The following is a 110,263-nucleotide window of genomic DNA, read 5'->3' on the forward strand; positions in this document are numbered from 1 at the left end:
ATGATGTGGAAGTTGTTCTATTAAATGAAACGAATGAAATATGTAAGCCTCATGAAAAAGGTGAATTATATGTTCATAGTAGAGGATTGGCTATTGAATATATAAATAGACCAGAATTAAATTATGAGAGGTTTATTGATGCTAGTAGAAGTCCTATAGGTAAAAGATTATATAAGACAGGAGATTATGCTCAGTTAGATGAAAATGGAAAGTTAATTACTGTTTTTGGTAGATGTGACTATATAGTAAAGTTAAGAGGGTACACAATTTCTTTACCTTTTGTTGAAGCGGTTGTAAAAGATAAGTTAAATATAATGCACTGTGTGGTTGAAAAAGAAGGTAGTGGGCTTCTTGATGAACACTTAGTGGCATATATTGAGGTTCCAAAAGATAAGCAAGATGAGTTTTATCATAATTGGGAGTTTTCTAATAGTCATGAAATAAGTCAGAAAATAATAGATTGTATATCTCCTTTTTTGGCTATTTATATGAGACCACAAAGATTTGTGGTTCTAGATAAGATAAATATAAATGCTTACTCTAATAAGCTTGATAGAAGAAGTATCTTATCAGCAGTAAACAGTAAGAAAGTAAATGAAGTAAAGTTTGCGGAGGTGAGTACACTAGATGATTATAGAAATCTATGGAAAACTTTATTGAGTATCGATGAGGACTTGATTAGGGATGAAAGCAGCTTCTTTAAGCTTGGGGGAACATCGTTATCCGCTATGATGCTTATTAATGCTTTAGCTACACAAGGGTTTCATAGAGTTAAAATAGGTGATTTTATTTCTAATAATAGTTTTAAGGATAGTTATAATCTTTTTACTAATGGTGTTGGGAGCACGAGCCAGACTAATGACATAGAAATAGTAAATAAAGATGTTAATGAAGCTTTTAATTACTTAGTAAACACTATTAATAAGAAATCTAAAAAACCACTATGCAAGAATGGGAAAAATTGGTTAATAACCGGAGTGACAGGGTTTTTAGGTAAGCAAATATTAAAAGACCTTATAAAAAATACGGACGATCAAATTACTTGTCTTGTGCGTGCTGAGAATAAGTCTCATTTATTAAAACGTTTTGATGAGATTATAAAGAGTTTAAATGTTTTAGATGAAGATAAGAGTAGAATTAAGTTTATTAAAGGGGATGTGGCTAAAGGGTTCTTGGGCACAACTTCAGAGGATTGGATATATTTGCAAGAAAACGTTACGGGGATTATTAATATAGCCGCAGATGTTAATTTAATTTTGCCATATGAAAAAATTAGGGATAGCTCATTAATAGGAACCAGATCATTGATTGAGTTATCTTTGAGTTGTGAGCCTATTAAGCCCATATTTCATGTTTCTAGTAATGCTGTCTTTGCTGAGAGCGATTCTGCCGAGGTAGATGAAAGTCATGATATTGATAAATTCTTAGTGCAAGGGAAGTCTGGCTATGGTATGGCAAAATGGGCTGCAGAAAAGTTACTTCTTTTATCAAAAGACTTAGGATTAGAGGTGACAATTTTTAGGCCTGGAAATATTAGTGCTTCAGATATTGGAAATATAAATAAAAAAGACACAAACTATCTTATATTGAAATCTATTGTATCAAGTAAATCTATTCCAGAAGGTTTGGCTCTTGAGATGACTCCGATATCTCATTTATCAAAAAATATCATTAAAGCTGTTTTGGACAATAAACTTAACAAAATCTATAACATGACAAATATAAATATTGTTAATGATATTGATCTTATGGAGTTTACAGAATGTCATCTTCTTTCTAGAGATGAATGGATTAATCAGCTTAAAGATATTGAGCTAAAGGCCATAATTGATAATGATGATGAATGTTTATATTCTGTTGCTAATAATTATAAGCAGGCTAACTATGAAGAGCTTATGTCTGTGTGTGGCGTTAGTTACCCGTCAGTTTCTAAAGAAATGCTTGATCCAATGTTAAACTCATAACCCTTTCGAGGAGATAGTAATGCAGAAATTTAAAAATAAACACGTTGTTGTTTTTGGTGCTTCAAGTGGTATGGGTAGGAGTGTCTCTATTAAGTTACTTGAATTAGGTGCAAATATTTCAATTTGTGCTAGACGTAAGGAACACCTTGATGAAATTGTAAGTATCAAAAATGATTGTTGTTTGGGTATATCTACAGATGTTACAAACAAGCTTCAAGTTAAGAAATTTATTTTAGAGGCTATTAAGAAATTTGGACCAATAGATTATTTGATTAATGCAGCTGGGGTTATGTATTATCAAAAAATGACCAATAATGGTTATGATGAATGGCTATCAATGGTTAATATCAATGTTATTGGTCTTTTAAATATTTTACATTCATCATTGGAGTCACTTGTTGAGTCTAAAGGAATGTTGATAAATATCACCTCAGATGCGGGTAGACAAGCTTTTCCTGGGCTGGCCGTTTATTCAGGAACTAAAGCTTTTATGGAGTTTACATTAAGAGGATTGCGCCATGAGCTTGTTGAGAGTGGGGTTCGGGTGGTAAATATTCAGCCTGGTAATGTGGCAACATCATTGCACTCCATGTCTAGTGAAAAAGATGCTGTTACGGATTATAAAAGTGAAAATGATTGTGGATTTCTAGATCCTGAAAATATTGCTGATTCAATAATATATGCAATGAGCCAGCCAGCAAAAGTTGCGGTTAATGAAATATTAATTGAACCTCAGAGTGAGCCAATATAATAAGCCAAGGAAAGGTTATGAAGAGATATCTTTCAATTTTTAGATTACTTATTGCTACTCTAGCTTTGTTCGGGGTGATGGGGTCTATAATTGGTCACGTATATAGACATGAATTCAATTCTGTTTTTGAACTTTTTGCTCAATTTACTTATATTAGTAACTTTGTTGTAGCAATGATTTTAATTTTTGTTGCTTTGGAAAAATTAGAAGATAGACATATTATTATTCCTCTACCTTCTATTGTTTTAACATATATAGTTTTTTCTCTGTTTCTATCAGAGGGAATCCTTAGGGAAGATGTTTATAGTATTATAGAACACTATGTAATAGCCTTTTATCTAATGTTTGATTTTATATTTTTTGTTAATGGAAAAAATACTTTTTTTAGATCTCTTATCTTTGCTGTTTCAATAGTCGTTTTATATTTGATATATGTTTTTTTGTATGGCTATTTAACTAATGGGTACTATCCATATTTCTTTTTTGATCTAAAAACAAAGAGTGTTGAGAGCGTTATGGAAGTAGTCTTTTATATAAATCTAACTTTAGTTGTTTTGTTCATTATTTTCTTTGTACTAAAATTTATACAAATAGCCTTATATGAAAGATTTAATATTAGCTTCTTTTCTCAAAAACACTAAAAGTAAAATTAAATTGGTTTTTATCATCTTTTTTGTACTCTCTATAACCAATTCTTTCATATTTGCTTTTATCCCATTCAGGAAAGAAGGCATCTAAGTCAGTCATTTCTGTATCAACTTCAGTTATGTATAGCCTATCTGCTAAATTTACAAATTGCCTATAAATTTGAGCTCCACCAATTACAAATATTTCATAATGAGGTTTAGATTTCGCAAAATTTAAAACATTTTGAACATCATTTATTACTAAGCAATTATCTCTTTTATATTCTTTGTCACGAGTTAAGATTATATTTTTTCTATTTGGGAGGGGGCGACCAATTGAGTCAAATGTTTTTCTTCCCATAATAATATAGTTATTTTCTGTAATTTTTTTAAAATTCTTTAAATCTTCAGATAGTTTCCATGGTAGAGTGTTTTCTTTACCTATTCCATGATTCTTATCGTAAGCCACTATTAATGAAATCATTGATCATAGAGTTAATTTTTTTAAGTTTAGTTATTTTAACAGGTTGTTTGATATTTAAATAGTTTTGTGGTTTTAAAAAATGTGTGATAAAATCATCGAGCTTATGTTTTAAGCAAAAAAGTAATTGTTTAACTAAAAAATCATACATCTTGTATAACTTTATTCTCAAAGGGTGTCTTTTGATTGTTGAGAGTAAAATGGATGTAGGTTATAACCCAAAATAGAGGATAAAATTATGTCTTTAATGAAAGAAATGTTGTCTGCTGGTGTTCACTTTGGACACAAAAAAGCTTTCTGGAACCCAAAAATGAATGAGTATATCTTTGGTATTAACCATGGTGTGCATATCATAAACCTAGAAAAAACAGTTCCACTTTTCCAAGATGCAGTAAACTTTGTTGGTAAAACTGTAGCTAATGGTGGGAAAGTTCTTTTTGTTGGTACAAAAAGACAAGCTCAAGATATAGTTGAAGCAGAAGCTAAAAGATGTGGTATGCCATTCGTTAGTCATAGATGGTTAGGTGGAATGTTAACTAACTATAAAACTGTTAGACAGTCTATTAAAAGATTGGCCCAATTAGAAAAAATGAAAGAAGATGGTACATTAAATTCTTTAACTAAGAAGGAAATGCTTCAAAACCTTAGAACTATTGAGAAGTTGGAGAAAGTTCTTGGTGGTATTAAAGAGATGGGCGGTATTCCTGATGCTATCGTTGTTATTGATAGTAATAAAGAGCACATTGCTATTCAAGAAGCTAAAAAATTAGGTATTAAAGTGGTCTCTATAGTTGATACTAACTCTAATCCAGAATATATTGATTACATCATCCCAGGAAATGATGATGCAGTTAAGTCTATTTCTTTTTATATGAAAAAATTTGCTGATGCTATTATTGATGCTCAGGGCTTAGATAGAGCTTTAGAAGCTAAAGATGATGAGTCTGCTGAAGTTCAACAAGCACAATAAGAAAAGGAGCTAAAAAACAATGTCAAATATTTCTGCTACTTTAGTAAAGGAACTTAGAGAAAGAACTGGTGCTGGCATGATGGAGTGTAAAAAAGCTCTAGTTGCTGCAAATGGTGATATTGAAAAAGCTGCTGAAGAGATGAGAATTTCTGGTCAAGCTAAGGCTGATAAAAAAGCTTCTCGTATTGCTGCAGAAGGTGTTATTGAGGCGTATGCTGCTGATGGTAGAGCTGTGTTGCTTGAAATCAATTCAGAAACTGATTTCGTAGCAAGGGATGAAAGCTTCAAGGCTTTTGCTGCAAATGCAGTAAAAGCAGCTCATGCGGCTAAAGCTACAACAGTAGAAGCAGTATTAGAAGCTAAAATGTTTAATGGTGAAACTGTAGATGAAGCACGTAAAAACTTAATCGCTAAAATTGGTGAAAATATTCAGGTTAGAAGAATCAAGACTACAGATGCTCCTGTTCTTGGTGCTTATGTCCATGGTGGTAAGATAGGTGTTATTACTGCATTAGAAGGTGGTGATGAGACTTTAGCTAAAGATATAGCTATGCATGTTGCTGCAGTTAACCCTATGGTTGTTTCTGGTGAACAAGTTCCAGCTGATGTTGTTGCTAAAGAAAAAGAAATCTTTACAGCTCAAGCAAAAGAGAGTGGGAAGCCTATTGAAATTATTGAAAAAATGATTGAAGGTAGGATTCGTAAATTCTTAGATGAAGTTGCTCTTCTTGGCCAAGCTTTTGTAAAAGATCCTAGTATTAAAGTAGAAAAACTTGTTAAAGATAAATCTGCAAAAGTTTTAAATTTTATTCGTTTGGATGTTGGTGAAGGTATTGAGAAAAAAGAAGAAGACTTTGCAACAGAAGTAATGAATCAAATAAAAGGTTAATTTATGTCAGCTGCTCCAAAGCTTAAAAGAATTTTATTAAAGCTTAGTGGAGAATCTCTTGCTGGAAACAATGGTTTTGGGATAGATGTTTTTAATGCTCAAGCTATTATTTCTCAGATAAAAAAACTTGTAGATATGGGTGTTGAAATCGCTATAGTTATTGGCGGTGGAAATATTTTAAGAGGCGGCAGAGCTAATTTTGGAGACAGAATTAGAAGATCTACTGCTGATTCTATGGGTATGATTGCTACTATGATAAATGCTCTAGCTTTGCGAGACATGCTTCTGAGCGAGGGAGTGGAGGCTGAGGCTTTTTCTGCTAGGAGTATAGATTCTTTAATAAAATCTGCAAGTGCCCATGAGTTTAATATAGCTTTAAATGAAGGTAAGGTTGTTATATTCTCTGGTGGAACTGGTAACCCTTTTGTGACTACTGATAGTGCTGCTAGTCTTAGAGCTGTTGAAATAGGTGCAAACGCTTTGCTTAAAGCAACTACTGTTGATGGCGTTTATGATAAGGATCCAAATAAGTATGCTGATGCAAAGAGGTTTGATAGCATTACTTTTGATGAGGTTTTGAGTAAAGAACTTTCTGTTATGGACTTAGGATCTTTTCTTCAGTGTAGAGATTTTAATATACCAATATATGTTTTTGATATGCAAAAAGAAAATGCTTTATTAGATGCTGTAGTCAATAGTAGTTGTGGAACCTGGGTCGTTTAAATTAATTTATAGAGGTTATTTAGTAATATGATAAATGAAATTTTAAAAGATGCTGAAGTTAGGATGCAAAAAAGCTTGGATGTTTTGTCTGATGATCTAGCTAAGGTTAGAACGGGTAGGGCTCATCCTGATATTCTTGCACATATCGTGATAGATTATTATGGGGTAGAGACTCCTGTTACACAAGCTGCTAGTATAACTGTTTTGGATGCTAGAACTTTGGGTATTACGCCTTGGGAAAAGGGCTTGGCAGGTAAAATTGAAAAGGCTATTATTTCTTCAGATTTGGGCCTCAATCCTACTAATCTTGGAGATTCTCTTAGAATTCCTATGCCAGCTCTCAATGAGGAAAGAAGAAAAGAGCTTGTAAAGCTAGTAAGATCTGAGACAGAAAATGGTAAAATTTCTGTTAGAAATATTCGTAGAGATGCTAATGGCGATATAAAAGAGCTTCTTAAAGAGAAAGAAATTACTGAGGATGAAGCAAAAAGAGCTGAGGATAGTATTCAGAAGATAACGGATAAGATGATTGCTCAGGCTGATGCTTTGTGTACTAAGAAAGAGCAGGATCTAATGGCGATATAGTTGTTTCTTAATAATTTCTTGTATTTAATCAGAATCTTTTTTATCATTTATACATTCTAATTTCAAAATTTATTCTATGAGTTTTGGTGAAGAGCCTAATCTTAGGCATATTGCTGTTATTATGGATGGTAATGGCAGATGGGCAAAGAGTAGGTTTAAGCCAAGAATTTTTGGTCATAGAAGTTCTGTTTCTAGAGTTGATTCTACTATAGAATATTGTACTGAAAATGATGTGCAAGCTCTTACATTATTTGCATTTGGTAGAGATAATTGGTCTCGCCCTAAAGATGAGGTTGATGATCTTATGGAGTTATTTTTGAAGACTCTAGAGAATAAGGCAGAAAAGCTTCACAAAAATAATGTTAAACTAACAGTTGTTGGAGATAGAAAGAGATTATCATCTGAGTTGCTTGCAAAAATTGAAGAGGTTGAGAAGCTTACAGCTCAAAATAGCGCTTTAGATTTGAGGTTGGCTGTTGATTATGCGGGTAGGTGGGAGATATTAGAGGCTGTTAAGTCTTTATGTTTGGAGCTTTCTGGCGATGAGGAAAGGATTAGAGATATAGAGATGCAAGATTTTGAGAAAAAACTTGTGGCGGGGTCTTTGCCTGTGGATTTGCTTATTAGAACGAGTGGAGAGGTTAGGCTTAGTGATTTTATGCTTTGGCAACTGGCATATGCAGAGATGTATTTCACAAAAGTTATGTGGCCTGACTTTACAAAGAAGGAAATGCAAAAGGCAGTTGACTATTATTACACAAGACAAAGAAGATTTGGAAAAACTTCGTAGTTTATTAATTTGGGATGGATAAAAAATAATGAAACAAAGAATAGTTACTGGAGTATTGCTAGCTCTTGTTGTGTTTGGATTTTTACTTGTTGCTTCGGATTATATTTTCGGGGTTGGTGTGTTTTTGGTTGCTATACTTGGTGCGTATGAGTGGATTAGGTTGGCTGGAGTAAGTAATAATGAGGATATTATTAAGTATTTAGCGATTTATGGTGTTTTAGCCATACTGGTTGCAGCGTTATTTAAATATATACAATTCATTTTTCCAGTTTTTTGGTTGTATGGCGTATATAAGCTTTATCAGTATGAGAAAGAAAAGATTGAGAAATTAACATCTCTAGAAATACTTATCTTTGGTGCTTTTGCGCTAACACCTTTTGCCGCATCGCTGTATGTGTTACATAGCAATGGTATTGCATGGGTGTTTTTATTTATATTGATTATAGCTGCTGCTGATAGTGGAGCATACTTTGTTGGAAAGTCTATGGGTAAAACACTGCTGCTTCCAAGATTAAGCCCTAAAAAAACTATAGAAGGACTGATTGGTGGACTTATTTTAGCAATTATCGTTTCTATAGTGTTTTTGTTATTTATGGATTTAGGTTTTTTAAAGTATTTGCTTATGATCATTGTTTGTGGAGTTGTATCAATAGTTTCTGTTATTGGGGATGTTTTTGAGAGTATGATAAAGAGGGTTGCTGGGGTTAAAGATAGTGGAGATATTTTACCTGGTCACGGAGGTATTCTTGATAGAATAGATGGTTATTTGCCAACTCTGCCTTTATTTGTGTTTTTGGGATATGTTGTAGGTGTTTTAAACTTTTAATTTTGGAGTTTTATTTTGATAGGAAGGGTTCAAATAAAAATATTGAACAAAGAATTGATTGGTGATATTCCTCGGTATGCAACTTTAGGATCAGCGGGAGTTGACTTGACTGCTTGTATTAAGGAGAGTGTTTTTCTTGGGCCTGGAGAGTGTAAGCTTGTTGGGACTGGGATCGCAATAAATATTGCCAATCCTGATTTGGCTGCTTTAATTTTACCAAGGTCTGGCTTGGGCCATAAAAAAGGCTTGGTGCTAGGTAATGGTACTGGGTTGATTGATTCGGACTATCAGGGTGAGTTGATGGTTTCTTGTTTTAATCGCTCTAAGGAGGCTATAGAAATAATTCCTTTAATGAGATTTGCACAGTTAGTTATTATTCCTGTGGTGCAAGCGGAATTTGACTTGGTAGAAGAGTTTGATGATGTGACAAGTAGAGCAAGCGGTGGTTTTGGCCATACAGGAGAGATTTAATGTTTTTTAATGTTCCAAATTTATTAACTTTTGGAAGGTTGTTTTTAATACCCTTTATGATTATTTGTTTTTATATTGATTTTAAGCATCATCATGGGGTAACTGCGACATTATTTCTGTTAGGTGCTGCGACAGATTGGTTGGATGGTTATCTGGCTAGAAGATGGGAGCAAACATCAAAATTGGGAGCTTTCTTGGATCCTGTTGCAGATAAGCTAATAGTTGCTACAGCTCTTTGTTTGTTTGTTGAGATGTATCCTTATTGGTGGGCTACAATTCCAGCTATTATAATGATTTGTCGAGAAATTTTAGTTTCAGCATTGAGAGAGTGGATGGCTGAATTGGGCCAGAGAAGTGTGGTTAAGGTTGGTTATTGGGGAAAGGTTAAAACTGCTGCTCAAATGACGGCTTTATTTATATTTTTAATCAAGCCAGCTATACATTTTGAGACTTCTGTTGATTATTCTAGTTTTAATACTTGGTTTATTTTGTTGGGCTTTTTTATGCTTTATGTAGCTGTAGTTCTTACGGTATATTCTATGTGTAATTATTTATATGTTGCATTTAAGTCTATTTTTGGAAAACAAAACTAGCTGGTTTTTTGCTTTTCTTTATCTTTCTTTTTTGATATGATTTGTGCGTAATGCTATTTTTACAGTTAAATGGCGTGAAAATATATAAATTAAATACTGATGTAAAATAAAAACGGAGAATAATAACTAATGGCAACAGTCAATCAGTTGGTGAACAGCCCTCGTAAGAGATCGGTTGTTAAATCTAAGGTGCCTGCGTTAAAGGCGTGTCCTCAAAGAAGAGGGGTTTGTACAAGAGTTTATACAACAACTCCTAAGAAGCCTAACTCAGCACTTAGAAAAGTTGCTCGTGTAAGATTAACGAGTGGTTTTGAAGTTACAAGTTATATTGGTGGTGAAGGTCACAACCTGCAAGAGCATAGTGTTGTTCTTATAAGAGGTGGTAGGGTTAAAGATTTACCCGGTGTGCGTTACCATATCGTAAGGGGTGCTTTAGATACTTCAGGCGTTAATAATCGTAAGCATGGTCGTTCTAAGTACGGTACTAAGCGTCCTAAGTCTTAGTTTGTGTTTAAATTAAATTTAAAAAGGTGTATTAATGTCTAGAAGAAATAGAGCCCCTAAGCGTGATATTTTACCAGATCCAAAGTATAAGAGTCAGGTTGTAGCTAAATTTGTAAATCATATTATGTTAGATGGTAAGAAGTCTGTTGCAGAAAAAATTGTTTATGGTGCGTTTGATAAGATTAAAGCGAAAGATTCTTCAGTTAATGAAGTGGAAGTTTTTGAGAGTGCTTTAGAGAGTATTAGTCCTTTAGTTGAGGTTAAGTCTCGTAGGGTTGGTGGTGCGACATATCAGGTTCCTGTTGAGGTTAGACCTGAGCGTCGTCAAACTTTAGGTATGAGATGGATTATAGAAGCAGCCCGTAAAAGAAAAGAGAGTACTATGGGTGATAGAGTGGCTGCTGAGCTACTTGAAGCTGTTGAAGGTAGGGGCGCTGCTATCAAAAAGAGAGAAGATACTCATAAAATGGCGGAAGCAAATAAAGCATTTGCTCATTTCCGTTGGTAATTTAAGGGAGAAATATAGTGTCTCGTAAAACGGTTTTAGAGAAATATAGAAATATTGGTATCTGTGCTCATGTTGACGCAGGTAAGACTACAACTACAGAGCGTATTCTATTTTACACTGGTTTGTCTCACAAGATTGGTGAGGTTCATGACGGTGCTGCTACTATGGATTGGATGGAGCAGGAGCAGGAAAGGGGTATTACTATTACTTCTGCTGCTACTACTACATTTTGGAAAGGTATGGATCAGCAATTTGATGAGCATCGTATTAATATTATTGATACTCCAGGTCACGTTGACTTCACTATTGAGGTAGAGCGTTCATTGCGTGTACTTGATGGTGCTGTGGTTGTTTTTTGTGGATCGTCTGGTGTCGAGCCTCAGTCAGAGACTGTATGGCGTCAAGCTAATAAATATGGTGTGCCAAGAATTGTTTTTGTAAATAAGATGGATAGATCTGGTGCGGACTTTGAAAGAGTGTGTGCTCAAATTAGGACTCGTCTTAAAGCTACTGTAGTTCCTGTTCAGTTGAATATTGGTGCTGAAGAAGATTTTAAGGGCGTGGTAGATCTAATTAGGATGAAAGCTATCATGTGGAATGAGGCTGATCAAGGTCTTACTTATGACTTGGTTGATATTCCAGTAGAGCTTCAAGATAGGGCTGAAGAGCTTCGTATGGAGATGGTTGAAGCAGCGGCTGAGTCTTCTGAAGAGTTGATGGAAAAATATTTAGAAGGCGGCGAGCTTTCTGAAGATGAGATTCATGAAGGATTACGTAGACGTGTAATTAATAATGAGATTGTTTTAGCATTCTGTGGCTCGGCTTTTAAGAATAAGGGTGTTCAGGCTGTTCTTGATGGTGTTGTGCGATATTTGCCAGCACCTAACCAAGTTCCTGCTATTAAGTGTGAAACTGAAGATGGTCAGCCAGCAGCAAGAAAATCTTCTGATGATGAGCCTTTTGCAGCATTGGCATTTAAGTTGGCTACTGACCCATTTGTTGGTAACCTTACATTTATACGTGTTTACTCAGGTGTTCTTAAGTCTGGCGATGCGGTTTATAACCCGGTTAAGAGTAAAAAAGAGCGTGTAGGGCGTATTGTCCAAATGCATGCTAATAAGCGTGAAGAAATTAAAGAAGTTAGGGCTGGTGATATAGCTGCTTGTATTGGTCTTAAGGATGTAACTACTGGTGATACGTTGTGTGATCTTGATAAGGTGGTAATTCTTGAGAGAATGGAGTTTCCAGAGCCGGTTATTTCTGTTGCTGTTGAACCTAAAACAAAGGCAGATCAAGAGAAGATGGGTATTGCCTTAGGTAAGTTAGCTGCGGAAGATCCTTCATTTAGAGTGAAAACTGATGAGGAAAGTGGTCAAACAATTATCTCTGGTATGGGAGAGCTTCACTTAGATATTATTGTTGATCGTATGAGAAGAGAGTTTAAAGTAGAAGCAAATGTTGGTAATCCGCAAGTTGCATACAGAGAGACTATTAAATCAACTGTTGAGCAAGAGTCTAAATTTGTTCGTCAATCGGGTGGTCGTGGTCAATATGGTCATGTATATGTAAAATTTGAGCCTCTATCTGGCCAGGATGAAAATGGTGAAGATAAGGTTTATGAGTTTGTTGATGCTATCGTTGGCGGTGTTGTTCCTAAGGAATATATAGGTTCTGTTTCTAAAGGTATTGAAGAGCAGTTATCAAATGGTGTTTTGGCTGGGTATCCTATGATAGGTGTTAAAGCTACATTGTTTGATGGTTCTTATCATGATGTTGACTCTAGTGAGATGGCATTCAAGATTGCTGGATCTATGGCTCTTAAAGAGGGCGCTAAAAAAGCAAACGCATGCATACTTGAACCTATAATGAAGGTTGAGGTTGTAACTCCAGAGGATTATCTTGGAGATGTTATGGGAGACCTTAATAGAAGAAGAGGTATTATTGAGGGTATGGATGAAAATCCAAGTGGTAGAGTTGTAAGTGCTCTAGTTCCTCTTGCTGAAATGTTTGGTTATGCTACTAATGTTCGTTCAATGAGCCAAGGTAGAGCATCTTTCTCTATGGAGTTTAAAAAGTATGCTGAAGTACCAAGCAATATTGCTGATGAAATAATAAAAAAACGTAACGCTTAATTGAAAAGGGTATAAATAAAATGGCTATAAATAATCAACGTATTAGAATTAGACTAAAGGCCTTTGATCACAAGCTTATTGACGCTTCTACTCAGGAGATTGTTGATACAGCTAAGAAAACAGGGGCTCAGGTTAAGGGACCTATTCCTTTGCCTATGCGTAAAGAGAGATTCACAATTCTTATTTCTCCTCACGTAAATAAAAAGGCGAGAGATCAATATGAAATAAGAACTCATAAGAGATTAATTGATATTGTTGAGCCTACAGATAAGACTGTTGATGCTTTAATGAAGCTTGATTTAGCTTCAGGTGTTGATGTTCAAATTAGTTTGAGTTAATATATATTACCTTTTTTAAAGGTGTAATTAACTTTGGTCTTCGTGGTCAATCGTAATCATGGAGTTAAATAATAATAATAGAGGATAAAATATGTCTTTAGGATTAGTTGGTCGCAAATGTGGTATGACTCGTATTTTTACTGAAGATGGCGTTTCTATTCCTGTAACTGTAGTTCATATTGAGCCAAATGTTGTTGCTCAGGTTAAAACTACTGAAACAGATGGGTATAGTGCTGTTCAAGTAACTACTGGTTTTAAGAAGCGTTCGAATGTTAACAAGCCTTTAGCTGGACATTTTGCTAAAGCTGGTGTTGAGCCGGGCCGTGGTTTGTGGGAGTTTGTTGTTGAGTCTACTGATGATCTTCAAGTTGGAGCATCTGTTGATGCTAGTGTTTTTGAAGCAGGTCAAAAAGTGGATGTAAGAGGTGTTTCTAAGGGTAAAGGTTTTGCTGGTGTTGTAAAGCGTCACAATTTCAGAACTCAAGATGCTTCTCATGGTAACTCACTGTCTCATAGGGTTCACGGCTCTACAGGTCAAAACCAGACCCCAGGTAGAGTATTCAAGGGTAAGAAGATGGCTGGTCATATGGGTAATGAAAATGTTACTATTCAGTCACTTGAGGTTGTTAAAGTTGACGTGGAAAATGGATTATTGCTTTTAAAAGGTGGTATTCCAGGATCTGTTGGTGGAAATGTTATTGTTTCTCCAGCGGTTAAAAGTTAGTAGAATTATACCGGAGATTTGTTGTGGACTTAAATATTAAATCATTGACTGGTAATGAAACTGGCTCTTTAGGTGTTGCGGATAGTGTTTTCGCTACGGATTATAATGAGTCTTTGATTCACCAGGTTGTTGTAGCTTATATGGCAGGTGCTCGTCAAGGAACAAAAGCTCAAAAAACTAGATCTGAAGTTTCTGGCGGTGGAGCTAAACCTTGGAGACAAAAGGGTACAGGTAGAGCAAGAGCGGGTACAATTCGTTCACCTATTTTTAGAAAGGGTGGTGTTACGTTTGCTGCTAAGCCAAGAAGTTATAAGCAGAAAGTTAATCGTAAGATGTATGTTGGGGCTATGAAGTCAATTTTGTCAGAGTTAGTAAGAGCTGATAGAATGAGATTGATTGATGCCTTAGCTTTACAGACTCCAAAAACAAAAGAATTTAAAGGCTTGGTTGATAGTTTAAATGTGAAAGATGTTCTTTTTGTTGTAGGTGTTGAAGAGTTTAGTGAGAATTTATATCTTTCTTCTAGAAACCTTAAAAATGTTGCAGTTTGTGATTCTATGGATATTAATCCAGTTTCTCTTATGTGCTTCGAAAATGTAGTTGTTACTGAGAAAGCTATAAAAGAAATAGAGGAGAAATTAGCATGAATTCACAAGAAAAATTGTTAAGAACGATTGTAAGACCTCATGTTTCTGATAAGTCTTATGGTTTGGCGGATGGTAGCTCAACTATAGTTTTTCAGGTGGCTTCTGTTGCTAATAAGTATGATGTAAAAGATGCTGTCGAGAAACTTTTTGAAGTAAAAGTTGAGTCGGTTAATATCCTTAATGTTAAAGGCAAGGCACGTAGATTTGGTCGTGTTGAAGGCAGAACAAAAGCTTGGAAGAAGGCTTATGTTAAGTTGGCTGAAGGACATGATATTAATTTTGTTGGTGCAGAGTAATTTTAGGAAGGTTTTATAGTCATGATTGAAATTAAAAAAGCTAAACCTACATCCCCTGGTCGTCGCCACGTTATTAGTGTAAAAAATACGGAACTACATACAGGTAAGCCATTTAAGGGTTTAGTAGAGAAGAAAAAGAAAAATGCTGGTAGAAATAATACTGGTAGAATAACTGTTCGTCATCAAGGCGGTGGACAGAGACAACATTATCGTATTGTTGATTTTAAAAGAAATAAAGATGGTATAGTTGCGAAAGTTGAGAGAATTGAATATGATCCTAACCGTAGTGCTAATATTGCTTTAGTTTTGTATTCTGATGGTGAGAGAAGATACGTTATTGCGCCAAAGGGATTGAAAAAAGATATGGAAATTATTTCTGGAGAGAAGGTTGATGTTGCTGTTGGTAACTGTATGCCTTTAAGAAATATTCCTCTTGGTACGGTTGTTCATAATATTGAGATGAAGCCTAAAAAAGGCGCTCAAATGATTAGAAGTGCTGGTACTTTTGCTCAGCTAGTTGGTAAGGATAATGCGTATGCTATTATTCGTTTAAGATCAGGTGAGATGAGAAGGGTATTATTGGATTGTAGGGCTGTGATTGGAGTTGTTTCAAATTCTGAGCATAACTTGAAATCTTTAGGTAAAGCAGGAGCTAGTCGTTGGAGAGGTATTAGACCTACTGTCAGAGGTGTTGCGATGAACCCGGTAGATCACCCGCATGGTGGTGGTGAGGGTCGTACTTCTGGTGGTAGACATCCTGTTACACCTTGGGGTGTTCCAACTAAAGGTTATAAGACGCGTAAGAATAAGCGTTCTAATAAGTTGATTGTTCAAAAACGTAAGTAATTAGGGAGAAAGTTGTGCCTCGTTCATTAAAAAAAGGACCTTTTGTTGATCATCATCTTTTAAAGAAGGTTTTTGAAGCGCAAGAAAGTAATTCTAAAAAGCCAATCAAAACATGGTCTAGAAGATCAATGATTGTGCCAGATATGATAGGTTTAACTATAGCTGTACATAATGGTCAACAACATGTACCTGTTCTTATGACAGAAGAAATGGTTGGTCATAAGTTAGGTGAGTTTGTTTTGACTCGCAATTATCGTGGACATGCTGCTGATAAAAAAGCTAAGAAAAAATAGTTGAGGGTTAATATGGAAGTACAAGCTAAATTAAAGTTTGCAAGAATTTCAGCTCAAAAGTGTAGGCTGGTTGCTGACCAAGTCAGAGGCTTACCTGTAGATAAAGCTATAAATCTTCTAACTTTTAGTAACAAAAAAGCTGCAGTTTTAGTAAAAGAGGTTTTAAGCTCTGCTATTGCTAATGCTGAGCATAATGATGGTATGGATGTAGACTCATTATATGTTTCGACTATCTTTATTGATGAAGGACCTACTATGAAGCGTTTTGAAGCTAGAGCAAAAGGTAGGGGTAATCGTATTTTAAAAAGAACTTCACACATTACTGTGAAAGTTGCTGAAAAAAATTAAGAGGTATAGATAATGGGTCAAAAAGTAAATCCTAATGGTATTCGCTTAGGTTATATTAGAGACTGGCGTTCAACTTGGTATGCTGACTCTTCTAGCTATGCTAATAATCTTAATGAAGATATTAAAGTTAGAGAGTTTTTGCACAAAAAACTTGCTTCAGCGGCAGTTAGTAAAATAGTAATTGAGAGACCTGCTCAAAATGCTAAAGTAACTATTCACACAGCAAGACCAGGAATCGTTATTGGTAAGAAGGGTGAGGATGTTGAAAGGCTTCGTTCAGATATTCATAAAATAATGGGTGTTCCTGTTCAAGTTAATATAGAAGAAGTTCGTAAACCTGAGTTAGATGCTAGATTAGTTGCGGAAAGTGTTGCGCAACAGTTAGAGAAAAGGGTTATGTTTAGAAGAGCTATGAAAAAAGCTATTCAGTCTGCTATGAAATCTGGTGCTAAGGGTATTAAGATTATGGTTAGTGGTAGACTTGGAGGTGCTGAAATTGCTCGTTCTGAATGGGCTAGAGAAGGTAGAGTTCCTCTTCAAACATTTAGAGCTGATGTTGATTATTCAACTGCGCAAGCTTTAACAACTTATGGAATTATTGGTGTTAAAGTTTGGATCTATAAGGGTGAGATTCTTCCTGGTCAAATAGCTGAGAAGAATAGTAATAGAAAAGGAGCTAAATAATGCTACAGCCTAAGCGTACAAAGTTTCGTAAACAGCAAAAGATGCGTAATAGGGGGTTGGCTCACAGGGGTAATAAAGTAAGCTTTGGTGAGTTTGGTCTTCAGGCTACTTCTAGGGGTAGAATTACTGCTAGACAAATAGAAGCTGGAAGAAGAGCTATTAATCGTCATATTAAGCGTGGTGGTAAGGTTTGGATTAGAATATTTCCAGATAAACCTATTACAGAAAAGCCTTTAGAAGTTCGTATGGGTAAAGGTAAAGGTTCTGTTGAATATTGGGTTGCTCAAATTCAGCCAGGACGTGTTTTATATGAGATAACAGGTGTTAAAGAAGAGTTAGCTAGAGAAGCTTTTGCAAGAGCTGCTGCTAAGTTACCAGTCTCTACAACTTTTGTTGAAAAACAGGTGATGTAATGAAGAGAAAAGATACTTTAAAAGATTATAGAAATAAAAGTGTTTCTGAGTTGCAGGATTTGAAAATTGAGTTATTGCAACAACTATTTTCACTTCGCATGCAAAAGGGTACTGGGCAATTAAACAAGAATCACTTATTTAAAAGTGCTAAAAGAAATATTGCTCGTATAAATTCGATAATATCAGAAAAAGAAATAGGTGCTTAAAGTATGAGCGATAAAATCAGAGTGCTAGAAGGTAAAGTTTCTAGTGATGCTATGGACAAAAGCGTTGTCGTTAAAGCAGAAAGATATGTAAAACATCCTCTTTACGGTAAGTTTGTAAGAAAAACTACAAAGTATTATGTTCATGATGAAAAAAATGAGTGTAAAAAAGGTGATGTTATAACTTTTAAAGAAACTAAACCCTATTCTAAAATGAAGAAGTGGTGCTTAGTGGATATTATCCATAGAGAAAAATAAATAAGTTTGATTTTATTTTTGTTTATTGGTATATTTGTTGGACTTAAAAGTGCTTCCGCTAGCACTGGTCTTATATTAATGAATAAGGATTTTGTATGATTCAGATGCAAACAGAACTCCAGGTTGCTGATAACAGTGGTGCAAAGAGAGTAGAATGTATTAAAGTTTTAGGTGGTTCACATCGTAGATATGCATCTATTGGAGATGTTATTAAAGTTACTGTGAAAGAAGCTGCTCCAAGAGGTAAAGCTAAAAAAGGTTCTGTATATAACGCTGTTGTTGTTAGAACAGCTAAGGGTGTTCGTAGAAAGGATGGTTCAGTAGTTCGTTTTGATGGTAATGCTGCTGTATTATTGAACGCTAATGGTCAACCTATAGGAACTCGTATTTTTGGTCCAGTAACAAGAGAGCTTCGTAGTGAGAAGTTTATGAAGATCGTTTCTCTGGCGCCAGAAGTTTTATAGTATATTTTGAGGTGAGAGATGAATAGATTAAAAAAAGGCGATGATGTAATTGTTATTGCTGGTAAAGATAAAGGTCGTAGAGGGACTGTTAAGTCATTTACTAAAGGCGGTTCTTTAATCTTGGTTGAAGGTATTAATGTGGTTAAAAAGCATGTTAAGCCAAACCCAAATAAAGGTGTGGAAGGCGGAGTTGTTGAAAAAGAGCTTCCTATTCATGCTTCTAACGTTGCTATATATAATCCAACTACTGAAAAAGCTGATAGAGTGGGTTATAGATTGGTTGAGGAAAATAAAAAAGTTCGCTATTTTAAGTCAAATGGTGAATTGGTAGATCTATAGGCGGTTGTTTGTATGGCAAGACTAAAAGATTATTATCAGAATGAGCTTGTTGCTAAATTAAAAAATGAGCTTGGTTTAGATAATGTTATGGAAGTACCTCGTATTGAGAAGATTACTCTTAATATGGGTGTTGGTGATGCGGCAAAAGACAAAAAGATAATGACTTTTGCTGTAAAAGATTTGACAGCTATTGCTGGTCAGAATCCTGTTGTTACTAAGTCTAGAAAATCTATTGCAGGTTTTAAAATTCGTGATGGTTGGCCGATAGGGTGTAAAGTGACTCTACGTGGCGAGCGTATGTATGAATTTTTAGATAGACTTATAACAATTGCTATTCCTAGAATTAGAGATTTTAGGGGCTTAAGTGCTAAATCTTTTGATGGTAGCGGTAATTATAGTTTGGGTATGAAAGAGCAAATATCATTCCCAGAAATAGACTATGATAAGATCGACACTATTAGAGGTTTAGATATTTCAATAACTACTACTGCTAAAAATGATGATCAAGGAAGAGCTTTGCTTAAAGCATTTGGTTTTCCTTTGAAGTCTTAATTTTATATTGGGGTTTTAAATGGCAAAAGAAGGAATGATTCAGAGAGAATTAAAGAGAGAGAAATTAGTAGCTAAATATGCTCAAAAAAGAGCTGAGCTTAAGGCTATTATTCTTGATATTAACTCTACTGAAGAGCAAAAGTGGGAAGCTCAAATTAAACTGCAAAAATTACCAGTGAACTCTTCTGCATCTAGAGTGCAAAGAAGATGTAGAGTAACAGGTAGACCGCATGCTGTATATAGAAAATTCGGGTTGTGCCGTAATAAGCTTAGAGAGTATGCGATGGCAGGTGATGTTCCTGGTTTGAAAAAGGCTAGTTGGTAATAAGGAATTTAAATATGAGTATGCAAGATCCTATTTCGGATATGTTTACAAGAATTAGAAATGGTTTTTCTTCTGGTAAAGAAACTGTTTCTATTCCTTTTTCTAAAATGAAAATGGAAATAGCAAATTTTTTGGTAAAAGAAGGATATGTAGCTGGTTGTACTAAAGAAACTAGTGATAAAGCGCATTCTTTTATAAATATCGAACTTAAGTACCACAATGGTTCTCCTGTTATCGAAATGATAAAGAGAGTTAGTAGACCAAGTTTGAGAATATATAAATCACATGCTGATTTACCAAAAGTTTATGGTGGCTTTGGAGTTGCTATAATTTCTACCTCTAAAGGTATAGTTAGTGATAGAAAAGCGAGATCTCTTGGTGTTGGTGGTGAAATTATAGGCTATGTAGCTTAATAAACCGTTGGAGGTAATTGAAAATGTCTAGAATAGGTAAGAAACCTGTCGTTATTCCAAGCGGTGTTACAATTAATGTTGCAGCTGGTAATGAAGTTCAAGTTAAGAGCTCTAAAGCTACACTGACTAAAACTTTTTCTTCTGATGTAACATTTGATGTTGCTGCTGACGTTGCTACTATAAAGCCAGTTAATAATAGTAAGAATGCTGTTGCTCAGTCAGGTACAGCAAGAGCTATTCTGAGTAATATGGTTGAAGGCGTAAGTAAAGGTTTTGAGAAAAAACTTAGAATTATAGGTGTTGGTTATCGTGCTAAAGCTCAAGGTAGTGAGCTAAATTTAACACTTGGTTTTTCTCATCCAGTTGTTTATAAGCTTCCTCAGGGTGTGACAGCAGAAACTCCTGCTCCTACAGAAATAATTCTTAAAGGGGCTGATAAAGAGCTTTTGGGTAAAGTCGCTGCTGAGATTAGGGACTATAGAAAGCCTGAGCCATATAAAGGTAAAGGTGTTCGTTATGATGACGAATATGTAGCTAAGAAAGAAGCTAAGAAGAAGTAGTATTATAAGGTAGTAATTATTATGGATAAAAAAACTGCTCGTTTGAATCGTAGTAAGCGTACTAGAATTAAACTAAGAGAGCTTGAGCAAATAAGACTTTGTGTTTTTAGAACACCAAGACATATTTATGCACAAGTTATTTCAGGGGATGGTTCTGTTGTATTAGCTTCTGCATCTACAGTTGAAAAAGATATTAAATCAAAGTGTAAGTACACTGGTAACGTTGCTTCTGCTGCAGTCGTTGGTGAAGTTGTGGCTAACAGATGTAAAGAGAAAGGAATTGAAAAAGTTGCTTTTGATAGATCTGGATATAAGTATCACGGCCGTGTAAAAGCTTTAGCAGATGCTGCTAGAGAGCATGGTTTGCAGTTTTAATTAAAAAAATATGGATGATGATTCATTATGTCTAATGAAGTAAAAAAGAATGAAGAGCTGATTGAAAAATTAGTTAGTGTTAAGAGACACTCTAAAACGGTAAAAGGTGGTAGAATCATGAGCTTTGCTGCTTTAACTGTTGTAGGTGATGGTAAAGGTAGAATTGGTATTGGTAGAGGTAAGTCAAGAGAAGTGCCTGTTGCTATACAAAAAGCTATGGAAAACGCTAAAAAAAATATGGTGTCAGTTAACCTTAATGTCGATACTTTATGGTATCCAGTGATGTCTTCTCATGGCGCTTCTAAAGTATTTATGCAACCAGCTTCTCAAGGTACTGGTATTATTGCTGGTGGTGCGATGCGTTCTGTTTTTGAAGTTGTTGGAGTTCATAACGTTTTAGCTAAAACTTATGGTTCAACAAATCCTGTGAACGTTGTGAGAGCTACAATTGCTGGATTAGCTAAAATAAAATCACCAGAAGAGATCGCTGATAAAAGAGGTCTTTCTATTGAAGAAATTCAGGAGTAGTTTAACATGACTCAAGCTAAAACATTCAAAGTTACCCTTGTTAAAAGTTTAAATGGTAGAAAAGAAAACCATATAGCTTGTGCTAGAGGGTTAGGCTTAAGAAAAATAAACCACACAGTTGAAGTTTTAGATACAGCTGCAAATCGTGGTATGGCTAATAAAATATATTATATGGTTAAAATAGAGGGGTAGTATAATGAAATTAAATACAATTGCTCCTGCTCATGGCTCTAAAAGTGCGCCTAAAAGATTGGGTCGTGGTATTGGCAGTGGTTTAGGAAAAACTTCTGGTAAGGGTCACAAAGGTCAAAAAGCGCGTGCAGGTGGCTATCATAAGGTAGGTTTTGAAGGTGGTCAAATGCCTTTACAAAGAAGATTACCAAAATTTGGTTTTACTTCTGCTTCTAAGAGATATACTGCTGAAATAAGACTTCATGAGTTAAATAGTCTTCCAGTTGAAGATGTTAATTTAGAAGTTTTAAAAGATTTTGGCCTTATAAGAAAAGATATAAAAGCTGCTAAAGTTATAGCTAGTGGTACTGTTGAAAAAGCTATTAACTTAACAGGAATAGCTTGTACAAAAGGTGCTAGAGACGCTATTGAACAGGCTGGCGGTAAAATAGAGTAATATCAAATATGTCAAAATATAGCAATGCTTCCAATTCTGGAGAGTTAAAATCTAGATTAATATTTGTAGTTTTATCTATAATGGTATTTAGATTAGGTGTATATATTCCTATTCCAAATATAGATTCAGCTCAGTTAGTAGAACTTATTTCTAGACAGAATTCATCAGGCGGTAATGGTTTGATGAGTATGTTTAATATGTTCTCAGGGGGAGCTCTTACTCAAATGAGTATATTTGCTTTAGGTGTTATGCCTTATATCTCAGCTTCAATTATTTTTCAAATGCTATCAGCGGTTTATCCAAAGCTTATAGAGTTGAAAAAAGAGGGAGAGTCTGGGCAGAAGAAAATAACTCAATATACTAGATATTTGACTTTAATATTAGCTATTGTTCAGTCTTTTGGTATAGTGGCATATATTTTGCATCAGCCAGGATTAGTTACTACTAATTCAATGCCTTTGTTTTACCTTACAACAGTCGTTTCTGTGACAACTGGAAGCATGTTTTTAATGTGGTTGGGTGAGCAAATGACTGAAAGAGGTGTTGGAAATGGTATATCACTACTCATATTTTCCGGTATAGTGGCAAACTTACCTTTTGAGATAGGAAATACGCTATATCAAGCAAGTCAGGGTAGTATAACATATCTCTCAGTATGGGTTTTGTTGGTATTATTACTTTTGGTTATTGCATTTGTAGTCTTTATGGAGAGTGCTCAAAGAAAGATTACTGTTAATTATGCAAAAAGGCAGCAAGGTAGAAAAATGTATGCTGCACAAACTAGCCATCTTCCTCTTAAGCTTAATATGGCTGGAGTTATTCCAGCTATATTTGCATCATCTATTCTTATGGTACCAGGAGTATTGTTTGGGTGGTTGGCTAATTATAGCTCATTGAGTTGGTTAGGAGATGTTGCAGAAATAATGCAGCCAGGCAGTATTGTTTACACTATAGTCTTTGCTGCTACTATAATCTTTTTCTGTTTTTTTTATACTTCTTTAGTTTTTAATCCAAAAGATACTGCGGAGAATTTAAAGAAATCTGGAGCTTATATCTCTGGTGTAAGACCTGGTGAACAAACAGCTAAATATATTGATTCAGTCATGACAAGATTAACTTTAGTTGGATCTTTATATATAACAGCAATTTGTTTATTACCAATATTTGTAATGAAATTCTTTGCACAAGGCCTTTCATTTACATTTGGTGGAACTTCTTTACTAATTGTTGTGGTTGTGATGATGGATTTTATGGCTCAAGTTAGATCTCATATGATGTCTACACAGTATGATTCATTATTAAAAAAAGCTAATTTAAGTGGAAAAAGAAAGTAGAAAATAATATTGTGGAGAATAAATATAATGAAAGTTAGAGCTTCAGTGAAAAAGATGTGTAGAAACTGTAAAGTTATCAAGCGTAATAGAGTAGTTCGTGTGATATGTACAGATCCTAGACACAAACAAAGACAAGGTTAATATTTAAGCTTTAAATAAGGCTTGATTATTTGTTTTTAAAAAGTTATCTTTGTATGTTATTAAAATACTATAGATACAAACTAAATTTTAAAAGTATTAATTAGGAGTGAAAATAGATGGCTCGTATAGCTGGCGTTAATATTCCTGTTCATAAGCATGCTGTGATAGGACTGACTTCAATTTATGGAATAGGAAAAACAAGAGCAATTAAGATTTGTGAAATATGCAACTTGAATCCTACAACTAAAATAAAAGATTTAACAGAAGATCAAGTTGAAAGCTTAAGAACAGAAGTTGCTAAATTTACTGTAGAAGGTGATTTACGCAGAGAAGTATCTATGGATATTAAAAGACTTATGGATTTGGGTTGCTACAGAGGTAGAAGACATCGTCGTAGTTTACCTGTCAGAGGTCAAAGAACAAAGACTAATGCTCGTACTCGTAAGGGTCCAAGAAAGCCAATTAAGGCATAAGAATAATTATAACAATAAGTAATAAAAGGTAAAATTGATATGGCTAAGTCTGTTAGATCATCAAAGAAAAAAGTAAAAAGAGTTGTAACTGATGCAGTTGCTCATATTTACTCATCTTTTAATAATACTATAGTAACTATTACAGATAGACAAGGTAATGCTTTATCTTGGGCTACTTCAGGTGGTAGTGGCTTCAGAGGTTCAAGAAAAAGTACACCGTTTGCAGCACAGGTTGCAGCAGAAAGAGCCGCTGATATGGCTTTAGAATATGGTGTAAGAAATGTTGATGTTTTAGTTAAAGGACCTGGTTCAGGAAGAGATTCAGCTGTTAGAGCTTTAAATGCTAAAAATTTAAAAGTAACTAGCATAACTGATGTGACTCCTTTACCTCATAATGGATGTCGTCCTCCTAAAAAACGTCGTGTTTAATATTTTAAAGGGAAATTTATAATGGCTAGATATCTAGGACCAAAGTGTAAACTTTCTAGAAGAGAAGGTACTGATTTATTTCTAAAAAGTGGCGTAAAAGCAGCTGATGAGAAATGTAAAATGAATACTGCCCCTGGTCAACATGGCGGAAGAAGAGCTCGCCTTTCTGACTACGGATTACAGTTAAGAGAAAAGCAAAAAGTTCGTCGTATGTATGGTGTTCTAGAAGGTCAGTTTAAAAAATACTATTTTGAAGCAAGTAGAAGAAAAGGTAATACTGGAGCTACTTTGTTAGAGCTTTTAGAGTCAAGATTAGATAATGTTGTATATAGAATGGGATTTGCGGCAACTAGAGCTGAAGCTAGACAGTTGGTTGTACATAAGGGTATTACTTTAAACGGTAGAACTTGTAATGTTCCATCTTGTCAAGTTAAATCTGGTGATGTAATTGCTGTTCGTGAGAAAGCCAAAAAACAATTAAGAATTCAAAATGCGATAGAATTAGCTAAGCATAGAAAAGAATTCTCTTGGATCGATGTGAATACTGATTCTTTAGAAGGTGTATTGAAAGCTTCTCCAGATAGATCTGAATTATCATCTGATATAAATGAGCAGCTGATAGTTGAGTTATACTCTAAGTAGTAATCATAGTTTATAATATTTTTCTTAAGCTATATATTCTATAGCTTTACTTCAAGGAGATATTTGTGAGTAAAAATAGTTCAAAACAAGAATTTATACCTCGTGTTGAGCTTGTAGAAGAGCTAGGTGCTTTTGGATATAAAATATTGCTGTCTCCTATAGAAAAAGGTATGGCACATATTCTTGGAAACTCTATTAGAAGAGTTTTACTTTCATCAATGCCTGGTGCTTCTATTGTAAAAGTTAACATAAAAGATGTTTTACATGAATATTCTACTTTAGATGATGTAAAAGAAGATATTGTTGAAATAATATCAAATCTTAAACAAGTTGCTATAGGTTTAGATAAAGATATGGATTCTGTGCCTTTAGAGCTTAATGTTAATAAGAGCGGTATAGTAACTGCAGGTGATTTTAAGCAAACTAAAGGTATCTCTATTGCTAATAAAGATCAAGTAATAGCAACTTTAACTGATAAAAGAGAATTTAGTTTATTAGCAACAGTTCTTTCTGGAAGAAATGTTGGAATTTTGTCATATGTTGATGTGGAACTTGAAAAAGTTGGTGATATAGCTGTTGATCCTGATTTTAATCCTGTTAAAAGAGTGACTTTTAGAATTATTGAAAATGCTAGTAGCGAAAGCTTAGAGATACTTATAAAAACAAATGGAACAATTGATCCATTAGAAGCAATAAAGACAGCATTAGAATGTTTTTGTGAGCAAATCTCGGTATTTGTATCTTTAAAAGTTCCTTCTCAAGGAAGAGCTTCAGATTCTTTAATAGATTCAAATATTGATCCAATTTTGCTTAAACCAATTGATGATTTAGAGTTAACTGTTAGATCATCAAATTGTTTAAGAGCTGAAAATATTAAGTATTTAGGTGATTTAGTTCAGTATTCGGAGTCTCAGTTGATGAAAATTCCAAATTTAGGTAAAAAATCACTAAATGAAATAAAACAAATCTTAATAGATAATAGTCTTTCTCTAGGAGTGCATATAGAAAACTTCAGAGAAATTGTTGAAGGTAAGTAAATAGTAATAAAATAATTTTAACTATAAAGGAGAAATTACTATGAGACATCGTATGAATGGAAGAAAGTTCGGTAGAACTAGCAGTCATAGAAAAGCAATGTTTAAAAATATGTCTGCGTCTTTAATTAATCATGAAATAATAAAAACAACTTTACCTAAAGCTAAAGAGCTTCGTGCAATTGTAGAGCCTTTAGTTACTTTGGCAAAAAGAGAACATAAATTAAGAAATAGTTTAGATGCTAATTCTGCAGAGTTCAAATCACAATCAGTTGCTTTAAGAAGACAGGCGTTTGATTTTCTAAGAAATAAAGCAGCTGTGACAAAACTGTTTGAAGAATTTGGTACTCGTTATGCAGAAAGAAACGGTGGATATACTAGAATATTAAAGTGTGGCTATCGTTTTGGTGATAAAGCGCCTATGGCTTATATTGAGTTGCTTGATAGACCAGAAGTTGATGAAATTCCTAACGAAGAATAGTCTATATAATTCCTAATTTTTCTTTCTAATTCTACATAAATTCTATTATTCTTTTTCACTTTTAGATGTCTTATTTATGATTAAAGCATAAGGCACTATTAGTATAATTAATATAGTTAGTGGAATTATTGTGCTAAATTTAAAAGCACCTAATCCTCCAATATTACCAAATAAGTCACCAACTATTCTAGCTGAAGCGCTGTCAACAAGAGCTCCAAGTATCATAACAATACTAATTGCAGCTGCATGTAATCCTTTGTTGTGACAACTCATAAATGTTGAAACTAAGGTTGGATAGACTGGACCTATAAAAAATCCCACAAGTGGTAAACAATATGCTACTAACGGTAAATTTAAGATATTAGTAGAATTTGAACCAATTCCATGATCCATATTAAACATAACAATGCCAATAAAAAATAAACCAATTATAAAGTTTGCTAGAAGGACTTTATGCCATTCGATATATTTAAAAATAATAGTCCCATATAATCTTCCAAGGGCAATGGCTAGAGTAAATAAACTACCTAATTGAATACTTAGATTTTTTGTAATCCCAAGAACTTCATGATTAAACGTCATAAGCCAAGGACCAACTCCTTGTTCAATAAATTCATAAGCAAAAAACATAATGAAGAAAAAAGGAACACACCACATCAAAATAATATGTTTTACATCTTTTATTTGATCTTTAAAAGGCTTATTTTTTTCTGTATCTATAGCATGCTCATTTAGTGGAGTTAATAAAAATATTAAACCTAAAACTAAACATATTCCCGCAATTAACCAAAACATGTATAACCATTCTGTACCATCAGTATTTTGCATGAAAAAAGAAAATACCCAAACTGCCATCATATTTCCTATCATATGGATTAACTCCATAAAATTAACAAAACTGGCGTGTTCATTAGGGTTGTTGGTAACTAAAGCAACCATACTATAGCTGGATATTTTAATGACCACAAAAGATATGCCTGTTATTAGCAGATAGAGCCTAATCATCCAAATAGAATTTATAAATGGGGCAATTAGACAAAAAAGAGCAACAAAGAAAAAGGTATAACTTAAAGGCTTTTTATAGCCGAATTTAAGAAAAATAGTAAAGGCAATTAATGATGCTATTACACGAGTTATATTAAAATAACTTTCTAAAGCTCCTGCTGAGCCATGAGATATTTTATAGTAGCTTGTAGCTTGCATGATTAAAATAGGAAAACAATAAACAAGAAAACTTAAACTAAAGAAAGCTAATAGGATTTTAAATTTGGTTAGAAACTTTTCATTATCACTCATTTGTATATTACCTTTTAATTATTATGTTGAAACTAAGTGTAAATCTACTATATTAGTTAGGTTAGGTTTCTTGATATTCAATATAACGTTATTTTGTTTATTGTTTATTATAGAAATATCTTTTTTTTCTTTAGAAAGCTTATATGAGTACTTAGGATTTAGTACTATAAGTATAGATATCTGACCTAAAGAATTTTCTCGTGGGTATATTTTTAGAGAAAGTTTTAGATCTGAATAATTACTATTAAATCTTTTTGACACTATTATGGTATCAAAACCTGTATTTATAGTTCCGATAGCAAAATAAGCATTAAACCAGTTAATTATAGGGCAAGAAAGTCCACTAAATGCATGCCATCCTGCACCTCTTTGAGTTTCAATTATAAAATGCTCTAAGCTTCTATAATTACTATCTGTTTCATTTTTCCATAGATTTAAGGCTTTTAGAGCCAGTTTTTCAGCGAATTTATATTCTCCTATATCAAGAAGGCTTTTCCAGAAAAACCATTGATGAGACATCCATACTGTTCCATTCCAGTAACCATCTTTACGATAGTATGAAGCTGACTGGTCTACAGCCGATAAGCCAGCTTTTGACCATAGTTTTTTTGGAGATTTAAGTTTGCTTAATAGAGCTTTTTCTATTTTAGGATTACAGATTCCTGAAACAATAGGATATGCTCCATCTAACCCTTTATTAAAATTTTCTCCTTCTTGATTTGTTAGGAAGCCTGTTGGAAAACCAGCACTATCATGGTTTACATAACTGTAGTAGCCAGCATTCTTATCCCACGATAACTTATTTAAGGCATTTGATAGTATTTCAATATCATGTTTGTAAAAAGTAAAATCATCCTCTAGGTTTAGGAGTTCAGAATACATAGCTAGAAATTTTGCGATTCTTATACAGTGGGCAGTAGTTATGACAGGAGCAATATTCTTTATATTTTCCTTATGCATATGGTATTGTGCAGGATAATCATCCCAGCCACCCGAATTGTAAAAATAATCCCATGTTTGAAGTAGGTTTGAGTTTAATCTTCTAGTGCTTGAACTACCTAAATGACCACTTAAAAATAAATAATATTGCTTAAGACGAGGATAATAATGCTCAAGTAATTCAAAAGAGTTTGTTCTATTCCATATCTCAAAGAAAAGATAGTGTTGTACTGGTACTGGGCTTCCATGATGAATAAAAGCTGATTGATTATCTGTACTAGTTAGATAAGTATTTAGGTTTTCAATTGCTCTGTCAATGTCATATTCCAAAAGCCCAAGTCCTATAAAACCAGAGTCCCAAGTATATAAGCAGTCCCACCATTTACCAGGAGCTAAATGACGAATATAACTTTTTTGTGTATATATTGGAAAAACTATATTTGTAAGAATGACATTTTTTAAAATACCTTGAGAGAACTGATACTTTTCACCATTAGGTAAAATATTTTTAGAGTTGTTTTTAGATAGATTCTTTTCTTTAAAGGATTTTATTTTCTTTGATAGATAATTTTTTTGTTCTAGTAATCTTAGTTTATCTTCTATTTCACTTATATTGTCAGCTACTGTGGTTGCGCAGAAAATATTCTTTTGATCTTTTTCTTTAACTGTTATTGGCCTTAAGAAAATATTTGTAAAATGTCCGTTCCCTTCTCCGTGAAATTCTTTAAGAACATGTTCGTTTGCCATAAGTTTAAAATATATGTCTAAGTCACGACAAAAAAACTCTCTTATATCACAATCTTCAAAAGGATAATCCCAAAATATTCCATAATATTTTTCAGTGTTTTGGTATTTGAGAATAATTGAGTTATTTCCAAATTTAGATATTTGAGGTATTGGATTCCAATTTTGTTGATGAAATTTACTTTTGTGTACATCATTATGTGATCCAATAATAAAACCATCAAGATTTATAGGGTTATTATCTATGGAACTTAGTTTTAAAAAATAATCTCCTATTTCTAAATTAGGTAGATCTATATATTTAAACTCAGATTCATTTTCTAAAAGTAAGTTATATTCAAAGAGGTTATTTTTGTCATGACCACTTATTTTTAGTTTTAAAGAAGAGTTTTTTTCTAATCTATATTTTAAAAGTAAAGTTGTAGTGTTTATTAAATCTTCTATATTTAATCTAAATATAATTTGATCATCTTTTTCTTCTCCAAATTCAACTCCAGAGCCGTTAACAAAGTTTCGAGTTCTTTTCTCACCTCTTAATTTACCATCGGCAACTAAATTATCAGTTGGTTTTGGAATTGAGTAACTCAAACTATAGTAATCTGTAGCATCAATCCAACGAGCATTACCAGAAAGCGCTATAGTTGATGGATATAATAAATTATTTGGTTCATATTCTTTTATTGAGGGAAAATGCATCGAGCCCATTAAGTGAAGAACTAGGCTTTCTGGATTTGAAGAGTTATTTACAAATTTAGCTTTTATGGCTTGAGTATTATTATCTATTAAATAATAAGAGATATCACAGTATACTTTATCCTTCCATTCGAGCATGTGCCTAAATTTAAAATAAGTTCCATCAGTTGATGTATCCCAAGGGTAATATTCTGTTTCATAAAACACATTTGGCACATCAACACGTCTTCTGTAATAACCAGGAAAAATGCTTAGGTCAAATCTTAATCCATTTACTTTATCTGTAATATGAGAGGTTCCTATATATTTCTTAGTATAGGGACCCCATTGAGGCAATGTTTCTAAATCGTGAGAGTTATTAAGTTTTTTTATAAGTTTAAAAAAATTGTGTTTTGCAGAACTCATAAATTTTGATTTCACCCTAATTATAAAGATGTACAATTACAGATTACTCTGAATTATATAAAGAAACTAGTTTTTTATATTTTGTAGAATAGAAAGAAAAAAATCTTGAAAAATAATGTATGACTCTCATATATAAGAATATTGAATGTTTTTATATCTAATATAACAAAAGAGGGTTATATAAAATGTCTAAGAAAAATTATACTTTTGAAACAGAAGTAGATAAGTTACTTCACTTGGTTATTCATTCTTTATATTCAAATAGAGAGATCTTTTTACGAGAATTAATCTCTAATAGTTCTGATGCTATTGAAAAATTAAGATATGAAAGTATCGCTAATCCAGAACTTAATGAGGGCGATACTAACTATGCTATTAAAATAGATTTTGATAAAAAAGCTAAAACTATTACTGTTAGTGATAATGGTATAGGTATGGCTGAGCAAGAAGTTATTGAGAATCTAGGAACTATTGCAAAATCAGGAACTAAAAAATTCATTGAAAATTTAACTGGTGATGCAGGTAAAGATAGTCAATTGATAGGACAATTTGGAGTCGGCTTCTATTCATCTTTTATAGTTGCTGATAAAGTTACAGTAAAAACTAGAAAAGCTGGACAAAGTAAAGATACAGCTACTAAATGGGTTTCTACTGCTGAAGAAGGATTTTCAATTGAAAATATAACTAAAGATAGTAGAGGTACTGAAATAATTCTTCATCTTAAAAAAGAAGATATTGATTTGTTAGATTATAACTCTTTGAAGGGTCTAGTTAATAAATATTCAGACTGTATTAATACTCCTATACAAATGAAAGAAGTAGAATTCAAAGATGGTAAAGAAGTAGTTAAAGATGAATATGAGACTGTTAATAACACTAAAGCTATATGGTTAAGATCTAGAGATGAAGTTACAGATGAGGAATATAATGAGTTTTATAAATATATCTCTCATGATTTTAGTAATGCTCTTACATGGTCTCATAATAAAGTAGAAGGAAATTTAGAGTATAGCAGTCTTTTATTTATTCCGGAAAATAAGCCTTTCGATTTTTGGAATAGAGATAAAGATTATGGTTTATCATTATATGTTAGAAGAGTATTCATTATGGAAAATAAAGAGCTTCTTCCTGCATATTTAAGATTTGTGAAAGGTGTTGTTGATTCATCAGACTTACCTCTAAATGTTTCTAGAGAAATTTTACAACACAACAAGGTCATAGATAAAATTAAGAAAGCTACGGTATCTAAGATTTTAAGCGTGCTGGCAAAGCTTGCTAAAAGTGATGCTGAAAAATATCAAAAATTTTGGGATAACTTTGGTCAGGTTCTAAAAGAAGGTGTATCTGAGGATGCGGCTAATAAGGAAAAGATTGCAAGCTTGTTAAGATTCTCGTCTACAGAAACAAATGATCCTAAGCAAACTGTATCATTAGACGATTATATTTCTAGAATGAAAGAAGGTCAGGAAACTATTTATTATATTACATCTGATAGTTTTAAAGCGGCTGTTAATAATCCTCAGTTAGAAGTATTTAAAGAGAAAGGTATCGAGGTTCTTTTACTTACAGATAGGGTGGATGAATGGATGATGTCTTTCCTAACTGAGTTTAATGGCAAGCACATGAAGTCTATTATTAAGGGTGATATAGACTTAGATAAGTTTGAAACAGAAGAGACAAAAGAAAAGTTTGAGAAAGAAACTAAAGACTTTGAAAAGGTTTTAAAAGAAGTTAAAGAAACTCTTAAAGATAAGGTGGAAGATGTAAGACTTTCTAAGAGATTAACAGATTCTCCTAGTTGTGTGGTTGTTAATGACTATGGTATGAGTTTACATATGCAAAAAATGATGGAAGAAGCTGGCCAAGCATTTATGCCTGGTATGGGTATGAAACCAGTTTTAGAACTTAATGCAGAGCATCATTTAGTGCAAAAATTAAAAGATGAAGCAGATACAGAAGTTTTTGGAGATATATCTAATTTGTTGTTAATGCAAGCGATGTTTGTTGAGGGAGCAAAAATAGAAGATCCAACAGCTTTTGTGAAATTGATAAATAAATATATTAAATAATTTAAACTATCTAAATTAAGTTTTTTTACTAAAAAAGCATTTAACTTCTTGTGGATCGTAATTTTATATCTAGTTCTATATTAATACCCTTAATACCCTTAATAACATTAAAAAATAAAGAAAGTGGGTAGTAACTTTTATCTGAAAATGTTATTATTAGGTTCCATGATTTTTCTATTTTCATGTGTCTAAAATGAATTCTAATACTAAAATTATTTTTGTTACCGGCGGTGTGGTTTCTTCCTTAGGGAAGGGCGTTACAGCAGCATCTTTAGCGACTCTTTTAGAGAGTAGGGGTCTTAACGTGACCATGCTTAAACTAGATCCATATATAAACGTTGATCCTGGAACTATGAGTCCACTACAGCATGGGGAAGTTTTTGTTACAGAAGATGGTGCTGAAACTGATCTTGATTTGGGACATTACGAGAGATTTATCCGTAGAAGAATGACTCAAGCTAATAACTTTACTACTGGTAGGGTTTACCAAAGCGTTTTGAAGAAAGAAAGACGTGGAGATTATCTCGGTGCAACTATACAAGTTATTCCTCATATAACTGATGAAATCAAGCTTAGAATCAAACAAGGAATAGCTGATGATATAGACGTGGCTATAGTTGAAATAGGTGGTACTGTAGGAGATATCGAATCACTGCCTTTCTTAGAAGCTATTAGGCAATTAAGACAAGATTTAGGAAGAGAAAGGACATTGTTTGTACACTTGACTCTTTTGCCATATATAAAAGTTGCAGGTGAGATTAAAACTAAACCTACCCAACACTCTGTTAAAGAGCTAAGAAGTATAGGAATCCAAGCTGATATTCTTGTATGTAGATGTGAGCAAATATTTAGTGAAGAGGAAAAAAGAAAAATAGCCTTATTTACAAATGTTAGTAATGACTGCGTATTTACTGCCGAAGATGTTAAAACTATTTACGAAGTTCCAACTAGATATCATGAGCAAGGTTTTGATGCTAAGTTAGTTGAGTTATTATCATTGAAAGCTGGTGATGCAGATTTATCAGAGTGGAAAAATGTAGTAGATGAAATAGCTAATGTTAAAGGAGAACTTACTATAGCTATGGTTGGTAAGTACGTATCTCTAACAGAAGCATATAAATCACTAAATGAGGCTTTATATAATGCTGGATATAAAAAAGGTATCAAAGTAAAAATCAAATTCGTAGATTCAGAAGAGATAAGAGCTGATAATGTGGAATCTTTCTTTACTGATGTGGGAGCAATATTAGTTCCTGGAGGATTTGGTAGTAGAGGTATCGATGGTAAATTACTTGCAATTCAATATGCTAGAGAAAATAAAATTCCATTTTTAGGTATTTGCTTAGGTATGCAGTTATCCGTTGTCGAATATTGCAGAAATGTTTTAGGCATAAAAGATGCAAACTCAAGTGAGTTAGATCATAGTACTAAAAACCCTGTTGTAGGTCTTATAACAGAATGGAAAAAAGAAGATGGTACTATAAATGTAAGAACTTCTAAGTCAGATCTTGGTGGCACTATGAGATTAGGTGGTTATAAATGTAATCTTAAAGAGGGAAGCTTAACTAAAGAGGTTTATGGTCAAGAGCAAATCGTTGAGAGACATAGACATAGGTATGAAGTAAACAATAACTATGTTGAAGCTTTAGAATCAAATGGCATGGTGGTTTCAGGAAAGTGTGCTGATATGAGCTTGGTTGAGATTATAGAAATACCAGATCATCCATGGTTTATAGCATGTCAATTCCATCCGGAGTTTACGTCAACTCCAAGATATGGACATCGATTATTTGAAGCTTTTGTAGAAGCAGGTATGAAAAATCATTAGTTTTAAATATAAGTAGAGCTTTGTTATTTGGGTTGGAAAAGTGCTATAATCACAAAAGTGATATTTGATTGGAGAATAAATAAAATAATGAATAAACAAAGAACGTTATCTATTATAAAGCCAGATGCTGTAGCTAAAAATGTTATAGGTGAAATTTATAGTCGCTTTGAAAAGGCTGATTTGAAAATTGTAGCAGCAAAAATGAAGCAATTATCAAGAAGAGAAGCTGAAGGATTTTATGCTGTACATAAAGAAAGACCATTTTTTAGCGCACTAGTAGAATTTATGATCTCTGGTCCAGTTATGATCCAAGTTTTAGAAGGTAATGATGCAATTGCTAAAAATCGTGAGTTAATGGGTGCAACAAATCCCAAAGAAGCAGCTAAAGGTACAATTAGAGCAGATTTTGCAGATAGTATAGATGCAAATGCTGTTCATGGTTCTGATGCTGAAGAAACTGCTAAAGAAGAAATTGCATATTTTTTTAGCTCTATTGAAATAGCATAATAGTTTAAAGGAGTTTTTTATGAGTTGGTTGACAAGAGTTATAAGCAGAAGCTTAGGTTTAAATTCAGAAAAGAAAAGTGTAAAAGATGGTGTTTGGAGCCAGTGTCCAAGTTGTCAAGTAACTTTATATTCTGAGGAGTTAGAAAATAATCAGTACGTTTGTCCTCACTGTAATCATCATCATAGAATCTCTGCTAGAGATAGATTAAACATCTTTTTAGATGATGGTACAGCAATTGAGCATTTTGCGAATATTCAGCCTCTAGATATGCTCAAATTTAAAGATACTAAAACTTATAAAGATAGATTGTCTCAAGCGAAGAAAAAAACAGGTGAAGAAGATGCTCTTGTTGTAAAAGAGGGTACAGTTCATGGACTTCCTGTAGTTGCTGCATCTTTTAACTTTATGTTCTTAGGTGGTTCTATGGGATCTGTAGTTGGAGAAAAATTTGTAAGAGGTGTTAACCTTGCTATAGAGAAAAAAGTGCCTTTTATATGTTTCACAGCTAGTGGCGGCGCTAGAATGCAAGAGTCTCTGTTTTCATTAATGCAGATGGCTAAAACAAGTGCAGCATTAGAAAAACTAGCAGAAGCTAAACTACCATACTTAGTTGTTTTAACAGATCCAACAACTGGTGGTGTATCAGCGTCTTTAGCAATGTTAGGAGATGTACATATAGCTGAACCAAAAGCACTGATCGGTTTTGCTGGTCCTAGAGTTATAGAACAAACAGTTAGAGAAAAGCTTCCGGAAGGTTTCCAGAGAAGTGAATTTTTGGTTGAGAAAGGTATGGTTGACATGATTGTAGATCGTAGAAACTTGAGAGATCAGGTTTATAAGATCATAGATAAATTATTACCTGCTCTTGCTAAGATTAATGATACCCAAGCTTTAGAGCATAATGCTTAATACTTTTATGGTATATGGATGTTGATGTAAAAATATCTTCAATAATGTCTAATCAGGGTCAAAGATGTGGCCTTGAGGACATTCCTTTGATTCTTTCTAGAGTTAATTTTAATAAAAAATTTCAAATAATTACAGTAGCAGGTACTAATGGTAAGGGTACTACTGTGGCCATGTTAGAAGAGTTGTTGACAGCAAATAATAAAAATGTAATTAGTCATACGTCCCCTCATGTTTACGAATTTAAGGAAAGAATTTGTATAAATAAAAAGCCAATTTCAAATAATTTACTTTTAGAACTATTAGAAAGATTACAAGAATTAACAGAAGATTATAGCTTGGGATATTATCAGATTGCTTTCTTATGTTGTTGTTTGTTATCTCAGAGGATTCCTGTTGATTATTTAATTTTGGAAGTTGGTTTAGGAGGAAGACTAGATGCTGCAAATGCTCTTGATCCTGATATTACTGCAATAACTAATATCTCCTTAGATCATTGTGAAATCTTAGGTGATACAGTTGAAAAAATAGGTATAGAAAAAGCTGCAATATGTAGGGAAAAAATCCCTCTATTTTTAGGGTCTTCAGTGCCTAATAGTGTTATTGAGTATGCAAAAGCAGCTCAAGCAAAGATTTTTGATTTGAGATATGAATCTAATCAAGTCGATTGTTTTACAGATAGTTATAATATAGCTATGGGAATAGCTCAATATTTATTTTCGAAAATGAAAATAAGTTATATTCCAAGATTTGCGCATATAAGAGCAAATGCTAGATATCTATTTTTAAAACAAGATTTGAAAAATAATAGTTATGTGGTTGTTGATGTAGCACATAATGAAGCTTCAGTAAGACATTTATTTAAACTATTAATAGAGAAATTTAAAGATTCAGATAGAGAAATAAAATTTGAAGCTATATTTGGAATTTTAAGAACAAAAGATATAAAAACTATTTTAGAAATAGCTAAACAATATGTCTATAGGTGGGATGTTATAGATTTACAAAAGGTAGATGATAGAGCTTTAGATATTAATAAAATTAAAGAAGAGTTTGAGAGACAGAATATAGTTTGGGTTGATTATCATAAAGATTTAAGCTCGGTTTATATGTCTAAAAAAGATACTGTAACGGTAGTTTTTGGGTCATTTGTTATGGCTGGGGAATTTTTGAAGGAATATGAAAAAAATAGTTCAAAATGAAGAGCAAATGCTAGAGCTTGCTGCAGAGTATGCTAAAACTTTAGAATCTAATACAGTAATCTTTTTGCATGGTGATTTGGGAGCTGGGAAAACTACTTTTGTAAGAGGCGTTTTAAGAGCTCTGGGGTACGCTGGGAATGTTAAAAGTCCAACCTATACTTTAGTTGAGACTTATGATTTTGAGAAGCTTAATATTTATCATTTTGATCTATATAGATTAGCTGATCCAGAAGAACTTGAGTGGATAGGTATTAGAGATTATTTTGATAATAAAGCAGTTTCTTTTATAGAATGGTCGGAAAAGGGTCAAGGGTTTTTGCCAGAAGCAGATAGGCATATTTATATAAAGTATATTGAAGCTGGCGGTAGGGAGTTAGATTTTAGAGATTAATATTATGAAATTTGAACCAAAGTGGATAGCGTGGGAAACTACAAGAGAGTGTAATCTTGAATGTATGCATTGTCGATCTAATGCTTGCTTAGGCAGTTATAAACATCTAGATTTCTCTACAGAGAAAGGATTTGAAGTAATTAATAAAATTGCGGAATTTTCTCAGCCTTGTTTAGTTCTTTCAGGTGGAGAGCCATTGTTAAGAGAAGATATTTTTGAATTAGCTAATTATGGAACTAGAAAAGGTCTAAGAATGGCCTTAGCAACAAATGGGACTTTAGTTACGAATAAAGTTTGTGAAAAAATAAAAGAGAGTGGTATTAGAATTGTTTCATTAAGTTTGGATGGTTCTTGTGAGGAGACTCATGATACCTTTAGAAAACAAAAGGGCGCATTCGCAGCTACCTTAAGAGCAGCAGAATTATTTAGAAATCATAATATTCCTTTTATAGTTAACTCTTCATTTACAAAACATAATCATGATGAAATAAAAGAAACATATCAATTAGCAAAAGAGATTGGTGCGACTTCTTGGTATATGTTTATGGTTGTTCCAACAGGTAGAGGTCAACAACTAATGGATGAACTTTTACATGATGAGAAATATGATGAAGCCTTAGATTGGCACTATAATATGGAGAGTGATGAAGAAGAAATGTTAGTTCGTCCAACATGTGCACCTCATTATTATCGTATTCGTTTTGAGAAAAATAAGGATCAAGGAAAAAGTACTAAATCTAGATCTTTATCATTTTCAACAGGTGGATCAAAGGGATGTATCGCTGGTCAATCTATAATGACTATTGATGTTGAGGGTAATGTTAACCCATGTAGTTATTTACCATTAAAAGCAGGAAATATATTTAAGCAAGATCTAGCTGAAATATGGAATGAATCAGAAATATTTAATAACTTAAGAAATTTTAAAGAATATAAAGGTAAATGCGGAGCTTGTGAATATATAAAGATTTGCGGGGGATGTAGAGCTAGAGCTCATTATATGAATAATGACTATATGGCAGAAGAGCCATTATGTAATTATGTTCCTAAACGGTTAAAAGCTGTCTAATTAGCTATTATATCTATTCACGAAAGCCTTACACCATAAGTAGATAAAAGTTCCAAGATATATGGCTACAATCACATCAGAAAGATAGTGATCTATGATAATAACTCTAGTGAATGCAACTATTGTCCCTAAAATTATTACAGTGACTGTTAACCATTTTTTATTAAAGAAATTAGCAAAAGCTAAAAGACCAGCAAATGAAAGTGTTGTATGTCCAGAAGGCATGGAGTTATATATTTTTTTCATTGAGAAAAAATGAAAACCAAATTTATCGTCAAAGATTAAAGCTTCTGGTCTATATCTAGCTACTATAACTTTTAGAATTGTTGTAATTATTATAGCCATTATTAATGTTAATGAAAAAGTATACAGTTGATTAGATGACTTACCATATTTAATATGGTTACGTATGCAAATAACAGTTGCTACTATAGCAATTATTAACCATATTTTAGGTGAAAATATTTTAGATATAGCAGTCGCAAATTCTGCCTGATCAGAGCTGAAGATATCACTATTATGTAATGTTAAAACAATATTTTGGTCTAAATAATTATAAGAAAGGATAGCTAGTATAAAAGTTAAGACACCAAAAATTACTGTATTTTTCATGAGCTTACAGTCTAAACAATTCATATTTATAAGCCTTATAGGTTTTTAAAGTGTTTATATCTAGAGTATAATACTACCACAGTTATAACCAAAGATTATTTAATTTATAATATGTTTAAAAATGGTTGGTATAAAAGAGCAACACATCTACAATCTCCAAACTTTAATCAAAGATCTGATAATGAAGAACCTTCTTTGGTAGTTCTTCATTGTATAAGTTTACCAGTAGGTGAATACAACAATAACAATGTAGAAGATTTCTTTTTAAATAAGTTAGATATTGCTGCTCATGAAAGTTTTGAAAGTGTTGAATCTATGACAGTCTCTGCTCACTTCTATATTAAAAGGAATGGAAAAATTATACAGTTTGTATCTGTAAATGATAGAGCTTGGCATGCGGGTAAGAGTGTTTTTAATGGGCGAGAAGGATGCAATGATTTTTCTGTAGGTATAGAGTTGCAAGGTGCAGATAATGAGGATTATAAAGATAGACAGTATGAATCTCTAAATAGATTGTTAGGAGATTTAAGAAAGTCTTATCCAAGTCTTATAAATATAACTGGACATGAAAATATTGCTCCAGAAAGAAAAACTGATCCAGGCAAGTTCTTTGAGTGGGATAAAGTTATTTTTTAAGATTTATATTCAATAATATTAGCGAACTATTTTGAATTTACCATTTATCTTAGCAAAAACCAAATTGTAACTAATTGTGCCTGGAGAGGTGCTAAATTGTAATATTCCATCACCATCTGCAAAAGTTACATCTGCTAGCTTTCCATCGCCATAAATATTTATGAAAATATCATACTTTATAGTTGCACTATTTAGAGGCTTAACATAGTGATTACTGTTTATCTCTTCTCTAATGCTTTTTACAGTATCAACTCTATGGTAAAGGGCTTTACTAAGGCTTTTATCTTTATAAGCAAACATCTTTCTTAACTCACTCCAATCTTCTAAACGGATGTTTGACCATATTTGCTCATAGATAGCTATAATTTCTTTTTTAGTTTTAGAATTATTTTTTATTTTTTCTCCATTTATCCAATCCCAGTGAGGTATGTTTATAGGAAGGTTAATAATTTGACTTATTTTAGTACCGTCCATATATTGGCGTTTTTTGGTTTCTTCATTGTATCCATAATAAACATTGCCAGTCTCAAATATAGGGTTATTTATTACTATATAACCATTTTTATTTTGCTTAAAGTCATCTCCATCAAATACTAATTTTATAGCTGCTGTAGAATCATCTGTACTATATTTATGATGATTGCCAAGACTTAATGTTGTAATTTCTAAAGCTTCTTCATTGCTTTGCCCAGCATGCTTAATTTGTAATTTTGCTGAAACATTACAGACTCTGTCTTGAGTTTTTGTAACAATTGTTAATACTGTACCAGAATCATCCATATATTGATTTACAGGAATAATAGTATCCTCAGCATTTTGTTCTGAATATATAGGAATATCATTTATAAGAACTTGATAATCACATTCTATAGAGTTTATAACAACTTCAGCATATGGTTTGTTACCTAAAGGGTTGTTTTTATCTTTTTCGATAGCTTCTAGTGGAGATGCCGCTTTTGTTACAGGATCTATAGCAGCTATGGCTAAAGTTGAGGTAAAAGATAAAGAAATAAAAAGTATTAAATTTCTAAGGAAAATTTTTAATAAAGTCATAGTCGGAAGACCCTTGTAAGAATTTTTATTTTAAATATTTTTAAATATTAAGCATAATTCTACTAAAGTTAAAATTAATTAACAAATTTATTATTGATAAAACAAAGAATATGTTTTTAGATTAGCGAACTACTTTAAATTCACCATCAACTTTAGCAAAAATCACATTATAACTGTTATTAGTAGTTCCTGAAGGTGCATTAAATTGTAATATGTTGTCACCATTAGCAAAAGTTGCTTCAGCAACATAACCTTCACCATAAACACTTATAAAGACATCATTTTTAATAGTGTCAGCACTTAATGATTTAACATAGTTTCCTTTAGCAATCTCATCCTTTATATCTTTTGCAGTATTAATTTTAGTATAAAGAACTTTACTAAGTTTCCTATCTTTAGCTGCAAAGATTTTTTCTAGTTTATCCCAATCCTCTCTACGAATATCTGTCCAAATTTCTTCATAGATAGCCATGATTTCTTTTTTTGTTTCATCATTATTTTCTATTTTACTCGCATGGTGAAGCCATTTCCAATCACGTAAATCAATCGGGAGTCTAATGTTTTGACTAATTCTTGTCCCTTCCATATGTTCACGTTTTTTAGTTTCACTATTGTAGCCATAGTAGTAGTCACCATTTTGGAATCTTGGGCGACTGACTAAAATATATCCATCTTTATCTTTTACAAATGAAGTTCCATTAAAGCCTAATAACTCCATACCACTAGATTCTTTTATACTTTCTGTTGGATATCCATTAAATACAAGTTTGGTTATTTCTAATGCTTCACTATCTTTTTTAGAGGCGCTTTTAACTTGCAAAACTACTGAGACCTTACAAATTTTATCTTCTCTATATTCACCAGTTTTAGCTGCAATAGCTAATGTGTTTGTTCCATTTGATATATATGGATTTATCGGAATAATAGTGCCACTAGTGTTATTATCAGAATAAATAGGGTAGTCATTTATCAGAACTTGATAATTGCTACATTCATCGGCTGTAATTAATACTTCAGCATATGGATCGTGTCCAAGAGGATTGTTTTCTTCATTCTTTACCATATCTACAGGACTTGCTTCAGAATGATGAGAAGCTATTATAGTTTCTAAAGATAATCCAATTGAAATTATAATGATTATTAAAGCAATTAGTTTTTTCTGAAGTAACATAGCTTCTATTTAATTTAGATTATTTTAAAAGTTTAACAATTTAGATAAATTTAAGCTACTTTTTATAGCTTATTAAATAAAGTTGTGAGACTAATTTTCTGCAGATGTTGCTAAGTTACCATAGTGTTCTAACCACTCTCTACGGTCCTTAGCTCTCTTTTTTGCTAAGAGCTTATCTAACATCTCATTATCAGAGGCTTTATCATAAGCTAAGGTTAGTTGTACTAACTTCCTTGAAGTTATATCCATTGTTGATTCTCTTAGCTGTGATGGGTTCATTTCTCCAAGCCCTTTGAATCTCATGATGTTAGCCTTAAGATTTTTAGCATGCTGGTTAAGAATCGCATCTTTTTCAAATTCATCAATGGCATAGAAAGTTTTTTTACCAATATCTATTCTAAAAAGAGGGGGTTTTGCAATATAGATATGTCCATTTTCTATAAGCTTTTTAAAGTGTTTTAGAAACATTGCACATAACAAAGTTGCAATATGTAAACCATCTGAGTCAGCATCAGCTAATATACATATCTTATTATATCTAAGTCCAGAAATATCATCATTATCAGGTTCTACTCCTATGGCTGTAGCAATATTGTGAACCTCTTGAGAGCTCATGATTGTATCAGCATCAAGTTCCCAGCTATTTAGAATTTTTCCTTTTAGTGGCATCACAGCCTGAAAATTTTTATCTCTAGCTTGTTTTGCTGAGCCTCCAGCTGAGTCTCCTTCAACTATAAAAAGCTCTGTAGTTTTTATATCTGAGCTTATACAGTCAGTAAGCTTTCCAGGTAATCTTATCGAAGAAGACATTATTCTTTTACGAGCTGTCTTTTTGTCACTATTTATTCTTTTTTGAGCAGCTTTAAAAACATTTTCAATTATCTGTCCAGCTTCTTCGGGATGTTGATTAAGCCATACTATGAGAATATCTTTAACAGTATTAGCTACAAAAGAAGTAACATCTTTATTTGAAAGCTTTTCTTTAGTTTGACCAGAGAATTGAGGATTTGTTATTTTTACAGAAATTACATAGTTTACATTTACAAAAGTATCATTAGCATTTATTTTTATAGCCTTTTGTCCTAAGTTATTATTTTCTGTATATGCTTTTATTGCATCAAAAATACCATTTCTAAAACCGTTTACATGAGTTCCATCTTGAGGAGTGGGTATAAGGTTTACGTAACTGTTTTTGATATTTTCAGCAGGAGCCTCACACCAGCAGAATATGGCATCTAGGTAAGATTCGCCATTAGAAAAATTATCAATAAAGAAAGGTTGTTGAGGTAATGTCTCTGCATCAAGTTTATGCTGAAGATAATCTTTTAATCCATTAGGAAAATTCCAAGTAATATTTTCCTTTTTTGCTTCATAAAAGAATTTTATAGTGAGATCTTTACAGAGGATGGCTTTTGCTTCTAATAAATTTTTTAAAGCCCTTATGTTAATTTTTATATCATCAAAGTATTTTTTATTTGGCCAGAATCTAACTTTAGTTCCCGTATTTTTTTTGCCTACAGTACCTATTATTTCTAATTCTTTTACTTTAAAACCATCTTCAAAAACAATATGATATATTTCGCTGTTTCTTTTTATTTCAGCTTCTAACCTTTGAGATAAAGCATTGACTACAGATACTCCAACACCATGAAGACCTCCAGAATGAGTATAGTTTTTATTATTAAATTTACCGCCTGAATGTAGCTTAGTCATTATTAGTTCGATACCAGACATTTGATGCTCTGGATGAATATCAACAGGCATACCACGACCGTTATCTATAACTTCAATAGAACCATCATTATATAAATTAATTTCTATTTTATCTGCAAATCCAGCTAAAACCTCATCGACACTATTATCTACTATTTCTTGTATTAAATGGTTTGGGTTTTCTGTGTTTGTGTACATTCCAGGTCTTTTCTTGACGGGTTCTAGACCTGTTAAGACTTCAAGCGATTTTGCACTATAATCTTGCATTTTATAGAAGAATTTTTATAAGTTTAACTAGTACAAATAGTAATTATTTTTTTAAGAAATAACAACTATAAGGGATAAATATTAAAAGACCGATGAGTGGTAATATTATAAATGCCAATGATAGTGTCGTTTCAGTACTAAAAGTTAGTTGACTCATTATTGCTGTAGTTAGTGATGCTATACCCATTTGTGAGAAGCCCATTATAGATGAAGCAGCTCCAGCAGTATCATTAAAATTTTCTAAAGCAATTGGGGTGAGTAGAGGTACTGTAAAAGATACCCCAACAAATGTTAGGGAAAGTACGAATGTTAGGCCAAACATTAACCACATGCCATCTAAATGCTTAAATATAAAGCTGCATAAGAAGCCTGAAAGTAAACTTATGAGCATTCCTGTAGTTATGAGATTTTTGTATGGTACTGATTTACTTAGTCTTGCACAAATTAGGCTACCAATAATAACAGCGGATACTATTAAAATTAGGAAGTGTAAAAATTTTATTTTATCTAAATGTAATTTATTTAAAAGAATATCGGGGATTTCAACTAAGCATCCATAAATAATACTTATATTTAAGCCCAGCAATAAAGTTGCTACAACAAATTGATGATCTTTAAACAAAACTAAATAATTTCTTACAAAATGTTTAGTTTTTAGAGCATCTTTATTTAAGTTTCTATTTGTTTCAGGGAAGAATAATAAAACTTTTATAAAAAGGAAAAGGGCAGCGCCTAACAAAACTAAAAATATAACATGTGCTTGGATAAAAACTCCAATTATCGCGCCAATAGCAGGTGCTAGAGCAAAAGCAATATTCATAATTGCAAATATTGAGCCTTGTTTTTCTATTTCAAAAGCATCTTTCACTGCTACGGTTGCAATCACTCCACCAGCAGCTGCTCCAAATCCTTGAAGAAGCCGTCCATAAATTAAGGTATCAATACTATGACTGTAAAGACATATGATAGAGCTTATAATAAAAAATAAAGAGCCTACAAGGATGACTTTTTTCCTTCCATATCTATCAGAAAATGGTCCATATAGTAATTGGCTAACTGCATAGCCTAGAAGATAAGAGGTAATAGTAAGTTGAACATACGCATAGTCTGTATGAAGCAACTTTTCTATTTCGGGTAGGGCAGGAGCATATATGGTATCTCCAAATGGCCCAAGAGAAACCATAAGTATAAGGATGAAAAGAGAAGGCTTCTTAATTCTGTTCATTATTTACCTTTTGTGGGCTAAGATCTGCAACGATAATGTTTACATTTTTAGCCGGAGCTGTAGTTTTCTGTGAGCTACCAGAGCTTATAACTTCTGGATTCTCAATTTCTTCATCAGACTCTATCACAACTGGGTCAATATGGCTAACACTTTTACCTTTATCTAAAACATGGTCACTGAGGACAGTAGTATAAATAACAGCATCACTTCCTGCTTCAACAAGATAAGTATCGCCATTATCAGCTTCAACAACAATTCCTTTTTCTGTTGGAATAAGTTCACCCTTTATTCCTTTAGTAAAATAAGCATCTTCAGGTGTTGTTAATCTGAGCCTTCCTAAATATTGGCCATTTATGGAGTTAAAAAAGTGTAGATATCCCTCATAATCTCCAACTACGATCATACCTTTATAATAAATAGGAGATGTTATATCTCGCCATTTTAAGATATCTTGTGTCCATAAGATATCACCGGTTGTAATATCATAAGCTTTTATTGAACTGTCTGCTTGGGTAGTAAAAATTGCATTATCATTAATTTCGATATTATTTATTATAGATGCTTTTTTAGCCCACAGCATTTTACCTTTATCTTTATCTATACCAACTATAGCACCTTGGTATGCGGCAAAAATTAGATAGTCTCCATAAAGCATAGGAGTAGATACAATATCAACCATTCGATCAGCAGGGGATGATCCTTGAGAAATAGCTATAGGGATGTTTATTGTTCTGTCACCATCATCTACGGTAAAACCAAGGATTGTTCCATATGAGGAGCCTATCATAACAGTATTATTTAAAACTATTGGGGAAGAATTTCCAGGAAGGATTAGGTCTGGAAGAATATTCGGTTCTGTCCAAAGTTGTTCACTATTTATAGCATTGTAAGCAGATATACTTCCATCGTGAGTATAAATATAAACTGAATTATCATATACAGTTGGTTGAGAAAATAAGCTACTAGGAGCTGTTGTTTTCCAAAGAGTTTGACCATTATCTGTATCTAAAGCGATTAAATCTCCTTTAATTGAGCCAAAAACCACTGCATTTGCTATTGTATTTGGTTGACTTGATATTTTTGCTTCAGTATTTTCTTGCCATTTAACACTGCCAGTATCTAAATCAATTGCGAAAACTTTTCCATTTTGATTTGGGACTATTACAGTATTGTTTGTAACAGTTGGAGATAAATTATAGTTGCCTATGCCGCCATTGCCATTCCCTGTAGGGGTTTTCCACTTTACAGTTGTTAAAACTGCTTGAGGAGGATTTTCTTCCAAAGGAGTAGGCGGAGGAATATTACTTTTTGTACAGCTAACGACTGTAAAAGTACAAATTAAGGGAATAATTATTTTCTTAAAAAGATTTTTCATGTTAGATAATACTATTTATTTTTTTATTTAATAAATTATCGATATCAGGATTGGTATTTAAATTTTTAGCTTTCTTCCAAATCTCTGTAGCTTTCTCATTATTGCCGTTTGCATGGTAGGCATCACCTAAGATCAATAGTGTATAAGAGGTTTGTTGAGATGTTGCTATAGAGTTTATAGTTGAGATAGCTTTATCTATTTGATTAGTAGCGATATATAATCTAGCTAATCTAGTTTTTGTAATGTTAGTTAAATTATTGTTAGGGTTTTCTTTTGCACTATTTTCAAGAATTGAAATAGCTTTATTATAATTTGCTTTTCCATTATTGGCTGATGCTTGAAGATTTTTAATATCAAAGTTATTAAAGCTAGTATTATTGATAGCATCACTAGCTAAATACCAGCTTGAGAAAATAGCAAAAGCAGTATGAGGGTATTCTTGTATTACTTTTGTAAAACCATTTGTTTTCGTAGAGCTTGATATGCTCGAGTTTTCATATGTAAGTATAGCTTTTTGATACTCTGTAGATGCTTGTAACATTTCTTCCGCATTTTTGTTCTTATTGTATTGCCATACAGCTAGAGATATAAAAGCAATCAAAATTATTAAAGTTAAGCTATAAATTAACTTCTTTTGCTTGTTTGGTAAGTCATTTAGAAGTTTTTTCATGATAGATTTCTGATTAACAAAATTTTATCCCTAAATTTTATCATAAAAGTTGTTGGGTTGTTAATAATCATTAACATTAAAAATTCAATGTGATTTGATTTTATGTTAAAATCAGAGAGGTTTTTATTATTATATTGGCTTTGTTTTAAGTCTTTTTATTTGAGTTTTTAAATTTTATGGCATTAGTATCTTTAGCAATTGATTATAAAAAAGCTTCTGTAGAGGTTAGAAGTCAATTTGCTTTGAATCATAATGATAGTAAAGAGCTTTATGATTCTATTATTGAAATAGAAAGTGTAAATTACGCTGTTTTTATTTCAACCTGTAATAGAACGGAATTGTATTTAGATATAGATGATTTAAAGATTATTGATCAAGTTATTACCTGGTGGCAAGCAAGAACAAAGGATGCTAGTCATAATGTAAAAGATTATTTTAGATTAAGACAGGGCACTGAAGTAATAAAACATCTTATGAAGCTTGCATGTGGCTTAGAGTCAATGGTTCTAGGAGAGCCTCAAATCTTAGGACAAGTAAAAGCAGCTTATAATGTTAGTAAAGAAAACAATTCTTTAGGAAAAGAATTAGATAGAGTTTTTCAAAAAGTCTTTTCAACAGCAAAGAGAGTTCGTAGAGAGACTAGGATAGGATATTGCCCAGTTTCTGTCGCTTTCTCAGCAATTTCACTGGCTAAAAAACAGTTAGATAATATTTCTAGTAAGAAAGTTTTAATAATTGGTGCTGGGGAAACTGGAGAATTACTTTTTAGACATATAGATGCTTTAAATCCTAAAAGAATTTTACTAGCTAATAGAACTATGGAAAAAGCTGAAAAAATTGTAAAAAATAGTACTAATGCGACAAGCCATAATTTAGATGATTTATCAGAGTTAGCTAATAAGGCGGATATTATAGTTTCAGCTGTTTCTTTTGGAGAGTATCTACTTTATAGGGTTGATATTGATAATTTAAAAGAACGAGTTTTTATAGACTTATCTATCCCTAGAGTTATAGATCCAGAAATCAAAGATTTATCTAATTGTATTTACTATTGTGTTGATGATATTAATTCAGTAATGGAAGATAGTAGAGATAGAAGAAGAAAAGAAGCTAATAGGGCAGAGAAAATAATTGTGAAATCTTTAGAGGAGTTCATTGCTAAAGAGAAATCCATAATTTCACATATAGCTATCAAAGAGCTTTTTGATAAGGCTGATAATATAATAGACTCTTCTTTGGAAAAAAGCTTAGCCAAAATACGAAATGGTAAAGATCCAGAAGAAGTAATGAAAAGATTTGCCTATGATCTTAAAAAGAAAGTATTACATTACCCTGTAAAAGGGATGAAACAAGCTTCAAAAGAAGGTCGTAAAGATTTTCTAGAATATATGAAGCGAATGTTCGGCTTAAAAGTGGAAGAATAATTTAAATGAAAGATTCTATAAAAGCAAAATTGCAAGGTCTAGTTGAGAGGCACGAAGAAGTTAGTGCTTTATTGGGAGAAGCTAGCGTTATTTCTAACCAAAATAAATTTAGAGAATTATCAAAAGAGTACTCTAATCTAGAACCTATAGTGAAAGCCTTTAATCAATATATGCAAGCCTTAGGCGATAAAGATACTGCTTATGAAATGTTAAATGAAAGCGATCCTGAAATGAGAGAGATGGCTAAGGAAGAGTTAAAGCAAGCTAATGAATCTATAGAAAGATTAGAATCAGAGCTTCAAATTCTTTTATTACCTAAAGATCCTAATGATGATGCAAACGTTTTTTTAGAAATACGCGCAGGAACTGGTGGAGATGAGGCATCAATTTTTTCTGGAGACTTGTTTAGAATGTATGGTAAGTATGCTGAGCATAGAGGCTGGAAAATGGAAGTTGTTTCGGCTAGTGAAGGTGAGCATGGTGGGTATAAAGAAATTATTACAAAAATAAATGGTGAAGGTGTTTATTCGCAACTTAAATTTGAGTCTGGAGCCCATAGGGTGCAACGTGTTCCGGCTACAGAATCGCAAGGAAGAATACATACATCAGCATGTACAGTTGCGGTTATGCCAGAGGTTGATGAAGTTGAAGGTATTGATATAAATCCAGCTGATCTAAAGGTTGATACATTTAGAGCATCTGGTGCTGGAGGACAGCATGTTAACAAGACTGACTCAGCTATTCGTATTACACATATTCCTACTGGCGTGGTGGTTGAGTGTCAAGATCAACGATCTCAACATAAAAATAGAGCTGCAGCTATGTCTATGCTGAAGTCAAAGCTGTTGCAAGCAGAGATAGATAAACAGCAAAAAGAACAATCTGATACTAGAAGAAATCTTGTAGGTAGTGGTGATAGATCTGAAAGGATAAGAACTTATAACTATCCTCAAGGTAGAGTTACAGATCATAGAATTAACCTTACATTGTATAAGTTAGATGAAGTTATGGAAGGTTATTTAGATAGTGTTGTCCAGCCACTAGTATTAGAGTATCAAGCAGATTTATTAGCTGCTATGTCAGATGAATGATAAAACTATTTCATTTATTCTAAAAGAAAATCTATTAAACCTAGAGCTTAAAGATGAAGCTTCGAAAACTGATCTTCAAAGTATTATCTGTGATGTGCTAAATGTAGATCGAGCATATCTTTATTTATATGGTGATAAGGTCTTAATAGATATCCAAGTAGAAGAAATTGAAAAGAAAATTTTTAGATATACGCAGGGTGAACCATTAGCTTATATTTTGGGTTATAAACATTTTTGGAAACAAAAGATCTTTGTTAATCAACATACCTTAATACCAAGGGCTGATACAGAGACTTTGATTGAAGCAGTATTGAATGATTATCCTAATAAGAACGAAGCTTTAGATATTTTAGATTTGGGTACGGGAAGTGGTGCAATAGCAATAGCTTTAGCAGCAGAATATCCAAATAGTAACGTAATAGCAGTTGATTTTTCAAAAGAAGCATTAAAACAATCGGAAATAAATGCTAACCAAAATAATGTAGATAATATTAAGTTTATTGAAAGTGACTGGTATGAAAATTTAGCAAAATATAAATTTGATATTATAGTCTCAAATCCTCCATATATAGATATAGAAGATTCTGAAATTAATGATGAAGTCAAAAAGTATGAGCCTCATTCAGCACTTTTTGCAAATGATGGCGGTTTAGCAGATATAGAATTAATTATATCTAAAGCTCAAAATTTTCTGAAAAATAGTAATGGCAAGCTATATATTGAACATGGCTATACTCAGTCTGAAGTCATTTATAAATTATTTGCTAATGCTGGTTTTCTAGATATTAGAGTTATAAAAGATTTAAATGGTAGAGATAGAGTTTCTATAGCTAGAAAGTGAGTGTTGCACCTACATCGCCATAGCCAAGTCCTTTGACATAGTTTGCATCTATTTTAACGGGATCAGGATTTGTCGATCTATTCATAGAGGTTTGAGTTTCTAAATAATTGTTTTGCATATAAGTATTATTTTCATTAATTTTATTCTCTGGGATATAGTTATTATCTAGAAAATAGCTGGTGTTTGCATAGCTTATAAAAGTTGTTTTAATGAGTAAAAAAATAAGAAGATTCTTTTCACTATACGATTTCCTATATCGAGTAGAATAATAAAGTAAGAGGGCTAAAAACTAAGGTTTCTCTGAAGGGAGACTTTACCTTCTTCGAGTATTTAATAGCCATTTTATTATGTATTTTATTGATAGTGTTTAGTGGTCTAAGGGTTTTGTTGGTTTTTACCTCTTTATATTCTTTTCTCCAAGTTTTACATATATTGCTAAACTCACTTTGAGACATGTTGGGTAGTATTTTCTCATCAAATATAATTTGATTGTAATAGTGTTTAGGCATACAAAAAATATGCCTAATAATTTCATTATTTTTATTTATTTGTTCAATAGTTGCTTGGTCAATTTTATCAAAGTTATTAAGATATAAGGCTTTTAGTGTTTCGATTCCTAAAAAGTTTACCTTAATATGATTATTAAAATCTCTTTCTGACTGACTACTATTTTCTATTGAATGGGTAATATCATTAATAATATTTTTGTAAAGAAGATCTTTGTCAAAATGATTTAGTAATAGCTTTAATTGTGGGGATGATACAGTTTCATTATTTTTAATTGAATTTATTTCTTTAATCCACCAATTCATTTTTTCTTTAGCTACTTCTATATTGTCATATAGTTCGGTACATGAAATTATTTGAGATTTTATTTGATCAAGAGCATATAATATTTGTTTTTTATCATTATTTAGCTTACGGTAAGCAAAATATACTACTGAGCCGTATGTTGGAAGTTTGTCATTTTTATAGTCAAAATAGTTATATTTCATGATTCTTAGATTTTTTTAAAAGCGATTATGTAGTTTACGTCAACATTTTTCCCAAGATAAAAGTCTTTCTTCAATGGGTTATAATGTATTCCAATTATTTCCACAGGTCTAAGATTGTTAGCTTCAGCTATTTTAGTTAATTCATAAGGTTTTATAAATTTGCTATATTCATGAGTTCCTTTTGGAACCATTTTTAATATATGTTCGGCAGTAATTATAGATAATAGATAGGATTTTAAATTTCTATTTAAAGTTGATGCAAATAGATATCCATCTTTTTTTACTAATTTTACTGCTTCTATAATAATACTTTCTGGATTGGGAACATGCTCTAGCATCTCCATGCATGTAACAATATCAAAAGAATTATTCTTATGAGTTTTTGTAAATTCTTCTATAGTATAATTGTAATAGTTAATTTTTAAATCATTCAACTGAGAATGGTTCTTAGCTATTTCTATGGCTTCAGATGAGGCATCAAGACCAGAAACTTTCGCATCTTTTTTAGCTAGAGCTTCCGTTAGTATTCCCCCACCACAACCTACATCTAGTACTTTTTTATTTACTAAAGAACAAAATTTCTCAATAAACTCTAATCTTAAGGGATTTACTTGGTGTAATGTTTTTAGCGGGCCCTCTGAGTTCCACCACTCTTGTGAAAGTTGAGAGAATTTTTCGACCTCTTTAGTATTTATGTTCATTTAAATTTTATCTAGAAAATAATTCTTTTGTTGCTATAATATCAGAGTTATGCAAAAAATTAAGTCTAAATTAAGCGTTCAAAGGGAAATAAATGAAGGTCAATAAAAAGTCAGCTTTTATCTTAGGGTTTTTCGGTTTATCATTGGTTGGGTGTTCAACTACGCCTGATAATAGAGACCCATACGAAAATTATAATAGAGCAATGTATGATTTCAATGATAAGGCATATTCAGTTTTAAGACCTATGGCTAAAGGCTATGATGCTGTTGTTCCAGATTCTTTTCAAACTGGAATTTTTAACTTTTTTAATAATCTTAGAGAGCCTGCAAGGATAGTTAATGATCTATTTCAAGGAGAATTTAGCTATGCAGGTGATGATTCAATCAGATTCTTGACTAATACTACAATAGGATTAGCTGGTTTTATAGATGTTGCTGATGACTGGTATGGAAAAGAAATGAGATATCATCAAAGTTTTGCCGTAACCTTACATAAGTGGGGATGGTATGATAATGAAGGTGGTAGTAACAATAAATCTCCTTATATAGTATGGCCTTTACTTGGTCCAGGAGTACTTGAAGATGCTGCTACTGGTGTAGATGCTTTATTTAACCCACTTACGTACTCTTTCTTGATTCCAGGTGTTGGTGTTGCAGCATATGCTATTTCATATGGTACTACAGCTGCATACTATACAAACCAAGGAGTTTCTTATTTGCCAGCATATGATAACTTACAAGAGGTTTCTGTTGATCCATATATTGCTATGAGAAATGCATATATTCAGAATTATGATTATGGTATGTCAAAAGTACTTAAACAAGAATTACAAAAAGATGATGCAGCATTGGAAACAGATGCGGCTGTTTTAGGGGTCTTAGGACTTGATAGTGGGTCTTTAGATACGTTGGCAGCATCTAGTGGCAATCCTTCAGCAGCTAAGCAGGAACCTACTTATATGCTTAAGAGTAAGCTTGATAGTGTAAATAAAGCTACAAAAGTTGATGAGGCGTTTGGTGAAGCTTATGCTAATGATAGTAGTGCTGTCAGTATAGATGATTTGGAAGGTAAAAAACCTGGTCTAGAGAATCAGGATCAAACTCCAAAAGAGTTGGAGAATGCTGAAAGAATTATTAATGATCCTACTAATTAATAACTAATAATTATTCTAATAAATTTTTCTTATACTTCATTTGTTGCTAGTACTTTCATAGAAATAGCATGAACTTCACCAGACAATATATGTTGATTTATTTTTGAGTAAACTAGCTGTTGTCTTTTAACTCTATTTTTAATTTCATTAAATTCATCAGCAATAATAGTTGCATTAAAATGTACATTGTCATCACTTTCTACATTTGCTTTGCAGTTTGTAAAAGCATCTTCAATTATTGATTTAAGTTGTTCCTTTGTCATAAAAGTTCCTTCTAATTTATAAATTCCTTAATGATATCATCAATTCCATGAACCTCTGCTAATGATAAGGCTTTAGAATTTAATTTCTCTAATCTCAGTTTTATATTACGTTTTTTTGCATATTTAATATATTCGATTATTAATGATAAGCCTGAACAATCTATATCTTTACTTTTTTCAAAATTAATAGTCCAATCTTTTTTTAATTGGAGTAGGGCTTTTTTATATTTCTTATTAATTAGAGAAACTGTATCTAAGGTCAAATTTGTTTCGACATGCCATACATTATTGATAATATTTATCATACTTCAGCAGTTTTATCTTTTAATAGTTCAGGGTATGATTTTTCTTTTATTTTCTGGATGGTTTTTTTAACAGCTTCATTCATTTCTGCAACATTTTTGTATGATTTGAATTGAGGCTTATAAGTTTCTAGGATACTAACGCCAGCTACATTAATATCATATATTTTCCATTGATTGTCTTTTTTGAATAGTTTTATTGCAAGTTCTGAACTTTGTCCATTATTAGTATTTGTTATTTTTCCATTAACAATGGCAACTGCTTTAATTTTCCATTCATCACTAGTAAATGGATATAAAGTAACTTTATATTTTCCAGCATATGCCACATTCTTAGCATAAGTAAATGTAAGCATCTCAGTAGTTAAATCAATAAACTCTTTTTTCTCTTCTGGAGTTGCTTTATTCCATTTATCACTGCCTACTACAATTTGGGCAACAACATCAGCAGCTACTATAGGAACAATATTTTGTTTAATGAGTTCGAGTAGTTTATATGGGTCCTTTTGGTATTCTGCAGAATTTTCTATCAACTCATCTTGTGTACTAACTACTGTTTTATTAAGTAAATCTACTGGATTACCAGCATTCGATCCATCAGCAAACGCATAAAAGAAAGTTAACAATAAAAATATTAAGGTATTTAATTTACGAAGCACAGTTTATCTCCTATAAGGTACAATTTATTAAAAGAAGTTTAATATAGTTTTTTAGTTTTTTTAAGAGCTATTTTTTATCTTCATCCTTTGAGGCTACAAAAGTGTTTATTAAAGAGCCTAAGTCAAGTGCAGATTCTGTATTTTCTAGTGGTATGATACTGCCATTATGTAAGTATTTATCAGTATCTCCACTTGCTTCAATACCAGCTATAGCTAATATGTCTTCTTTAGGAGGACTCAAGGCTATATAATTATCGCCGAGGATTCCTGACATAGCTATAGATGCTGAGTAGTTGGCAGGGATTTTTTCTTTATTATTTATTGAAATAGTTACATCAGCAATAAATCCATTATATGATTTAGCTAAGGATATATTTGTTACTTTGCCTACTTCAACCCCAGATATTTTGACTGCAGCATTAGTTCTTAATGAGCCAACATTTTTGAATTCTGCAGTTATAGAGTAAGAATTATTATTGAAACTGGAGACTTTAGTTCCACTTACTTTAAATGTTAAGAAAAGTAAGCATATTACTCCAATTATTATGAATAGTCCTACAGATATTTCAAAGTATTTATTTCTCACTATTTAAACTCCCCCAAACATTATAGATGTAAGAATAAGATCAGTACCAAGTATGCTCATACAGCAGTAAACGACTGTTCTAGTAGTTGCAGCAGCTATACCATTTGAATTTGGTATGCTATAGTAGCCTTGATATAGGGCTATCCATGAAATTATTATAGAAAAAACTATGCTTTTAATCATGCCATTTGTTATATCGCTAAGACTTACTGATGCTTGAATATTGCTCCAGAACTCTCCATACCCAATTCCTAGTACACTAGAACTTAGAGTATATCCAGCTAAAATTGAAACTGAACAGAAGAAAAGTGTAAGTATAGGAACACTAACTATACATGCCCAAAACCTAGTAGAAAGGATAAAACTTATTGGATTTACATTCATAACTTTTAAGCTATCTATTTGATCAGTCGCTTTCATTAGCCCTATTTCTGATGTTATTGAGCTACATGCTCTTCCTGCAAAAAGCATTGCTGTAACGACAGGTCCTAGTTCTCTTAATACACTAAGTGCAACCATTACCCCTAATAATGAATGAGCACCGAATTTTGAAAGGGTATAGTAGCCTTGTAAACTTAAAACTAGACCAATAAAAATTCCTGAAGTTATGATTATAATGCTTGAATTAATTCCAATCTTTTTTATTTGTAATATGGTGTCTCTTAAATGAACTTTCCCAAAAACTATTTGAAAGAATAGAATGATTGCGGAGTTAACATTATATAAAGCACTAAAAAAAACACTGTAGATTTTTTGTAAAAGATAGATCATTTATATCTCCAGTAATTTATTTTTTATAGAGCTAGAAGTTTCATTATTTGGTTGTTTACTTTCTTTGTACTCACCCTTCAAAAATGATTGTATTGCAATATCATTGCTATTTTTAATATTTTCAACGCTATCACAAGCTAAAATCTTTTTATTAGCTACTATAATTACATTGTCTGAAATGTCGAGAGCTTCATCTATATCGTGTGACACTATTATAGATGTTATATTTAAAGTTTGGTTTAGAGTTTTTATCAACTTTAATAATGTGTTGAATGAAGCTGGATCTTGTCCAGTAAATGGCTCATCATATAACATTATTTTAGGATCCATTGCTATTGATCTTGCTAGAGCTACTCTTCTAGCCATCCCACCTGAAAGTTCATTTGGCATCATTTGAGTTGTATTTAATAAGCCAACAGCCTCTAATTTCATTAGAACTATATTCTTTATGAGATTTTCATCAAGAGAGGTGTTCTTTCTTAAAGGAAAGGCAATATTGTCATAAATATTAAGATGAGTAAATAGTGCTCCAGACTGAAAAAGAAACCCCATTTGTTTTCTTATATTTTTTAATTCTTTTTCTTTAGTTTTGTAAGTTAAAGCATGATTTCTATAATTAATGCTACCATTCTTTGGTTTTATTAATCCAGCTATTAGTTGGAGTAAGGTTGTTTTGCCAGCACCAGACGGACCTAGAATACTAGTTATCTTACCTTTTTGAATAGTGAATGATACATTGTCATATATGCATCTTTCACCTCTATAAAATGAAACGTCTTTAAATTCTATGTTTTCAGACATTTAGAAATTAATTAAAAGGAATATTTACTTCTATCGTAGAGTTTTTATTGTTATCTTCAACTTTGATATCAATATCTCTAATATTCTCTTCAGATAAAGCAATATATTTTTTTACGACTTCAATAATTTCATCTTTTAGTTCAGCTAATAGGTGACTGCTAATTCTTGATGATTTAGGTCCAAGCTCATTTCTCTGATGAGCAACAATTATTTGTAGTCTTTCTTTAGCTAAAGAAGCACTTCTTTGTTTTTTGTTTTTACTTATGTTTATGCCAAAAATTTTTGCTATCATGACTTACCTATTAGCTTTTTAAAGAAACTTGTTTTTTGTTCCATGTGTCTCATTGGAATATCTTCTCCTAGTATTCTATCTACAGCATCAAAGTATGCTTTTGCAGCAATGCTTTCTGTAGAGTGAGTTATAGGGTGACCGCTATTAGATGCTTCTAATATATCTCTAGATTCTGGAATTATTCCTACGATAGGTGTGTATAATATTTCACTAACATCTTCAGCTTTTAGCATTGCTCCAGCTTTAGCTCTTGCAGCGTCATATCTATTTAGTAGTAGGTGAACTTCTTTAAATTCTCCCTCTTTTTGAGCTTTTAGAGTTTTGCTCGAAAGCATGCCCAATATCCTATCAGAATCTCTTACAGAAGACACTTCTGGATTTGTAACGATTATTGCTGCATCAGCACATCTCATAGCCATTAAAGAACCTTTTTCTATACCAGCTGGCGAGTCGCATATGACGATATCAAAATTTTCTTTTAATTCTGCAATAACTCTATCAACACCTTCTTCAGTTAAGGCATCTTTATCTCTTGTTTGAGATGCAGGGATAATGAAAAGATTGTCTATTCTCTTATCTTTTATTATTGCCTGATTAATTGTTGCCTCTTCTTTTACGACATTAACTAAGTCGTAAACGACTCTTCTTTCACAGCCCATTATTAAGTCTAAATTTCTTAGACCAACATCGAAGTCTATTACAACAGTTTTTAAATTTCTTTTTGCAAACGCATAAGCAATCGCTGCACTAGAAGTTGTCTTTCCTACGCCACCTTTGCCAGATGTAACAACGAATACTTTACCTTGTTTTTTTTCACTCATTTATTTTAAAGCCTCTTTGTATTAAAAACCTTCGATATGGATTTTGTCATCTTTTAAGTAAACAACATAGCCTTCTTTATATTGATCTCCAACAGGGATACTCTCATTATTTAATGTAACATATTTACCTGCTATGGATACGAGTTCTGCTTTCAAATCTTTGCATATTATTTTTGCATCTTTATCACCGGAACTTCCTGCAATAACTCTTCCGCCTATTCTACCATATACAACTATATTTCCATCTGCAATAATTTCCGCACCATTATTTACATTAGCAGTTATAACAATATCGCCATCTCTAGATTCAATAGATTGGCCGGTACGAACTGGAGATGTTATTATTTTTACGCCACCCTTGGTTTTTTCTGGCGTTATTAAATCATCCTTTGTTTTATTGCTTTTTAAAATGTTGTGACCAGCTTTAGCTAGTTTTATTTTAAGATCTTGATTGTTTGTAACAAATCCTACTGGAACCATTCCACTTGTCTTAAATAGACTTATTATTTTTTCAAGAAGTTTAATAGTGGTCTCTGGTAAAGTATCTATATCTCTTATATCAATAGCAAAAGGAGTGTTATGGAAAAAGGATTTCGATTGGCTTATTTTTGAATTAAGCAAAGACTCTACTTGCTTTAATTCAGTAGTGTTTATATTTATGGCACTAATTGTATAATTGCCACCTTTGAAGTGAAAGGCTTGCCTCATAAAGAAATCCCTTTAAAATAATTATTTTATTTTAGCTTCTTTATAAACAACATGTTGACGAACAACTGGATCGAATTTTTTGATTTCCATTTTGTTCGGCATATTTTTCTTATTTTTTGTTGTAGTATAAAAATGACCTGTTTTAGCTGAAGAAACTAATCTGATTTTTTCTCTCATTTTATAATTCCTAATGTATGGTTTTAAATTAGATTGAATGTCCTGCTGCTCTTAAGTCAGAAAGTACACTTTCAATGCCTTTTTTATCAATTATTCTCATGCCTTTAGAGCTAACTTTAAGCTTCACATATCTATTCTCATTCTCAACCCAGAAGCGGTGAGTATGAAGATTTGGTAAAAATCTTCTTCTTGTTTTATTTTGAGCGTGAGAAACATTGTTTCCTGTTACAGGTCTTTTACCTGTTACTATACAGAATTTAGACATTATAGTACCCTCCTTTGGGCAAAAAATAGAAGTTTATAAAATATATATCTCAAAAATTCTATTATTTTTATTATAAAAAGTAAACTGATTTTACTATTTTTTTAACCCATAGGGTTGCCGCCAGCTTGTGAAGAGCTATCAATATTTTTGCTATTGAATTGAAAGTCATCGCCAGTATCTATAAGTTCTGAGGTTGTATGTAATTCAGCTTGACTTGGTTTGCTTGGATCTAATGAGTCATATTCAGCTGAAACTGAATTTTTAATATTTTGGTTATTGTTAGAGTTAGAAGAAGTGTTATTAGAGTTGTTAGAACTATTTTTAATATTTTGGTTATTGTTAGAGTTAGAAGAAGTGTTATTAGAGTTGTTAGAACTATTTTTAATATTTTGGTTATTGTTAGAGTTAGAAGAAGTGTTATTAGAGTTGTTAGAACTATTTTTAATATTTTGGTTATTGTTAGAGTTAGAAGAAGTGTTATTAGAGTTGTTAGAACTATTTTTAATATTTTGGTTATTGTTAGAGTTTGATGAGATGTTGGAATTATTTTTACTAGGTTTTAAGATTTCATACTCTGTTACATCTGTCGAACCTGTATCGGAAGTGTCATTTCCAGTATTATAATTTAAGCTACTTATTGTCGGATCAGATAGGTTGGTATTAGAAAAATTATTGCTTTTTATATTTGGTTTGTCAGGTAAATATAGTGGGCCTGATTGTCCGCAAGCACTTAGTAGAAAAGCACAAAATATAGCAGATATAGAGATTTTATAAAATTTCATAGTTTTGAAAGTATAATTTTTCTTAAGCTATAATTTAGCACATATTAAACTATGTAACTAACTTACTTATGAATTTTTATATTAAAATGTTAAAATTTTTTTAGTATATTTTGTTTATATTTGTATTGTGGATTTCTTAGATTTTACGGGGATTGGAGAAAAGACTCTTAAGATATTTAATAAATATGGCTTAAATAAGCCGAATGAGTTGTTAACTATTTTTCCAAAAGACTATAAGGATACTACAAATGCTACAGCCATAGAAAGTCTTACCAGTGATCAAAAAGCTCTTATAGAAGGTAGCATTACTAACTTAAATATTAAAAAGTTTGGTAAAAAACTTTTAAGCTTCATTGTTAATGATGGCACGGGATACTGTCAAATTGTTCTTTTTAAATTTTATCCTAATCAAATTAAAATGTTAGAAAATGCAGAGTCTGTAAGATGCTATGGAAAAATTTCTTTTTCTAATGGTGTTCAAATGATTCATCCAGAGTGGGCCATAATAAAAGATGGTAAATGTACATTAGAAAAAAAAGTATCTCCAATTTATGGCTTAACTAAAATATCAAATAAATTGATTGTACAAATAATTTCTGAAATGGTTTCTAAAAACCAAGTTTTTGATTTATTGCCAAATAATTTTGTTGAGCAATATTCATTAATTAATTTTTCTGAGGCTTTAAGCTATATACATGTCTTAACAAATGCTTTTGATAAGAGCTTATTGCCCAAGGCGAGGTATTCTATTAAATTTGAGGAAATGTTGGCTTATAAATTGGCTGAAGAAAATATAAGAAAAGATTTTAATGAAACAATATCACCATTACTAGAAGTTAGTAAAAGCTTGCAAGAAAAATTTTTTTCTAAGCTACCTTATGCTTTAACTAAAGCTCAACAGAAGGCGATGGAGGAAATTCTTTCAGATATAAAAGAGCCAAGAACAATGATAAGGCTTCTACAAGGAGATGTTGGTGCTGGTAAGACTATAGTGGCAACTTTGGCATTATATGTTGCTGCTAAGTCAGGATATCAAGCGGCGATAATGGCGCCAACAGAAATATTGGCTGAACAGCATTATGCTTTTTTGAGTAGTTATTTAGCTGATTTTGATATTGAGGTTATACCTTTGTTAGGTAAGCTAACAGCTAAGCAAATAAAAGAAAATCTAAGAAAAATAGCTATGACAGATGCTTGTGTAATTGTGGGGACGCACGCAATCTTTCAAGATAGGGTGATATATAAAAATCTTGGGCTAGTTATAGTTGATGAGCAACATAGGTTTGGAGTTGAGCAAAGGTTGGCGTTAGTAAAAAAAGCAAAAACAGGAGAAAAGGTTGCACCGCATCAATTAATAATATCAGCGACACCAATTCCAAGAACATTGGCGATGACATTATATGGAAATTTACAATTATCAATATTAGATGAACTACCACCTTCAAGGAGAAAAATAGTTACGACTATTTTGAATAGGAGTAAAAAACAGATTCTTATAGATAAGCTTAAAAAAGCTATATCTCAAGGAGAACAAGTTTATTGGGTGTGTCCATTAGTTGAAGAATCAGAAAGTCTAGATTCATTACAGGATGTTAAGAGTTTGTATGAAGAGTTAACTTCTTATTTAGGGATTGAAGCGGTAGGGCTTGTTTATGGCTCAATGAAATCAAAAGAAAAAATTGAAGTTATGGATAATTTTAAGGAAGGTAAATATAGCATTTTAGTGGCAACAACTGTTATAGAAGTTGGAGTTGATGTCCCTAATGCAACTATTATGATTATAGATAATGCTGAGAGGCTTGGACTATCTCAATTGCATCAATTGAGAGGTAGAGTTGGAAGGGGCTCAAAAGAAAGTTATTGTGTGCTTTTATATGGAGATAAAATTAGTGAGGTAGGAAAAAAACGGATATCGCTAATTAGAGAGTCTCAAGATGGGTTTTATTTAGCAGAACAAGACTTGCAGATTCGTGGGGCTGGGGATATTTTAGGTAAAGAGCAGTCAGGAATATCAACTTTTAGAACATTTGATATAAATGAATATTATGAAAGTTATGAAGCAATTTTAGAGGCTGCTGATATCCTTCAACAAGATTATCCAGAAGTTGTTCCTAAACTTATAGATAGATGGTTTAATCGTAGAGTAGATTATGTGGATGTTTAGATAAATTATGATATTGGCAAGTTTAATAGCTATAGTAGTAGCTTTATTGGTAACTTTGATATTGGCAAGAATACTTTATAGATTTAGCTATAAAAAAGGGATGTTACAAAGCCGCAAAGATAGAGTTTTAAATGCGATAATAATAGCTTTTGCATTTTTTTGTTTAAGCAGTTTTATTTACGTTGGTATTATAAATATTATTTGAACCTGATAATGATCTTATTTCGTTTTAAGCATTGAGAATCTATTAGCTTAAAAATTGTTTTATTGCTGCTATAATATTTATTTAGTAAGATTTTAATTTTTTCAAATAAAGGGACTACTAAATGGCAGTTATCAAGACAGAAGACTTAATAAATAGTGTTGCTGATGCGCTTCAGTATATTTCTTATTATCATCCGAAAGATTTTGTAGATGCAATGTATGAGGCATACCAAAGAGAAGAGTCTAAACCAGCGAAAGATGCTATGGCTCAAATTCTTATTAATTCAAGAATGTCAGCTATTGGTAAAAGGCCAATTTGTCAAGATACAGGTATGGTTTGCGCTTTTGTTAAGGTTGGGATGGATGCTAAGCTTGATAAAACTGATAGGACTATAACAGAGCTTGTGAATGAGGGTGTAAAAAGAGGGTATGCAGACGAGCATAATCCTTTAAGAGCATCTATGGTTTTTCCTCCGCATGGGGCAAGAAAAAATACTAAAGACAATACTCCGGCAATTGTACATATTGACCTTGTGCATGGTGATAAAATTGAGATAGATATTGCTGCAAAAGGTGGTGGATCTGAGTTTAAGTCAAAATTTAAGGTATTGAACCCTAGCGATAGTATAGTTGATTGGGTAGAAGAAATGTTACCACAAATGGGCGCTGGTTGGTGTCCTCCTGGTATTATCGGTATTGGTATTGGTGGTACGGCTGAAAAATCAATGCTTTTAGCAAAAGAGTCTCTTGGTGAAGAGATAAATATGCAAGATATTATAAAAAATGGCCCGCGAAATGAAACAGAACAACTTCGTTTAGATATTTATAACCGAGTAAATGCTCTAGGTATTGGAGCACAAGGGCTTGGCGGTTTGACAACTGTACTTGATGTGAAAATTAATGAATATCCAACTCATGCGGCGTGTAAACCTGTGGCACTTATTCCTAACTGTGCTGCTACGCGTCATGTGCATTTTGTACTTGATGGAGCTGGTGCTGTAGATTTACCTGCTCCTAAATTAGAAGACTGGCCAGTGATTGAACAAGGTCAAAATGATGATGTTAAGAAAATAAATCTTGATACGGTAACTAAAGAAGAAGTTCAAGCTTTAAGATCAGGAGATAATATTCTTCTAAGTGGTAAGATTTTAACAGGCCGTGACGCAGCCCATAAGCGCTTAAAAGATATGTATGATGCGGGTGAGAAATTCCCGGTAGATCTGAAAAATAAGTTTATTTATTATGTTGGTCCAGTTGATCCTGTGGGTAGTGAGGTTGTAGGTCCAGCGGGTCCGACTACTGCGACTCGTATGGATAAGTTCACACCATTTATGTTAGAGAATGTTGGCATAATGGGAATGATTGGTAAATCTGAGCGCGGTCAGGCTACTATCGACTCTATTAAGAAAAATAAAGCAGTATACTTTATGGGTGTTGGTGGTGCTGCATATCTTATATCTAAGTCTATCAAAAAAGCTAAAGTGGTTGCTTTTGAAGATCTTGGTATGGAAGCAATTTATGAGTTTGAGGTTGAGGATATGCCAGTAACTGTTGCTGTTGATTCTTTAGGAGTATCAGCCCATCAACAAGGTCCTAAAGAATGGAAAGCTAAAATAGCTGAAATAAAAAAGGTGTAATTTATGCAAGAATTAGTTTTTTCTTTTATGCAGATATTTTTTGTGGTTTTAGCAGTATCTGTGGTTGCCATAGTTTCTGTAGTGGTAATGAAAAATATGAAACAAAAAAATAATATGAATGAGTCTTCTAAAAACTCATCTGAAAATAAAATGTCATCTAAAGAATAGATTTAATATTTTATAGTTTAAATAGTAATCTCAATCTGATTATTTTCTGGATCTAATACACAGCTTTCAAAATATCCGTCTCCAGTAGTTCTAGGGTGGCTCATTATAGAGTAACCATCTTTTTCTAAAAGTTGTGTTAGCTCATTTACGTTATTTTTACTTCCTGTAGATATTGCTAGATGAATAAAGCCAAATCTTTCTTTTAAACTGTCAAATTCTAAATTATTTAATTTGTTTGAGTGCATGATTTCAAGACGAGCTCCGGAGTGAAAAGAGATAAAATAAGATGAAAAACCTTTAGTATGATTAATATATTTATCATTTGCTTTTCCATTAAAATATTTGCAGTAAAAGTTTTTCATGGTTTCTAAGTTTTTAACCCAAATAGCAATGTGTTCTATTTTCATTGTTTTAATTCCTTTCAAGATGTTGTTACAACTCTATACTTTATATTGCTAAACTTTATAATATATTTAGTCATCTTATTTGTAAGAGTAATTATAATGCATAAAGATAAAATATTTGAGTTTATAAAAAAAGTTCAGGCGATTTCTCACACGGGTGTGACATATTCTCAGTGCCCATATGCTTTAGATAATTACCATGAGTTGTTAGAGTTGAGCAGTAAGATGTTGCATGAATATATTAAGTCAGAAGTTCAGCCATATGATATATATAAAGACACATATTACCCAACTCCTCAGCCAGGTGTGAGGGTGCTTATAATAAAAGATAATAAGATCTTAATGGCTGAAGATATAGACACTCCGAATGAGTGGACTCTTCCTGGGGGATGGTGCGATATAGATACATCACCTGTTGAAGCATCTATAAAAGAAGTAAAAGAAGAAACTGGATTTGATATAAGGGTAACTAAGTTACTAGCATTGATGGATCGAAACAAATATACACAAAGTGAAATCTATAATGTTTATAGTATTGTTTTTCTTGCGGAAATAATTGGTGGAGAAAATGATCCTAATTTTGAAGTGAATAAGGTAGATTTTTTTGATTTAGATAGTTTACCAAAGCTTTCCCATAAATTAACAAAATCAGAATTAGATATTATTCTACAAGCGTATAAAGCAGATCAAGTATATTTTGAATGATTAGAAACTCTCTACGGTTTACATTCTTTTCCTAGATAGATAAGATTAAGGGCTTAAGTTTATAAACAAGTATTTATTATGATTATATTAGGTGTGCAAATCACGATAGTATTGAAATTTTTAGTAACGTTACTGGCTATAATTAATCCATTTTCTTGCGCAGGTATATATTTAGATACTGTGAAAAAATCTGATAATAAAGAAAGAGCAAAGATTGTTATTAGTATGGTATTTGCTGTTTTTATTGTTCTCTCTATAATGGTATGGTTAGGAAGTCCAATACTTAATGCATTTGGGATTAATGAAAGTGCATTTAGAGCTGGTGGTGGAATAATAGTCTTATTTTTTGGTTTAAGGATTATTGGCGTCATTTCATCTGATAATAGTTCTGAGAATGATAAGAAAACTGCTAAGGAGTTGGCTATAGTCCCACTGGCAATTCCCTTAATTGCTGGACCAGGGACAATAGCTACTGTTATATCAGAATCTCATAAGTATTTTTTATCCTCTGAAGCAAAGTTAGTAGCGACTTTCTGTATATTTGTGCTGGTATTCATATTGTGGATGTTCTTTACATTTTTACCTAAAATATCTTCTTTCTTAGGAGAAAATCTTATGGATGTGCTTTCTAAGGTTATGGGACTTGTGTTGGTAGCTATTGCTACAGAAATGGTTTTTGATGGTATTAAAGGTTTCTTTTTTAGTTCATAAATAGGAGAGGTAAAATGATAAAAGTATTTGGAATTAATAATTGTACAAGTGTAAGAAATGCCCTTAAATTTTTTGAAGGAAAAGGTAAGAAGGTGGATTATATAAACCTAAGAGAAAATAGGCCGACTTGGCAAGAAATGAAAGAGATCAAGGATAAAGCTGGTTTTGAAACTATAGATTTATTTAATTCTAACGGTAAACTTTTTATGGAAATGGGATTAAAAGAAAAGTTTGCTAACCTATCTGAAGAAGAAGCTTTAAAGCTGTTAGTTACTGACGCTTTATTGTTCAAAAGACCATTAGTCGTAGATGGTAATTACGTTAGAACTGGTTGGAATAAAAAAGAATATGAAGCTCGTTGGAGCTAAGAATAGAATTAAGCGTTTACTTCAGCTTTAGCTTTAGCTATTTCTGAATCTAGGCTAGCTGCTTTTGAAAGGTTTTGTTCAGCTTTAGCATTTAATACTTTTGCTTGATCTTTTTCATATTGAGATTTAGAGCTATCCGCCGCAGCTTCCTTATCAAGATTTCCAGAATCAACGCTAAGATTATCTGCCTGTAACTTTTGATCTTTTGCTTTCTGATTAAGATCATTTTGTTGTTGTTGTAGGTTTGCTAGTTCTTGTTCTTTTTTGCTTGGGCTACAAGAAGCTAATAATAATGTGCATGATCCTGCTACTAATAAAGTTATTAATGTTTTTTTGAAAGTCATTTCAATTCTCCTTATTTATATACTTTAATACATAGCTTGAAATATAAATATTTACTTTGCTATATGATCATTATGATGAAGAAAAACTTATTAGTAAATATTTAATGAAAGAAATTGGGTTGGTTAATGACATGTGGCTAAAATAAGTTAACAGCATGCAAGAACATTATTAAGCAGAAGAAAGTTATTATATTAGCAGTTAGATTTAGCTCTTTTCTATTACAAAATAATGAGATTATGAACCATATCAGGATTCCGCAAGCAATACCATTGGAGATTGATGATGATAATGTCATTAATAAAATTGTAAAAAAAGCAGGAGTAGCTTGAATAAAATCTTTCCATTCTATATTTACTATTTGCTGCATCATTAATATACCTATAAGTACTAATGCTGGAGATATTACCTCTAGTGGTATTGAGCTAATAAGAGGAGATAAAAATAAAAATGGCAAAAACAAAATTCCTGCAAAAACAGCAGTAAGGCCAGTTTTACCTCCTTGAGCGATCCCTACACCAGATTCTACTACAACTGTTGAGGGGCTTGTACCAATAAAGCCTGAAATTGTTGCTCCAGCAGCATCGACGATAAAAGTTTTTTTGAGTTCTTTATCTGTATGATTGTGAGGTTTTCCCATGCTGCCATATAGGCTAGCTATTGTACCTGTTCCATCAAATAAACTTAAAAAGCAGAATGTAAATATTGTAGGTAAGATTGCAAATTTTATTCCATTTATAAAATCAATTTGTCCAATTAAAGAAAAATCTGGCATCGAAACAAAACTATTTGGGATTGTTATTATTTTTTCTCCAGATATTTGCTGGAGAGGATAGCAAATAATATATCCAATAATTATGACCAGAATTATTGGGGCTGGTATTTTTTTTATAAAAAGTATAAGCAAGCTAATTAGGCAAATAAGAAATAAACCATGTTTAGTAGTTAGCGTTGCAAAGGATAATATTCCATTGTCAGTATTTATGATGCCACTATTTAACAATCCTATATATGCAATAAATAAGCCTATGCCAGCACCTAAAGAATTTTTGATAGATTTTGGTAGGTTTATCATGATTCTTGCTCGAATATTTAGTAACACTAGTAAGCTAAATATTATTCCTGACCAAAAGGTTGCGCCTAATACCGTTTGCCATGGTAGGTGGTATACATTAACTGCAGTATATGAAAAAAAGATATTCATTCCCATTCCAGGTGCTATCACGAAAGGATTTTTTGTATATAAGCCCATAGCTATACTAGCTATAGCAGATATTAAAATAGTACTTGTTACTAGAGCATTGCTTGGCATCCCAGTAGCTGAGAGTATTTTTGGGTTAACTATAATGATGTATGAAATAGCTAAAAATGAGGCTAGTCCTGCAAAAAATTCTTTTTTTATAGAGCTATCGTTGCTTGAAAGTTTAAAGAAACTATCTATAAATTTCATAAAAAATGGCGTTAAGAAGTTTTACTTTAAAATATTATAATTAATGGACTTGGTAGTAAAGAAACAAATGAAGTCTAGGCTTATTATTTTTGTTCATGACTTTTGTAAAGCACAAGATTCTATGGAATTAATTACAAAGCTGATACTCTAACATATCCTCCGGGAACAGACTTTATTAAAGACTCCATTTCAAGGTCAAAAAGTATTTCATTTACTTGTTGAAACTCAAAGCTTGTCGAGTTGATTATCTGATCTATGGTGGTTAACTCCATAGAAATTGAATTTAAAATAATAGTTTCACTTTTAGACAAATTGGTAATATTGTCTGATTTATTTGTGTTTTCAATATTCTGAGAATCAATATTTAATTCATTTAAAATATCTTCGATACTAGTGACAGATTTGGCACCTTGTTTAATAAGGTTATTGCAACCCGTGCTAGCTTTACTAAAAATACTTCCAGGAACAGCAAAAACTTCTTTGTTCTGCTCTAATGCATATTTAGCAGTTATCAACGAACCACTTTTTTCTGTTGCTTCAATTATTAGCACACCTGTAGATAATCCACTTATTATTCTATTTCTTTGAGGAAAATTATATCTTTGAGGTGTTGTACCAAAAGCAAATTCTGAGACTATTAATCCGGAAGCAATTATTTGATTTGCTAGATTTTCATTAATGGCTGGATATATTATGTCTATACCCGTTCCAAGTACTGCAATAGTTTTTCCATTATTTTTTAATGTATATTTATGTGCTAGTGTATCTATTCCATATGCTAATCCACTGGTTATTGTGAATCCATGGTTAACTAGTTCTGATACTAACTTTTTAGTACAGTTGTCACCATATATGGTATTGTTGCGAGACCCCACAATTGATATTTGTGTTTTTTTAAGCAAATAAGTATCACCTATGCAATATAATATTATTGGTGGAGAATGAGTTTCTTTTAAATTTTCAGGGTAATCATCGTCAAAAAAGTGGATTATTTTATTAATAGGATTTGTTAACCATTTTTCTACTTTAACTAAATAATTTAAATATGTTTTCTTTTCTAGAAAGTCTATAGTTTCTTTCCGTAACTTAAGCGTTGATGTAAATTCATTGGGTGTTGTAATGAGTTTCTCTAAGTCTATTTTGTCTACAATAGCTTGTTTAAAAATTTTATTTCCAAAATAAGGTGTTATTGAAAGAATAATGCAAGATTGAGTTAACTTCTCCATAAACTTAGATTCTTGTGGTAGCCATAGCCTCGCCAGCTATTTCTTGTAATGAGTTTATTATCAATATAATTGAGTAATGATCAGAAAGTCTGTATATAAATCCATATCCAAGATATTTTGGAGGAATAGGGTATCCATCTGCTCTAGTTTCAGGCATATATAAGAACATTTCAGCACCAGGAACTAAACCATCGGCTTTACCTTTATTAATTATGATGTTGTTGAAACTGGAAGACAGTGTGGTTGTATTTTGCACGTCTTCCATTACATTAGCAGTAATTTTTTTATTCATTGTGAAACTTTGTTCTGGAAGATCTGGGGTTATCATTTTGGTAGGTATAGCATAGTCGCCTATTTTAATCTCTTGATTAGTGTTCGTTATAGTTAAAGCAGTAATATTTTTGTAAACATAATCATACTTGGCTTCACCTAATTTAAATACTTTCATATCATTATTAAATTCAGATATTGGCTGAGGTTTAGATGCGATAGTAAAAATCTGACCATCATCAGAATAAAATGGTTCATTAACGAAAATAGTAAAATGAGATGTTAAAACCTGTCTTTTTTCTCGACTGTCATATATTTGTGCAACATACTCTGAGCTTTCTTTATCCATTAAATAAACATTAGAAAAGAATCTTTTATAATGGTCTATATCGACATGTTTAAAGTGTTTTCTTAGATAATCTAACTGCTGAATTAATTGGCTCTTTATGGTTATTTCAACTCTTTGATTGACACTGCGATTTGCTTGAGTATCATTTGTGACAACAGGATCTTGATATCCCATAATTTCAACTTTTATATTATCGGGACTTAATCCTTTCTGAACAAGATAGGTTTTTACACTGCTTGCTCTAGCTTGAGATAACTCTAGATTTTGCTTTGTAATTAAATGATCACTATCTTTTAACAGAGCAGACTCTGTTTTAGAGGCATATCCTTTGATCGTAAAAGGTTGTTCTTTCGTAAGTCTTAAAAATGAATATAACTCATCTAAAGTTTTTTTAGCGTTATCTCTTAAAGCAAAGCTGTATGATGCAAATTTTATATTTACTTGAATATTTCTTGTTTCCTCATCAATACACATGAAAGAAGAGTCTGAGTCTAAAAGCTTCTGTGAACAAACCTCAAGTGTTGGAAAACTAAGTTTCTCCTCTTTTTTATCATCAGCACAACTTGTTATAAATAATACTAAGGGAATAAATAGAACAAACTTTAATTTGGTTATTTTAATGATTCTCATAAAGTAATTCTTTTAAATTTTTAAAAAATTATTTAGTTACATTCTACTATAAAAAAAATAAGGATAAATTGTTTTGTTATCATAAAAATATTATTTAGATTAGGTTATAGAGCCTTGATTAGGTGACTATGTTTTATAAATATGATATTTTAAGGGCAAAATCTTTATTTTATTTTAAGTCGTGATGAGAGTTTCTAAAGATAGTTTTGTTAAAATGCATTTTAAGTTTAGACTAAAAGATGGTTCCATAGCGGAAGATACTGAAAGTTATGGAAAAGCCTTTGTTTTTCAGATGGGCCAAGGCTGCTTTACTGATAAAGTTGAATCAGAATTGCTAGATAGTAATATTGGCGATAAAAAAAGAATTGTTCTAATGCCAGAAGAAGCATTTGGGGAAAAGCATCCAGCAAGTATTTATTCAGTACCTAAAAAAAGATTTCCTCTCGATATGGAATTAGAAGAAGGTTTAATAGTTTCCTTTAGTCAAAAAGATGGCACGAAGCTTCCAGGTATTATAACAGAACTGGATGAGTATGATGTTACTGTGGATTTTAATCATCCATTATCTGGGCAAATAATAGTTTTTGAAGCAAAAATTTTAGAGATAGCTAATAAGGAGGAAGATCTAGATGAAAATCTTATTGGCTAATCCTAGGGGGTTCTGTGCAGGGGTTAGTAGAGCAGTAGAAACTGTAGAAAAAGTTTTAGAAGTTGAAAAACATCCTGTATATGTTCGACATGAGGTTGTTCATAATAGAGTTGTTGTTGATTCGCTAAAGCAAAAAGGTGTTATCTTTGTTAAAGAAATAGATGAGGTTCCTAATGATGCTGTTTGTATTTTCAGTGCGCATGGTGTTTCTCTAGCTGTTGAAGAAGAGGCCGCTAAAAGAAACCTTGTTCTATACGATGCAACTTGTCCTTTAGTTACTAAAGTTCATAGAGGCGTTAGACTAGCTAGTAATAATAATTCTGAATGTATTTTAATAGGTCATAAAGGTCACCCAGAAGTTCAGGGAACTATGGGGCAGTATCGTAGTGAAATTGGAGCGATTTATTTAGTAGAAAATGAAGAAGATATTAAAAAACTAAATGTTAAAGACCCTTATAATTTATATTATGCGACACAGACAACACTTTCTGTTGATGAAACCAAGAGTATTATAGAGGCATTGCAAGAAAAATATCCTCAGATTCAGGGTCCTAAAAAAGAAGATATATGTTATGCAACCCAAAATAGGCAAACTGCTATAAAGGCGATGCTTAGCCACATAGATGTATTGATTGTGGTAGGTTCGAAAAATAGTTCTAACTCTAATAGGCTATGTGAATTAGCAACACTAAATAAAGTCGATTCATATTTAGTTGATGATGTAAATGCTATTAAAGCTGAATGGTTTGAAAGTAAGAAGGCTTGTGGCGTTAGTGCTGGCGCCTCTGCTCCAGAATATTTGGTTAAAGAAGTGGTTTCCAAAATATCTGATCTTTGTGAATCAGATGTTTCTGTTGAAGATTTTGAAGGTATTAAAGAGGAAATATATTTCCCTTTACCAAGGTTATTAAAGCAAAAGTTGGAAAAGTAGTATGCAAAGATCAATACGTGGCGCTATAACCATAGAAAAAGACACAAGAGATAATGTAATAGCTGCAACAAAAGAACTGTTGAAGAAAATCGTTGAAGTTAATGGAGTTGATATCGAAAGTATAGTTAATATAATTTTTACAACTACTCCAGATATAAAGTCAGAGTTTCCGCCAGTTGCTGCAAGAGAGATAGGTTTTAGTGATGTTCCTTTATTAACTTGTCAAGAAATAGACTGTGAAAAGGGGTTAAAGCTTTGTATAAGATTGATGTTGACATATAATACAAGCAAGAAGCAGAAAGAAATTAAGCACATCTATTTGAAAGGTGCTGGAAAACTTAGACCTGATTTAAGTAATTTTTAAGGAGTGTAAAAAACATGTTTTTCTTAGATAAAGTAGATATGAAAAAATCTAAATATGTATTGCCTAGCTTATTTACTAGTGCGAGTTTGTTATTCGCATTTTTGGCGATTGTATCAGCATTTCATGGGATGTTTGTTTCTTGTGCTGGTTATATGTTACTTTCTGGTTTTGCCGATGCGTTTGATGGAAGAGTAGCTAGGTTAACACATACTCAAACTGCTTTTGGAGCCGCATTTGATAGTTTGGCAGATGTTGTATCTTTTGGCGCAACTCCAGCATTGGTGATGTATTTCTGGGCTCTTAAAGATTTAGGAAATTTAGGGGCGGCTATTGCTTTCTTATATTTATTGGCTGTTGCAGTAAGGTTAGCAAAGTTTGATACACAGCTTCATGTTGTTGATTTAACGGAAGATAAGATTGTTGAAAGAAAGTTATATTTTTATGGAATGCCATGTCCTGCTGGAGCTGTTACAATCTCAGGTCTTATATGGATGGGTGAAAGAACATTTATAGGTAATTATGAAATTCTAACAGTTAGTTTATCTATATTTACATGTTTATACTTAGCTTTTCTTATGGTTAGTGATATTAAATTCAGAAGCTTTAAAGATAGTGATGGAAAAGGACATATTAGTAAATTGTATATAATTTGTTTTATATTAATAATTTTGATGTTGTTTACTATGCCTGAGAAATTATTATATTTATTAATGATAGGTTATGCTTTATCAGGACCAGTTTCTACATACAATCATTATAAAGCTAATAAGAATAATGATTTAAATGGTCCAAGTATTGTTGATGATAAAGAAATAATAGATGCTGAAAAGTAAATTTATTCTCTTATTGTAAAAAAGGAATTATCACTAGGGTTTCCTTGTTCTGCTTCTATTTGTGCAGCAACTCCTCCTGGCTGAGTTAGCCACCCTGGTTCATTTGAGTGCATATCTTTGTGCTCTGTTGGTTCCCTGTATCCTATTGTGTCTCCACGTGTATCTGAGCATTTATATTCTAGAAAGCTATTTTGTTCATCAGCACAGTCTTCAGAGTAACTGCTTTGAATAGTAATAATTGATAGACTAAGCACCGAGAGTGTTGTTAAAAAAAATTTCTTCACTTTAATTTCCAAATTGTAAGAATTAATTCATGATAAGCCAACTTTAAATTATTTCCAATAAATTTCATCAAATTAATATTCTAGAGCAACTCCTCCTGGAGCTGTTAGCGGCCCAATTTCTGCTGAGCTTGAATACATTCCTTCATCACCAGAATACATATATCCAGCATACATATTGTTAAAGCATGTATTGCCTTGGTTTACAGGGTAGTTAAAGTTATATTGAGCTGGAGTTTGAGTTGCGCATGATGAGAGGATGGCTATGTATAAAAGCATTATGGAAATTTTTTTCATTAAACAAAAAATGGCATGAAAGTTAATATCTATATTAAGTTAATTTATATCTATTTCCAATAACTCTAACTTTAAAGTGTTTAAAACGTTTATAATTTAAAACACTCATGTATAATATTTAGCGATAACATTTTATTAAGTAATTAAAACATTTTAGGGTAATTTATGGGTGATAATTCTTTATCTTTATGGGGTCTTATATTAAATGCTAACTTTGTTGTTCAGCTTATAATGTTGCTTTTAGTAGCTATGTCTATATATTCTTGGGCAATTATGTTGGAGCTTAATAAGAGATTAAAAAAATATAGATTGGAAGAGTCTAGATTTGATAAGCTTTTCTGGGCTGGGCACCATATTCAAAAACTTTATGACTACTACTTACAGCATAAAGACAATATTTTTGGGAAGTCTATAATATTTTGTTCTGCATTAAGAGAGTTTAATGGGTTAAAAGAGACCGGTGTTCTTAAGGGTGAAATAATACTCGAAGGTATGGAAAGAACAGTTAATATTGCAATTACGCAAGAAACTAAAGAGCTTGAGAAAAAATTACCAACTCTAGGTACTATAGGAGCTATAGCTCCCTATATTGGTCTTGTTGGGACGGTATGGGGAATTATGTCTTCTTTTAATACTCTTGGTGGAGTAGAGCAGGCGACTATATCTGTAGTAGCGCCTCATATTGCAGAGGCTCTTATAGCGACAGCTTTAGGTTTGTTTGTGGCAATTCCTGCAGTTATAGGACATAGTAAGTTTTCTAATCAAATAGATGATGTGGTTACTGGATATGAATCTTTTCAAGACGATTTATGTATATTGCTTTTGAAAGAAGCTCATAAAGATGTTGCTAGAGAACAAAATTTTCAATAAGAGATTCTAACATGAAAAAGAATAGCAGAAGAGGTGTTAGAAAAAAGAAACCAATGGTTGAAATCAATGTTGTACCATACATTGATGTTATGTTGGTGCTTTTAGTGATTTTTATGATTACTACACCTATACTAACTCAAGGTGTTAAGGTTGATTTACCTAAAGCGACATCTGAAAAAATACCTTCTAATGATAGTAAGCCAATAGTTATTACTGTAAATAAACAAGGCGAATATTTTGCTAATCAAGGTATAAATGATACTAAGACTGTATTATCTGCCAATGATTTAAAGAAAGTGGTTGTTGATTTAGAAAAGCAATATCCAAATAAGCCTGTATATGTAAGAGGTGATGCTAGTGCAACTTACGGACAGGTTGTTAGTGCAATGGCTTTAATTCAGCAGGCTGGAGTAGAAAAGGTGGGATTGGTTACTGAAGATGATAAATCCTAAGCTTAAGCATATTATTGACTCTTTACAAAAGATAGTAAATGAAAAGCCATTTGTAGCTAAGTCAGTATTTATACATATAGGTATAGTCGTTGCTTTAGTTATCTTATCTAATTTAAGTGCATTAAGATTTTCTTCTGATTTGAAAATTGAAGCAGAGGTTCAAAAAAACAAACCTAAAAATATGCAAATTATTCAAGCTACCTCTATAAGTAGTTCAGAGCTTGATAGACAGATAAAAGCATATGATGATCACCAGCAAGAATTAAAGGATGCTCGAGAAAAGCTAAGAAAAGCTAAAGAAGAAGCAAGAAAGAAAGCAATAGCAAAAGCAAAACAAAAAGCAGAAGCTGAGCGTAAGGCTAAAGAAGAAGCACAACGTAAAGTTGAAGAAGAGAAAAAGGCTAAGGAAGAAGCTGAGCGTAAGGCTAAAGAAGAAGCACAACGTAAAGTTGAAGAAGAGAAAAAGGCTAAGGAAGAAGCTGAGCGTAAGGCTAAAGAAGAAGCTATAAAGAAAGCTAAAGCAGAAGCTGAAGCGAAAGCTAGAAAAGAGATTGAACAAAACCAAGCGCAGAGGGCTATCTCAAGCTATATATCAGAGTATCAAGATAGAGTAGGTAGTAACTGGATTAAAGATGATTGTCGAGGGATTTACGATCTTCCCAGAGCAATCATAAGAAATGGTAAATTTATGAGGTTAACTGGTTCGAGTGGTAATTATAGATGTGATAAATCATTAATAGATGCTATTCAAAATACCACACCTCCAGTAGTCACAAATAGTATAGCTAAGCAGACTCTTGAAAGAGAGAATGTGAGTTTTATATTTAAACAAAGTTAATGGATCAAAATATGATAAGAAAAATTCTCTCTATTTTTACAATATTTATATTTTTGTCAACAAGCTCTTATGCTGATTTAACAGCAGAGGTTACTAGTGGAGTTATACAAAAGCCATTAGTCACAGTTGTAAGTAACGATATAGTAGATGACTTTTCTCAAGGTGTTAACTCGGTAGTTACTGCTGATTTAAATAATAATGGCGCAATGGAAGCTAATGATGATATTAAATATGAGATAAAGTCTAGTCAGGATGTTCCTTGGAAAAATATAAACTCTGATTACGTTGTTTTAATTAATTATAAAAAGAATTCATCAGATAATTTTAGTGTTGAAGCAACTATCTTAAAAAGAAATGATACTGGTTATATTAGATCAATATCTTATAACGGTATAAGCACTTCACTGAAAAGAGTTTTAGCTCATAAAATAGCTAACTATGCTTATAAAACTATTGCCGGAGATGAAGGGTTTTTCTTGACAAAGTTAGCTTATGTAAAAGTTACAAATCCATATTCTAGGTATGGAAGAATATATGAGTTAATTGTTTCTGATTATGATGGTAATAATAAACATACTATATTAAGACAAACTGACAATCCTATTGCGACACCTTCTTGGTCGCATGATGGGAGATTTATAATTTACTCTAGTTATGTTGGTGGTAGTATGGGTATTTATACTATAGAGCTGGCAACTGGTAAGGTAAGAGAAATAGCTAAGTTTAAGGGTATAAACAGTGCTGCATCGTTCTCACCTGATGATAAGTCAATTGTTTTAGCTTTATCGAAAGGATATTCAGAGCAAACTAATATCTATGTTATGAATTTGGCAACTAAAAATTTAAAACAGCTCACTATTAATGGAATAAATACAGCCCCACAATTTTCTCCTAATGGAAATACAGTTGTATTTACTTCTGATAGAGGAGGTAAACCTAATATTTATATGGCTCCAGTTAATTCTAAGTATCCTCAATCATCTTTAGTTACAACTAGAACTTATCAAGCATATGATCCTAACTATACTCCAGACGCAAAGGATTTGGTATTTATGTATCAAAGGGGTAGGGGTGAAGGGACGCAAATAGCTAAATTAAATTTAGCAAATAATAGTATTGATGTTTTAACTAAGGGGAAAGCAGACGCTTCTCCGACGGTGTCACCTTATGGAGATATGGTGGCATATGTTTCTACAAACTCTAGGGGATATACATCTTTAAATATGGTATCATTAGATGGTGAAAAACAAATTTCTGTTGATAGCTCAAATGATGCAAAAACACTATTGCAATCGCCATCTTGGTCACCAAAGAATTTTTAAAGGACTTTTAAATGAATAAACTAACTAGATATTTTCCTTTGAGTGTTTTAATATTTTATTTAAGTGGCTGTGCTTGGTATCAGGGACCTGAGCCTATGCCAAAACTTAATTCGGATGGTTCTGCATTGTCAGACTTTTATAGTGGTCCTCAATTACCTGAGGAAACTGCTAATAATAGTGGAGATTTTGAAGTTAAAGGTTTTAATAATCAAGGATAGGAGTTAAATTATAATGAAAAAGAAATTATTGAGCTTGGCTTTAGTTGGGTCAGCAGCTTTAATATTAGCAAGCTGTTCTAGCAATAGACCTGATAATAGTGATTTAATAAAAGGTAAATATGCTGGAGTAGATAGTTCTCAAGCTTTAGAATTATCTAGTCAAATCTATGGTTCAGAAAATCTAAGCTCTGATCAGATAGAAGAAATGAAAAATCAGTTAATGAATATTAATTGTAGATCAGTTTATTTCGGTTTTGATAGTTATGATATTACAGATGAAGCTAAGCAATGTTTAGATCAAACAGCTGACTATTTAATCGCTCACCCAGATCAACCTATCAAGTTATCAGGTAATACAGATCCAAGAGGAAGTGAGAAGTATAACTTTAACCTTGGACAGAAGCGAGCAGATTCTGTTTATAAATATTTGTTAGATAGACAAGTTAAAGCTGATCAAATGTGTGTAGTAAGTTTTGGTAAACTTAAACCTGCTGCTGATCCAACTCAATATTATGATGAGTTTTGTGCAGATGGTGTAAATGATGCATGTACTTTCAAGGCTTCTGAAAAAGCATTCTATTTAGATAGAAGAACTGATTTAGACTTTGGGTCTAAATGTAATTAATTCTTTTCTACTCTTTTTTTATTTTTTCTTATAAAATAGTCTTTAAATTTTTTCGATTACTTTAAAAAAGATGATAAGTATCCCTAAAATAGGTTTTGTAAGCCTTGGCTGTCCTAAGAATTTAGTTGATTCTGAACGTATAATTACCAAATTAAAAGCGGAAGGCTATGAGCTTTCAGATAGCTATCAAAATGCTGATATGGTTATAGTTAATACTTGTGGATTCCTTAATTCTGCTATAGATGAATCTTTGGAAGTTATTGGTGAAGCTATTGCTGAAAATGGTAAAGTGCTTGTAACAGGTTGTCTTGGTAATAAAGCTGATTTAATAAAAGAAAAGCACCCTGAAGTTCTAAGTATCACAGGTCCTCAGGATTATGAGAATTTAATAGAAGCTGTGCATACTCATGCCCCAATATTTGCAAGTGATTTTGTTTCTTTAGTTCCTCCTCAAGGAATTAAACTTACCCCAAGACATTATTCTTATATGAAAATATCAGAAGGGTGTAATAATACTTGTACATTTTGTATTATTCCAGATATTCGAGGTAAGTTAAAAAGCCGCTCTATAGATAACATAATGAAAGAGGCTGAAAAGCTGAAAAATGCTGGAGTTAAAGAGCTTCTGGTAATATCTCAAGACACTTCTGCTTATGGTGTTGATATTAAATATAAGTCTGGAATCTGGAGAGATAAAGAATATCAAAGTAATATCTTAGATCTATCTACAGCTTTAGGTGAGTTAGATATGTGGACAAGACTACATTATGTTTATCCATATCCGCATGTTGATAAGATCGTACCTCTTATGGCTCAAGGAAAAATACTTCCTTATTTAGATGTGCCACTACAACACTCATCTCCAGAAGTTCTAAAAAGAATGAAGAGACCTGCTCATACTCAGAAGACTTTAGACAGAATAAATAAGTGGCGTGATATTTGCCCAGATATAACTATTCGTAGTACATTTATCGTTGGTTTTCCTGGAGAGACAGAAGAAGATTTTGAGCATCTTCTAGATTTTGCTGAAAAAGCACAGCTTGATAGAGTAGGATGCTTTAAGTATTCAGAAGTTGAGGGAGCAAAGGCAAATAGCTTTGATAATCTGATTTCTGAGGAAATAAAACAGCAGAGACTTGATGAATTTATGGGATTGCAGGCTCAGATAAGTGCTGATAAATTACAAAGATTTGTTGGTACAGAGCAGCAGGTGATTATTGACTCTATTAACTCTGATGAAAACTATGCTATAGGGCGTACTAAATATGATGCACCAGAAGTTGATGGGCAAGTAATTATAGGCGATGCTGTTGAAAGAGGCTTAAAAGTTGGTGAATTTGCTAATGTAGAAATTACAGAATCAACTGAATATGATCTAATAGCTGATTAGATTAAGGGTAAAAATGATTTTTTTATTAGGTGGTTTAGTAGGATTTGTTGCAGGCTTTGTATCAACTCTTTTAGGTGGTGGAGCTGGACTTATAGCAACACCCGCATTTTATTATTTAATAGTTCATGTTTATGGTGTTGATCATGCGATGCAAATAGCTCTAGCAACTTGTTGTGGAATGTCTATATTTCTTAGTGTGGTAGCTAGCTATAAGCATATTCGCAGAGGTACTGTTAGTTTAAAAGAATTTAAAGGCTATTTAATTGCGCTAGCAATAGGCGCTGTTATAGGTGCAATTATCATAAAACATATTGATGCGATGCTTCTAAAACATATATTTGCAGTAATACTTTTCTTAAGTGGTGTTTGGATGGTGATGCATAATGAGAATAAGATCATAAAGCCACCTAAAAGTTTACAATATGTTATATCTAGTATATGTGGTTTATTAAGTGTGCTTGCTAGCTCAACTACATTTGCTACTATGTTTTTTATAAAAGTTGGTATAGAAATTAAGAAAGCTATATCAACAGCTAGTATTTGTGTATTTATAAATTCAGTCATAGCAACCATTTTACTAGTCTACGGAATAAATATAGATGTACCAAATACTTATGGTTATATAAGTGTTCCACTATTACTTTCTTCCGCGCCACTAACAATAGTTGGCAGTTTACTGGCTGTGAAATATCTTAATATAATTTCTCCTATGTTATTAAGAACTTTGTTTATAGGAATAATGTTTTTATCATCAATAGTTATGATGTTATAGGCTTTTAAAAAAATAGCTTTTTGGTTATACTTATAAGCTCATATCTGGAGAGGTGTCCGAGTGGTTGAAGGAGCACGCCTGGAAAGCGTGTATAGCTTAACGGTTATCGAGAGTTCGAATCTCTTCCTCTCCGCCAGATTCTACAAATTTATTAGAGTATTTTCATTCAAGGGGTAATATATTATGAAATATGTGGAAAGACTAAAACATAATAGTAGTTTATATATAGGATATCCTCCTGCTACTGATTTTGAATTAAGTCAATATGCAGAGCTTCTTGACTACTCAATGAATAGTTTAGGTGATCCCTATATGTTAAGTAATCCTTTTAGTAGTCATGCTCATGAAAAAGCTATTATAGATTTTTTTATTGGGTTATATGAACTTGATATTAATAAATACTGGGGATATTTAGCTAATTGTAGTTCAGAGGCTATACTATATTGTCTTTGGAAAGCTAGAGATTATTTAAAGCAGCATAAAAAAGATATAAAAGTTATATGTAATAGATTTTCTCATTATTCGATAGATAAGGCTGTTGAAATTTTAGATATTGATCTAATTAAAATATCATCTAACGAATATGGAGAACTAAACTATAAAGAGTTAGAGGAAAATATACATACAGATTATAGTTATATTTTTTTTGGTACTATTGGTTCAACAATAACCTCATCGATAGATGATATAGTTAAGGTTAAGTCTATATTTAATGCTAAAGGAGTGAATCATTATATACATGCTGATGCGGCATTTGATGGGGCTTTTATTCCTTTTACTGATGATATTAGGTTGTGTAGAGATTTTGACTCAATAAATATTAGTGGCCATAAATTTATAGGCGCACCTATGCCCTCAGGAATAATGATTATAAACAAGAAGTATGTTAAGGGTGAATTTATTGAGTATGTCCTTAATAGTGATGTAACAATAGGTGGAAGTAGAAATGGACTAAATCCATATTTACTTTATAAAAGGATTAAGCAAATTGGTGGCATAGAAGGACTTAAAAATAGATATTTTGAGTGCTTAAATAATGCGAAGAAATATGAGAAGACTTTAAAAGAAAATGATATTGATGTGTTTAGATATAAAGATTCTTTAGCTCTTGTATTAAAAAATATTCCTAAAGAAATAATGGAAAAATGGCATGCTCCATCAAAAGGTGATCTGACCACATTAACTGTATTGCCTAAGCTTACAGAAGCTAGACTAGAGAGTTTTATCTATGATATTAGGGCTTATAAAGCTAATAAATTTAAGCTAGATATAAAGACTTTAATGCCTGCTGAAGTTGAAAAGCTTTAAACTCAAAAAACTATTTACATAACTTTTTCTTATTTATTGAATAAACAATTCTTATTTGACTCACTCTAAAGCCTAACTTATTATTCTTAATATAGGTTAGATATTAAACCTAACTTATAGAGGGTATAAAAATCTAGAATCAGATATTTATACTTTATATAACTTTATAAAAAGGATTCTTCAATGATGCTTAAAAAAATTGTCACAGCTCTAGGCTTGTCAGGTATGTTGCTATCGGCAAATAGTGTAATGGCTGATAGTAAATCTACTACGAATGATAACCTTTCACCACAAAGTGTAGATTTATCACCATTACGTAATTTAAATGCTATAGATAGTCCTATGGGTAAAGACTACAACTATAATGAAGCATTTAAAAAATTAGATGTTGAACAATTAAAGCAAGATATGAAAGATTTGCTAACACAGTCGCAAGATTGGTGGCCTGCAGATTTTGGTAACTATGGTCCTTTCTTTATTAGGCTATCTTGGCATGATGCTGGCACATATAGAATCTATGATGGTAGAGGTGGGGCAAATCGTGGTCAACAACGCTTTTCTCCATTAAACAGTTGGCCAGATAACGTAAACCTTGATAAAGCTAGACAGCTTCTATGGCCTATAAAGCAGAAGTATGGAAATGCAGTTTCATGGTCTGATTTAATAGTCTTAGCAGGTACTGTTTCATTAGAATCAATGGGTATGGAGCCAATTGGCTTTGCTTTTGGTAGACAGGATGATTGGCAAGCGGATAATACTAATTGGGGAGTTAGCCCAGAAGAGTTATCTAGTAATGTGAAAAATGGCAAGCTTGAAAAGCCATTCTCTGCTACTCAAATGGGATTGATATATGTGAATCCTGAAGGTCCAGATGGAAAACCTGATAAAGCTGGTGCTGCAAGTGCTATACGCCAAGCTTTTGGTGGTATGGGTATGAATGATAGAGAGACTGTTGCTCTAATTGCTGGTGGACATACTTTTGGTAAAACTCATGGTGCAGTGCCAGCTAAAGATGTGAAAAAAGATATTGGTCCAGCACCAGATAAGGCTCCAATTGAGCAGCAAGGTTTAGGCTGGCATAACAGCTATGGAACTGGTACAGGTGATGATACTATGGGTAGTGGTTTGGAAGGCTCGTGGACAACTACGCCAACGCAGTGGAATCACGACTTCTTAAATAATCTGTATAATCTAAACTGGAAGAAAACTTTAAGCCCAGCAGGTGCTCATCAATGGACTCCAACTGATGCTAAGAAAGATAATATGGTTCCTGATGCACATAAAGCAGATACTTATCATAAACCAATTATGTTTACGACAGATTTAGCATTAAGAGAAGATCCTTCTTTTAATAAATATGCTGAAGAGTTTTATAAAAATCCAGCAGAGTTTAAGAAAGCTTTTGCTGAAGCATGGTTTAAGCTAACTCATAGAGATATGGGTCCTAAATCAAGATATATAGGTCCATGGATTCCTCAACAAAACTTTATATGGCAGGATCCTGTTCCTAAGGCTGATTACAAACAAGTTTCTCAGCAGGATATAGAGCAACTTAAGCAAGATATCATAAACTCTGGGTTAACTAATTCTAAGCTTGTGAAAACAGCATGGGCATCAGCTTCAACTTATCGTAAGACTGACTATAGAGGTGGCGCAAATGGTGCAAGAATCGCATTAGCTCCTGAAAAAGATTGGACAATGAATGAACCTGAACAGCTTGAAAAAGTACTTACTAAGTTGAAAGAAATACAAGCTAACTTTAACAATAGTAAGAAAGATGGTACAAAAGTATCGTTAGCAGACTTAATAGTCCTAGGTGGTAATGTAGGTGTTGAACAAGCTGCTAAAGAAGCTGGATACACAGTAGAAGTTCCATTTGTGCCAGGTAGAACAGACGCTACTCAAGAGCAGACAGATGTTGAATCATTTAACTATCTAAAAACTAAGTCTGATGGATTTACAAATTATACTGACGGTAGCGAAGGTTCTGACAAACTTCCTCAAGCATTAGTTGAGAAAGCAAGTATGCTTAATTTGAATATTCCAGAGATGACTGTTTTAGTCGGTGGTTTAAGAGTGTTGGGCGCTAACTATGATAATTCTCAAGAGGGTGTATTTACATCAACTCCTGGTAAGCTTAATAATAGTTTCTTTGTTAACTTATTAGATTTCTCTAATGAGTGGAAAAAATCTAATAAAGTTGATGGAGAATATATTGCTTATGATAGAAAGTCAGGCGAGCAAAAATGGACAGCATCTTCTGTTGATCTAATCTTTGGTTCTAATTCTGAGCTTAAAGCCGTTGCTCAAGTATATGCTGAAAATGGTAATGAGCAGAAGTTTGTGAACGATTTTGCTAAAGCATGGCATAAAGTAATGATGCTAGGCAGATTTGATGTTCAAGAATAATTTCTTATTTCTTTCTTAAAGTTAGTAAACTAACGATTCCTAAAACTATCCATCCAATCATAAGAGTAGTTCCTCCTATAGGAGTTAATCTAAGTAATTGGGGAATATCAAAAATTATTGAAAAATAGATGCTAAAACTAAATAGTAGCGTACCAATAATGAATAAAAATCCAGATAGCTTTAAAGTGATGCTACTAGCTAATTTTCCACCATTTAATGCCACTAATCCTATGCCACTTATAACTATGGCATAAAGTTGATTATAGCGGATAGCTGTCATTATGAAGTCAAAATGCTCAGGAGTAATGTTCATTTTTAAACCATGCTCAGCATAAGCTCCAAATGCAACTGAAATAAACCCTAAAATAGCTCCAAATATTAATATCATAATTTTTCCACAAAATATAAATATTGAACTTAGGATAGTTTTACTTGGTTAGAAAAGCAATATTTAGAATTGTTTTATTTGGTGATTAAAAAATTTAGCTATAAATACTAAATAATCCTTGTCATTTTTAGTAAGAAATATAAAATTGCTGAGTTGAGGATTATATAAAATTTAAATTGGTATAGTATGAGATGGATGCCAATATCTAGATATCAGAATAGATTCTTTTTAGACTGGAAGAAACGACCTGATAACATGCATAATGTGTCTATAGTTTATAAACTAAAAGGTGGTTTGAATAAAGTTGCTTTGAAGAGGGCGTGTGAGTTATTTATTCAGAATAATGATATAGTTCATGCAAAGTTTTCAGTTGATGGAGAAAGCTGTAGTTACATTGATTTTGGTATAGATGATATTTATCAAGAAAGAGAATTTGATACTGGCTCTCCTATGGTTAAGCAGTTGCGAGATCTTTTAGACATCACCTTTGACTTAACTGCTGGAAAATTACTCAGAATTTATTTAATTAATATACCAAATAAAAATGAATTCATTTTTGTATTATCGAATGTCCACCATGTTATCTCAGATGGTGAGTATATGCTTCAAATAGTTAAGCAGGTTCAGCTAGCATATAACACTATTATTAGAGGAGAAGAGCCTAATATAAAAACTCAAAGTTTCTTTAAAGCTATAGAAAAAGAACAGGAACTGCTTACACAGAGTTATATAGATGAAGCAAAGCAGTTTTGGTTATCTTTTATTGGTGATACACCAGTAAGTATTAATTTACCTTATAAAGATGCTCATGTAGATAAAAAAGATAGAACTGGGAGCTTTATATATTTTTTCTTAGATGGCGAAGAAAAGAAAAAGCTAAAAAAGATTGCAAAAAAGAACAATACAACTTTATTTGGAGTGTTGGTAGCTGTCTTTAGTGTAATAATTTATAGGTATAGTAAGCAGAAAAATTTCATGCTTAGTTTTCCAATTAATGTAAGACCTCCTGGGTTTGGTGAAGTAGTGGGGTGCTTTATAACTAATAATTTATTTAAATTAGAATTTGATAAAATATCGGGCTTTAAAGATTTACTCTCTCAACTTACTGAGCAAAGGAAGGTTATAAAGAAGCACTCAAGATATATGTATTTAGATCTTATTAATGATCAAATAAATTTAGGTAAAAAAGCAGAAAGTATGTTTAATGCTAATATAACTCAAACCTATTTAAATTCGGAAGGTTTAGCTTTAGATGGTGTTATAAATGAACAGTTAAATATTCCTTGGTCATCTAATGTTTCTAATGAAATGTCTCTTTATTATGATGATGATTCACCAAATAAAATAAAATTTAGATTCCAGTATAGAAAAGCTTTATTTGACAGTGAACTTATGGAGAAGCTAGTTAAAGACTATAGAGATATATTGGAGAATATTATTAGTTTTGGGGATCTTGATTATCCTCGAAAGGCATCTTAATCATTCCTAAAAGCTTTTGAGTTTGTACAATATCTCTATGCTCACTTAAGCCGATATCCATAGTTGTTTGATCATTGGCGGCATTAGCACGATATGTGGCAAATAATCTATCCCATAGAGATAAATTAAATCCGAAATTTGAATTAGTCTCCTTTGGTATTACAGAATGATGTATACGGTGCATATCTGGCGTGATAATGAAATAGCGTAAATATTTATCAATCATCAAAGAAAGTTTAATATTTGAATGATTAAACATTGAAGTGGCATTTAGGACAATTTCAAAAATTATGACAGATTCTACTGATGCACCTATAAAAATTATCACCATGAATTTGATTAACATTGATAATACTATCTCAATAGGATGGAAGCGCAATCCAGTTGTTACATCAAAGTCTAAGTCAGCATGATGTACTTTGTGTATTCGCCAAAATACTGGTAAATAATGGAATAAAACGTGTTGTAAAAATATAGCAAGGTCGAGGACTAAAAAAGCTATTATCACCTTTAACCATTGAGGAATATCTAAAGCATTTAAAAGCCCTAAATGATTTTGGCTACACCATATAGCAATACCAACTGCAGCCGCTGGAAATAGTAAACGAATTATTATAGAATTTATAATTATTAAGGATATATTATTAACCCAGCGAATCTTTTTAGAAACCTTTTGTTTTCTTCTTGGTGCGATGATTTCCCAAACCATCATTATTAGTAAAATGCTGAGAAAGAAAAATAAACGTATGGTTAATTCATAAGGCATTTAAAAGTCCTTTTTCTTAAGCTTACCTATCACAGTTGTTGCTAGCATTTTGAATAAATTACTCCAGTTCGGATTTATAGAGTAATTAGCCATGCATCTATAAAGCTTATCCATAGAAGTTTTATTTGTATTTAATAAATGTCCAGGAGAAATAAACTTGTCATAGATGATAGATTTCTCTACATTTTCATAATTTAGTAAGTTACCAAAATTGCCATGACCAGAAACTATCTTATTTTTATCCTCATTTCCTCCCCAAGTTAAGTAAGGATTGAAGAAGGTAAGTACAGACATAATGTTTACTGTGACACTTCCATATTTCATATTTGTAATAGCTTTTTCTAGGATTTCTCTATTAGCTTTTTTTGTGGTTTCATCTATTAGAATGCAACTTGTTAAAGTTCCATGTAGCTTGGTATTACAGAAGTCTACAGCTTTAGGTAGAAACTCCTCGGCAGTTGCTGCAGTATCAAGAGAAATTTCATCCATTATTTGGCAGAAGGCTTCTTTAGTTATGCAGAAGTCATTTTCATTAACATTTGTGATTAACATAAAATCTGAGGATTTATAAGAACCATTTTCGGGTTTTATAATCTCTGCATTTGGATAGTTTTTATGGAAATCTTCTTTAACTTGGTCTGAATTTGGATAATAAGTGCCTGTAGCAGGAGTGTCATTTTTTATAGCATCTCTAATAGCATTTAGGAACTCTTCACGTTGAGACCAATTTTTTGATGTAATAATAGTTTGTGGGCGACCACATATAGCACCGCCATTTAATTTAGCTATAGTTACTATTTGGATAGCCTGATGTTTAATTTCTTTTTTTGTCCATAGACGATCTCCAGGTACTATAATGCAAGGGTTATTTCCTCCGCATTCTGATATTAAAGGAGTATTTGTTGAATCCATAATCGCCTCAGCTGTTTTAGCTCCACCAGTAAAATAGATTTTTGATAATCTTTTATCTTGAGTTAAGGCTTGCCCATCATTTGGCTCACAAAAGCTGAGTGCTCCAATTTCTATGAGAGGTTCTAAAACTTTTATCCAAACTTTGTCTGTTTCATGGTTTATAGGGTGAGGCTTGTGGATTACTGCAGCATTTTCTAGGAAGATAGCTTTTATAATTTCCAAAGATGAGCTATAGTTGCCAGCTCCTAATATAGCTATAATTTCGGGAGATTTATTTAAAGGATCAATTCGCTGTGAATTTCCTTTTACTCGGATATAGTCTTTTCTTCCAAAATAAATAATTTTATCTTTTATGTTTTTTGGGAAGACATGAACATCATGTAAATCATCTTTAACTTTTTTAATACTTATTGGCTGTAATGTTTTTCCTTTTATAAGTGATTTGTATAGATCTATACAAGCAGATACGGCTGTGGCAAAAGGAAAAACAGTAGCGCTTTTAGAGAATGAGTGACTATATAAATCCTCTCCTAATCTCGAGTTTTTCATATTAGAATCACAATATGCTAATTCATCAATATATTTAGCCAAATTTTTACGGATTTTATAAAGTAGGTTAAGTCTCTCTTGAGTGGCTACTAAGCTCCATTTGTTGGCATCTAGTTGATCTATAGACTCTATTGCTGCAAGGTGTTTCATCTTTTTATTCATAACATACCTCTGGATAAAAATTACCTACTAAGACAATCAACTATATTGTTTGGTGTATCAAATGGTTTTATATTACTGTATTGCCAGTTAACTCCATCCCAAACTTTATCTATAGTTTTGTCACGACCACAACCTGTTCGGTAATAACAGTAACGTTTTGGATTTTTATCATGATATTTTTGATGATATTTTTCTGCTTTATAGAAGTGAGTGCTTGGTAATATAGCTGTATAAACTTCCTTGTCATTTTTTTTGAATTCGGCCTTTAAACTATTTGTCACTTCTTTAGCTACTTTTTCCTGCTCAGGATCTAGATAATAGATTGCTGATTGATATTGCTCACCTCTATCACAGAATTGACCACCAGCGTCTGTAGGGTTTATTCTACGGAAAAAATATTCAACAAGCTCTTTATAGCTTATCTTATTTGGATCATAAACTACTCGAACTGATTCTTTATAGTTTGTAGTGCCAGAGGAAACTAGCTTATAAGTTGGGCTTTTTGTTTCTCCACCATCATATCCAGATGCTACTCTAATGATTCCATTATGGCTAAGCTCTTTATGGTTTCTCATATAGTCAAAATCTGATTCTAAACACCAAAAACAACCACCAGCAAAAATAGCTTCTTTATATTGAGAGCTTTTTGCCCAAGAAAAATTAATAAAAAGTAAGAATATTAATAAGCTAATAATTTTTCTCATAAAGCGTCCTATTAGTAATTATAAAAAGAATTATATCAAACCTTAGCGATAGATGATCTAAGTAAAGTTTTAGTAATGTATAATAAATTTATTAAATAGAAGAGGAGCTTATAGATGAGAATCTTAATTAGTATGATAATTGTTTGTTTAAGTATAGTAGTTTCTTATGCTAAAAATAGTGAACCTTGGGAAAGCTTTGATAAATCTAAAAATATAAAAGAACTTAATAAAGATCAGTTTTATGTTACTCAGAAGGGTGGCACAGAAAGACCTTTCAAAAATGAATATTGGGACAATCATCAACAGGGTATATATGTAGATGTGGTTTCAGGTGAGCCACTATTTAGCTCTACAGATAAATATGAGTCTGGAACTGGTTGGCCTAGCTTTACAAAACCAATCGATAGTAAATTCATTGTTGAAAATGAAGATAATAGTTGGTTCATGACAAGAACAGAAGTTCGATCTAAGTATGGTAACTCACATTTGGGGCATGTGTTTGATGATGGTCCTGCACCTACTGGTGAAAGGTATTGTATGAACTCAGCAGCCTTAAGATTTATTCCTGTTAGCAAAATGAAAGAAGAGGGATATGGGGATTATTTATATCTTTTTAAAAGTGAAGATAAACCTTCATGATAAGCTTAGAAAAATTTACTGAAAATGATATAAAAGACTTATTAAATTGGCTTGATGGTACAGATATTAGATTTTTATATCAGTTTGGAGGTATAAATTATAAATTTCCTCTAGATGAAGCTCAAATTAAACAAACTATGCAAAATGATAAAGTCTTGTTGTTTAGGGTTACAAACTCTTTGGGAAGATCTATAGGACATTGTCAAATAATTAGACTTGATTTAGATAATCGTACAGCTTCTATAGGTAGATTATTAATTTCTGATAAAGAAAGAAATAAAGGGTTAGGGTCAGTCATGATTAAAAAGCTTTTAAGCTATGCTAAACAAGAATTGGGTTTGCAAGAGATTAGTCTAAAAGTTTTTGATTTTAATATATCAGCTATAAGATGTTATGAAAGATTAGGATTTATAGCTTACGATAAAGAGACTTTAGATATCCCAAACTTAAATGAAAGGTGGGAGTTAATTCTAATGAAAAGAGAATTATAAACTAATAGATCTTATAGAAAATAGATATATGAATTACTTACCAGCACAAGCATCATCGCATTTGTTGCTTATGGGATTACATTTGTCTTGACATTGGTTCATGGCAATATAGTTATTGTCATTTTTATGGTCATTAAAACATATGTCTCTACATGTATTGCGTTGCTCGTTACATTTTGATCTACATTGATTTTCTGCATCACTACGGTTATTAGCTATTGATATAGATGTTGTTATTAATATTAATGCACTAATAAGTAATACTTTTTTTTTCATAAATTTCCCGTGAGGATATTAATTAATATATTTTAAGTATATCTTGATGATAGATAGTTAAATAGGAATTATTTGATATATTTGATTGCCTATAATATTTTTAACTATAGACAATGTTTATTGAAAAAAGATTTTTTAAAAAATTAGTTTAGTTAAGAATATAGATTTAGTCTGATTAATTAATCTTCGATAACTGTATCAGGGAAGAAATGTTTTACACACTTAGTATAGTCACCTGGTGTGAATGCTGAATATGGAGTTTGATATCCTACAAGTTTACAAGCATATGATTTACCACCAGGGTTGTTAGCATTGTAGCCAAAGTCTTGTTCCCAGTAAGTTAGAGTAGCACCTGCGCCTTGAGCATCAAACTGTTTCATTAATTTACAGCCTAATACTTCATTATTAGGAATTGGTACATTAAGATCTTTAGCGAAGTTTTCATAGTAGTTGATACGGTTCATAGATTGAGCAACTTCTACGCTACCTCCACACTCTACACCACCATTGATGATTTGTGTAGTAACACCAAAGCCAGGAGTTAATAAGTTTTCCTTATCACGAGCATTTGGCTGCCATGTACCATCAATAACGTGTAGCATAGATGGTTTAGGTGGTTGAGGGTATACAAAGAAGAATACCGCTGAAGCCAAGTTTAACCATGTGTCTGCTACTAATTCAGGTTGATCTAATAATGTTCTTACTGTACCAAACATAGCTTGTGAGAATGGGCCATAGTTATAGTTATAACTTAATTGTTTAGCACCTCTACCAAAGTATGACTTGAACTGACCTTTGTAAGGACCACTTTCAAATGTACCACATGGCCAAGCTTTTCCTTGCCATACATCAGGATTACATTCACCATTGTATCCACCAGGTTGACCCTCAGACCATCCCATTTCACGAATGTGAACTAGACCTTGGCGCCATTCAGGAACATCCCAATGAGAAGTATGTCCTCCAGTTTCTTGAGTGAAGTGAGCAAACATAGTTGCTAAAGATTTACGACAAATAGCATCTGAGTCTCTACCGTCAGTATAAGTACCACAGAAAGCAGGAAACTTAGCTACTGCTTTTAAGAAGTTTTCATAAGTATACTCAGGAGAACGTTTAGGGAATAGATAATCCCATTTTTGGTTAGAAATAATTCCTTCTACACGCTTAACGTTCTCAGGGTTGCTTGCTAAACCAGGTTTAACAGCTTCTACTATACTATTATCTCTAGTTTCAATAGACTTTTTAACAGCAGTCATTACTGGACCACTTGTTAACTCAGCTTCTTTAGCATCTAAAGCAGCTTGAGTAGTAACATATTTGCCATCAGTATTTTCTTCAGGATTATTAGGCTCCTCTGGATTAGTAGGATCTGTAGGTTCAGTTGGAGTGCTTCCATCATGTAGATCCCATGCAGAATCCCAAGCTGTTCCTGTTCCAGGAGCATAAGCCCATGCAGCACTAGCACACCAAGCAGCTACGCCAGTTTTACACACATACAGTTTTCCACCATTTGCAACTATATCACCACTCTTATAAGCAGTTCCTTCAACATATTGAGGATAATCACCTGTTGGAGTTGGAGTTGGAGTTGGAGTTGGAGTTGGAGTTGGAGTTGGAGTTGGAGTTGGAGTTGGAGTTGGAGTTGGAGTTGGAGTTGGAGTTGGAGTTGGAGTTGGAGTTGGAGTTGGCGAGCTACCAATAACCCCAAAGCTTTGAACGCTAAATTCTGGATTGCTAGGAGAGAAAGAGATAGTAGCTGATGTTCCAGCAGGTAATACATATCCTTCTCCTTCAGGCCACCATTTTTCTACTGTAATAGTAGCGTTGCTACCATTTTTAGTCATAGTGCTTTTTCCAGGTAGACCCCATATACTTCCAACCTGAGCGCCATTAGATAATGTGAAATTGATAGGACTCTTTAGAAGGTCTGTATTTTTATCACATTTAAATGTGATGCTTCCAGTCCAGCCTTTTTTAAAATCTGTCATGTTACAATTAGCAAAAGCAGTTGAGCCCATTAGTGCTAAGGTTGCAGCTGAAATTAACTTCACTTTCATGTTCATATTTCTCATCCTTAATAACTATTTAAAAATATTTATGAATATATTAATATTAAATTAATTGTGATTTTATATCATGGAAATTTATTAATCTATATACTTATACAGCAAAATAGTTTATTTGTGATATGGGTGACCCTCTAGAATCGTATAAGCTCTATATAGTTGTTCAGTTATGATTATCCTTACTATAGGGTGTGGGAATGTCATTTTAGAAATTGAAATTTTTTCTTTCGCTATTTGTTTAATACTATCATCAATCCCATCAGGTCCACCTATTAGAATTACAACATTTGGATTGTTAAGTTTCCAGTTTTCCATTTTTTGAGCTAATTCTTCAGTAGAGATGATTTTAGAAGCTACGTCTAATATAACTAAGTGATCATTATCGTTTAACTTATTTAATATGGTTTTAGCCTCTTGAGCTAACCATAGAGAAGAGTTACTTGTTTTAGTACGTTTTGCTATAGGTAATTCAATAAGTTCTATAGGGATAGATTTACTTAATCTTTTTTTATATTCATCAAATCCGTCACAAACCCATTTTGGTGGTTTCTCACCTAAAGATAATATTTTTATTTTCATAATTATCTAGTAAAGCAGAAATAATTATCTTTTGAAAAATCTTTATTGAAAGAATAACCTTCGACATTAAACTTCTTAATATCTTGGATATCGTCTATTTGATTCTCCATAATATATCTAGCCATTAATCCTCGAGCTTTTTTTGCAAAAATCCCTATGGTTTTAAAAGAGCCACTCTTGTTTTCTTTAAAATCAATATCTAACCAGTTAGCTTTTAGTTTTTTCGGGTTAATCGCTTGAGAATATTCTTTAGAAGCTAGATTTATTAGGGTTTTATTTTTTTGTTTTGAGAAGAAGTCATTTAGCTGATTTGTAACTTTATCTTGCCAATATTTGTGGAGGATTTTATCATCTACTTTAATTTTTGTTCCCATCTCTAGCCTATATGCTTGCATTAGATCAAGAGGGCGGAGAACACCATATAACCCAGAAATCATTAATAAGTGATCTTGAGCATACTCAATAGTTTTTTTATCTAGACTTTCAGCATTTAGACCCTTGTAAACATCGCCACTAAAAGTAAATATAGCTGCTTTAGAGTTTTTTGTATTAAAATCGTCATAGTTTAATTTATTATGTTTCTCAAAAACTTCATTAGCTAAGTTTTCACTAATTTTCATTAATTTCTCAATTTCATCTACTTCATAGTGCCTTAGTATATTTATAAGACCTTTTATTTCAGACTTAAATATTGGTTGAGTAAATTTATAGTTTTCTGAAATAGAGTCAAAGTTTTGACTTTTTGCAGGGGATATTATAGTTATCATTTTGTCGTTATTTTTATTTATATTGCTTAATATAAAATAATAACAAGTTGTTTAAAATAATGGAAACTTTTACGGGTAAGTTAGCTTGTAATTTGGCTATATGTTTAGTAGTATATAGCTTGCTGACTTGGTCCTCCCGCAATGATAGATTGTGAACCCCGCCAGGTCCGGAAGGAAGCAACGGTAGCCGTTGATTCGTGTGCCGGGATGTGGCTGAGCCAGCACTTAATTTTTATTTCTAACTTCTACCTAATACTCTTCGTATTCCAAAATCAGTATCGCTAGAAGTTGTAATCATTTTATTATCAGCAGTACTTCCTCTTACACTTATTGTTACAGGGCCTGGATTTGGTCTGTTTATCATCCATGTTCTATTCTGGAAATGAGCAGGTGTTGGTATACCGTTAACTATAAATATAGGATGATCATCAGGACCTAATGAAGGATCTAGCACTATTGCAAGCTTCTCATTATGCACAAAAATATTTGAACCTTTTGTAGGAGAAAGAATTTTTACTCTTAAAATATTATTTTGAGATTTATTAGAGTTTTGGTTAGTCGTTGATTGCTCATCTATTAAAGAATTGTTTTTAATAGTTGATAGTTGCTCTTCAGCAAGTGACTGCGCACCAAGTCTATTTGTCGGGTTTACTCCAACACGTTCATATTCTTCTTCAAATACTGGAGCTGTTTGAGAAAAAACAACATTGCCATTTTCAGAGCGCCAAGTGTATATATTATTAGCAAAAAGAAAAAAAGGAGCTATAGAAAGGTTAATAAAACAAAAGGCTTTAATAAAGTTTCTCATAGGGTTACGTAAAAATATTTATTATTGCTTTTATTATATATGTTTATAAATATTACTGCACCTCAGGTTGCACCTTGAAATTAATTAAATGTTTTAAATCTCGGCTTTAAATGGTCTTCTTTTATTGAAAAATATTTTGGTTTGATCTTTACTTATTTTTATAATAGTTATATCGTTATCAACTTGTTTACTTTCTCCTATATTCATTTCTTCAATTGTTTTTAAAATAAAACTCTCCTTTTCATAGGCTTTTAGGTATATTTTATTTTGCATGTTTTCAGAATATATTTCGTCTTTAAATGCTTGAACATTATATAAATAACTATCAAGAGCGTTTAATACATAAAACCTTAATTGTGAAAACATACTATTATAATCATTTGTATCAGCTAACTTGCTTTTAGGATTTTTTGATAACTTTTCTAAAAGCTTATGGTTATTTTCTTCTAGATCTTTAAAACAATTAACTTCAAGGTCATGAGCAAAAACATTTCTTATTTTATTTAATAATATGCAACTTTCTATAATTAAAGGAGGTATAAGATTAAATGACTTCAATAAGTTAATTTTAGAATGGAAAGTTGGTTTAGTTTCATACCAAAATTTAGCTTTTGGTAATAAATAACATAAATAATGATCTACTCTATTTTCAACTAAAAGCATTGTTATTAATGCTTCCATTCGATCATCTTTAATATTTTTAACTTTATCTAATAATTCAAATAACTCACTTTGATATGGGAACTTTCTAAGTGGGGCATGCCATAATGATTCACCTATATTTCCCTTAATATTATTGAGTATGATTTTAGTCATAAATTTTTATTTCAAAGTTTGAAGCTGTTTTATTATTTTATTCTAAATTTATATGTTTTTATTTAAATTTGCACCTTGAGTTTTATTATTTAAATCTATTAATAATTCTGAAGTCTTGAAAATTAAGGTGGCACACCCAGAGGGACTCGAACCCCCGCATCTGCCTCCGGAGGGCAACGCTCTATCCAGTTAAGCTATGGGTGCTTTATTTGTTATATAAGAATAATAAAATATTAAAGAAAAATCATTGTCTAATTTATTGTCAAACATTCAATATTTTTGCTGTAAAAAAGTTTTGACAAATGTTGACAAATAAATTTTGTCAGCCATAATAGATGGTGACATCATAAGAAATAAGAGGAGATAATGATGAATAAACATATAGTTGAAGGAAAGTGGGAACAGTTTAAAGCAGCTGTTAAAAAGAAATATGCAAAGCTTACTGATGATGAGTTATTAGAAGTTAAGGCAAACTCGCAAAAGTTATCAGGATACCTACAAGCTAAATATGGTTTAGCAAAAGATGAAGCTGAAAAAGAAGCTAAAGATTTTAAAGAAAAATTTCAATAATAAATAACAAAGAGGATTAATTATCATGAATAAAAAAACATTAACAATAGTTGGTATAGTAGTAGCAGTTTTAGTTGTTGGATTTGTGTTATATAGTTCTTCTGGAGAGGTTAGAGATAGTGTAGATAATGCTAGTCAGACAGTAAAAGAAAAAGTTTCTGATGCTGGCGATTATATTAGTGATAAAGCTTCAGATGCGAAAGATGCACTAGATACTAGAGGGCCAGCAGAGAAAACAGGTGACGCTATAGATAATGCAGCATCAAATGCTAAAGATGCGCTAGATCCTAGAGGGCCTGCAGAAAAGGCTGGTGATGCGGTAGATAATGCTGCATCGAATGTTAAAGATGCTGTAAACCCTAATGGGCCTGCGGAAGAAGCTGGAGAAGCAGTAGATAATGCTGCATCAAATGCTAAAGATGCTTTAGATACAAGAAGCCCTGCTCAAAAGTTAGGTGACAAACTAGATCAAGCGTCAAATAATGTTCAACAACAAGTAGCTTAATTAATCTTTCAAATTTTTCTTTTCTAAAAATTATTAAATAACTCATATTCTTTGAACAATTAGTTTTAGAGTAGTGAGTCACATATTATAAGAATAAGATTTATTGAAATTAGATAAGCTTTTCAGGAAATATAAAGTTTCTAATATGGATTTTATTTAACTATTCCACAGGCAAGTCTAGCGCCACCTCCGCCAAGTTTTTCAGGAGAGTCGGAGTAGTTATCTCCACCAGCATGTATCATTAATGAATGGTTATGCAGGTCATTTAGAGTAATTCTAGGAGCTAATACAGGACTTGTAATATTTCCATTATTATCTGCATATAGTACGGGTAGATCTCCTAAGTGTCCATTTGCATATGGTCCTTCATGTTTACCCGTATTATCAGGGTCATAATGCCCACCAGCATTCATGCCTTTGTCTCCACAATCAGGATTAATATGTAAATGAAAACCATGATAGCCTGTAGGAATATTGTGTAAGTTAGGTATAAATATAACACCATACTTTGAGGGCTCTATTTCGATATATCCAATAGAGTCATTAGTTTCAGTATTATACATTTCTACTTTATTCGTGGGATTTTCATCAGCAAAAGCATTGCCAGATAAGATTATTAATAATAGAGCGAAAGTATATTTATACATAGAACACCTTTAATAAGATTTTATATACTTTGATTATACTGTATTTTTTATATAAGTTCTAAAAGCTAGAAGTTGACATTTTGTAATTCTGAAGCAACCCATGGGACTTGATATTGAGCATTCCCATTTAGGTTATTTTCTTTTGCGCTATTAATTCTTTCTTGCTCCAGATGAGCAGCCCATATATAGTCTAGACCATCTTTTACAGGAATGCCGCCCTCAGGTCTGCCAGAAGGGGTTTGTTGCTGAAATATGAAATCAGCTCTATAAATATCATAATTTTCTAATCTTTCTAACATAGATATGAAGGCTGCTCTTGGTATAAAGTCAGCATTTGAGTGAAATAGATAATAAATTACATAATTTATAGCTGAATATTTGCTTTTGTCATATGGTTGACTAGTTCCATCATAGATTTTGCTTATACTGAAAATACTATTGTCTTTAGCAATATTTGCTGAGTATAAGGCATCTAGAGAAGAGTTTACACAGTCATTTGTTAAGCCACCATCATCGTTATACTCACGCATATAAGATAAAGACTTCTCAATTTCTTCACTAGCTTTTTCTAACTTCTTTTCATCCACATTATATAGGATGATAGTATATGCTGGCCTATAGTTGCTTTGTCCTGTAGATAATCCACCATAATAATCTTGATATGTGAGACTCCCAGGAATAATTCCTTTTCCATTATTTTTAGTATAAAAATTGAATACTTTAAAGTTATCTATTTTCTTATTATCATTAATAACTCCTGTTCCTATAGCAAAGTGACCAGCAACTGCATCAAAGTCATCTCCACTCCTTCCAGCTAGAGAAATTATTAAAATATAATCGCCTGGGTTTATTGGCTGTTTATTGATTATAGTTGTCTTAAATGAATTTATTTTTTGAGTTATTTGATTTTGTGGTAGTTCCTTTAGTATGAAGTTAAATGGGTCATTCTTAAGGCTATCTTTATATTTAGGATCAATAGGGAATTCAGCATTGATGTCATCATATAGACCTTTCTCAACTATTGCAGTAATTTCAAATATATTATTTTTGTAAGTGCCAATTACATTTACATCTTTATTAATATAAAAGTTGATTGATTTTTCATCAAAATGGTTTCCATGAAAATTAATTGCTTTGGCAAATTTGACTAGCTTTTTAGTCTTACCGTTATCTAAGTAAAGTTTTTGTTCATCTTTGATGAGTTTCCCACTTGTTTCTATATTTCCGCTAATAATAGTAGGGGTCTCATTTACTTCTATTAGATGTTTATCTTCATCTTTAACATAAGACTCTAATTTTACGTAAGTATTAAAAGGAATAAGGGTTTGAATTTCACTAACAATAATCTCTGAAGAAATAATTTGATAAGTATTTTTGTCTTCTGTAAAGAATATCTTTCCATTATTTTCACTAAGCTTACCAATTAAAGAAAAAGCGTTGCTACTGAAAAGCATTATGATAATTGAGATTAAGAGTTTAAATTTTAGATTCATTTAAGTTCTAACCTCTAGATTTTATAAAATTAAAAAACTAACGGGAAGTATACTAAAATATACTTTAAACATCTAATTTATAGATATACAAATTATTATTTCTTAATAAGAAAATTTTTGGAAATATTGAAGATAATAATTAATTAAAGTTTGGCTTGTTAAAAGGAGCTTTTTTACCTGTAAGTCTCTCAATAGTATCAAAATAATAAGACATCATGCTATAAGAGCCAGCTATGTTATATACATCATAGCCATGCTGTTGTAGCATAAGCGCTACATTGTAAGATCTCTGACCTGTACGACAATGAACATAAACAGGCTTTGTCTTATCAATCTCAGCTAATCTATTTCTAATTTCAGGCATAGGAATATTTTTAGCAGTATTTAGCATTCCATTTGCAGTTTCATTAGGGTTTCTTACATCTATGATTTGAGCTTCTAATTTTATAAGGTTATCAACCTTTGTAAAAGGAACTTGTTTGAAGTCACCATGTAAGATATTAGTGGATACATAACCGGCATGGTTAATAGCATCTTTACCTGTTGAATATGGAGGAGCATAGCAAAGCTCTAAGTCTTGTAAGTCTTCTACAGTCATTCCTGCTTTGATAGCTGTAGCAAAAACATCCATTCGCTTAGCAACATCACCTTTACCAATAGCTTGAGCACCTAATAATTTCCCAGTTCTTTTCTCGAAAATTATTTTCATGAATATTGGCTTAGCACCAGGCATTATGCTGATTCTATCTATAGGTGCTATATATGTGAAATCATAGTCTATATTAAGGTTATGAAATTTAATCCATGCTTCATTTAAACCTGTACTTGCGCCAGTATAATCAAAAACTTGAATTATTGATGAACCAATGTATCCCTTATTTATTACTTTTTTACCATTGATATGATCAGCAATTAATCTACCTTGTTTACTAGCAGGGCCAGCAAGTGCTAGATTAAACTTTTGTCCAGTTAGAGCATTTTTAACTAATATAGCATCACCTGCAGCATAGATATTTTCATCAGAGGTTTGATAATTATCATTTACAACAATGTGACCACTTTTTGCAAGATCTAAGCCTGCTTCTTTTAAGAATGCCGTATCAGGCGAGACACCAAGAGAAAGGACAACTAAATCAGTTTTTACTTGATTACCTGATTCGAGTAAAACTTTATCTGCTTCAAAGCCAATAACTTTTTCAGATAAAAGAAGATTTACTCCGTGGTCTAATAGCTCTTTTTCTAAAAACTTTGCCATTTCATAATCAAAAGGGCGCATTATCTGGTCTGCCATTTCAATTATTGTTACATTAAAGCCTCTTTCTCTTAAGTTCTCTGCAACTTCAATACCGATAAAGCCAGCTCCAATAACAGCTATATCTTTAACAGGCTTTTCTGTATTAAATACAGACTTATGAATTTTTTCAACATCTACGACATTCCTAAGTGTGAAGTGAGGAATAGTTTCTAAACCTTTGAAAGGGGGGACTATTGGCTTAGCTCCAACAGCTATAATTAGTTTGTCATAATTTTCAGTATATTCTTCACCAGTTAAGTGATTTTTTACATTAACAATTTTATTTTCTTTATCTATGCTTAAAACTTCTGAGTTTGTACGAGCATCAATATTAAATTGTTTATCAAATTTTTCAGGGGTCATTAAGATAAGCTTTTCTGCAGGTTCAATATGACCACCCAAATGATAGGGTAAACCACAATTTGAGAAAGATACATGAGGACCTTTTTCAAACATTATTATCTCAGCGGATTCATTTAATCTTCTGAGTCTTGCTGCAGTTGTAGCACCTCCAGCAACACCTCCTATAATTAAATATTTTTTTGACATGATAGTTCCTTACTTTGAATTCTTATTATATGGTAGGTACATAAGTACTTTTGCTAAAGCGCAAGTTCCTGTCACACCAGCAAATAGTAAACCAGCTCCAAAAAAAGCACTTAAAATTATAAAGTGATGGTGAACTGTGTAGGATAAAATAACTCCTAAAATTATAATAGATCCTACGATAATCTGTACTTGTCTCATTATAGGCAGAGGAGCCTTTTCATTCTTTTTTGTTTTTAGTCCTTCCTTTTTCCAAGCATTTAATCCACCTTGTAAGATAAGAACTTCTTTAGCATGCATTTTTTTAAATTTTGCAGAACAGTTTTGAGTTCTTACTCCAGACATACAGCTAAAAACTAAAATATCATCATTTGTATAGCAAAACTCATCATCAACATGTTCAGCAGGGACATTTTGAGCACCTTCAATATGTTCTCTTTTAAATTCATCCTCACTACGGATATCAATAATTCTTATTTTTTCATTTTGTAGTCTTTTATTTAGTGCAGTTGCAGATATTGTTTCAATCATTTTATTCTCCATATGTTATTTTGTTTGTAGGAAAGGTATTTTAATATTACGTTTTACTAGATTGTTTAGTATAAATAGACCAGCTGCGCCAAATGCACTTAAAAGCAGGAAGTATTTATTTATTGAAAAAGCCATAAAAAAGCCGATCACAATTATCATGAAAATGGCTATTTGAATCTTTCTCATTAGTATAGCCTGCTCATCTTTAACAGTTTCTAGTCTTGTGCTTTTCCAAGCATTAAGGCCACCATCTAAAATAAGTGTTTCTTTAGCATCTAATTTTTCAAATAAGCTTGAAGCATTTCTGGTTCTCATTCCAGAAAGACAGCTAAATACCAAGATATCATCTTTAGTGTATTTTAACTCACTACCTATTTTAGTTGCTGGAATGTTCTCAGCTCCTTTAATGTGTTCCCCACTAAATTCACCTTCACTGCGGATATCTATTATTCTTATTGGTTCTTTTTTTAATCTTTTTGCAAGTTTTGTTGCTGAAATTGTTTTAATCATCTTGCTTCTCCTTGTTTACAATAAATTTGATATAAACTTTCTAATATTCTATTAACATCATGGTTTTTTATGCTGTAATAAACAGTCTGAGATTGCTTTCTAGTTTTAACTAAGCTTTTTTCTCTTAACACTTTTAAGTGTTGAGAAAATGCTGATTGACTAAGGTTAGTGTGCTCAAGCAATTCTCCTACAGTCATTTCTTTTTGATTTAGTAAGCAAAGTATTATTAATCTATCTTCATGAGAAATAGCTTTGAGCATTTCAGAAGCTGACTTTGCATGTTCTCCAATTTCTTTCATATTTAGAGAAATCTAAATTAGTTTTATATATATTAGCATATACTAATATAAAGTATACGAATTTAATCACTTTTTTATAAAAAAGCTATTAAAAATGCAATAGTTATAATATTTAGCAGTAATTTCTATTATTTATATTAGGTTTAAAGAAAAATTAATTGCCACAATATATTTCATATAAGGTTTGCAGTATCTTATTTACTGAAGGATCTTTTATACTATAAAAAACAGTTTGCGATTCTTTTCTAGTTTTTACTAATTTCTTATCTCTTAAAACCTTTAAATGTTGAGAAAATGCTGATTGACTAAGGTTTGAATGTTCTAAAAGTTCACTTACAGACATTTCCTTTTGATTCAATAAGCAGAGTATTTTTAAACGATCTTCATGAGAAATAGCTTTTAACATATCAGAAGCTTGTTTTGCATTTTGTTCTATTTCTTTCATCTAAACTAGCTATGTTAATGTTTCTAAATAAATATTGTAGCAAAAATATTTGTGTTACTTTTCTAATTTTTTCTTGAAAAATGTTTTTACGTCTCAATATTGTAAAGTGTAAAGCAAAAAAACTCTGGTGTAGTTTGAGCTTTATATAAGATTCAAAAAACTTTAAATATAAATAATTACAGAGGAGTAATATTGTTATGAGTATTCGTCCATTACAAGATAGAGTTCTAGTTCGTCGTGCTGAAGAAGAAACAAAATCAGCTGGGGGAATCATATTAACTGGTAGTGCTCAAGAAAAACCTATGGAAGGTGAAGTAGTAGCAGTTGGTAATGGTAAAAAGTTAAGTAACGGTTCTGTTCAGCCAATAGATGTTAAAAAAGGCAATAAAGTGCTGTTTGGTAAATATGCTGGTAGTGAAATTAAAGTTGATGGAGAAACTCTTCTTATGATGAGAGAAGAAGACATCATGGGTATTATCGAGTAACTTAATAAGTTTTAGAAAGAATTTAAAGGAGAAAAAAATGGCAGCTAAACAAGTTTTATTTTCAGATGAAGCTCGTGCAAAAATGTTAGATGGTGTTAATACTTTAGCGAATGCTGTTAGAGTAACATTAGGACCAAAAGGACGTAATGTCGTATTAGATAAAGCTTATGGAGCTCCAACTATTACTAAAGATGGCGTTTCTGTAGCTAAAGAAATTGAGTTAGAAGATAAGTTTGAAAATATGGGTGCTCAAATAGTTAAAGAAGTAGCATCTAAAACAGCAGATGTTGCTGGTGATGGTACTACTACGGCTACTGTACTTGCTCAAGCTCTATTAACTGATGGCTTAAAGGCAGTTGCAGCGGGTATGAACCCTATGGATTTAAAAAGAGGTATAGATAAAGCAGCAGCTAAATTAGTTGAAGAGTTAAAAGTTTTATCAAAGCCTTGTTCTGATTCTAAATCAATCGAGCAGGTTGGTACTATTTCTGCTAACTCTGATGCAACTGTTGGTAAGATCATTGCCGATGCTATGGCTAAGGTTGGTAAAGAAGGCGTTATCACTGTAGAAGAAGGCAAAGGCTTTGAAGATGAGCTAGATGTTGTAGAAGGTATGCAATTTGACAGAGGTTATTTATCTCCATATTTTGCAACAAACCAAGAAAACATGACTACAGACTTAGAAAGTCCATATATTTTAGTTGTAGATAAGAAAATAGCTAATATCCGTGATTTACTTCCAGTATTAGAAGGCGTTTCTAAATCAGGTAAAGCTCTTTTAATAATTGCAGAAGATGTTGAAAGTGAAGCTTTAGCTACTTTAGTAGTTAACAATATGCGTGGTGTTGTTAAAGTATGTGCTGTTAAAGCTCCAGGTTTTGGTGATCGTCGTAAAGCTATGTTAGAAGATATAGCTGTTTTAACAGGTGCTACAGTCATTTCTGAAGAGCTTGGTATGAAACTTGAAGAAGCTGGTATGGAGCATTTAGGTACTGCTAGTAGAGTACAAGTTTCTAAAGAAGATACAACTATTATTGATGGTGCTGGTGACTCAAATGCGATCAAAGCTAGAGTATCTCAAATTAAAGCAAACATTGAGGAAGTATCTTCTGATTATGATCGTGAAAAACTTCAAGAAAGACTTGCTAAGCTTTCTGGTGGTGTAGCTGTAATCAGAGTAGGCGCTATTACAGAAACTGAAATGAAAGAGAAGAAAGATCGTGTTGATGATGCTTTACATGCTACAAGAGCTGCCGTTGAAGAAGGTATAGTTCCTGGTGGTGGAGTTGCTTTTATAAGAGCGCAAAAAGCTTTAGATAACTTAAAAGGTGATAATGAAGATCAAAACCACGGTATTTTGTTATTAAGAAGAGCTATTGAAGCTCCATTGAGACAGATAGTTTCTAATGCTGGTGGAGAAAGCTCTGTAGTTGTTAATGAAGTAAAATTAAAAGAAGGTAACTACGGTTATAACGCAGCAAATGATACTTATGGTGATATGGTTGAGATGGGAATCTTAGATCCTACTAAAGTAACTCGTTCAGCTTTACAACATGCAGCATCAATTGCTGGTCTTATGATCACTACTGAAGCAATGGTTGCTGAGATTAAAGAAGATGCTCCAGCTATGCCTATGGGTGGCATGGGTGGTATGCCAGGAATGATGTAATAAATTCGAAACTTTAAATCTCTTTATCTTTTCTAAAATTTATAGTTCTATAGCTGAAATAATTATAAACTGTACCTTATAAATAATAATTTTTTATTCTATTTTTATGGGTACAGTTAATTCCGATAATAAAGTCTTAGGTTTTAAAGATGTAACTATCATGGCTGTTACAGCTAATTTTGGTATTAGATGGATACCTGTAGCAGCATGTTTAGGAGCATCAGCTATATTCTTTTGGATATTAGGAGCTTTAGTTTTTTTCTTCCCGCTCGTTGTAATGGCAGTACAGCTATCAAGAAAATATCCTGATGAAGGAGGTCTTTATGCTTGGACTACTAGAGCGTTAGGAGAAAAATCAGGGTTTATAGTAGCTTGGCTTTATTGGATAAATACAATTTTCTATTATCCCGCAGTATTAATATTTTTGGCGACAAATTTTGCTTATTTCATAGGTAGGCCGGATCTTATAACTAATAATTATTATATAACTATAGTTGTACTAACTGCTTTTTGGTTAGTTACATTTGTTAGTTTCTATGGTTTAAAAGCTAATAAGTATTTGGTTGATATAGGTGGGGTGCTAGGGTCATTTATTCCAGCTATTACTATTATAGTATTAGGTTTTACTGCATATTTTATAGCAGGTAAAAGCGCCACAGATTTTTCTGCGGCTAGTTTTCTTCCTCATGATAGTGTTTGGAATAACCTATCTACTCTAACTATAATAATGTTTGCTATGGCTGGTATAGAAATAATACCTACATTTGCTAACTCAGTTAAAGATGCTAAGAAGAATCTATATTATGGTTTGATGACAGCGGCATTTATCCTATTTGGACTATATATATTAGGAACAATAGCGTTAAATTTGGTTGCTGCACCAGATAATATAAATAGTGCTTCAGGACTTATGGAAGCTTTTGAGATTATTGGTCAAAGGTTCGATTTAGCTTGGTTTCCAAAACTAATGGCATTTTTATTAACATTTGCAGAATTTGCAGCAGTTAGTATTTGGTTATTGGCTCCAGTAGTCATGTTTTTTAAGTGTACTCCTAAAGGAATTTTACCTGAGTGGTTACATAAGACTAATAAATATGATTCCCCTAAAAATGCTTTGGTATTTATGGGTATTTTAGTAACAATAATAGTCTTACTAACTAATTTTTTACCATCTGTTGATGTTATGTATCAAGCATTAATATTGATGGCAACAGTCCTTTATTTTATACCTTATTTATATATGGTCGTCGCCTATATAAAGCTGATAAATAGTAAATTAAAATATTTATTTGGTTTGTTAGTTTTTGTCTCAACACTTCTTGGAATAGTATTTAGTTTTCAACCACCAGAGTCATTAACTACTTTTTCAGAGATAGCAATTTATGAATTAGAGTTAATTTTAGGGCCAGCAATATTTATTGTAGTAGGCTGGTTGTTATATAAATTGAGGAAATAATTTAATCAATATATTTTTCTAATTCACTTCTCCATATATTATATCCTTTATAGTTTAAGTGGATACCATCTGTAGAATAGTCATTAATAATTGAGCTATTGTTTGAAATTTTTGAATTTAAATCAATATATATTATATTTTCTTTAGTACAAAACTCTTTTAGGAGTTTATTTAATATTGTAACTTTGATATTAAACTTTTCATATTTTGTATATAGTGTGCTCTGAACTATTGGCTTTATATTATTTTTTTGAAGCGCAAGTATTATATTTTTGTAATTATTAAAAGTATCATTAATATCAAGGTTAAGAATAATGTCATTTATTCCTCCCATTATGAAGACTTTCTTTGGTTTTAATTTATAAATATTATTTAGCCTATGTAAAAAGCCAACAGTTGTATCACCGTTAATCCCTCTATTGACTATAGTAGAGTTCTCTGTTCCTAAAAGCTCTTCCCAATTTACACGAAAGGTTATTGAGTCTCCAAGCATAACAATATCAGCCATTTGAGTTTTGTATGATAAGTCATATAGATTAGTTTCTAGTAAATACTCAGGATTATCCTTGCTGTAATTATAAGAAAATAAAAAATTTGGAAATATTAAAATTAAAATAAAAAGAGTTTTGATTATATTTTTCATATGTTTTATTACCATTTGTTAAAAAAGCTATCAGCTATACAGCTAGGTAATATTCTTTTAAATATAGCCATTAACCAAGTTGCTTTTGTTATATAGTATCGTGGTTTAGGTTTTTTTGAATTAACTATTTCTTCAACAACCTTTGCTACAGATGTAGTCTCTTCTTTAAAAGGAACCTTTTTACGAATTCCTTCAAGTAGCTTTTGATATTCTTCTTTATGTATTGAAGTTTCAAATTCTACATTTTCTACTGTTTTAAGAGAATTTTCTCTAAATTTACTAGTGATAGGACCTGTATTTAACGTGCTCATAAAAATATTAGAGCCTCTTAATTCCAGTCTCATAGTGTCAGCTAAGCCTTCCACAGCATATTTACTAGCATTATAGGCACCGCGATATTTTAGTGAGATAAGTCCAAGGACTGAACTATGTTGTATGATTTTACCATGTCCTTGTTTTCTCATGATTTTTAGAGCTTTACAAGTTAGATTATGTAAGGCAAATACATTAGTCTCGAATTGTTCTTTTAAATATTTCGTAGGGATATCTTCAAGGGCACCAGCTTGCCCGTAGCCAGCATTATTAAATAAGACATCAAGCTTTCCATCAGTTTTAATAAGTATTTCATCAAAAGCTCTATTTATTTGTTCTTCATTATTTACATTTATAAGATAAGTGTCAAAGCCTTCTGATATAAGTAAATCAACATCTTTTTGTTGTCTAGCAGATGCAAAAACAGTATGTCCTAAATCTTTAAGGTATTTAGCAGTTGCATAGCCAATTCCACCATGGGAGCATCCAGTAATTAATATTGTTTGTTTTTTCATATCTAAATATTTCATTCTAATAACTGAAATTAGTTTAAGTTAAATATGTTGTTATGTAAAATTACTTTTATTTCATATATCAGCAGATGAATATTAAAAGGGCTCGTAAGGTCATTAAGTTAAAAAAGACGGTGGCTAATACTAGAGGTCTTTCTTTTATTCAGGCTAGGTTATTAAATAAAAAGTTTTGGTCGTTTAGTTATGGGTCTATTGCTAGGGCATTAATGATTGGTATGTTCTGGATGATGATACCCATGCCATTTCAAATGATACCCGCAGTTGTTATGTCTGTGTATTTCAGAGCAAACATTCCTATAACTCTTATTTGCGTCTGGTTAAGTAATCCTGTTACATGGCTTCCAATATACTTTACTAACTACTTATTTGGCTGTTATATGCTTAATATCAAGATTAATGTTATTGATTGGCAAAGCTATGCAGCTTATATGATTGATCATATATATGATTTTTGGAAACCACTATATTTAGGAAGTATAGTAGGGGGTATGATTCTTGGTGGTATTTGTTTTACTTTAGTTTATGTAGTAAAGTTTTTGAGAAATATATTTAAAGTTTAAAGTTAACTTCTTCTAAATTTATTAAAAATCTTTTTGATTAAACCAGTATTTTCATTATCAAACTCACTATCTATAGTTTCTAGTCTAGAAAAGTCTTCTTTAATAATTAATTCTACTTCCTCTCGTTTTAGTGTTTCTTCTATATTTTCTTTAGGTGTTTCTTCTATATTTTCTTTAGGTGTTTCTTCTAAGTCACTTTCAGGACTCTCATTGAAAGAAAGATCTAAAGTATGCATTTTGGGTTTCTTGCTTTGTTTTGTTGAGTATTTATTTTCAACTGTACTAAATGACCCATCTGACTCTTTAATAAGAAAGCCTTGATCAACTAGGGCTTTTCTATATTTATATATAGTACTTTTAGAAATACCAAGATCATCAGCCAATTTAGCAGCACTTTCATTTTTTTCTATACATTGAATTATAGCTCTTTTTATAGCTAGCTCTTTCTCTCTAGGGATCTTCATAGTTTAAGAAACAAAAACTCCATGGTTTGATTATATATTAGATTATTTGCTTATACAACTTGCCCAGAAGCCCATCCTGATGCCCATGCCCATTGAAAATTATATCCTCCAAGCCAACCTGTTACATCAACAACTTCACCTATAAAAAATAGACCTTTTATTTTTTCAGATTCCATTGTCTTAGATGACAATTCATTACAGCATACTCCACCTAGAGTTACTTCTGCTGTTTTATAGCCTTCTGTTGTTTTAGGTTTTAATTTCCAACTATGTAAAGAGTCATTAATAAAATCTATATCTTTTTGTGATAGGTTAGGAATGCTTTTATCCAGAAGCTCTGCTAAGAAAAATGTAGTTATAAAATTTTTAGGAAAGAGTTTTGCTAATGTGTTTTTTAAGCTTACTTTTGAGCCTCTATTTTTCTCCTCTTCTAAAAAGGATTTAATATTTGTAGAAGGAGATAAGTTTATAGTTATTTCTTCTCCTTCCAGCCAATAAGAAGATATTTGTAATATAGCAGGGCCACTTAGGCCTTTGTGCGTGAAAAGTATATTCTCATCAAAACTAGCACGATCATTATAAACATTACAGAAAATAGATATGCCTTTTAAATTCGAATATTTTTCAAGGTCTTTATTATTGAAAATAAATGGTACTAATCCAGCTCTATATGGATGCACAGTTAAACCAAACTGTTTTGCTATTTTATAGCCAAAGCCGGTTGCTCCCATAGTTGGGATAGATAATCCACCTGTAGCTATGACAAGAGATTCACAGCTATAGTCTTGAGATTCTGTTATTATGAGAAAATTAGACTGTTCTTTATATACTTTATTAATTTTTGTTTCTAACTTTATTTCAACATTATATTTGTCACATTCAGATAAAAGCATATTAACGATATCTTTAGCTTTATTATCGCAAAATAATTGTCCTAAGGTTTTTTCATGATATGCAATTGAATATTCATTTACTAAGCCTATAAAGTCCCATTGAGTATATCTTTTGATAGCAGATTTCATAAAATGAGGATTGTTAGAAAGATACTTGTCAGGAGCGATATTATAATTAGTGAAATTACAACGTCCACCACCAGACATTAGAATTTTCTTACCTACTTTATTAGCATGGTCTAGCACAAGTACCTTACGATTTTTCTTACCGGCCTCTATGGCACACATAAGACCCGCAGCACCAGCACCTATAATTATTACATCGTAATTGGACAATTTACTTTTAAAAGAAATTTTTGATATTGATAATTGTACACAATATTTTTTAAATCAATGAAAATAAAAAGATAATAATTTTGAATTATTTTTTATAGAGAAAATATCACCTACAGATTAGTAGGTGAGATGATATATAGAGAGTTTTATTAATATCTACCTTGTTGAATCATCGCTTCAGCAACTTTTTCAAAACCAGCAAGGTTTGCACCAGCTACTAAGTTATAACCAAGACCATATTTTTCACTAGCATTTTTACAAGCATTGAAAATATTACCCATGATTTGACGTAACTTAGCTTCAACTTCTTCAGCAGTCCAAGAAAGTCTAGCAGAGTTTTGACACATTTCTAAACCAGAAGTAGCAACTCCACCAGCATTTGCAGCTTTACCTGGAGCAAGAATTACACCTTTGCTCATCGCAAACTCAATAGCTTCATTTGTTGTTGGCATGTTAGATGCTTCAACGATGTATTTAACACCGCCTTTGATAAGTTT

At 32.1% G+C, this 110,263-nt stretch carries 138 protein-coding genes, 2 tRNA genes and 1 other RNA gene (2 of these 141 running past the window's edge); 86 read left to right on the forward strand and 55 right to left on the reverse strand.

What is annotated here, in order from left to right; translation table 11 throughout:
* The 3 genes in view from DNK87_RS04810 to DNK87_RS04820 are tightly spaced (at most 19 nt apart) and all read left to right on the forward strand, a layout consistent with a single transcriptional unit that may run on beyond the window.
* A protein-coding gene (locus tag DNK87_RS04810; protein WP_119329770.1) for a non-ribosomal peptide synthetase crosses the window boundary here: on the forward strand, nt 1–1,964 show its 3' portion. 964 nt of this gene lie to the left of the window's left edge; 1,964 of the gene's 2,928 nt are visible here — the last part of the coding sequence; its start codon lies beyond the left edge, outside the window; the stop codon is at nt 1,962–1,964.
* 19 nt (nt 1,965–1,983) lie between these two features.
* Entirely contained in the window at nt 1,984–2,715 is a 732-nt protein-coding gene (locus DNK87_RS04815) for an SDR family oxidoreductase (RefSeq protein ID WP_119329771.1), read from the forward strand.
* Between the two features lie 17 nt (nt 2,716–2,732).
* Nucleotides 2,733–3,356, forward strand: coding sequence for a Pr6Pr family membrane protein (locus tag DNK87_RS04820; protein WP_119329772.1), 624 nt, complete (start codon nt 2,733–2,735; stop codon nt 3,354–3,356).
* Here DNK87_RS04820 and DNK87_RS04825 read toward each other — a convergent pair.
* Nucleotides 3,331–3,825, reverse strand: a complete 495-nt coding sequence (locus tag DNK87_RS04825) for a dihydrofolate reductase (RefSeq protein ID WP_119329773.1) — start codon at nt 3,823–3,825, stop codon at nt 3,331–3,333. The two genes, DNK87_RS04820 and DNK87_RS04825, sit on opposite strands and share 26 nt — an antisense overlap.
* A 235-nt stretch (nt 3,826–4,060) precedes the next feature.
* Here DNK87_RS04825 and rpsB point away from each other — a divergent pair, with 235 nt between their 5' ends.
* The 39 genes from rpsB to rplQ all read left to right on the forward strand — a co-directional run bounded on the left by rpsB (nt 4,061) and on the right by rplQ (nt 26,581).
* Nucleotides 4,061–4,792: a 30S ribosomal protein S2 gene (gene rpsB, locus DNK87_RS04830; RefSeq protein ID WP_119329774.1), complete on the forward strand. Its 732-nt coding sequence runs from the start codon at nt 4,061–4,063 to the stop codon at nt 4,790–4,792.
* A gap of 19 nt (nt 4,793–4,811) precedes the next feature.
* Nucleotides 4,812–5,681 carry a translation elongation factor Ts gene (tsf, locus tag DNK87_RS04835; RefSeq protein ID WP_119329775.1) on the forward strand — a complete coding sequence of 290 codons (870 nt, stop codon included), beginning with the start codon at nt 4,812–4,814 and terminating at the stop codon, nt 5,679–5,681.
* Between the two features lie 3 nt (nt 5,682–5,684).
* On the forward strand, nt 5,685–6,404 hold the full coding sequence (pyrH, locus tag DNK87_RS04840) for a UMP kinase (RefSeq protein WP_119329776.1): 720 nt from the start codon (nt 5,685–5,687) through the stop codon (nt 6,402–6,404).
* A 27-nt stretch (nt 6,405–6,431) separates the two neighbouring features.
* Nucleotides 6,432–6,989 carry a ribosome recycling factor gene (gene frr / locus DNK87_RS04845; RefSeq protein ID WP_119329777.1) on the forward strand — a complete coding sequence of 186 codons (558 nt, stop codon included), beginning with the start codon at nt 6,432–6,434 and terminating at the stop codon, nt 6,987–6,989.
* A gap of 76 nt (nt 6,990–7,065) precedes the next feature.
* Nucleotides 7,066–7,779 (forward strand): polyprenyl diphosphate synthase, encoded by a 714-nt coding sequence (gene uppS, locus DNK87_RS04850; protein ID WP_119329778.1) that lies wholly within the window; start codon nt 7,066–7,068, stop codon nt 7,777–7,779.
* Nucleotides 7,780–7,807: 28 nt separating this feature from the next.
* Nucleotides 7,808–8,605, forward strand: coding sequence for a phosphatidate cytidylyltransferase (locus tag DNK87_RS04855; RefSeq protein ID WP_119329779.1), 798 nt, complete (start codon nt 7,808–7,810; stop codon nt 8,603–8,605).
* Between the two features lie 18 nt (nt 8,606–8,623).
* Entirely contained in the window at nt 8,624–9,076 is a 453-nt protein-coding gene (gene dut / locus DNK87_RS04860) for a dUTP diphosphatase (RefSeq protein WP_342212430.1), read from the forward strand.
* On the forward strand, nt 9,076–9,669 hold the full coding sequence (pgsA, locus tag DNK87_RS04865; protein WP_119329781.1) for a CDP-diacylglycerol--glycerol-3-phosphate 3-phosphatidyltransferase: 594 nt from the start codon (nt 9,076–9,078) through the stop codon (nt 9,667–9,669). Before dut ends, pgsA begins: the two co-directional genes overlap by 1 nt.
* 129 nt (nt 9,670–9,798) lie before the next feature.
* Nucleotides 9,799–10,173 carry a 30S ribosomal protein S12 gene (rpsL, locus tag DNK87_RS04870; protein ID WP_071663204.1) on the forward strand — a complete coding sequence of 125 codons (375 nt, stop codon included), beginning with the start codon at nt 9,799–9,801 and terminating at the stop codon, nt 10,171–10,173.
* A 34-nt stretch (nt 10,174–10,207) separates the two neighbouring features.
* The gene (gene rpsG, locus DNK87_RS04875) at nt 10,208–10,681 is read left to right on the forward strand and encodes a 30S ribosomal protein S7 (protein ID WP_119329782.1); all 474 of its coding nucleotides are present in this window, start codon (nt 10,208–10,210) and stop codon (nt 10,679–10,681) included.
* Between the two features lie 17 nt (nt 10,682–10,698).
* Entirely contained in the window at nt 10,699–12,813 is a 2,115-nt protein-coding gene (gene fusA / locus DNK87_RS04880; protein ID WP_119329783.1) for an elongation factor G, read from the forward strand.
* A gap of 20 nt (nt 12,814–12,833) precedes the next feature.
* Nucleotides 12,834–13,151, forward strand: coding sequence for a 30S ribosomal protein S10 (gene rpsJ / locus DNK87_RS04885; RefSeq protein WP_119329784.1), 318 nt, complete (start codon nt 12,834–12,836; stop codon nt 13,149–13,151).
* Nucleotides 13,152–13,242: 91 nt separating this feature from the next.
* On the forward strand, nt 13,243–13,875 hold the full coding sequence (gene rplC, locus DNK87_RS04890) for a 50S ribosomal protein L3 (protein WP_119329785.1): 633 nt from the start codon (nt 13,243–13,245) through the stop codon (nt 13,873–13,875).
* Nucleotides 13,876–13,898: 23 nt separating this feature from the next.
* Nucleotides 13,899–14,522: a 50S ribosomal protein L4 gene (rplD, locus tag DNK87_RS04895; protein WP_119329786.1), complete on the forward strand. Its 624-nt coding sequence runs from the start codon at nt 13,899–13,901 to the stop codon at nt 14,520–14,522.
* A complete protein-coding gene (gene rplW, locus DNK87_RS04900; RefSeq protein ID WP_119329787.1) occupies nt 14,519–14,818 on the forward strand; it encodes a 50S ribosomal protein L23 in 300 nt (99 codons plus the stop codon). The genes rplD and rplW overlap by 4 nt, the downstream gene beginning before the upstream one ends.
* 21 nt (nt 14,819–14,839) lie before the next feature.
* Entirely contained in the window at nt 14,840–15,664 is an 825-nt protein-coding gene (gene rplB / locus DNK87_RS04905; RefSeq protein ID WP_119329788.1) for a 50S ribosomal protein L2, read from the forward strand.
* A 14-nt stretch (nt 15,665–15,678) separates the two neighbouring features.
* The gene (gene rpsS / locus DNK87_RS04910; protein ID WP_071663197.1) at nt 15,679–15,957 is read left to right on the forward strand and encodes a 30S ribosomal protein S19; all 279 of its coding nucleotides are present in this window, start codon (nt 15,679–15,681) and stop codon (nt 15,955–15,957) included.
* Between the two features lie 12 nt (nt 15,958–15,969).
* Entirely contained in the window at nt 15,970–16,305 is a 336-nt protein-coding gene (gene rplV, locus DNK87_RS04915) for a 50S ribosomal protein L22 (RefSeq protein ID WP_119329789.1), read from the forward strand.
* 12 nt (nt 16,306–16,317) lie between these two features.
* A complete protein-coding gene (gene rpsC / locus DNK87_RS04920) occupies nt 16,318–16,989 on the forward strand; it encodes a 30S ribosomal protein S3 (protein WP_119329790.1) in 672 nt (223 codons plus the stop codon).
* Nucleotides 16,989–17,402, forward strand: coding sequence for a 50S ribosomal protein L16 (gene rplP, locus DNK87_RS04925; protein ID WP_119329791.1), 414 nt, complete (start codon nt 16,989–16,991; stop codon nt 17,400–17,402). Before rpsC ends, rplP begins: the two co-directional genes overlap by 1 nt.
* On the forward strand, nt 17,402–17,608 hold the full coding sequence (gene rpmC, locus DNK87_RS04930) for a 50S ribosomal protein L29 (RefSeq protein WP_071663193.1): 207 nt from the start codon (nt 17,402–17,404) through the stop codon (nt 17,606–17,608). Before rplP ends, rpmC begins: the two co-directional genes overlap by 1 nt.
* 3 nt (nt 17,609–17,611) lie before the next feature.
* Nucleotides 17,612–17,863: a 30S ribosomal protein S17 gene (gene rpsQ, locus DNK87_RS04935; protein WP_119329792.1), complete on the forward strand. Its 252-nt coding sequence runs from the start codon at nt 17,612–17,614 to the stop codon at nt 17,861–17,863.
* 95 nt (nt 17,864–17,958) lie between these two features.
* Entirely contained in the window at nt 17,959–18,327 is a 369-nt protein-coding gene (rplN, locus tag DNK87_RS04940; protein WP_071663191.1) for a 50S ribosomal protein L14, read from the forward strand.
* An 18-nt stretch (nt 18,328–18,345) separates the two neighbouring features.
* Nucleotides 18,346–18,666, forward strand: a complete 321-nt coding sequence (gene rplX / locus DNK87_RS04945) for a 50S ribosomal protein L24 (protein WP_119329793.1) — start codon at nt 18,346–18,348, stop codon at nt 18,664–18,666.
* Nucleotides 18,667–18,678: 12 nt separating this feature from the next.
* Nucleotides 18,679–19,218 carry a 50S ribosomal protein L5 gene (gene rplE / locus DNK87_RS04950; protein ID WP_119329794.1) on the forward strand — a complete coding sequence of 180 codons (540 nt, stop codon included), beginning with the start codon at nt 18,679–18,681 and terminating at the stop codon, nt 19,216–19,218.
* A 19-nt stretch (nt 19,219–19,237) separates the two neighbouring features.
* Nucleotides 19,238–19,543, forward strand: a complete 306-nt coding sequence (rpsN, locus tag DNK87_RS04955) for a 30S ribosomal protein S14 (protein ID WP_071663190.1) — start codon at nt 19,238–19,240, stop codon at nt 19,541–19,543.
* A gap of 14 nt (nt 19,544–19,557) precedes the next feature.
* Nucleotides 19,558–19,956, forward strand: a complete 399-nt coding sequence (gene rpsH, locus DNK87_RS04960) for a 30S ribosomal protein S8 (RefSeq protein WP_119329795.1) — start codon at nt 19,558–19,560, stop codon at nt 19,954–19,956.
* A 23-nt stretch (nt 19,957–19,979) separates the two neighbouring features.
* The gene (gene rplF / locus DNK87_RS04965; RefSeq protein WP_119329796.1) at nt 19,980–20,516 is read left to right on the forward strand and encodes a 50S ribosomal protein L6; all 537 of its coding nucleotides are present in this window, start codon (nt 19,980–19,982) and stop codon (nt 20,514–20,516) included.
* Between the two features lie 21 nt (nt 20,517–20,537).
* Nucleotides 20,538–20,891: a 50S ribosomal protein L18 gene (gene rplR, locus DNK87_RS04970; RefSeq protein WP_119329797.1), complete on the forward strand. Its 354-nt coding sequence runs from the start codon at nt 20,538–20,540 to the stop codon at nt 20,889–20,891.
* A gap of 27 nt (nt 20,892–20,918) precedes the next feature.
* Nucleotides 20,919–21,419, forward strand: a complete 501-nt coding sequence (rpsE, locus tag DNK87_RS04975; RefSeq protein WP_119329798.1) for a 30S ribosomal protein S5 — start codon at nt 20,919–20,921, stop codon at nt 21,417–21,419.
* Between the two features lie 6 nt (nt 21,420–21,425).
* Nucleotides 21,426–21,611 carry a 50S ribosomal protein L30 gene (gene rpmD, locus DNK87_RS04980; protein WP_119329799.1) on the forward strand — a complete coding sequence of 62 codons (186 nt, stop codon included), beginning with the start codon at nt 21,426–21,428 and terminating at the stop codon, nt 21,609–21,611.
* 4 nt (nt 21,612–21,615) lie between these two features.
* On the forward strand, nt 21,616–22,047 hold the full coding sequence (gene rplO / locus DNK87_RS04985) for a 50S ribosomal protein L15 (RefSeq protein ID WP_119329800.1): 432 nt from the start codon (nt 21,616–21,618) through the stop codon (nt 22,045–22,047).
* An 8-nt stretch (nt 22,048–22,055) separates the two neighbouring features.
* On the forward strand, nt 22,056–23,381 hold the full coding sequence (gene secY / locus DNK87_RS04990; protein ID WP_119329801.1) for a preprotein translocase subunit SecY: 1,326 nt from the start codon (nt 22,056–22,058) through the stop codon (nt 23,379–23,381).
* 27 nt (nt 23,382–23,408) lie between these two features.
* Complete coding sequence (gene rpmJ / locus DNK87_RS04995) at nt 23,409–23,522, forward strand: 50S ribosomal protein L36 (protein WP_003017816.1); 114 nt, start codon at nt 23,409–23,411, stop codon at nt 23,520–23,522.
* Between the two features lie 116 nt (nt 23,523–23,638).
* Nucleotides 23,639–23,995, forward strand: a complete 357-nt coding sequence (gene rpsM, locus DNK87_RS05000; RefSeq protein ID WP_119329802.1) for a 30S ribosomal protein S13 — start codon at nt 23,639–23,641, stop codon at nt 23,993–23,995.
* Nucleotides 23,996–24,034: 39 nt separating this feature from the next.
* Nucleotides 24,035–24,424: a 30S ribosomal protein S11 gene (rpsK, locus tag DNK87_RS05005; RefSeq protein ID WP_119329803.1), complete on the forward strand. Its 390-nt coding sequence runs from the start codon at nt 24,035–24,037 to the stop codon at nt 24,422–24,424.
* Between the two features lie 21 nt (nt 24,425–24,445).
* Nucleotides 24,446–25,066: a 30S ribosomal protein S4 gene (gene rpsD / locus DNK87_RS05010; RefSeq protein ID WP_119329804.1), complete on the forward strand. Its 621-nt coding sequence runs from the start codon at nt 24,446–24,448 to the stop codon at nt 25,064–25,066.
* Between the two features lie 65 nt (nt 25,067–25,131).
* Nucleotides 25,132–26,103, forward strand: a complete 972-nt coding sequence (locus tag DNK87_RS05015) for a DNA-directed RNA polymerase subunit alpha (RefSeq protein WP_119329805.1) — start codon at nt 25,132–25,134, stop codon at nt 26,101–26,103.
* A 40-nt stretch (nt 26,104–26,143) separates the two neighbouring features.
* Complete coding sequence (gene rplQ, locus DNK87_RS05020; RefSeq protein ID WP_119329806.1) at nt 26,144–26,581, forward strand: 50S ribosomal protein L17; 438 nt, start codon at nt 26,144–26,146, stop codon at nt 26,579–26,581.
* Nucleotides 26,582–26,626: 45 nt separating this feature from the next.
* Here rplQ and DNK87_RS05025 read toward each other — a convergent pair whose 3' ends face one another.
* On the reverse strand, nt 26,627–27,877 hold the full coding sequence (locus DNK87_RS05025; protein ID WP_119329807.1) for an MFS transporter: 1,251 nt from the start codon (nt 27,875–27,877) through the stop codon (nt 26,627–26,629).
* A gap of 21 nt (nt 27,878–27,898) precedes the next feature.
* The gene (locus DNK87_RS05030; RefSeq protein WP_119329808.1) at nt 27,899–30,658 is read right to left on the reverse strand and encodes an MGH1-like glycoside hydrolase domain-containing protein; all 2,760 of its coding nucleotides are present in this window, start codon (nt 30,656–30,658) and stop codon (nt 27,899–27,901) included.
* A 185-nt stretch (nt 30,659–30,843) separates the two neighbouring features.
* Between DNK87_RS05030 and htpG the strand changes: the two genes are divergently transcribed.
* From htpG to DNK87_RS05065, 7 genes are all read left to right on the forward strand, one after another.
* Nucleotides 30,844–32,727 carry a molecular chaperone HtpG gene (htpG, locus tag DNK87_RS05035; protein WP_119329809.1) on the forward strand — a complete coding sequence of 628 codons (1,884 nt, stop codon included), beginning with the start codon at nt 30,844–30,846 and terminating at the stop codon, nt 32,725–32,727.
* Between the two features lie 193 nt (nt 32,728–32,920).
* Complete coding sequence (locus DNK87_RS05040; RefSeq protein ID WP_119329810.1) at nt 32,921–34,555, forward strand: CTP synthase; 1,635 nt, start codon at nt 32,921–32,923, stop codon at nt 34,553–34,555.
* A gap of 87 nt (nt 34,556–34,642) precedes the next feature.
* The gene (gene ndk / locus DNK87_RS05045; protein WP_119330138.1) at nt 34,643–35,062 is read left to right on the forward strand and encodes a nucleoside-diphosphate kinase; all 420 of its coding nucleotides are present in this window, start codon (nt 34,643–34,645) and stop codon (nt 35,060–35,062) included.
* 19 nt (nt 35,063–35,081) lie between these two features.
* Nucleotides 35,082–35,972: an acetyl-CoA carboxylase, carboxyltransferase subunit beta gene (gene accD, locus DNK87_RS05050; protein ID WP_119329811.1), complete on the forward strand. Its 891-nt coding sequence runs from the start codon at nt 35,082–35,084 to the stop codon at nt 35,970–35,972.
* A 14-nt stretch (nt 35,973–35,986) separates the two neighbouring features.
* Nucleotides 35,987–37,171 (forward strand): bifunctional folylpolyglutamate synthase/dihydrofolate synthase, encoded by a 1,185-nt coding sequence (locus tag DNK87_RS05055; RefSeq protein ID WP_119329812.1) that lies wholly within the window; start codon nt 35,987–35,989, stop codon nt 37,169–37,171.
* Nucleotides 37,149–37,562: a tRNA (adenosine(37)-N6)-threonylcarbamoyltransferase complex ATPase subunit type 1 TsaE gene (gene tsaE / locus DNK87_RS05060; RefSeq protein WP_119329813.1), complete on the forward strand. Its 414-nt coding sequence runs from the start codon at nt 37,149–37,151 to the stop codon at nt 37,560–37,562. The genes DNK87_RS05055 and tsaE overlap by 23 nt, the downstream gene beginning before the upstream one ends.
* A 4-nt stretch (nt 37,563–37,566) precedes the next feature.
* On the forward strand, nt 37,567–38,631 hold the full coding sequence (locus DNK87_RS05065; protein ID WP_119329814.1) for a radical SAM/SPASM domain-containing protein: 1,065 nt from the start codon (nt 37,567–37,569) through the stop codon (nt 38,629–38,631).
* Here DNK87_RS05065 and DNK87_RS05070 read toward each other — a convergent pair whose 3' ends face one another.
* Nucleotides 38,632–39,267 (reverse strand): phosphatase PAP2 family protein, encoded by a 636-nt coding sequence (locus DNK87_RS05070; RefSeq protein ID WP_119329815.1) that lies wholly within the window; start codon nt 39,265–39,267, stop codon nt 38,632–38,634. It abuts the gene before it with no gap.
* 87 nt (nt 39,268–39,354) lie between these two features.
* On the opposite strand from DNK87_RS05070, the gene ampD reads away from it, so the two are divergent.
* The gene (ampD, locus tag DNK87_RS05075; protein WP_119329816.1) at nt 39,355–39,879 is read left to right on the forward strand and encodes a 1,6-anhydro-N-acetylmuramyl-L-alanine amidase AmpD; all 525 of its coding nucleotides are present in this window, start codon (nt 39,355–39,357) and stop codon (nt 39,877–39,879) included.
* 18 nt (nt 39,880–39,897) lie between these two features.
* On the opposite strand, the gene DNK87_RS05080 is transcribed toward ampD, so the two are convergent.
* From DNK87_RS05080 to DNK87_RS05105, 6 genes are all read right to left on the reverse strand, one after another.
* Complete coding sequence (locus tag DNK87_RS05080) at nt 39,898–40,932, reverse strand: hypothetical protein (protein WP_119329817.1); 1,035 nt, start codon at nt 40,930–40,932, stop codon at nt 39,898–39,900.
* Nucleotides 40,933–41,053: 121 nt separating this feature from the next.
* The gene (locus DNK87_RS05085) at nt 41,054–42,103 is read right to left on the reverse strand and encodes a hypothetical protein (RefSeq protein ID WP_119329818.1); all 1,050 of its coding nucleotides are present in this window, start codon (nt 42,101–42,103) and stop codon (nt 41,054–41,056) included.
* 90 nt (nt 42,104–42,193) lie between these two features.
* Nucleotides 42,194–44,083, reverse strand: a complete 1,890-nt coding sequence (gene parE, locus DNK87_RS05090; RefSeq protein WP_119329819.1) for a DNA topoisomerase IV subunit B — start codon at nt 44,081–44,083, stop codon at nt 42,194–42,196.
* A 43-nt stretch (nt 44,084–44,126) separates the two neighbouring features.
* Complete coding sequence (locus DNK87_RS05095) at nt 44,127–45,308, reverse strand: multidrug effflux MFS transporter (protein ID WP_119329820.1); 1,182 nt, start codon at nt 45,306–45,308, stop codon at nt 44,127–44,129.
* On the reverse strand, nt 45,295–46,683 hold the full coding sequence (locus DNK87_RS05100) for an outer membrane protein assembly factor BamB (protein ID WP_119329821.1): 1,389 nt from the start codon (nt 46,681–46,683) through the stop codon (nt 45,295–45,297). Before DNK87_RS05100 ends, DNK87_RS05095 begins: the two co-directional genes overlap by 14 nt.
* 1 nt (nt 46,684) lies before the next feature.
* On the reverse strand, nt 46,685–47,353 hold the full coding sequence (locus tag DNK87_RS05105) for a YfgM family protein (RefSeq protein WP_119329822.1): 669 nt from the start codon (nt 47,351–47,353) through the stop codon (nt 46,685–46,687).
* Nucleotides 47,354–47,529: 176 nt separating this feature from the next.
* Here DNK87_RS05105 and DNK87_RS05110 point away from each other — a divergent pair, with 176 nt between their 5' ends.
* From DNK87_RS05110 to prmC, 3 genes are read left to right on the forward strand one after another with little or no spacing between them, the layout of a single operon-like run.
* Nucleotides 47,530–48,777, forward strand: coding sequence for a glutamyl-tRNA reductase (locus DNK87_RS05110; protein ID WP_119329823.1), 1,248 nt, complete (start codon nt 47,530–47,532; stop codon nt 48,775–48,777).
* A gap of 5 nt (nt 48,778–48,782) precedes the next feature.
* The gene (gene prfA / locus DNK87_RS05115; RefSeq protein WP_119329824.1) at nt 48,783–49,868 is read left to right on the forward strand and encodes a peptide chain release factor 1; all 1,086 of its coding nucleotides are present in this window, start codon (nt 48,783–48,785) and stop codon (nt 49,866–49,868) included.
* The gene (gene prmC / locus DNK87_RS05120) at nt 49,861–50,709 is read left to right on the forward strand and encodes a peptide chain release factor N(5)-glutamine methyltransferase (RefSeq protein ID WP_119329825.1); all 849 of its coding nucleotides are present in this window, start codon (nt 49,861–49,863) and stop codon (nt 50,707–50,709) included. Before prfA ends, prmC begins: the two co-directional genes overlap by 8 nt.
* Here prmC and DNK87_RS09030 read toward each other — a convergent pair.
* The 3 genes from DNK87_RS09030 to ubiG form a co-directional block, all read right to left on the reverse strand.
* The gene (locus DNK87_RS09030; protein WP_280177130.1) at nt 50,699–50,827 is read right to left on the reverse strand and encodes a hypothetical protein; all 129 of its coding nucleotides are present in this window, start codon (nt 50,825–50,827) and stop codon (nt 50,699–50,701) included. The two genes, prmC and DNK87_RS09030, sit on opposite strands and share 11 nt — an antisense overlap.
* Nucleotides 50,828–50,960: 133 nt before the next feature.
* Nucleotides 50,961–51,704, reverse strand: a complete 744-nt coding sequence (locus tag DNK87_RS05125; RefSeq protein ID WP_119329826.1) for a hypothetical protein — start codon at nt 51,702–51,704, stop codon at nt 50,961–50,963.
* 5 nt (nt 51,705–51,709) lie between these two features.
* Nucleotides 51,710–52,405 carry a bifunctional 2-polyprenyl-6-hydroxyphenol methylase/3-demethylubiquinol 3-O-methyltransferase UbiG gene (ubiG, locus tag DNK87_RS05130; RefSeq protein WP_119329827.1) on the reverse strand — a complete coding sequence of 232 codons (696 nt, stop codon included), beginning with the start codon at nt 52,403–52,405 and terminating at the stop codon, nt 51,710–51,712.
* Nucleotides 52,406–52,497: 92 nt separating this feature from the next.
* On the opposite strand from ubiG, the gene DNK87_RS05135 reads away from it, so the two are divergent.
* Complete coding sequence (locus DNK87_RS05135) at nt 52,498–53,559, forward strand: MlaA family lipoprotein (protein WP_119329828.1); 1,062 nt, start codon at nt 52,498–52,500, stop codon at nt 53,557–53,559.
* A 29-nt stretch (nt 53,560–53,588) separates the two neighbouring features.
* Here the strand turns inward: DNK87_RS05135 and DNK87_RS05140 are convergent, their stop codons facing one another.
* The 12 genes from DNK87_RS05140 to lptM all read right to left on the reverse strand — a co-directional run bounded on the left by DNK87_RS05140 (nt 53,589) and on the right by lptM (nt 59,986).
* Complete coding sequence (locus DNK87_RS05140; protein ID WP_119329829.1) at nt 53,589–53,822, reverse strand: BolA/IbaG family iron-sulfur metabolism protein; 234 nt, start codon at nt 53,820–53,822, stop codon at nt 53,589–53,591.
* A gap of 11 nt (nt 53,823–53,833) precedes the next feature.
* Nucleotides 53,834–54,127 carry an STAS domain-containing protein gene (locus DNK87_RS05145; RefSeq protein ID WP_119329830.1) on the reverse strand — a complete coding sequence of 98 codons (294 nt, stop codon included), beginning with the start codon at nt 54,125–54,127 and terminating at the stop codon, nt 53,834–53,836.
* Entirely contained in the window at nt 54,124–54,783 is a 660-nt protein-coding gene (locus DNK87_RS05150; protein WP_119329831.1) for an MlaC/ttg2D family ABC transporter substrate-binding protein, read from the reverse strand. Before DNK87_RS05150 ends, DNK87_RS05145 begins: the two co-directional genes overlap by 4 nt.
* A 67-nt stretch (nt 54,784–54,850) precedes the next feature.
* Nucleotides 54,851–55,369 carry an outer membrane lipid asymmetry maintenance protein MlaD gene (gene mlaD / locus DNK87_RS05155; RefSeq protein ID WP_119329832.1) on the reverse strand — a complete coding sequence of 173 codons (519 nt, stop codon included), beginning with the start codon at nt 55,367–55,369 and terminating at the stop codon, nt 54,851–54,853.
* A 3-nt stretch (nt 55,370–55,372) separates the two neighbouring features.
* Nucleotides 55,373–56,140, reverse strand: a complete 768-nt coding sequence (locus DNK87_RS05160) for an MlaE family lipid ABC transporter permease subunit (protein ID WP_162523384.1) — start codon at nt 56,138–56,140, stop codon at nt 55,373–55,375.
* Nucleotides 56,141–56,941 (reverse strand): ABC transporter ATP-binding protein, encoded by an 801-nt coding sequence (locus DNK87_RS05165; protein WP_119329833.1) that lies wholly within the window; start codon nt 56,939–56,941, stop codon nt 56,141–56,143.
* A 7-nt stretch (nt 56,942–56,948) separates the two neighbouring features.
* A complete protein-coding gene (minE, locus tag DNK87_RS05170) occupies nt 56,949–57,233 on the reverse strand; it encodes a cell division topological specificity factor MinE (protein ID WP_119329834.1) in 285 nt (94 codons plus the stop codon).
* On the reverse strand, nt 57,230–58,054 hold the full coding sequence (gene minD, locus DNK87_RS05175) for a septum site-determining protein MinD (RefSeq protein ID WP_119329835.1): 825 nt from the start codon (nt 58,052–58,054) through the stop codon (nt 57,230–57,232). The genes minE and minD overlap by 4 nt, the downstream gene beginning before the upstream one ends.
* A 21-nt stretch (nt 58,055–58,075) precedes the next feature.
* The gene (gene minC / locus DNK87_RS05180) at nt 58,076–58,762 is read right to left on the reverse strand and encodes a septum site-determining protein MinC (RefSeq protein WP_119329836.1); all 687 of its coding nucleotides are present in this window, start codon (nt 58,760–58,762) and stop codon (nt 58,076–58,078) included.
* Nucleotides 58,763–58,783: 21 nt separating this feature from the next.
* On the reverse strand, nt 58,784–58,939 hold the full coding sequence (gene rpmG, locus DNK87_RS05185; protein WP_071663144.1) for a 50S ribosomal protein L33: 156 nt from the start codon (nt 58,937–58,939) through the stop codon (nt 58,784–58,786).
* Between the two features lie 28 nt (nt 58,940–58,967).
* Nucleotides 58,968–59,204, reverse strand: coding sequence for a 50S ribosomal protein L28 (gene rpmB, locus DNK87_RS05190; RefSeq protein WP_119329837.1), 237 nt, complete (start codon nt 59,202–59,204; stop codon nt 58,968–58,970).
* A 101-nt stretch (nt 59,205–59,305) separates the two neighbouring features.
* Nucleotides 59,306–59,986 carry an LPS translocon maturation chaperone LptM gene (gene lptM, locus DNK87_RS05195; protein ID WP_159240224.1) on the reverse strand — a complete coding sequence of 227 codons (681 nt, stop codon included), beginning with the start codon at nt 59,984–59,986 and terminating at the stop codon, nt 59,306–59,308.
* A gap of 127 nt (nt 59,987–60,113) precedes the next feature.
* Here lptM and recG point away from each other — a divergent pair, with 127 nt between their 5' ends.
* The 4 genes from recG (at nt 60,114) to DNK87_RS05215 (ending at nt 64,159) form a co-directional block, all read left to right on the forward strand.
* On the forward strand, nt 60,114–62,150 hold the full coding sequence (gene recG / locus DNK87_RS05200; protein WP_119329839.1) for an ATP-dependent DNA helicase RecG: 2,037 nt from the start codon (nt 60,114–60,116) through the stop codon (nt 62,148–62,150).
* Between the two features lie 7 nt (nt 62,151–62,157).
* Nucleotides 62,158–62,355 carry a hypothetical protein gene (locus DNK87_RS05205; protein WP_119329840.1) on the forward strand — a complete coding sequence of 66 codons (198 nt, stop codon included), beginning with the start codon at nt 62,158–62,160 and terminating at the stop codon, nt 62,353–62,355.
* A gap of 121 nt (nt 62,356–62,476) precedes the next feature.
* Nucleotides 62,477–63,991 carry a fumarate hydratase gene (locus tag DNK87_RS05210; protein WP_119329841.1) on the forward strand — a complete coding sequence of 505 codons (1,515 nt, stop codon included), beginning with the start codon at nt 62,477–62,479 and terminating at the stop codon, nt 63,989–63,991.
* Between the two features lie 3 nt (nt 63,992–63,994).
* A complete protein-coding gene (locus DNK87_RS05215) occupies nt 63,995–64,159 on the forward strand; it encodes a hypothetical protein (RefSeq protein ID WP_154401826.1) in 165 nt (54 codons plus the stop codon).
* A 17-nt stretch (nt 64,160–64,176) separates the two neighbouring features.
* Here the strand turns inward: DNK87_RS05215 and DNK87_RS05220 are convergent, their stop codons facing one another.
* Nucleotides 64,177–64,566: a VOC family protein gene (locus DNK87_RS05220; protein ID WP_119329842.1), complete on the reverse strand. Its 390-nt coding sequence runs from the start codon at nt 64,564–64,566 to the stop codon at nt 64,177–64,179.
* Nucleotides 64,567–64,662: 96 nt separating this feature from the next.
* On the opposite strand from DNK87_RS05220, the gene DNK87_RS05225 reads away from it, so the two are divergent.
* The 3 genes from DNK87_RS05225 (at nt 64,663) to DNK87_RS05235 (ending at nt 66,347) form a co-directional block, all read left to right on the forward strand.
* The gene (locus DNK87_RS05225) at nt 64,663–65,268 is read left to right on the forward strand and encodes an NUDIX hydrolase N-terminal domain-containing protein (protein WP_119329843.1); all 606 of its coding nucleotides are present in this window, start codon (nt 64,663–64,665) and stop codon (nt 65,266–65,268) included.
* A gap of 78 nt (nt 65,269–65,346) precedes the next feature.
* A complete protein-coding gene (locus DNK87_RS05230; protein ID WP_244614619.1) occupies nt 65,347–65,979 on the forward strand; it encodes a MarC family protein in 633 nt (210 codons plus the stop codon).
* Between the two features lie 14 nt (nt 65,980–65,993).
* Nucleotides 65,994–66,347 carry an arsenate reductase family protein gene (locus tag DNK87_RS05235; RefSeq protein WP_119329844.1) on the forward strand — a complete coding sequence of 118 codons (354 nt, stop codon included), beginning with the start codon at nt 65,994–65,996 and terminating at the stop codon, nt 66,345–66,347.
* Between the two features lie 8 nt (nt 66,348–66,355).
* On the opposite strand, the gene DNK87_RS05240 is transcribed toward DNK87_RS05235, so the two are convergent.
* The 4 genes from DNK87_RS05240 to DNK87_RS05255 form a co-directional block, all read right to left on the reverse strand.
* A complete protein-coding gene (locus DNK87_RS05240) occupies nt 66,356–66,691 on the reverse strand; it encodes a hypothetical protein (RefSeq protein ID WP_119329845.1) in 336 nt (111 codons plus the stop codon).
* Nucleotides 66,692–66,828: 137 nt separating this feature from the next.
* Entirely contained in the window at nt 66,829–68,139 is a 1,311-nt protein-coding gene (locus tag DNK87_RS05245; protein WP_119329846.1) for an NCS2 family permease, read from the reverse strand.
* A gap of 131 nt (nt 68,140–68,270) precedes the next feature.
* Complete coding sequence (gene dprA / locus DNK87_RS05250; RefSeq protein WP_119329847.1) at nt 68,271–69,365, reverse strand: DNA-processing protein DprA; 1,095 nt, start codon at nt 69,363–69,365, stop codon at nt 68,271–68,273.
* A 4-nt stretch (nt 69,366–69,369) separates the two neighbouring features.
* Nucleotides 69,370–70,614, reverse strand: coding sequence for an OmpA family protein (locus tag DNK87_RS05255; RefSeq protein ID WP_119329848.1), 1,245 nt, complete (start codon nt 70,612–70,614; stop codon nt 69,370–69,372).
* Nucleotides 70,615–70,798: 184 nt separating this feature from the next.
* On the opposite strand from DNK87_RS05255, the gene fkpB reads away from it, so the two are divergent.
* Genes fkpB through DNK87_RS05275 form a run of 4 tightly spaced genes read left to right on the forward strand, consistent with a single transcriptional unit; the run spans nt 70,799 to nt 73,391 of the window.
* Nucleotides 70,799–71,263, forward strand: coding sequence for an FKBP-type peptidyl-prolyl cis-trans isomerase (gene fkpB / locus DNK87_RS05260; RefSeq protein ID WP_119329849.1), 465 nt, complete (start codon nt 70,799–70,801; stop codon nt 71,261–71,263).
* Nucleotides 71,244–72,194 carry a 4-hydroxy-3-methylbut-2-enyl diphosphate reductase gene (gene ispH / locus DNK87_RS05265; RefSeq protein ID WP_119329850.1) on the forward strand — a complete coding sequence of 317 codons (951 nt, stop codon included), beginning with the start codon at nt 71,244–71,246 and terminating at the stop codon, nt 72,192–72,194. Before fkpB ends, ispH begins: the two co-directional genes overlap by 20 nt.
* A gap of 1 nt (nt 72,195) precedes the next feature.
* Nucleotides 72,196–72,558 (forward strand): chorismate mutase, encoded by a 363-nt coding sequence (gene aroH, locus DNK87_RS05270; RefSeq protein WP_119329851.1) that lies wholly within the window; start codon nt 72,196–72,198, stop codon nt 72,556–72,558.
* A gap of 14 nt (nt 72,559–72,572) precedes the next feature.
* Complete coding sequence (locus DNK87_RS05275; RefSeq protein WP_119329852.1) at nt 72,573–73,391, forward strand: CDP-alcohol phosphatidyltransferase family protein; 819 nt, start codon at nt 72,573–72,575, stop codon at nt 73,389–73,391.
* A gap of 2 nt (nt 73,392–73,393) precedes the next feature.
* On the opposite strand, the gene DNK87_RS05280 is transcribed toward DNK87_RS05275, so the two are convergent.
* Together DNK87_RS05280 and DNK87_RS05285 are read right to left on the reverse strand one after the other, a co-directional pair.
* The gene (locus DNK87_RS05280; protein WP_244614620.1) at nt 73,394–73,645 is read right to left on the reverse strand and encodes a hypothetical protein; all 252 of its coding nucleotides are present in this window, start codon (nt 73,643–73,645) and stop codon (nt 73,394–73,396) included.
* A gap of 102 nt (nt 73,646–73,747) precedes the next feature.
* Nucleotides 73,748–73,969, reverse strand: coding sequence for a hypothetical protein (locus tag DNK87_RS05285; protein WP_159240226.1), 222 nt, complete (start codon nt 73,967–73,969; stop codon nt 73,748–73,750).
* 165 nt (nt 73,970–74,134) lie between these two features.
* Between DNK87_RS05285 and tolQ the strand changes: the two genes are divergently transcribed.
* The 11 genes from tolQ to katG all read left to right on the forward strand — a co-directional run bounded on the left by tolQ (nt 74,135) and on the right by katG (nt 84,173).
* The gene (tolQ, locus tag DNK87_RS05290; protein ID WP_071663127.1) at nt 74,135–74,839 is read left to right on the forward strand and encodes a protein TolQ; all 705 of its coding nucleotides are present in this window, start codon (nt 74,135–74,137) and stop codon (nt 74,837–74,839) included.
* Nucleotides 74,840–74,850: 11 nt separating this feature from the next.
* Nucleotides 74,851–75,291 (forward strand): protein TolR, encoded by a 441-nt coding sequence (tolR, locus tag DNK87_RS05295; protein WP_119329853.1) that lies wholly within the window; start codon nt 74,851–74,853, stop codon nt 75,289–75,291.
* Nucleotides 75,278–76,129: an energy transducer TonB gene (locus DNK87_RS05300; protein WP_119329854.1), complete on the forward strand. Its 852-nt coding sequence runs from the start codon at nt 75,278–75,280 to the stop codon at nt 76,127–76,129. The genes tolR and DNK87_RS05300 overlap by 14 nt, the downstream gene beginning before the upstream one ends.
* Nucleotides 76,130–76,143: 14 nt before the next feature.
* Nucleotides 76,144–77,451, forward strand: a complete 1,308-nt coding sequence (locus DNK87_RS05305; protein ID WP_211360956.1) for a PD40 domain-containing protein — start codon at nt 76,144–76,146, stop codon at nt 77,449–77,451.
* Between the two features lie 11 nt (nt 77,452–77,462).
* Nucleotides 77,463–77,669, forward strand: a complete 207-nt coding sequence (locus DNK87_RS05310; protein WP_071663123.1) for a hypothetical protein — start codon at nt 77,463–77,465, stop codon at nt 77,667–77,669.
* A gap of 10 nt (nt 77,670–77,679) precedes the next feature.
* A complete protein-coding gene (locus DNK87_RS05315; protein WP_119329855.1) occupies nt 77,680–78,294 on the forward strand; it encodes an OmpA family protein in 615 nt (204 codons plus the stop codon).
* A gap of 70 nt (nt 78,295–78,364) precedes the next feature.
* On the forward strand, nt 78,365–79,684 hold the full coding sequence (gene rimO, locus DNK87_RS05320; RefSeq protein WP_119329856.1) for a 30S ribosomal protein S12 methylthiotransferase RimO: 1,320 nt from the start codon (nt 78,365–78,367) through the stop codon (nt 79,682–79,684).
* Nucleotides 79,685–79,697: 13 nt separating this feature from the next.
* Nucleotides 79,698–80,456, forward strand: a complete 759-nt coding sequence (locus DNK87_RS05325; RefSeq protein WP_119329857.1) for a sulfite exporter TauE/SafE family protein — start codon at nt 79,698–79,700, stop codon at nt 80,454–80,456.
* A 46-nt stretch (nt 80,457–80,502) separates the two neighbouring features.
* Nucleotides 80,503–80,592: transfer RNA gene (locus DNK87_RS05330), tRNA-Ser, on the forward strand.
* 47 nt (nt 80,593–80,639) lie between these two features.
* Nucleotides 80,640–81,764, forward strand: a complete 1,125-nt coding sequence (locus DNK87_RS05335; RefSeq protein ID WP_119329858.1) for a histidine decarboxylase — start codon at nt 80,640–80,642, stop codon at nt 81,762–81,764.
* 186 nt (nt 81,765–81,950) lie between these two features.
* Nucleotides 81,951–84,173, forward strand: coding sequence for a catalase/peroxidase HPI (katG, locus tag DNK87_RS05340; protein ID WP_119330143.1), 2,223 nt, complete (start codon nt 81,951–81,953; stop codon nt 84,171–84,173).
* 4 nt (nt 84,174–84,177) lie between these two features.
* On the opposite strand, the gene DNK87_RS05345 is transcribed toward katG, so the two are convergent.
* Nucleotides 84,178–84,561: a DUF423 domain-containing protein gene (locus DNK87_RS05345; RefSeq protein ID WP_119329859.1), complete on the reverse strand. Its 384-nt coding sequence runs from the start codon at nt 84,559–84,561 to the stop codon at nt 84,178–84,180.
* 186 nt (nt 84,562–84,747) lie between these two features.
* Between DNK87_RS05345 and DNK87_RS05350 the strand changes: the two genes are divergently transcribed.
* The gene (locus DNK87_RS05350; RefSeq protein WP_119329860.1) at nt 84,748–86,040 is read left to right on the forward strand and encodes a condensation domain-containing protein; all 1,293 of its coding nucleotides are present in this window, start codon (nt 84,748–84,750) and stop codon (nt 86,038–86,040) included.
* On the opposite strand, the gene DNK87_RS05355 is transcribed toward DNK87_RS05350, so the two are convergent.
* Genes DNK87_RS05355 through msrA form a run of 3 tightly spaced genes read right to left on the reverse strand, consistent with a single transcriptional unit; the run spans nt 86,000 to nt 89,133 of the window.
* Nucleotides 86,000–86,806, reverse strand: a complete 807-nt coding sequence (locus tag DNK87_RS05355) for a sterol desaturase family protein (RefSeq protein ID WP_119329861.1) — start codon at nt 86,804–86,806, stop codon at nt 86,000–86,002. The genes DNK87_RS05350 and DNK87_RS05355 overlap by 41 nt on opposite strands.
* Nucleotides 86,807–88,429 carry an aldehyde dehydrogenase family protein gene (locus DNK87_RS05360; protein ID WP_211360951.1) on the reverse strand — a complete coding sequence of 541 codons (1,623 nt, stop codon included), beginning with the start codon at nt 88,427–88,429 and terminating at the stop codon, nt 86,807–86,809. It abuts the gene before it with no gap.
* Nucleotides 88,430–88,449: 20 nt separating this feature from the next.
* Entirely contained in the window at nt 88,450–89,133 is a 684-nt protein-coding gene (gene msrA, locus DNK87_RS05365) for a peptide-methionine (S)-S-oxide reductase MsrA (protein WP_119329862.1), read from the reverse strand.
* 132 nt (nt 89,134–89,265) lie between these two features.
* Between msrA and msrB the strand changes: the two genes are divergently transcribed.
* Nucleotides 89,266–89,772: a peptide-methionine (R)-S-oxide reductase MsrB gene (msrB, locus tag DNK87_RS05370; protein WP_377654946.1), complete on the forward strand. Its 507-nt coding sequence runs from the start codon at nt 89,266–89,268 to the stop codon at nt 89,770–89,772.
* A complete protein-coding gene (locus tag DNK87_RS05375; RefSeq protein ID WP_119329864.1) occupies nt 89,769–90,263 on the forward strand; it encodes a GNAT family N-acetyltransferase in 495 nt (164 codons plus the stop codon). The genes msrB and DNK87_RS05375 overlap by 4 nt, the downstream gene beginning before the upstream one ends.
* A gap of 33 nt (nt 90,264–90,296) precedes the next feature.
* Here DNK87_RS05375 and DNK87_RS05380 read toward each other — a convergent pair whose 3' ends face one another.
* The 4 genes from DNK87_RS05380 to yaaA all read right to left on the reverse strand — a co-directional run bounded on the left by DNK87_RS05380 (nt 90,297) and on the right by yaaA (nt 93,951).
* Nucleotides 90,297–90,539 carry a hypothetical protein gene (locus DNK87_RS05380; RefSeq protein ID WP_159240227.1) on the reverse strand — a complete coding sequence of 81 codons (243 nt, stop codon included), beginning with the start codon at nt 90,537–90,539 and terminating at the stop codon, nt 90,297–90,299.
* Between the two features lie 179 nt (nt 90,540–90,718).
* Nucleotides 90,719–92,602, reverse strand: coding sequence for a glycoside hydrolase family 19 protein (locus DNK87_RS05385; RefSeq protein ID WP_159240229.1), 1,884 nt, complete (start codon nt 92,600–92,602; stop codon nt 90,719–90,721).
* A gap of 114 nt (nt 92,603–92,716) precedes the next feature.
* Entirely contained in the window at nt 92,717–93,184 is a 468-nt protein-coding gene (gene rlmH, locus DNK87_RS05390; protein WP_119329866.1) for a 23S rRNA (pseudouridine(1915)-N(3))-methyltransferase RlmH, read from the reverse strand.
* A gap of 2 nt (nt 93,185–93,186) precedes the next feature.
* The gene (gene yaaA / locus DNK87_RS05395; protein WP_119329867.1) at nt 93,187–93,951 is read right to left on the reverse strand and encodes a peroxide stress protein YaaA; all 765 of its coding nucleotides are present in this window, start codon (nt 93,949–93,951) and stop codon (nt 93,187–93,189) included.
* A gap of 125 nt (nt 93,952–94,076) precedes the next feature.
* Here yaaA and ffs point away from each other — a divergent pair.
* Nucleotides 94,077–94,173: signal recognition particle sRNA small type (ffs, locus tag DNK87_RS05400), an RNA gene on the forward strand.
* A 16-nt stretch (nt 94,174–94,189) separates the two neighbouring features.
* Here the strand turns inward: ffs and DNK87_RS05405 are convergent.
* The 3 genes from DNK87_RS05405 to DNK87_RS05415 all read right to left on the reverse strand — a co-directional run bounded on the left by DNK87_RS05405 (nt 94,190) and on the right by DNK87_RS05415 (nt 95,779).
* The gene (locus DNK87_RS05405) at nt 94,190–94,759 is read right to left on the reverse strand and encodes a DUF4124 domain-containing protein (RefSeq protein WP_119329868.1); all 570 of its coding nucleotides are present in this window, start codon (nt 94,757–94,759) and stop codon (nt 94,190–94,192) included.
* Between the two features lie 93 nt (nt 94,760–94,852).
* Nucleotides 94,853–95,575, reverse strand: a complete 723-nt coding sequence (locus DNK87_RS05410) for a hypothetical protein (RefSeq protein WP_119329869.1) — start codon at nt 95,573–95,575, stop codon at nt 94,853–94,855.
* Nucleotides 95,576–95,703: 128 nt separating this feature from the next.
* Nucleotides 95,704–95,779 (reverse strand) — tRNA-Arg (locus DNK87_RS05415).
* 165 nt (nt 95,780–95,944) lie between these two features.
* Here DNK87_RS05415 and DNK87_RS05420 point away from each other — a divergent pair.
* The gene (locus DNK87_RS05420) at nt 95,945–96,145 is read left to right on the forward strand and encodes a CsbD family protein (RefSeq protein WP_119329870.1); all 201 of its coding nucleotides are present in this window, start codon (nt 95,945–95,947) and stop codon (nt 96,143–96,145) included.
* Nucleotides 96,146–96,170: 25 nt separating this feature from the next.
* On the forward strand, nt 96,171–96,650 hold the full coding sequence (locus DNK87_RS05425; RefSeq protein ID WP_119329871.1) for a hypothetical protein: 480 nt from the start codon (nt 96,171–96,173) through the stop codon (nt 96,648–96,650).
* A 152-nt stretch (nt 96,651–96,802) separates the two neighbouring features.
* Here DNK87_RS05425 and DNK87_RS05430 read toward each other — a convergent pair whose 3' ends face one another.
* The 7 genes from DNK87_RS05430 to DNK87_RS05460 form a co-directional block, all read right to left on the reverse strand.
* Nucleotides 96,803–97,297, reverse strand: coding sequence for a superoxide dismutase family protein (locus tag DNK87_RS05430; RefSeq protein ID WP_119329872.1), 495 nt, complete (start codon nt 97,295–97,297; stop codon nt 96,803–96,805).
* A 65-nt stretch (nt 97,298–97,362) separates the two neighbouring features.
* Complete coding sequence (locus tag DNK87_RS05435; RefSeq protein WP_119329873.1) at nt 97,363–98,790, reverse strand: hypothetical protein; 1,428 nt, start codon at nt 98,788–98,790, stop codon at nt 97,363–97,365.
* A gap of 139 nt (nt 98,791–98,929) precedes the next feature.
* A complete protein-coding gene (locus DNK87_RS05440) occupies nt 98,930–100,633 on the reverse strand; it encodes an FAD-dependent oxidoreductase (RefSeq protein WP_162523385.1) in 1,704 nt (567 codons plus the stop codon).
* 9 nt (nt 100,634–100,642) lie between these two features.
* Nucleotides 100,643–101,161, reverse strand: a complete 519-nt coding sequence (locus tag DNK87_RS05445) for a rhodanese-like domain-containing protein (protein ID WP_119330145.1) — start codon at nt 101,159–101,161, stop codon at nt 100,643–100,645.
* 15 nt (nt 101,162–101,176) lie between these two features.
* Entirely contained in the window at nt 101,177–101,671 is a 495-nt protein-coding gene (locus DNK87_RS05450) for a rhodanese-like domain-containing protein (RefSeq protein WP_119329875.1), read from the reverse strand.
* Nucleotides 101,668–101,970, reverse strand: coding sequence for an ArsR/SmtB family transcription factor (locus tag DNK87_RS05455; protein ID WP_119329876.1), 303 nt, complete (start codon nt 101,968–101,970; stop codon nt 101,668–101,670). Before DNK87_RS05455 ends, DNK87_RS05450 begins: the two co-directional genes overlap by 4 nt.
* A 154-nt stretch (nt 101,971–102,124) precedes the next feature.
* Nucleotides 102,125–102,415, reverse strand: coding sequence for an ArsR/SmtB family transcription factor (locus DNK87_RS05460; RefSeq protein ID WP_071663099.1), 291 nt, complete (start codon nt 102,413–102,415; stop codon nt 102,125–102,127).
* A gap of 197 nt (nt 102,416–102,612) precedes the next feature.
* Between DNK87_RS05460 and DNK87_RS05465 the strand changes: the two genes are divergently transcribed.
* The 3 genes from DNK87_RS05465 to DNK87_RS05475 all read left to right on the forward strand — a co-directional run bounded on the left by DNK87_RS05465 (nt 102,613) and on the right by DNK87_RS05475 (nt 106,025).
* On the forward strand, nt 102,613–102,900 hold the full coding sequence (locus DNK87_RS05465) for a co-chaperone GroES (RefSeq protein WP_119329877.1): 288 nt from the start codon (nt 102,613–102,615) through the stop codon (nt 102,898–102,900).
* Between the two features lie 37 nt (nt 102,901–102,937).
* Nucleotides 102,938–104,569 (forward strand): chaperonin GroEL, encoded by a 1,632-nt coding sequence (groL, locus tag DNK87_RS05470; protein WP_071663097.1) that lies wholly within the window; start codon nt 102,938–102,940, stop codon nt 104,567–104,569.
* A gap of 106 nt (nt 104,570–104,675) precedes the next feature.
* Nucleotides 104,676–106,025 (forward strand): APC family permease, encoded by a 1,350-nt coding sequence (locus DNK87_RS05475; protein ID WP_119329878.1) that lies wholly within the window; start codon nt 104,676–104,678, stop codon nt 106,023–106,025.
* Between the two features lies 1 nt (nt 106,026).
* Here the strand turns inward: DNK87_RS05475 and DNK87_RS05480 are convergent, their stop codons facing one another.
* Entirely contained in the window at nt 106,027–106,668 is a 642-nt protein-coding gene (locus tag DNK87_RS05480) for a GDSL-type esterase/lipase family protein (protein WP_159240231.1), read from the reverse strand.
* A gap of 8 nt (nt 106,669–106,676) precedes the next feature.
* Nucleotides 106,677–107,510, reverse strand: a complete 834-nt coding sequence (locus DNK87_RS05485; protein WP_162523386.1) for an SDR family NAD(P)-dependent oxidoreductase — start codon at nt 107,508–107,510, stop codon at nt 106,677–106,679.
* A gap of 71 nt (nt 107,511–107,581) precedes the next feature.
* Between DNK87_RS05485 and DNK87_RS05490 the strand changes: the two genes are divergently transcribed.
* Complete coding sequence (locus DNK87_RS05490) at nt 107,582–108,073, forward strand: DUF2062 domain-containing protein (RefSeq protein ID WP_119329880.1); 492 nt, start codon at nt 107,582–107,584, stop codon at nt 108,071–108,073.
* Between the two features lie 2 nt (nt 108,074–108,075).
* Here the strand turns inward: DNK87_RS05490 and DNK87_RS05495 are convergent, their stop codons facing one another.
* The 3 genes from DNK87_RS05495 to gdhA form a co-directional block, all read right to left on the reverse strand.
* Nucleotides 108,076–108,537, reverse strand: a complete 462-nt coding sequence (locus DNK87_RS05495; protein ID WP_119329881.1) for an FTL_1293 family small RNA FtrC-regulated protein — start codon at nt 108,535–108,537, stop codon at nt 108,076–108,078.
* A 50-nt stretch (nt 108,538–108,587) separates the two neighbouring features.
* Nucleotides 108,588–109,766 carry a BaiN/RdsA family NAD(P)/FAD-dependent oxidoreductase gene (locus DNK87_RS05500; RefSeq protein ID WP_119329882.1) on the reverse strand — a complete coding sequence of 393 codons (1,179 nt, stop codon included), beginning with the start codon at nt 109,764–109,766 and terminating at the stop codon, nt 108,588–108,590.
* Between the two features lie 149 nt (nt 109,767–109,915).
* Nucleotides 109,916–110,263, reverse strand: partial view of an NADP-specific glutamate dehydrogenase gene (gene gdhA / locus DNK87_RS05505; RefSeq protein WP_119329883.1) — the 3' portion only. Its footprint extends 1,002 nt past the window's final position; 348 of the gene's 1,350 nt are visible here — the last part of the coding sequence; the start codon falls outside the window, past its right edge; its stop codon occupies nt 109,916–109,918.

Origin of the sequence: Pseudofrancisella aestuarii, from assembly GCF_003574475.2 — a bacterium.
In the GTDB taxonomy this organism is placed as follows: Bacteria; Pseudomonadota; Gammaproteobacteria; order Francisellales; family Francisellaceae; genus Francisella; species Francisella aestuarii.

What these genes read in the sequence shown, in the direction of transcription:
- minD (WP_119329835.1), bottom strand. Translation starts at nt 58,054, where the DNA reads ATGAGTGAAAAAAAACAAGGTAAAGTATTCGTTGTTACATCTGGCAAA.
- DNK87_RS05220 (WP_119329842.1), bottom strand. Translation starts at nt 64,566, where the DNA reads ATGAAAATAGAACACATTGCTATTTGGGTTAAAAACTTAGAAACCATG.
- DNK87_RS05455 (WP_119329876.1), bottom strand. Translation starts at nt 101,970, where the DNA reads ATGAAAGAAATTGGAGAACATGCAAAGTCAGCTTCTGAAATGCTCAAA.
- ispH (WP_119329850.1), top strand. Translation starts at nt 71,244, where the DNA reads ATGAAAATCTTATTGGCTAATCCTAGGGGGTTCTGTGCAGGGGTTAGT.
- pyrH (WP_119329776.1), top strand. Translation starts at nt 5,685, where the DNA reads ATGTCAGCTGCTCCAAAGCTTAAAAGAATTTTATTAAAGCTTAGTGGA.
- rpmJ (WP_003017816.1), top strand. Translation starts at nt 23,409, where the DNA reads ATGAAAGTTAGAGCTTCAGTGAAAAAGATGTGTAGAAACTGTAAAGTT.
- pgsA (WP_119329781.1), top strand. Translation starts at nt 9,076, where the DNA reads ATGTTTTTTAATGTTCCAAATTTATTAACTTTTGGAAGGTTGTTTTTA.
- rpmG (WP_071663144.1), bottom strand. Translation starts at nt 58,939, where the DNA reads ATGAGAGAAAAAATCAGATTAGTTTCTTCAGCTAAAACAGGTCATTTT.
- DNK87_RS05440 (WP_162523385.1), bottom strand. Translation starts at nt 100,633, where the DNA reads ATGTCAAAAAAATATTTAATTATAGGAGGTGTTGCTGGAGGTGCTACA.
- rpmB (WP_119329837.1), bottom strand. Translation starts at nt 59,204, where the DNA reads ATGTCTAAATTCTGTATAGTAACAGGTAAAAGACCTGTAACAGGAAAC.
- DNK87_RS05430 (WP_119329872.1), bottom strand. Translation starts at nt 97,297, where the DNA reads ATGTATAAATATACTTTCGCTCTATTATTAATAATCTTATCTGGCAAT.
- DNK87_RS05055 (WP_119329812.1), top strand. Translation starts at nt 35,987, where the DNA reads ATGGATGTTGATGTAAAAATATCTTCAATAATGTCTAATCAGGGTCAA.
- rplC (WP_119329785.1), top strand. Translation starts at nt 13,243, where the DNA reads ATGTCTTTAGGATTAGTTGGTCGCAAATGTGGTATGACTCGTATTTTT.
- rpsQ (WP_119329792.1), top strand. Translation starts at nt 17,612, where the DNA reads ATGAGCGATAAAATCAGAGTGCTAGAAGGTAAAGTTTCTAGTGATGCT.
- DNK87_RS05495 (WP_119329881.1), bottom strand. Translation starts at nt 108,537, where the DNA reads ATGAAGATCCCTAGAGAGAAAGAGCTAGCTATAAAAAGAGCTATAATT.
- rpsN (WP_071663190.1), top strand. Translation starts at nt 19,238, where the DNA reads ATGGCAAAAGAAGGAATGATTCAGAGAGAATTAAAGAGAGAGAAATTA.
- DNK87_RS05375 (WP_119329864.1), top strand. Translation starts at nt 89,769, where the DNA reads ATGATAAGCTTAGAAAAATTTACTGAAAATGATATAAAAGACTTATTA.
- DNK87_RS05410 (WP_119329869.1), bottom strand. Translation starts at nt 95,575, where the DNA reads ATGACTAAAATCATACTCAATAATATTAAGGGAAATATAGGTGAATCA.
- rlmH (WP_119329866.1), bottom strand. Translation starts at nt 93,184, where the DNA reads ATGAAAATAAAAATATTATCTTTAGGTGAGAAACCACCAAAATGGGTT.
- rplF (WP_119329796.1), top strand. Translation starts at nt 19,980, where the DNA reads ATGTCTAGAATAGGTAAGAAACCTGTCGTTATTCCAAGCGGTGTTACA.
- ubiG (WP_119329827.1), bottom strand. Translation starts at nt 52,405, where the DNA reads ATGAACATAAATACTAAAGAGGTCGAAAAATTCTCTCAACTTTCACAA.
- uppS (WP_119329778.1), top strand. Translation starts at nt 7,066, where the DNA reads ATGAGTTTTGGTGAAGAGCCTAATCTTAGGCATATTGCTGTTATTATG.
- DNK87_RS05100 (WP_119329821.1), bottom strand. Translation starts at nt 46,683, where the DNA reads ATGAAAAATCTTTTTAAGAAAATAATTATTCCCTTAATTTGTACTTTT.
- rplB (WP_119329788.1), top strand. Translation starts at nt 14,840, where the DNA reads ATGATTGAAATTAAAAAAGCTAAACCTACATCCCCTGGTCGTCGCCAC.
- rplX (WP_119329793.1), top strand. Translation starts at nt 18,346, where the DNA reads ATGAATAGATTAAAAAAAGGCGATGATGTAATTGTTATTGCTGGTAAA.
- DNK87_RS05445 (WP_119330145.1), bottom strand. Translation starts at nt 101,161, where the DNA reads ATGATTGAAACAATATCTGCAACTGCACTAAATAAAAGACTACAAAAT.
- rpsC (WP_119329790.1), top strand. Translation starts at nt 16,318, where the DNA reads ATGGGTCAAAAAGTAAATCCTAATGGTATTCGCTTAGGTTATATTAGA.
- rpsH (WP_119329795.1), top strand. Translation starts at nt 19,558, where the DNA reads ATGAGTATGCAAGATCCTATTTCGGATATGTTTACAAGAATTAGAAAT.
- minC (WP_119329836.1), bottom strand. Translation starts at nt 58,762, where the DNA reads ATGAGGCAAGCCTTTCACTTCAAAGGTGGCAATTATACAATTAGTGCC.
- DNK87_RS05065 (WP_119329814.1), top strand. Translation starts at nt 37,567, where the DNA reads ATGAAATTTGAACCAAAGTGGATAGCGTGGGAAACTACAAGAGAGTGT.
- lptM (WP_159240224.1), bottom strand. Translation starts at nt 59,986, where the DNA reads ATGAAATTTTATAAAATCTCTATATCTGCTATATTTTGTGCTTTTCTA.
- DNK87_RS05460 (WP_071663099.1), bottom strand. Translation starts at nt 102,415, where the DNA reads ATGAAAGAAATAGAACAAAATGCAAAACAAGCTTCTGATATGTTAAAA.
- DNK87_RS05275 (WP_119329852.1), top strand. Translation starts at nt 72,573, where the DNA reads ATGTTTTTCTTAGATAAAGTAGATATGAAAAAATCTAAATATGTATTG.
- DNK87_RS05125 (WP_119329826.1), bottom strand. Translation starts at nt 51,704, where the DNA reads ATGAAATATAACTATTTTGACTATAAAAATGACAAACTTCCAACATAC.
- prmC (WP_119329825.1), top strand. Translation starts at nt 49,861, where the DNA reads ATGAATGATAAAACTATTTCATTTATTCTAAAAGAAAATCTATTAAAC.
- DNK87_RS05380 (WP_159240227.1), bottom strand. Translation starts at nt 90,539, where the DNA reads ATGAAAAAAAAAGTATTACTTATTAGTGCATTAATATTAATAACAACA.
- DNK87_RS04855 (WP_119329779.1), top strand. Translation starts at nt 7,808, where the DNA reads ATGAAACAAAGAATAGTTACTGGAGTATTGCTAGCTCTTGTTGTGTTT.
- DNK87_RS05095 (WP_119329820.1), bottom strand. Translation starts at nt 45,308, where the DNA reads ATGAACAGAATTAAGAAGCCTTCTCTTTTCATCCTTATACTTATGGTT.
- rpsE (WP_119329798.1), top strand. Translation starts at nt 20,919, where the DNA reads ATGTCTAATGAAGTAAAAAAGAATGAAGAGCTGATTGAAAAATTAGTT.
- DNK87_RS05235 (WP_119329844.1), top strand. Translation starts at nt 65,994, where the DNA reads ATGATAAAAGTATTTGGAATTAATAATTGTACAAGTGTAAGAAATGCC.
- DNK87_RS04815 (WP_119329771.1), top strand. Translation starts at nt 1,984, where the DNA reads ATGCAGAAATTTAAAAATAAACACGTTGTTGTTTTTGGTGCTTCAAGT.
- yaaA (WP_119329867.1), bottom strand. Translation starts at nt 93,951, where the DNA reads ATGATAACTATAATATCCCCTGCAAAAAGTCAAAACTTTGACTCTATT.
- rpmD (WP_119329799.1), top strand. Translation starts at nt 21,426, where the DNA reads ATGACTCAAGCTAAAACATTCAAAGTTACCCTTGTTAAAAGTTTAAAT.
- DNK87_RS05160 (WP_162523384.1), bottom strand. Translation starts at nt 56,140, where the DNA reads ATGATCTATCTTTTACAAAAAATCTACAGTGTTTTTTTTAGTGCTTTA.
- DNK87_RS05385 (WP_159240229.1), bottom strand. Translation starts at nt 92,602, where the DNA reads ATGAACATGAAAGTGAAGTTAATTTCAGCTGCAACCTTAGCACTAATG.
- ndk (WP_119330138.1), top strand. Translation starts at nt 34,643, where the DNA reads ATGAATAAACAAAGAACGTTATCTATTATAAAGCCAGATGCTGTAGCT.
- DNK87_RS05425 (WP_119329871.1), top strand. Translation starts at nt 96,171, where the DNA reads ATGAATAAAAAAACATTAACAATAGTTGGTATAGTAGTAGCAGTTTTA.
- DNK87_RS04825 (WP_119329773.1), bottom strand. Translation starts at nt 3,825, where the DNA reads ATGATTTCATTAATAGTGGCTTACGATAAGAATCATGGAATAGGTAAA.
- rpsJ (WP_119329784.1), top strand. Translation starts at nt 12,834, where the DNA reads ATGGCTATAAATAATCAACGTATTAGAATTAGACTAAAGGCCTTTGAT.
- DNK87_RS05300 (WP_119329854.1), top strand. Translation starts at nt 75,278, where the DNA reads ATGATAAATCCTAAGCTTAAGCATATTATTGACTCTTTACAAAAGATA.
- rpsB (WP_119329774.1), top strand. Translation starts at nt 4,061, where the DNA reads ATGTCTTTAATGAAAGAAATGTTGTCTGCTGGTGTTCACTTTGGACAC.
- DNK87_RS04820 (WP_119329772.1), top strand. Translation starts at nt 2,733, where the DNA reads ATGAAGAGATATCTTTCAATTTTTAGATTACTTATTGCTACTCTAGCT.
- rpsD (WP_119329804.1), top strand. Translation starts at nt 24,446, where the DNA reads ATGGCTAGATATCTAGGACCAAAGTGTAAACTTTCTAGAAGAGAAGGT.
- DNK87_RS05210 (WP_119329841.1), top strand. Translation starts at nt 62,477, where the DNA reads ATGGCAGTTATCAAGACAGAAGACTTAATAAATAGTGTTGCTGATGCG.
- DNK87_RS05240 (WP_119329845.1), bottom strand. Translation starts at nt 66,691, where the DNA reads ATGACTTTCAAAAAAACATTAATAACTTTATTAGTAGCAGGATCATGC.
- DNK87_RS05145 (WP_119329830.1), bottom strand. Translation starts at nt 54,127, where the DNA reads ATGATAAATATTATCAATAATGTATGGCATGTCGAAACAAATTTGACC.
- katG (WP_119330143.1), top strand. Translation starts at nt 81,951, where the DNA reads ATGCTTAAAAAAATTGTCACAGCTCTAGGCTTGTCAGGTATGTTGCTA.
- DNK87_RS05225 (WP_119329843.1), top strand. Translation starts at nt 64,663, where the DNA reads ATGCATAAAGATAAAATATTTGAGTTTATAAAAAAAGTTCAGGCGATT.
- tolR (WP_119329853.1), top strand. Translation starts at nt 74,851, where the DNA reads ATGAAAAAGAATAGCAGAAGAGGTGTTAGAAAAAAGAAACCAATGGTT.
- DNK87_RS05205 (WP_119329840.1), top strand. Translation starts at nt 62,158, where the DNA reads ATGATATTGGCAAGTTTAATAGCTATAGTAGTAGCTTTATTGGTAACT.
- rimO (WP_119329856.1), top strand. Translation starts at nt 78,365, where the DNA reads ATGATAAGTATCCCTAAAATAGGTTTTGTAAGCCTTGGCTGTCCTAAG.
- rplW (WP_119329787.1), top strand. Translation starts at nt 14,519, where the DNA reads ATGAATTCACAAGAAAAATTGTTAAGAACGATTGTAAGACCTCATGTT.
- secY (WP_119329801.1), top strand. Translation starts at nt 22,056, where the DNA reads ATGTCAAAATATAGCAATGCTTCCAATTCTGGAGAGTTAAAATCTAGA.
- DNK87_RS05480 (WP_159240231.1), bottom strand. Translation starts at nt 106,668, where the DNA reads ATGAAAAATATAATCAAAACTCTTTTTATTTTAATTTTAATATTTCCA.
- prfA (WP_119329824.1), top strand. Translation starts at nt 48,783, where the DNA reads ATGAAAGATTCTATAAAAGCAAAATTGCAAGGTCTAGTTGAGAGGCAC.
- DNK87_RS05325 (WP_119329857.1), top strand. Translation starts at nt 79,698, where the DNA reads ATGATTTTTTTATTAGGTGGTTTAGTAGGATTTGTTGCAGGCTTTGTA.
- DNK87_RS05435 (WP_119329873.1), bottom strand. Translation starts at nt 98,790, where the DNA reads ATGAATCTAAAATTTAAACTCTTAATCTCAATTATCATAATGCTTTTC.
- DNK87_RS05355 (WP_119329861.1), bottom strand. Translation starts at nt 86,806, where the DNA reads ATGCCTTATGAATTAACCATACGTTTATTTTTCTTTCTCAGCATTTTA.
- parE (WP_119329819.1), bottom strand. Translation starts at nt 44,083, where the DNA reads ATGCAAGATTATAGTGCAAAATCGCTTGAAGTCTTAACAGGTCTAGAA.
- DNK87_RS05450 (WP_119329875.1), bottom strand. Translation starts at nt 101,671, where the DNA reads ATGATTAAAACAATTTCAGCAACAAAACTTGCAAAAAGATTAAAAAAA.
- DNK87_RS09030 (WP_280177130.1), bottom strand. Translation starts at nt 50,827, where the DNA reads ATGCAAAACAATTATTTAGAAACTCAAACCTCTATGAATAGATCGACA.
- DNK87_RS05350 (WP_119329860.1), top strand. Translation starts at nt 84,748, where the DNA reads ATGAGATGGATGCCAATATCTAGATATCAGAATAGATTCTTTTTAGAC.
- DNK87_RS05285 (WP_159240226.1), bottom strand. Translation starts at nt 73,969, where the DNA reads ATGAAAAAAATTTCCATAATGCTTTTATACATAGCCATCCTCTCATCA.
- ampD (WP_119329816.1), top strand. Translation starts at nt 39,355, where the DNA reads ATGTTTAAAAATGGTTGGTATAAAAGAGCAACACATCTACAATCTCCA.
- rpsM (WP_119329802.1), top strand. Translation starts at nt 23,639, where the DNA reads ATGGCTCGTATAGCTGGCGTTAATATTCCTGTTCATAAGCATGCTGTG.
- rplR (WP_119329797.1), top strand. Translation starts at nt 20,538, where the DNA reads ATGGATAAAAAAACTGCTCGTTTGAATCGTAGTAAGCGTACTAGAATT.
- frr (WP_119329777.1), top strand. Translation starts at nt 6,432, where the DNA reads ATGATAAATGAAATTTTAAAAGATGCTGAAGTTAGGATGCAAAAAAGC.
- DNK87_RS05490 (WP_119329880.1), top strand. Translation starts at nt 107,582, where the DNA reads ATGAATATTAAAAGGGCTCGTAAGGTCATTAAGTTAAAAAAGACGGTG.
- msrB (WP_377654946.1), top strand. Translation starts at nt 89,266, where the DNA reads ATGATAATTGTTTGTTTAAGTATAGTAGTTTCTTATGCTAAAAATAGT.
- DNK87_RS05335 (WP_119329858.1), top strand. Translation starts at nt 80,640, where the DNA reads ATGAAATATGTGGAAAGACTAAAACATAATAGTAGTTTATATATAGGA.
- tolQ (WP_071663127.1), top strand. Translation starts at nt 74,135, where the DNA reads ATGGGTGATAATTCTTTATCTTTATGGGGTCTTATATTAAATGCTAAC.
- fkpB (WP_119329849.1), top strand. Translation starts at nt 70,799, where the DNA reads ATGAGAGTTTCTAAAGATAGTTTTGTTAAAATGCATTTTAAGTTTAGA.
- groL (WP_071663097.1), top strand. Translation starts at nt 102,938, where the DNA reads ATGGCAGCTAAACAAGTTTTATTTTCAGATGAAGCTCGTGCAAAAATG.
- DNK87_RS05040 (WP_119329810.1), top strand. Translation starts at nt 32,921, where the DNA reads ATGAATTCTAATACTAAAATTATTTTTGTTACCGGCGGTGTGGTTTCT.
- msrA (WP_119329862.1), bottom strand. Translation starts at nt 89,133, where the DNA reads ATGAGAAAAATTATTAGCTTATTAATATTCTTACTTTTTATTAATTTT.
- rpmC (WP_071663193.1), top strand. Translation starts at nt 17,402, where the DNA reads ATGAAGAGAAAAGATACTTTAAAAGATTATAGAAATAAAAGTGTTTCT.
- DNK87_RS05465 (WP_119329877.1), top strand. Translation starts at nt 102,613, where the DNA reads ATGAGTATTCGTCCATTACAAGATAGAGTTCTAGTTCGTCGTGCTGAA.
- DNK87_RS05085 (WP_119329818.1), bottom strand. Translation starts at nt 42,103, where the DNA reads ATGTTACTTCAGAAAAAACTAATTGCTTTAATAATCATTATAATTTCA.
- DNK87_RS05310 (WP_071663123.1), top strand. Translation starts at nt 77,463, where the DNA reads ATGAATAAACTAACTAGATATTTTCCTTTGAGTGTTTTAATATTTTAT.
- rpsG (WP_119329782.1), top strand. Translation starts at nt 10,208, where the DNA reads ATGTCTAGAAGAAATAGAGCCCCTAAGCGTGATATTTTACCAGATCCA.
- DNK87_RS05080 (WP_119329817.1), bottom strand. Translation starts at nt 40,932, where the DNA reads ATGACTTTATTAAAAATTTTCCTTAGAAATTTAATACTTTTTATTTCT.
- DNK87_RS05105 (WP_119329822.1), bottom strand. Translation starts at nt 47,353, where the DNA reads ATGAAAAAACTTCTAAATGACTTACCAAACAAGCAAAAGAAGTTAATT.
- minE (WP_119329834.1), bottom strand. Translation starts at nt 57,233, where the DNA reads ATGATAGCAAAAATTTTTGGCATAAACATAAGTAAAAACAAAAAACAA.
- rplE (WP_119329794.1), top strand. Translation starts at nt 18,679, where the DNA reads ATGGCAAGACTAAAAGATTATTATCAGAATGAGCTTGTTGCTAAATTA.
- DNK87_RS05420 (WP_119329870.1), top strand. Translation starts at nt 95,945, where the DNA reads ATGAATAAACATATAGTTGAAGGAAAGTGGGAACAGTTTAAAGCAGCT.
- rplP (WP_119329791.1), top strand. Translation starts at nt 16,989, where the DNA reads ATGCTACAGCCTAAGCGTACAAAGTTTCGTAAACAGCAAAAGATGCGT.
- tsaE (WP_119329813.1), top strand. Translation starts at nt 37,149, where the DNA reads ATGAAAAAAATAGTTCAAAATGAAGAGCAAATGCTAGAGCTTGCTGCA.
- tsf (WP_119329775.1), top strand. Translation starts at nt 4,812, where the DNA reads ATGTCAAATATTTCTGCTACTTTAGTAAAGGAACTTAGAGAAAGAACT.
- rplQ (WP_119329806.1), top strand. Translation starts at nt 26,144, where the DNA reads ATGAGACATCGTATGAATGGAAGAAAGTTCGGTAGAACTAGCAGTCAT.
- DNK87_RS05345 (WP_119329859.1), bottom strand. Translation starts at nt 84,561, where the DNA reads ATGATATTAATATTTGGAGCTATTTTAGGGTTTATTTCAGTTGCATTT.
- DNK87_RS05245 (WP_119329846.1), bottom strand. Translation starts at nt 68,139, where the DNA reads ATGAAATTTATAGATAGTTTCTTTAAACTTTCAAGCAACGATAGCTCT.
- rpsL (WP_071663204.1), top strand. Translation starts at nt 9,799, where the DNA reads ATGGCAACAGTCAATCAGTTGGTGAACAGCCCTCGTAAGAGATCGGTT.
- DNK87_RS05165 (WP_119329833.1), bottom strand. Translation starts at nt 56,941, where the DNA reads ATGTCTGAAAACATAGAATTTAAAGACGTTTCATTTTATAGAGGTGAA.
- DNK87_RS05485 (WP_162523386.1), bottom strand. Translation starts at nt 107,510, where the DNA reads ATGAAATATTTAGATATGAAAAAACAAACAATATTAATTACTGGATGC.
- DNK87_RS05360 (WP_211360951.1), bottom strand. Translation starts at nt 88,429, where the DNA reads ATGAATAAAAAGATGAAACACCTTGCAGCAATAGAGTCTATAGATCAA.
- dprA (WP_119329847.1), bottom strand. Translation starts at nt 69,365, where the DNA reads ATGGAGAAGTTAACTCAATCTTGCATTATTCTTTCAATAACACCTTAT.
- DNK87_RS05215 (WP_154401826.1), top strand. Translation starts at nt 63,995, where the DNA reads ATGCAAGAATTAGTTTTTTCTTTTATGCAGATATTTTTTGTGGTTTTA.
- DNK87_RS05025 (WP_119329807.1), bottom strand. Translation starts at nt 27,877, where the DNA reads ATGAGTGATAATGAAAAGTTTCTAACCAAATTTAAAATCCTATTAGCT.
- htpG (WP_119329809.1), top strand. Translation starts at nt 30,844, where the DNA reads ATGTCTAAGAAAAATTATACTTTTGAAACAGAAGTAGATAAGTTACTT.
- DNK87_RS05475 (WP_119329878.1), top strand. Translation starts at nt 104,676, where the DNA reads ATGGGTACAGTTAATTCCGATAATAAAGTCTTAGGTTTTAAAGATGTA.
- DNK87_RS05030 (WP_119329808.1), bottom strand. Translation starts at nt 30,658, where the DNA reads ATGAGTTCTGCAAAACACAATTTTTTTAAACTTATAAAAAAACTTAAT.
- rplN (WP_071663191.1), top strand. Translation starts at nt 17,959, where the DNA reads ATGATTCAGATGCAAACAGAACTCCAGGTTGCTGATAACAGTGGTGCA.
- DNK87_RS05110 (WP_119329823.1), top strand. Translation starts at nt 47,530, where the DNA reads ATGGCATTAGTATCTTTAGCAATTGATTATAAAAAAGCTTCTGTAGAG.
- DNK87_RS05070 (WP_119329815.1), bottom strand. Translation starts at nt 39,267, where the DNA reads ATGAATTGTTTAGACTGTAAGCTCATGAAAAATACAGTAATTTTTGGT.
- rplO (WP_119329800.1), top strand. Translation starts at nt 21,616, where the DNA reads ATGAAATTAAATACAATTGCTCCTGCTCATGGCTCTAAAAGTGCGCCT.
- DNK87_RS05255 (WP_119329848.1), bottom strand. Translation starts at nt 70,614, where the DNA reads ATGAGAATCATTAAAATAACCAAATTAAAGTTTGTTCTATTTATTCCC.
- DNK87_RS05135 (WP_119329828.1), top strand. Translation starts at nt 52,498, where the DNA reads ATGAAGGTCAATAAAAAGTCAGCTTTTATCTTAGGGTTTTTCGGTTTA.
- accD (WP_119329811.1), top strand. Translation starts at nt 35,082, where the DNA reads ATGAGTTGGTTGACAAGAGTTATAAGCAGAAGCTTAGGTTTAAATTCA.
- DNK87_RS05230 (WP_244614619.1), top strand. Translation starts at nt 65,347, where the DNA reads ATGATTATATTAGGTGTGCAAATCACGATAGTATTGAAATTTTTAGTA.
- rplV (WP_119329789.1), top strand. Translation starts at nt 15,970, where the DNA reads ATGGAAGTACAAGCTAAATTAAAGTTTGCAAGAATTTCAGCTCAAAAG.
- DNK87_RS05405 (WP_119329868.1), bottom strand. Translation starts at nt 94,759, where the DNA reads ATGAGAAACTTTATTAAAGCCTTTTGTTTTATTAACCTTTCTATAGCT.
- rpsK (WP_119329803.1), top strand. Translation starts at nt 24,035, where the DNA reads ATGGCTAAGTCTGTTAGATCATCAAAGAAAAAAGTAAAAAGAGTTGTA.
- DNK87_RS05140 (WP_119329829.1), bottom strand. Translation starts at nt 53,822, where the DNA reads ATGACAAAGGAACAACTTAAATCAATAATTGAAGATGCTTTTACAAAC.
- aroH (WP_119329851.1), top strand. Translation starts at nt 72,196, where the DNA reads ATGCAAAGATCAATACGTGGCGCTATAACCATAGAAAAAGACACAAGA.